Here is a 115,343-nt window from a genome sequence, read left to right on the forward strand (position 1 = left end):
ACTACTGCTCAAGTTCATAAAAAAAGGGACTTGCAGATTAACCACAAGTCCCTTCGCTCCGCGTGCAGGACTCGAACCTGCAACCCTGCGGTTAACAGCCGCATGCTCTACCATTGAGCTAACGCGGAATGCAACATAACAAATTCGATAAAAAATCGTGCACAAAGATAGAGTATATCTGCTGTTTTGTCAAGTATTTTATGATTTTTTAGTTTCCTTTCTTTTTTCAGGAATGTGATGAAAATAACTCATAAAAAAATTTTATTTGTAAAGTTACTCAATCTTGTTATATTAATGTCGACCTTAACGTCTTTATTTACCCAAAGCACCTATAGAGTTAATTAATTTTTTTGAAGATTTATAAATTATTACATAAATCAAAATAAATGAAAATAATTTTTAGGTGCTTTGTTTTCATTTATTTCTTGGTTATAAATGTTAATTTCTCTCAAACCAACGTTCAGGGCATAATAAATTCAAACACAACCTGGTCAAAAAGCAATGGTCCTTATATAGTCACTGGATCAATTACAATCCGTGATGGAGCTATCCTCACAATAGAAAGTGGTGTAGAAGTTCACTTTAACTCATCATCTTATTACATCACTGTAGGTTATAGCTCCAATTCTAAAGGAACATTGATTGCAAATGGTGTTACTTTCAAAGGCTTACAATCAAACGATTCAAGAATCTATTTCAAAGATGGTTCTGCAAGTGGTTCTTTAGAGAATTGCATTTTCGATAATACTTATCTTTTAATCGAAAACAACGAAATTACTCTTAGTAATTTGACTTTTAGTAATTGTGTATATCCAATTGTATTAAACAATGGTAGTAGTATAATCCCCTCAAATATTAATTTCACTGCAAGCAATGATAATTATGGAATTTTATTTCATGGTTATATTCAAAATAATTATGTACTCAAAAACCATAAGTTACCTTACTTTATTGATAATTTAACAATAAGAAACAATGCCACATTATTAATCGAGCCTGGAAATGAAATCTATTTAAAATCATCCAGTCCAATTACTGTAGGTTCATCAACTTCTTCTAAAGGTATACTTAATGCAAGCAATGTATATTTCAAAGGAACATTAACAGGTGCTTCAAAAATTTATTTTAATAATCAAAGTGGTGAAGGAACTTTTACTAATTGTACTTTTGACAACACATATTTGACAATTGATAACACAAACGTATCTGCTTCTGATTGCCTTTTTAAAAGTGTAGAGTATCCAATTATACTTGAAGATGGTGGAACTATAAATGCACTGAATCTTTCTTATGACACAAATGTTTTGTATCCAGGATTCTGCTATCAAGGTACAATTACAAGCGACTTAATCATAAAAAAAGAAAATTCTCCTTACTACATAAAAAGTCTTGCTATAAGAAATAATTCTACATTAACTATTGAATCAAATACAAAAATTTATTTCCCGAGTAGTACTGGTATTACGATTGGTTATAGTTCAACTTCAAAAGGGAATTTGGTTGCTGATGGAATAGAGTTCATAGGATTATCAGGTAGTGATGCATTAATACAAATTAATTATAACTCCAATAGCCAAATAACTAATTGTTTATTTAATAATGCTTATCTCGTAATTGATAATTCATCTCCAGAAATTAAAAATTGTAGATTTACAAAAAATTCGAATGCAATAATTGTAAGAAATAATTCCAATCCCGTAATTATCAATAACGATTTTTATAATAACACTTATGCACTTGTTAATAATAATAACTTCACAATAAATGCTAAAAATAATTTCTGGGGAGATCCGGGTGGTCCTTCTCATTCGAGTAATCCCACAGGGATTGGACAAAAAATTCAGGGAATGATCGATTTTACTCCTTATTCACCCACACCTATTAATGGAAATATTTCTTTTGATTTGCTTCAACAAGAAATTGATTTTGGTGAAGTAGTAATTGGTTCTTACATAGAAAAAAATTTTAAAATAATTACAAGCAATGGTTCTATAGATTTATTTATTAATAAAATTGAAACTGATAATAATGCATTTTCAATCAGTACCACATCATTAAAAAATATCTGGGTTGCTAAAGCAGAAACTATTTTTATTAAATTGAAATTCACTCCACAATCAGCTTCTGATATTCAGGGTAATTTATTGATATATAACAACAAACAAAATAATTCGCCTGCAATTATACCATTAAAAGGAAAAGGGATTTCAAAAATTGTAACAAGCCACGATACTTTATCTTTTGGACTGGTTGATTTGAAAGATAGCAAAACTCTTCCATTAATCATAACAAATAGATCTCAACAAAGTGTAACGATTGATTCCATCAAAATTACAAATAGCAATTTTACTTATTTACTGGGTGAAAATTTGAATTTACTTTCTTATGATGAATCAATTTCTATTTCCCCAAATAATTCTATTCAGAGCACAAAAGAAGCAACATCACTATTTTATCTTTCACCAAATAAATCAAAAGAAATACTTGTTACATTTAAACCTTCTACACGCAATATTGAGAATGGCATTCTCAAAATATATTACAGCAATCAGATTTATGAAGTTTATTTAATGGGTGAAGGATATGCATCACCACTTTCTGCAAGAATTGTAAGTATGGATTTTCAAAACTTTCCTAATATACAATTAAATGTTTCAGTCGATACATTTTATCAAGGAATTAGTTCATTAACACTCAGTAACTTCCAGGTTTATGAAAACGGGGTTCTTCAAACAGATAATTTTAATGTTATACAACCGGGACAATCAGGAAATGCCAGATTAGCTGATATAATTTTTATTATGGACAACAGTGGAAGTATGGGTGACGAACAACAAGCAGTTTCGAACAATGTAATTGAATTTGTTAATGGTCTTGTAAATTCAGGTGTTGATTTTGCACTTGGACTTTGCAGATATGGTTCTTCAACAAATTCCGGAAATCCAATAATTGAAAACAATGGAGAACTTACAAGTAACGCTGAATATTTTAAGAACAACTTATGGACATTAAATAACACTAATGGCAGTAGAGAACCTGGTTATTATGCAATAAAATATTCTGCTTCTTCATTTACATTCAGACCTGGCTCACAAAAAATATTTATAATTATTACAGATGAAGACCCGGATCAGGGTGGTGCAACAATTGACGAAGCAGTTTCTGTCTGTCTTGATAATAATATCAATCTTTATGTTCTAACTAATTCAAGACTCTATTCAAAATTTACTCCTATTACAAATGTTACCAATGGAAATATATTTGATATTTACTCTGACTTTAATCAAATATTAAATTCAATATCAAACATAATTTCAAGTAATTATCTTATACAATATAAATCACTTAATACAATTGCAAATAACGAAAAAAGAGAAGTAATTGTAACTGTTCATTATAAATCGAATATAAGTTCAGATACTATATTTTATAATCCTGCATCAATTCCAAAAATTATTCGAACCGATTCCACATTAATTCTTCATAGTAAAGCCTGGACTGAAGGTACTGCATTGAAAATAAGTGCAGTCATAACTGACGAAGTTGAACCATTTGTAAACTCTGCAATACTCTTTTATAAAAGAACCGATCAAAATTCATATAGCACTATCCAGATGACCAGAGGAAATAATGATAAATATTTTGCAATCATACCATCTTCGTCTGTTAAACCTCCGGGGATTGATTACTACATTACTGCAACAGATGGAACCTTAAGTACTTCGGATCCTAAAACCAATCCTTCACAAAATCCATATCAAATAGCAATACTACCAAATGTAGCACCAGTAATTAATCATAACATTGTTGAAGCATCTTCTAAAAATATGGGAATAAATATATCAGCTGTAATTACAGATAACACAAATTATATTACAGAAGCAATACTTTATTATAGAAAATCCGGTCAAATTACATATCAATATGTTACGATGACTCAATCGGCAAATAATACTTATATGGCACTCATTCCATCACAATTTGTAACAGGTGTAGATATTGAATATTTCATTAAAGCAACAGATGATTTTGGTCTAAGTTCATTTCATGGTACAGTTGATAATCCACATAAGATTTCGATAGTTGCATTAAATATAAATGCTCAATTAGATACTCTTCAAAAAGGTCCATCAATTAAAGATGTAAAAATACCGAGGAATGGAGCTGGCTACTGTTATTTCACACTCAAAGCAAATGGTAATGATGTTTTTTCATCATCAAAAGTAAAGGCAACACTAATCTCGCAAACAAGAAACATCCCTGTGGAAGGAATTTTCATTAATAAAGGTGTATTTCGTTTAGATTTACCTGGATATATTTTTATTGATTCATCAATGACATTTTCACTTGGAAACGGAATAACAGTAAGCGATACTTTTTATTCTTTTAATTCTTCTTCTTATCTAATTAAAATAACAAGAATACCAAATCAGTTTGAAAGAACCTGGAGTATTTTTGCAAGCGGCAGTGCTGGAGTGAGTTTTTCAGCAGGCTCAATTGGTGCCGGGGTATCTGCATCGTTAGCAAAACTATCAGTAAAGGGAGAAGCAGGTGGAAACCTTGATATAATTATTGATCAAGATAAAAAACTAAGTTTCGATAGAAGACTGGAAGCAAGTTTAACTGCCAAAGTTGAAATTCCAGAAGTAAATTTAGCCGTAACTTCTGCTACAGTTACAAGTACTTCAGCTACAAAGAAAGTATTCTTCGGTCAACAATTTGGCTTTTCTGATTTAAAACTTGACGCAGAAAAAATAAAAATGGCTCAAGCAGGTTTTATGCTCGAAACAATGTCGTACGCAGGACTAACTTTATCTCCCGGTGTAGGTGCAGTTCTTCAAGCATTAGTTAATGTAATAAACCAAACTGCTGGCATGGATCAAATTTTTAATGATGGATTAATAAAAATTTATTCTGGTTTAGGTCTTGAAGGATCTATTGGTGCAGGTTTCCAGGCTGAGTTTCAGGGAATTAAATTTAATGCTCTTAATCCATCTTTCAATATTGCAACCAATTTAAAAATAAATAACTTCAATACCGCTCATCCTTCTAATACACCAAATACAATTGGTTCTAACGAATTAAACTTTGCTCTAAATTTTAATTTCTCTGCTCTGGATTTTGGTTTAAAAGCAAATGACAAAGTTGAATTACAAGGAGATAACTTTAGTTTATTTGACATAGGTATAGGCAGTGAATTTAGTGCGGAAACAAAGCTCACTCCATCTCGTAATTTTAATGGACTATCTTTATCATTTAAAGGTGGTGGAGGTCTTAACCTATTTAATGCTTCACGCAATACATATTACAAAACAACAATTGACATTCCAGCTGATTTATATCCTTCTTTAATAAATTCAGGTAGTTCTATCATTAATCTATTTACAAAAGGAAATTTCATTCATTTGGGAAGTGATATTCTTAATCAATCAATAAATGCTTTTAAAGCTACTTTTAATAACATTTCTACACCCATTGAAATTACTACGTCTGAAATCAGAGGAAATGGTTACACACTAAATTTAGGAATAGATCTCGATGCTGCTCTGGGTGTAGGGATTGGAATTTCGTTTGGTATAACCGGTCGATATTATGATGAAATCTCCTTCCCGAGAAAATTTTCTAAAGTCTATTTGAATGGAGAGAATTATTTGATTTATTCAAGTGAATACTCTCCTGAAATGGAAAGTGATGATTTCAATTCAATTCTTTATGATATCTTTTCGGGAGTCCTTCCACTAATAAAAGAATCATTTTTGAATATTATAAACTCAGTAGAAAAAATAATAATAGCAGGTCAAGAATTTATTATCGATGTCAAAACAGCAGTCGGCGATGCAATTGGGACAATTGAGGGGATAGCCGAAGATGCAGGTTCAATAATTATTTCCACTTTGGGTTCATTTCTTCCATCATCTTATCAAGCAGCACCTTTTGAACCATCAATACCAATTAAAATAAACAAATCAACAACAGTTTATCATCCAATTGGCGAGAAAAAATATGAATTATACCAGAGCAATCTTATTATCATCAGCGATGTAATTTGTATTTCATTTAAAAAGAGTGGCGAAAATGTTTTACAGGATACAATGAAATCTCCATATACAATTAAAATGATAGTTCATCCCGATAGTTTGAAAAAATTTAATTTGAGTATAGAAGATTCATTGAACATAAAAATCTATCATTACGATAAAAAACTTTTGAACTGGGTTTACATCGGTGGAGAGTTTTCAAAAGACACAGTAATAGTAAATACCAATAAACTTGGCGAGTTTGCACTGGGAATTGAATTAACAAGTATTTCAGACAAAGAAGCACCACAGATTATCGATTACGGTCCAAAACAGGGAGCAATCGTAGAATCACTCCCTGAAATTTATGCTATTGTAAAAGAAAATAAATTTGGTTCTGGTCTGGATCTGGTAAACTCAAAAATTTTAATAAATGGAAAAGAAAAAGAAATAATGTATGATCCTTCTACTTCTAAAATATTTTATAACACAAATAGTGAAGATATCAAAAACAACGAAACAAATTATGTTGAAATAATCGTTTATGATTTTGCAGGCAATCAAACAAAAATTAGTTTTGATTTCAGGGCAACAATTACATCAATTAACAATGAAAATGTAACATATAAATATGAACTTTATCAGAATTATCCCAATCCTTTTAATCCAGTTACCCAAATCAAATTCTCTCTCGCTGAAAAGTGTAAAGTTGAATTAAATATTTATGATGTAAGAGGTAGATTAATAAGAAATTTATTTAAGGAAGAACTTGATGCAGGCATTCACAATTTAGAATGGGATGCAACAAATAATCTTGGTTATAAAGTTTCAAGTGGAGTTTATTTCTATCAATTAAAAACAACAAAATACAATGTTGTAAAAAAGATGCTTTTAATTAAATGAAGATTGTCCAATTAATAAATAATAAAAATGAAAAATATAATTTATTACTTATCAATCTTAATTTTATGTTCTGATATTTTCTTTGCACAAGATTACTGGCAAAAGACAAATGGTCCCGCCTCCGGAACAATTAGTGCTTTAGCTGTTAATTCAAGCGATTACATTTTTGCTGGAACTTATGGAAATGGAGTTTATATTTCTACCGATAAAGGAAATAGCTGGCAACAGACAAGCTTAAAAAACAAATGGGTAAATTGTCTAATAATTAATACTAATGGAACTATTTTCGCTGGAACCGACAATGGAGGAGTTTTTCGTTCCAATGATAATGGTTCTACATGGACTCAATGTAATAAAAACATTACCTGGACATGGGTTTGTTCATTTACCATTAATCCTCAGGGTCACATTTATACAGGAACTTATAAAGCAGGATTATACTATTCAACAGATAATGGTGATAACTGGATTTCGATTAACACCGGTTTAACAAATCCATCTATTACATCCATCATTTTTAATTCAAATGGAGATATCTTTTTAGGAACTGATGGACAAGGCATTTATAGGTCAAAAGACAATGGTTTAACATGGACAAAAATGGGAAGAAGTGGAGATAAAATATATTGTTTTGCTATAAGTCAAAGCGGTAAAATTTTTGCTGGTATTTCTGGCGGAATTACTTATTCAAACAATAATGGAGATTATTGGGATTATGTTTATGATATGGATATTATGGCTACAGATATTCGATGCATTTTGATTTCAAATAATAATGTGTATGTTGCTGCTGATGCAAGTGATTTCTGGGCTTCATTGAAAGGTATTTACTATTCTTTTGATGAAGGTAATAAATGGACACATTTAAAATCCGGACTTAGTGAAGGTGTATACTCTTTAGCTATTGATTCAAAGGGATATATTTTTGCCGGTGCAAAAGATGGATTCGTCTATCGTTCTGTAAATCCTATAACTTCTGTTAAAGATTTTAAAACCAAACCCAATTCTTATGGCCTTTCTCAAAATTATCCAAATCCATTCAATCCAGTTACAACAATAGAATATTCAATTCCTCAAAAAGAAAATGTTAAAATCACTGTATACGATATTTTAGGTAGAGAAATAATTACTCTTGTTAATCAGATTCAAAATGCTGGTACTTACAAAATAAAATTTGTTGCCAATGAATTAAACAGTGGAGTTTACTTCTACAAAATGCAAGCAGGCAATTTTTCTGATACTAAAAAAATGTTGCTACTTAAATGATAATTAAAAAATTATAAGGAAGAACTAACATGAAATATTTTTTTTATTTCATTTTAATTTTTCTTCTTTTCTTTTTATCTGGTTGCGATAAAGACAATAAAATTACAAACAACGAAGATGAGATCTTAACCGTTACAATGCCCCGTCCAAAAGGCTGGCTACTTGGTACATGGACAGCAACAATGCCAGAATATGCAACATTCGCACAAAAATCTGCTTTCGCAGGTAAAAAAATTAAATTAATATTAAACAAAGAACACACCATGAATACTGGTTATTGGTATGAAGGCCAATTAATATGGGACGACGGTTCATCTAATGCAATAACTTTTAATTTTAAGTCGCCCGCAGAAACCCCCTACACTTATATACAATGGTTATATGATAGTGAATATGATATCGAAAATCTTTATCTTGAAATTAGAGAAAATAATAATTATATCATTTTAAGTACTACATATTTAGGGTCCAAGGGCGTTGCTCCTCAAACTATTTCATTCGATTGGCAGATTAACATAAACGGTGTTTATGAAAGCGCATATTTTATAAATCAGATTGTATTTTCAAAAAAATAAAATTCTATCAATCCATTGATAGATTTAATAAATAATAACAAATAAACAGAGGAGTTAAAAATGAAAAAAGCTACAGCCATTCTTTTTTTTGTTCTTTTAATAGTACTTAATCTTAGCATTAAAGCACAATCAGATTTTGGATTAAAAGGCATCGGCGCAAAATTGGGTTATGTCTCTCCAGAAGATCCTATTGAAAGTACAATCGGTTTTGGTGCAGTAGTCAATCTAGGCCAAATTATTCCTGCAATAAAACTTGATGCTGGAATTGATTACTGGTCTAAAACTTATGACAGCGGATCAATTTATGGTACTACTTGGGAAAGTACTATATCAGCCATTACAATTTATGGACTCGGGAAATATTATATTCCTGTTGGTAATACTCCGGTTAAACCTTATGGTGGAGTTGGTTTAGGATTTGTAATTTCTAAAGTTAGCGTGGATGTACCTGGCTTTTCTACATCAGAAAGTGATACTGATTTTGGATTCAGATTAGTTGGAGGAGCTGATTACCAGATTTCACCAAACATAAAAGGATTTGCCGAAATTAATTATCACTCAAATGGAACAGACTTCCTTGGAATTTTTGCAGGTGTAGTATATATACTTGGCAAGTAATTTTAATACAATTAATTTATAACTTTGCTTGATGACCCGGTAAAACAAACTTACCGGGTCATCTTTTTTTGAGATATCTCTTCCTTTAATCCTTTTCTATTTGTAACTTAATAGCACAAAATAGGAGAACTGAATATGGAAATAACTCATCTCGATCATATAGCAATTGCAGTAAAAAATTTAGATGAAAAAATTAAATATTACGAAAATGTTCTTGGATTAAAATGTAATTCAATTGATGAATCAAGAACACAAAAAACAAGAACTGCATATTTCACAATAGGCCAGACAAAAATTTATTTAATTGAATCGACCGAACCTTATGGCCCAATTGGAAGATTTATTGAAAATAAAGGTGAAGGAATTCATCACATATCTTTTGCTGTAAAAGATCTACCTGCTGCATTAAAAGAAGCTGCTTCAAAAGGTGTACAATTAATTGATACTGAGCCAAAATTAAGTCCAGAAGGTTATTACATTGCTTATTTACATCCAAAATCTACACATGGAGTACTAACACAACTTTGTGAGTTACCCAAGTAAAACATTATTTATAAAATTAAATTCATACTTCACATCATTATGATAAAAGTATTCTCGTCAATTTTATTTTTTGCTTTATTCTTAAATCTACAAGCACAAAATGATGCAAAATATTGTTCGGAATCTAAAATTAAATTATACAATAAAACTCTAACACTTTATAAAACATCATATTATAGCGATACAACCATTAACATCACTTATTACAAATTAAATTTATTCATCGATTACAACTCAAAATTTTTAAAAGGTGTTACAACTATAAAATTGAAACCTTCATTGGATGCTATTAATAATTTCTACCTTGATTTTTATTCCGATTTTAATATCGATTCTGTCGTAACAAGTAATATACGTTTGAGTTTTTCTAAAACAATTTCAAATAAACTCATAATTTATTTAAATAAATCTTACCCAAAGGATACTGAAATAGCAATAGATATTCATTATCATGGCACTCCAAATTCTAACGGGGGCATTGGAGGAAGTTTTGTATTTGAAAAGACACAAGCACAAAATCCTGTTATCTGGACTTTAAGTCAACCTTATGGTGCAAGAGATTGGTTCCCTTGTAAAGATACTCCTTCGGACAAAGCTGATTCTTCTGATGTATGGATAACTGCTGATTCATTTTTTGTCTCGGTATCAAATGGAATTTTAAATGAAGTTGTAAATAATCATGATGGAACAAAAACTTATAAATGGAAAAATAGTTACCCAATTGCTAACTACCTTATTTCACTGGCAATGTCAAATTATTTTATTTATGAAACAAAATATGAGTATGACAAAAATAAATTTTTACCTATCATCCATTACATTTATCCCGAAAACTTTCAATCCTATAAAGATATATTAGATTTAACACCTGACATGATGAAAATTTTTTCAAATAAATTTGGTGAGTATCCATTTATTAAAGAAAAATATGGACATGCTGAATTTGGTTTTTCTGGCGGAATGGAACATCAAACATGCACATCAATTGGTGTAATTTCCGAAGATGTTATTGCTCATGAATTAGCTCATCAATGGTTTGGCGATAAAGTTACCTGTAGAGACTGGCATCATATCTGGCTTAACGAAGGTTTTGCTACTTATATTACTAATATTTACTTCGAAGAAAAATATGGTAAAGAAAAATTTGCCGAGAGAATTAACTCGATGATGACTTCTGCTAAACTATCATCAGGATCAATTTATGTCCAAAACATTGACAGTGACACTGCAATATTTAATTATAACAGAACTTACAATAAAGGTGCAACAGTCTTACACATGCTAAGAGGTATTCTGGGAGACGAAATATTTTACAAAACATTAAAAGAATATTTAAATGATCCCAAATTAGCTTACTCAACAGCAACAACAGAAGATTTCCAGAAAATTGCAGAAAGAGTCTCTGGAATGAATTTAAAATATTTTTTTGACGAATGGATCTATGGTGAGAATTATCCTAAATATATTTTTAAATGGAATTATTATATAAATGAAAATGACAAGTATACAATTACTATTAATCTTTCACAAAAACCAAATACAAATCCACAATATTTTATTATGCCAATCAAAATTAGAGTTACAACAACTGCCGGGATTACGAATCTAAATTTGTTTAACGATAAACCAGAACAACAGTGGGATTTTGAAATTGATGGTTTACCAATTAATGTAGAATTTGATCCAGACAACTGGATTCTTAAAGATGTAGAGATACAAAATCTTACATCTTTTAAAAAAGAAACTCCACTTGAATTTTTACTTTTTCAAAATTATCCCAACCCATTCAATCCAAACACTTTTATTAAATATCAAATACCAGCACAATGTAAAATAGTATTAAAAATTTATGACATCTTAGGAAAAGAGATAACAACATTAATCAACGATATACAACAACCAGGTAATTACGTAATTGAATTTAATGCTGAGAAATTTAATCTTTCAAGCGGTGTTTATTATTACAAACTCAGTACCGATTTTTTCACAGAGACAAAGAAGATGATGCTGATAAAATGAATATTCAATTACATCTTACTGGATAAAATCCCATTGTTTTAATGATATCAAGATTTTTTTTGAAATTAATTTTTTCGATGATATTATCATTAATTGATGTTTTATATAAATTGGGTAGATCCTTTTCTAATAAAATTTTTGGACTGAAGACAAACTCAACAAAATTTTCTGCACTTGGATGTCCCTTGTAAGGTGCATAATGATGAGTTTCGTTTGCATTTCGCCAGACCATTAAATAAGCAATTTTAATTGAATCATTATCAAATGATTTAAGCAATCTATCTGTCCACCATTTATGGTTTACAATTCCTTCGAGACCTGTTTCTGTAAATGCTGCAATTTTATTTTTCTTTTTTGCAAGTTTTGTGATTATACTTAGTTTTTTTGTAATCCATTCTATTCCATCACCACCGGGTACAAAATCATAATAATCATCCATTCCTAAAATATCTACAAACTCATCACCAGGATAACGTTCAAGATATTCTTCTTCGCTATAAAAATTTCTATCCGGTGAATAAGCATATAAAAAATTTTTAACACCTTTTTTATTTCTTAAATAATTTACAGTTGTTCTCCATAATTCAATAAATTCTTCTTTTGTACAGAAATTTTTACCCCACCAGAACCAGCTACCATCAAATTCATGGAATGGTCTAAAAATTATAGGAATTGGTTCTCCTGTAGAATCTTTAAGATTATTAGCAAAATCTGCAATGGAATCGAGAGCTCTTAGATACTTCAAATAAAAACCTCCACCCGGTAATATTTTTTTTACTGCAATTGTTGTATCATAGAATGAACCATCTGTAACTGGATTATTATAATGCCAGCAGAATGTATTGACGCCTCCTCGTTTATAAGCATCAAGTACTAATTTTTTCATATAATTTTTAACAGGATTATTTTTGTTTGATGTAATATGACTGAAATCCCATCCATATAAACCTGGATATGAATTAACAACACTTTTAACATCAGAACTATCCTTACCAAACCAACCCACACCATATGCAGTTGCATCGTGATGTCCAAAAATTATTTTATGTTCAGATAATTTTTTAAGATTATAAAAAAGTAAAACAGTTTCTTTGCTGGCAGATGAATCAACTAATTTTACATTTAATTTTTTTTGAAAATATATGCTGTTATATTCTGGCACACAGGATATTAATATCACAAAGATTAAGATTGAGAAGATTAACTTTAATTTCATAGTTCTTTCTAAAATTAATTTCTTGATATGCTGTTAATTTTAAATCCATTTTTAATTAAAGCATTCATTTTTTCTGAATTTTCTTTAATAATTGATAGTGTAGATAAGTCAGTATCATAAATTGAATTAAATCCTTGAGGCTCTTGAGGAGGGTCGCCAACAAATGGATCTCCAACTCGCCACATATTATCTTTATTTTTTCCTCTTCCAACACCAGCCCACGACCAGAAGTTCGTTCCGGCTATTGGAGCTCCAGAAGAAGCACTATCATAAATTATATCATAAATAATTTTATAATATTTATCGCGTGCTGTTGTAGGAGTTCCAGCACTACAAATTTCATTATCACGAGATAAACCAAATTCTTCCAGTGTTATGGGTTTATTTAATATTCTTGCATACTTTAAATGCTTATTTATATAATCAATAGCTTTTTCAATTGTAGAAGGGAGTGTTTCGTCTATTCTTTTTGCATCGAACCAGCCCCAGTTTTTAGGCCAGAGATGAAAAGTAATATAATCAATATTTTTGCTTTGATGTGCTTTCAAATATATTTCTTCTGAATCAAGACATCCTCTTAAACCTTCATTCCCTGTTGTAACAAGATGATTTGGATCAAGAGAATGAATGAATGCAGCTGTTTCATCAATCCATTTATAAAAATAATCAACATAAGGAAGTGCAACATCACCCCATCCGGGTCTTGGCTCGTTAGCTAATTGCCATGCCATTATTGTTGGATCTTCAAAATAATATTGACCAGTAAATTTATTTTTACGAGTAATTATTTTTTTAATAAATTCTCTGAAATGTTCATTTGCTTTCTCATTCCTGTAAAACTCAGCTGAATAATTCATAAAATCTGGCCATGAATATTCTGGTTTATTTGGATCTACTTCTTTTCCACTCCCAAACCATTTATTATAAACAACAAATCCACCCGACCATTCCCAGTAGTTACCTAAAAAAACTACAGCATGCATATTTCTTTTTTTCATTTCTGCAAGAAGATAATCAAGTCCTTCAAGAAGATCTTCGTTATAAATTCCGGGTTCAGGTTGAATTGCTGGCTCGAGCGAAGTTTTTATATAAGATTTTTCTGATGCAGCAAGAATTCTAAGATTTGTAATTCCATTTTCTTTCAGTAAATCAAGTTCTCGTTTTAATCTTTCTCTATCTCCAGTTACACCTGGAGAGCCAAGGTAACAACCATACCAGAAATTCGCACCAACAAAGTAATAGGGTTTCCCATTTAATTCGAATTGTGTTCCCCGTACTTTTATAAAGTCTGATGTTTCTCTAACAAGAGTTGATGAACAACCCTCAACTAAAATTACAAATGCAATAAGAAGTAAAAAAATTTTCTTCATATTACCTCTTTAATGAATAATATGGTATAAAGTTGTTCAATACATAAAAATGTTGTGATAAGAAAAAGCTGAAAAATAAGAGCATTATTTGAGACCCAATTCTTTACACATTCTGTAGAAATTTGATGGTGCTAAACCAAGTCGTTCCGCAGCAGCAGAGTCGGAACTTGAAATGCTTCTGACATATTTGAAATATTTAATACGAAATTGTCTTTCTACTTCTTTAAGAGGCAATACCTGTCCATTATAAATGTCTTCAAAATTTGTTTCTTCTTTTGCAATTATTTGATTACCAAGTATAAGTGGGCTACTAATATCCTTTGCTGTAATTGTTCCCGAACAATTTAACATTAAACGTTGAACAACATTTCTTAACTCTCTTACATTGCCGGGCCATTTGTAGTTTAATAGAATTTCCTTGACTTTTTCATCGTATGTTGGTTTAGGAATTTCCATATCATTGCTGAAGTAATCAAGAAAATAATCAAAGAGTAAAATAATATCTTCTCCTCTATCTTTAAGTGGCACAATATCAAGAGGAACAACATTCAATCTGTAATATAAATCTTCTCTGAAACGATTATTATTAACTTCATTAGCTAAATTTTTATTTGTTGCAGCAATAATTCTAACATTAACAGATATTTTTTCTGTTCTACCAATTTTTTCAATTTCTCCTTCCTGTATTACTCGTAATAATTTAACCTGAGCTGAAGGAGGAAGTTCAGCAACTTCATCTAAAAAGATTGTACCATTATTTGCAATTTCAAACAAGCCGGCTTTACTACCACTTGCCCCGGTAAAAGAACCTTTTTCAAATCCAAAGAGCTCACTCTCAATTAATTCAGATGGAATGCTTCCACAATTGATTGGTACAAAATTTTCGTACCTTCGCTTACTTTTAAGATGAATATTCCATGCAACTAATTCCTTCCCTGTACCGGATGGACCATTAATTAAAATATTCACATCACTCTTTGCATATTTTTCAATATTTTCTTTTAACTGCAACATTGGTTTCGATTCGCCAATTATTTTTTTTGATTCAAGTAATTTTTCTATACTCTGTTTTAATCTTTTATCTGATTTCAATTTTTGTTTTTCTAATTTCTTTTTTTCATAAGCATTAAAAATGCTTAATATAAAATCTGTGGGTTGATAGATATACTCTTCGATATTTCCGGGATATTTAGTACAATACCAGAAAGCACCTGCCCGCAGTAAATTATTTGCAAAATCATAATTTGTAATATTAATTGTCATTTTAGTAATAACAATGATTTGAATAAGTGGATCGCAATCTTTCATCTTCATAATCAATTCTTCACCCTTGAGGCCACCAGATATTTGATAATCCATAATAACAACATCATATTTATCTGGATAGGCTTTAATGAGCTGAAGAGCTGCCAGACCATTAGAAACAACATCCAGCAGCTTAACTCTCGAGCTATAATAATTGAGAGTATTTTTCACTCTCTTTACATCAAAATCTTCATCTTCTACTAATAAAATGTTTATTTGATCAGTTTTAGTCATTTTAAACACCCTGGTTTTTAATTGTTAGTGTGAATCTACAACCACCTTCAGTTAGATTAATTACATCTATATCCCAGCCACATTTTTCGACAGCCATCTGATAAGCGATATAACAACCATAACCTGAATTTGCACCTTCCAGTTTTTTTGTAGATTCGTTTTCTAAAAATATTCTTTTTATTCCATTTTCATTCACTTCAAGTAATTCTTCTTTAATTCCCACACCATCATCTTCGATAACAATGTAAGACAGATTTGTTCCAGGATCATATTTTGTAGAAATCTTTATTGTAATTGATTTTTTATTTCCATGATCTATGCTATTCTGTATCAATGGTTCAAGTATTTCCCAGATAACAAACTCATTTACATTAACTGGAGGTAATTTTTCATCCAGTTCTACTTTGAAATTAAACATCTCGTTTTTACTTGAAATACGTAAAAAGACATTATCGATAATAAATTTAATAACTTCGTTAATATTTGTACTGAACATTGGATTAATAATTGTATTAATATCCTGGTCATACCACTTCATATCATAAATAATTCTTGAAATAAAATTCGAATAAGTAATTACTCTATTTTTTAGTTCTTCTATTCCATGTGCATTCATTTTACGAACATCTTCTTTAATGAATCCAATTATTTTTTCTGCTTTATGATGAGTATGATAAATACGTTTTGTAAATAGCGATTCTTTTTCGAGTCTTATTTGTTTCTTAATATTTTCCTGATGTTCTTCATAAAATTTTTGTAAAGCTTCGTTACGTTCTTTTACTGCCTGAGATGATATAACAAAAATTATTATTAAGCCTATAAAAATTAGCGAAGTATAAATCATTGCTACTTTATCGTAACTTGCACGTACTTCTTTTGTGAGAAAAGAAAAATCAGGTGTAATCTTCATATACATTACACCAAGATATTCACCATCGGGTACAAAAGGAACAAGAATATTAAATGTCTTATTGTTTTCAAGAGTACTATAAATAATTTCAGAAGCTTTCATTTTGTCTTTAACTTTCAAAAACAATTTTACTGCTTCGATATGAGCATCTCGATGAGTATCATAAGGTTCGAGTGTGTTTGTTAAGAATTTATATAATTTTTGTCCGCTATCAATTACATATAGTCTGTGGTTTTTTATTAATATCAAACTAATATCTTCAACACTTTTTTGAATAAGTTGTTGTTTAAAAATTACATTAAAGGAATATGTTATTCGTCTTTCATCGTATTCGCTTTGTGGTTTTTCCATAAACAAATTTTCATAAAGTAATTCCATACTTGTAGAAGTAACAATAGCCAATCGTTCAGCAGAATATTTTTGATACCATGACTGAGTTTCTACAAGAAAATCGTTTAGCGAAGATTTTTGAACTAACGCCATTATAATTTGAAATACAATAAGAATAAACAGAAATGCTGTTATATGTTTAATTTCAAATCGATATTTAGAAAATTTATTTTTTACTTTTTGCCTTACCATAAAATCTAATTAAAGTTAATATTCTTTAATAATATTTTTTTCGTACTGAATTGCATTGGTTGCTCTTGAAAGAGCTTCTTTAACACTAATCTTTTTTAATAATGCTTGTTCAAAGTAATAAGACATTATTTTAGAGTATCTTGTATATTCTTCGTGTGCAGGACGATGAATACCTGTATTAAGAAGTTTCCGAATTTCGATGAACTCAGGATATTTTTTAATAAAAGAAGAATCTTCATAAAACTTTCTTAAAACCGGGTAATGGCCGCTTAATCGATAAAATGTTTCCTGTGATTTTTCACTTAAAAGAAATTTAACAAAATTAACCGCTTCTTCCTTTTTATCTGAAAATTTAGAAACCATGAGATTCCAGCCACCTATTATTGATACCGGTCTACCATTTTTAAAATGAGGTAGAGGTGCTTTTCGTAAATATTTTTCTTTTGTTGAATCAAAAGGATTTTCTTTAAAATCTTTATCGTAACTTGGCCATCCTCTAATAAATAAACCATCGTTTTTTATATAGTATGCATAGCTTGGAATTTCTGTAAATTTAATTACTTCTTTTGGAGTAATCTTATATTTATAAATAAAATCTATAAGTGTCTGGAGTGCTTTTTCTGCTTCGGGTTTATCAAGGTTAAATCCATATTGATGAAAATAATCTGGATTCTGGCTGAGTAATAATTCCATAAAACTACATATAAAACCTTCATAATCAGCAGCTGGATAAATATAATAAAGACTATCGAATTTTAATTTTTCTTTCAGCTCAATAAATTCTTCCCATGTAATTTTATTTTGAATCTTCTTTATTATTTCTTCTCCATTTTTAAATTTTTTCAAAATATCTTCTCGATAATAAAGGACTCCCTGAACTCTATTGAGTGGCACAGCTACAAGTTCACCATTGGAATAGCATGATTCTAAGGCTAAGGGTAATATTTTTTTCTTTTCTTCATCTGTAAAATATTTATCAAGAGGTTCACACCATTTTGCAAATCTCTGTACCCAGATTATATCAACTGCAAAAATGTCAATTCCATCTCCTGTACCTCTTAAAGAACGAGCAAGAACTTCTTTTCTTTCATTGGTACTAAAATCAAAATTCGGGAAATCAATAGGGATTACTTTTACTTTACCAGCCATTAGTTTGTTATACTCATTTATCAAAACACGATGTGCTGCAGTGATTCTATCTGCAAAATAAATTTCAGTAACTGAGTTTTCTGGTTGATATCTTTGAAAATAATAAATTAACAAATAGACCAAAGCTAAAAACAGAAGAAGTCCAAAACCCCATTTTTGTTTTATGCTAACCATTTTATAACCAATTATTTTACTTTATTTTGGCTGTTCATTAAAATTCCACTATCTCAATATTTTATTAAAATTAACTTTTATTTATTTTTTATTTCTTTGCATAGCTTCTTTGAAAAATTGTCCGCATTCAGTAAGCTCAAAAGTTTTCCAGGATTTTATCATACTTGGATACCATTCTGGATCAAAAACCCATGCAATCCAGCTAATTCCTTTTGATTCAAGATAATTTATTATTGCATTACCATATTCACCATTTGCATTGATTGATTCATCACCAAGAGTAAAACCAATTTCTGTTGCAATTATAGGATATTGACTTGCAGCAAATCCAAAATTTTCTTCCCACTTTGGTTCCCATGGTTTTGTTCTTTTATGAGGATATGGATGAGTTACATAAGCAATATTTTCTGCATTGATTGGTTCGACAAGAAGAGGAGTTAAATCATAAGCCCAATCAAAACCAGCAACAAGTGGAATTGTTTCTTTATCGTAAGCTCTAATTAACTTAATAATATTTTCATTTGTTTTTTTCCAATCACTCCAGGAAGCAACTCCAAGTTGATTAAAATAAAGTGTTGGTTCATTAAACAATTCGTAAAATGCTATTGTGTTATTTTCACTGTATCTTTTAGCTATTGTTCGCCAGAATTCATATGTTTCTTTTTTTGTGGTTTCATACATTGGATCCTGGAATAATTCCATTTCAAGATTACCGATTGTATGCCAATCAATTATAATGTACATTTCAAGTTCTGTACACCATTTAACAGCGTCATCAATTAGTTTAATATATTTTTCTGGAGTTCTTTCTCGCCATGCTACTGGATGAACAGGAATTCTTACAATTGTTGCTCCAAGTTCTTTTACTTTTTCAAAAATCTTTTTACTCCATTGTCCTTGATTTTCAATTTTATCTGGATCCGAAATTGATAATCCACGGAATAAAATTGTATCTCCTTTCTCTGTAACAAATTTATTCCCTTTTACTTTAATTAATGGAAGTTTTTTATTATCTGGACTTTCATATTGTTTATTTAAGTATTGTTCATTCCACCACGCACGATATTTTGGTTGTTGTGCATTTGCAAATTGAATCTGGAGTAATAAAAGCAATATCAAGATTTTTAAGATCATTTTTTTCATGATTAAACCCTTTTCAATTTATTCATCCCAATTATCTGTTCTAAAAGAAGAAGCAGGCAAACCTGCTGCTTTATTAAACAAAGTTGCTTCTGAAGTATTATCCCAGCAATAACGTACAGCAACTGGATTTTTTATTTCTGGATTATATACAATTAATTTTTTCCCTTTCACTTTTACTTCTGCTTTTTTGAATACTTTATCTTTACCAGCTATTAAAAAATTATTATTACCATTTCTTTCTTTTATAATAAGTCCACCGTCTGCATAATCAAAGCTTAATTCAATTTTGTCATTTAAAATTTTCATTGATTTATAAATTGGTCCAGAATAAAAGAATTTTTTATTGTAATCTTTTGCAAGTGCCCAGAGTGCCAGTCGCACTCCAACATCTTTTTTATTTCCAGGATGAATGTTTTCTGGATTACCGATATCAAGAGTTACAACCATTCCAGTTTTAGGTACTTTGAGAGTTTTAAGTTGTGCTTCTCTTAATTTTTGAGATTGAGTTTGTTCTCCGTAATTATAAGGTGCAATTTGAACATAATAGAAAGGAAAATTTCCCTGTTTCCAATCGTCACGCCAGTTTTTAATCATTAAAGGAAAGAGAGTTTTATAAAGCTCAGGATTTCCTGTATTGGATTCACCCTGATACCAGATTACACCTTTTATTCGATAAGGGATTAATGGTGCAATCATTGCATTATAAAGTGTAGTGGGAGTATATGCAGATAAATCGACAGAAAGTTTTGGTCTTTGATAATATTCTTCACTAATTACATCAAATACATAATACTTTCCTCCTGAATATTCTGCGACTGGCAAATATTTCCATAAACCAGATAGCGAAATAAATTCTGAAGAATCTTTGGGATAAATTTTCATTTTTTCTTTTGCACCCCAGATTCCACCACCACCCTGATTATCAATTACACGAACTGCAATCAATAGTTCTTTATTGTTTACAATATTTGATGGAATGGTATAAATTCTATCTTCCTGCCAGAAGCCTTCTTCTTCGTAGCCTCCTACTTTAATTCCATTTACAAATGTTGCATCGATATCATCAATTGGACCAAGTTCAAGTTTAAGCTCTTTATTAATCCATGATTCTGGTATTTCAATTTTTTTTCTGAACCATATTACACCATCAAAATTTCCAACTTCTGTTCTTTCCCATGTTGTTGGAAGATTCATTTCTTTCCATTTGCTATCATCAAAATCAATTTTGGAACAGATTGAATCTTTAAAATCGACATTCTTCCACTTTTCTTCTCTTGTTGATATATCTACAATTGGCTTTGTAGCAAGCCATTCTTTTAATTTAATAATTTCGTCTTTACTCTTTTCCAGTTGTTCAACAATAGTTTTGTAATCATCGACTTGTGAAATGTATTTTCCACCTGTCCATGCTTCTACAGGTGTACCTCCCCAGCTTGAATGAATAAGTCCAATTGGAACTTTTAGTTCATCATATAACTTTTTACCAAAGAAATATGCAGTTGCACTAAACTTACTTGCTGTTTCTGGATTAGATTCTTCCCATTTTCCTTCGCAATTAAATTCTGGTTTTGTAGATATTGCACGCGTAACAGTAAAGAATCTAATATTCGGGTTAGTAGCATTTTTAATTTCTTCTCTTGCACCAAATATTGTATCTCTTGGTGGCCATCCTGCAAGTGGCATTTCCATATTTGATTGTCCCGAACACAACCAGACTTCACCTATCATAATATTTTTGTAAATAACTGTAGTATCATCTGTTTGAATTTTCATTTCATATGGACCACCTGCTTTTGGTGTTTTAATCTTAAGAATCCAGTTTCCATCTTTATTAACATTTGTAATTGCTTTTTGCTTCCAGCCAGTCTCTACTTTAATTTTTGATCCTGGTGTAGCCTTCCCCCAAATCGGAACAAAAGATTTCTGTTGTAAAACCATATTATCAGAAAATATTGATGGCATCTCAAAATTTTTCTTGTTACCATTTTGAGCATTAATAATTGAAATAGTCAGAAGAAAGAGAAGGTATTTTTTCATAAAATTCCTCACAGTTTATTTATTCCAAAAAACATTTTTACTCCTTCATACAAAGCTGGCTCCCAAACAGTATAATGATCTTTCCCTGCATCAATATATGATTTCATATAAAAATTTTTATAATTCCTTTTCTGAAGAATATCAATTAAATCTTTAAATGGATCTAAGAAACGTTCTGGATCTTCATTGCCTCCTACTGCCATATATAAATTTACTTCTAATTCTTTTGTTCTGGAATAGAGAATTTTTTCAAGGTCAAATAAATCAAGATATTGATTATTATAGAAAGTCTTTTCTTTTGCTGCAGGACTGACAATAATGTAATTATTGAATACATTTTTTGTTTTATCTACATAATTAAAAAGTGCATACATTCCAAAAAATCCTCCAAAAGAAGAACCCCACAAAGTTCTTTCATTTGTTACACGATATTTATTTTCTATATGGGGAATTAATTCATCGCAAATAAAATTGAGAAATTTATCTGCATGCTCAATTAGATCTCTTTTTCTTATAATATTGGGATTATAAGAATCAGGATAACCAATACCAACTATTACCAACTCTTTAATTACTTTCTGCTTCGATAACTCATGAATGGTTTTGTGTTGATCTCTTCTCCAGTTTCCATCAGTTAGAAATAGAACCGGATATTTTTGATTTGTATTTTTTGAATAGCTTTCCGGGAATGAAATATCAATTTGAAAAGTATCTTTTACATTTTCCGAGAACATCTTGAAACTTATCATTAAAGTAGAATTTTCTTCAAGCACATTACAGTCCTGAGCAAATAATATTAAAACAAAAATAAAATTAAATTTCATCAAGTATAATAGTTGCATAATTTTAATCTATGGTTGATATTTAATTTCAACCCTGCTTATTTGAACACCTTCATTAATGATAATTTTTACAAACTTAGAATTTTCCGGGATATTAGTTGCAGTATATCTTACAGCATCAAAAAAGTTATAATCATTCTTCCCGAATTTAAATATTTGTTTATCAATGCTTACCTCCTCAAGATTATCGAGATTATTCCCGGCTTCTATTTTGATATCACCATCGTCAGATAAAAAGAACTCAACTTTTATTTCAGAAATATTCATTGGCGATTTATAAATCAAATAGCTCCCATCTTTTCCTGTTAATCTACTACGATCTTCTTTTGCACGACGTATATCCTGATAGGTTAAGAGTTTAAATTCACCATCTTTTTGAAAAACTTTATCAAAGTTCTCCATTTCATCAACAATTTTCTTGAATTTGACTTTTACCGGGCCAACAATATTTGAATAATCAGAAATACCTGATTCATTTTTTGCAGCAATCCTGTAAAAGTATCTTTTATCAAACTCAGCTGTTTCATCATTAAATAAAGGACGATATTGATATTTAGCATCATCAACATTATCAGCAATAACTTCCCATTCATCCGAGTCTTCTTCTCTTCTTTCAATAATATAAGATTCTGCCCCTGCTGAACCCTGCCATGATATTTGAGAAACATCATCAAATTCAAAAAGTACTGGTGGCTCTGGCACTGGAAGCATTGGGACTGTTTTACCATCTATCTGATATGCTTTTTCTCTAACCATATTTAAAATTAATTTTTCGTTATACCATTCACCACTCGAAAAACCTGGCCAGCGATAAGCACTAACTTTATTATATTCATAATGATTATAAAAACCTCCTTCTCGATTTCTAAATCTTAAGCTCCATAATAAACCACCAACTAATCCCTGATTAATAATTGTATCCATGATTGCTCTTATTTCCTGTGTAGGTACAATTCCAAATTCACCAACAAAATAAGGTTTTTTTCCTCTTGCCAATTTCTGGTTTGCAACTATTTTTTCGAGATTGGATTTTGTATCTCTATAATGATGTGTTGTTACTACATCAATATTTGTATCCTGTATTGCTTCGATAGATAAATCAGGTGAATTTCTTCCTTCAATTACAAGATGGTTTTTATCCAGACTTTTAATATAAGCTGCAATTTCTTTTGTCCATTCATAAGGTGCATTTAATTCATTTCCAGTTTCCCAGCCAAATATTGCTTTATCGTCTTTGTATAATACTCCAGTAAAAGTATTTTTTCTATTAATAACAAATTCAATTGTTTTTTTGAAATCAGAAATAATTTCGGGATCACTCCAGAATGCATCTCTATCTTTACCTCTAAACGATGCATATTCTTTTGGTCCACCCCACCAGTGCCAGTTATCAACAAGTGGTATAATAATTCTTATCCCAATTTCATTTGCAATTTGAAGAACTTTATCAAGTGCTTTGAATGCTTCCTCATTAAATTTACCTGGACCTTCCACATGTCTTATAATATCTGGAGTATCAATATCTCTACGTACAGAGAGAACATAAATTCTAACTACTTTACCATTAAGATGTTTTATTGCGGTTAATGCATCACGAATTTCGAATTCATCAGGCAATCTCCATGGATTTGTCGAATCGAACGGCAAGTAATCTTCGATGTAGTGAAGATTTGGAATATTAAATGAAATAAACCGTAACTCTTTTCCATTATCATAAAGTTTATCATTTTTTCTTTCTACAAATGTTGTAAACTTACTATCAGAAGAGTAAACAAATGAATAACTTATCAATAATGTTATTAGCAGAATTAATCTTTTTTTCATAATAAATCTCTGTTTAATTATAAAGTTATATTTAGTTTCATGAAAACCTTTTAATTACTATGTAATGCCAAAACTATGCCGATAGTTTTATTTATTAATAAAATAAATTTTCAAAATACTTGCATAATTCACTTTATTATTTTAATAAAATTATTATCATATTGTAAAAAATACACTAATAAAATCAATAAATTATCAATACTTTTTTTAGCATAAAATTTGACTATATACTAATAACATTTACTGGTACTATGGAAAACAATTTAATAATCAAAAACGAAATGCTTGAACAATTAAAAAATAATTTATTAGAAAAATGGTATCCACTGGCTATTGATAAAGAGTTTGGTGGATATTTTACAAATATTTCTTATGATTTTAAAATTATGCCTTCTCAAGAAAAAATGATTGTAACACAAGCAAGACACATGTGGACTACAGCAAAAGCCGCAAAATTTTTTGATAGCAATCAATATTATGATTATTCTCTCCATGGTTTTAAATTCTTGATTGAAAAGATGTGGGACGACAAATACGGTGGATTCTATCAAATAAGAAGTAGAGAAGGAAATTCTTGCGATGTTGAAGGCTGGTTTGATGAAAAAAGGGCATATGGAAATGCATTTGCAATTTATGGATTGGCTGCACTTTATAATATTACAAAAGATAAAGTAATTCTCGATGCCGCAATATCTGCATTTGAATGGCTGGATCAACATGCCTACGATCCTGAATTTAAAGGTTATTTTCAGTTTCTTACACGAGAAGGAATTCCATTCGATAAAAATAGTTCATACAAAACAAAAGCAACAGATGCAATCGAAGTTGGTTACAAAGATCAAAATTCATCAATTCATTTACTCGAAGCTTTTACCGAATTATATCATGTCTGGAAAAATGAAAAATTATATAATCGATTATTTGAACTTCTGCATCTTATTCGTGATGTTATAACAACACCTAAAGGTTACCTTCAATTGTTTTTTGAAAGAGACTGGAAACCAGTTTCATTTAGAAATGCTCCAGAAGAAATTCGAAAAGCAAATTATAGATTAGATCATGTGTCGTTTGGACACGATTATGAAACTGCTTATTTAATGCTCGAAGCTTCTTATGCACTTGGTCTGGAAAATGACATCGAAACTTTACGTGTAGCAAAAAGAATGTTAGATCATGCTATTGAAAATGGCTGGGACGAAAAAAATGGTGGCTTTTTTGATGAAGGATATTACTTCTCTGGAGATAACAAATGTAAAATAATTAAAGACACAAAAAATTGGTGGGCACAGGCAGAAGCTTTAAATGCTCTTTTGCTTTTCTCTCGAATCTTTCCTAAAGAAAAAAAATATTATAAACTTTTTCTTAAAGAATGGGAATATGTTAATAAGTATCTAATAGATCACACTTATGGCGATTGGTACTGGGGCAGCCTCGAAAAAGAACCACATTATAGAACAGAACCAAAAGGAAATATCTGGAAAGCAACTTATCATAATGGACGTGCTTTAATGAATTGCATAACAATATTATCAAATGACGATTGTGAACTGTATAAACTCAATAGCTTTAGAAAAATAAAAGATGAATTTGAAAATTTCATTGATCACTGGAAAAACATTGCAACTAATTTATAGCATAAACATGAAACAATTATTCTTGTCATTCTTCTTTGTTTATATTCTAATCTTGGCACAAGAACCTCTAATTCAAAATCCTTATGGAAGAAATTATACTTTTCTAAATGGCAAATGGAAGTTTGAAGTTGATCCATACAAAAGCGGTAAAAAAAATGAATGGTATGAAGGAATTTTTATGGATCGAAAACAAAATTATAAATGGGAAAGGATTGAATATAATTTTGACAAAAGTAAAACTATTTATGTACCTGGTGACTGGAATTCTCAATCTGAAAAATTATTTTATTACGAAGGTTTGTTATGGTACAGAAAAATTTTTGACTATAAAAAATCGAATCCAACAAATAGAATTTTTATTTATGTAGGTGCTGCAAATTATGAGGCAGAAATTTTTTTGAATGGACATACAATTGGCTCGCACAAAGGTGGTTTTACACCATTTAATTTTGAAATCACCAATTACATTAAAGAAAAAGATAACTCACTTTTTATAAGTGTTGATAATGAAAGAAAAGCTGAATATCTACCTGCATTAAAAACTGATTGGTGGAATTATGGTGGTTTAAACAGAGATGTGATGTTAATCGAACTTCCTTCTACATTTATTCGAGACTATTTTATTCAATTGAAAAAAGATTCTGATAAAGAAATAGAAGGCTATGTTAAATTAGATGGCAATAAACTGGTTCAAAAAATTTTAATTGAAATACCTGAATTAAGAATTCAAAAAGAATTTTCAACTGATGAAAATGGAGTTGCACATATATCTTTAAAAACAGAAAATATTTCTTTGTGGTCGCCAGAAAATCCAAAACTTTATCAGGTAATAATAAAATCAAACGAAGATGAAATAAAAGACGAAATAGGATTTAGAAGAATTGAAGTAAAGGGAAATAAAATTTATTTAAACAATAAACCTGTTTTTTTAAAAGGAATAAATATACACGAAGAAAATCCAATAAGAGGCAATCGAGCTTATAATATTGATGATGCAAAAATGCTTTTAAACTGGGCAAAGGAACTGGGATGTAATTTTGTTAGACTTGCTCATTATCCACATAATGAATTTATGACTAAGATTTCAGATAAATTAGGTTTAATGGTCTGGTCAGAAATTCCAGTTTACTGGTCAATCGATTGGAATAATCCCATAACTCTAAATTATGCAAAACAACAACTTGAAGAGATGATTCAAAGAGATAAAAATAGAGCATCAATAATTATATGGTCTGTTGGAAATGAAACTCCCAATACACCACAAAGACACAATTTTATAAAAGCATTGTGTGAGCATGTAAGACAATTTGATAAAACACGATTAATTAGCAAAGCATTTAATTCATTCTATGAAAGAAAAGAAAATAGTTTCACAAAAATATTTGATGATTCAACTGCTAATTTAATGGATGTTATTGGACTAAACGAATATGTAGGATGGTATGATGGATTACCAGATAAATGCTTAAAAACAAAATGGGAAATTAATTTTAATAAGCCAGTTATTATTTCAGAATTTGGTGCTGGCTGTTTATATGGCTTACATGGAGATTCATTAACAATATGGACAGAAGAATATCAGGAAGATTTTTATAAGAAAAGTCTTGAAATGATTTCAAGGATTCCAAATTTAATTGGGATCTGTCCCTGGATACTTGCAGACTTCCGTTCGCCTACAAGATTACTACCAGAGATTCAGGATGGCTGGAATAGGAAAGGATTAATCTCAGAGAAAGGTTACAAGAAGAAAGCATATTATGTTCTGAAAAAATTTTATGAAACCATCAGATAAACATCTTTATAATTTTTGATATAAATTATTTAATAAGCTTTTTTAATTTTTCTATTTCATCTCTTAAATAAGCTGCTCTTTCAAATTCAAGATCGCGTGCTGCAGCATACATTTCTTCTGTCATCTGCTCAATTAATTCTTTTCTCTGTTCATTTGACATATATTTAATTACTGGTTCAACAACTTTTAAAATAGTTGCTTCTTCTCTTTCATAATCTTTCTTTCTTACATCGGCAATTGATGTAGAAGATAAAATTTCTTCAACGCTTTTATAAATAGTTTTTGGTGTGATACCATGTTTTTCGTTGTATTCCTGTTGAAGCTTTCTTCTTCTATTAGTTTCTTCAATAGTTTTACGCATCGATTCTGTAATTGTATCTGCATACATAATAACTTTTCCATTAACATTACGAGCAGTTCTACCAGCTGTTTGCATAAGTGATCTTTCACTTCTTAAAAATCCTTCTTTATCAGCATCAAGAATTGCAACAAGAGAAACTTCTGGTAAATCAAGTCCTTCTCTTAAAAGATTTACACCAACAAGAACATCAAAATCACCCATTCTTAAATCTCTTATAATCTCCACTCTTTCCAGAGCATCAATATCACTGTGGATATATCTAACTTTAATATTAAGTTTATCGAGATAATCAGTTAAGTCCTCTGCCATTTTCTTAGTTAATGTAGTTACAAGTACTCTTTCTTTTCTTTCTGCTCGTTTTCTTATTTCACCAATTAAATCATCAATTTGATTTTTTACTGGACGCACTTCAATTTCGGGATCTATCAATCCAGTAGGTCTAATAATTTGTTCAACATAAACGCCGCCACTTTTTTCAAGCTCATAATCACCTGGAGTTGCACTTACATAGATTACCTGATTAATTAACTCTTCGAATTCTTCGAATTTAAGTGGACGATTATCCAGAGCAGAAGGAAGTCTAAATCCATATTCAACAAGAGTTTCTTTTCTGGAACGATCTCCATTATACATTCCTCTTATTTGGGGAATTGTAACGTGTGATTCATCAATAATTAAAAGATAATCTTTTGGGAAGTAATCAAATAAACAATATGGTCGAGAACCTGGTGGTCTTCCATCGAGATGACGTGAATAATTTTCAATTCCTGAACAATAACCTATTTCTCTCATCATTTCAATATCGAATCTTGTTCTTTGTTCAAGTCTTTGAGCTTCAACATATTTTTCTTGTGACCAGAAATACTTTAATCTTTCTTTTAGTTCTTCTTCGATTGATTGTATTGCTTTATTTATTCTGTCTTTTGTTGTAACAAAATATTTAGCTGGATAAATTGGAACAGATTCAACTTCTCTTATTACTCTACCAGTAATTGAATCTATGATTGAAAGTTTTTCGATTTCATCATCCCAGAATTCAACACGAACAGCTTCTTCATATTGATATGCTGGAATAATTTCAATAACATCTCCGCGTGCTCTAAATGAACCTCTGGAAAAATCTGTATCGTTTCTTGTAAAATAAATATCAATCAAATTTCTCATTAATTGTTTTCTATCGATCTTTTGACCTTTCCTTAAAAACAAAATTTGACGGGCATATTCATCTGGTGCTCCAATACCATATATGCACGATACACTGGCAACTATTATAACATCTCGCCTTCCTTCGATTAATGCAGTTGTTGCTTTAAGTCTAAGTCTATCAATTTCTTCATTTATAGAAAAATCTTTTTCAATATATAAATCTCTTTTAACCACATAAGCTTCAGGTTGATAGTAATCATAATAGCTGATAAAAAATTCTACAGCATTATTTGGAAAGAATGATTTGAACTCAGAATAAAGTTGTGCTGCAAGTGTTTTGTTATGTGAAATAACAAGTGTAGGTTTATTTATTTCTTTAATTACGTGCGACATTGTAAAAGTTTTGCCACTACCTGTAACTCCAAGCAGAACCTGATGCTTTACTCCTTTCCTTAATCCTTCAACAAGTTCCTTTATTGCTTTTGGTTGATCGCCAGCAGGTTCATAATTTGAAACTAATTCGAATCTATCCATTTTTTTATTAATTATAATTAAAGACTAAATTAAAATATATCAAAATTGAAATACTAATTTAAAGAAGGGAAAAATTTTTACTTATAAATTCGCTAATTAAAAATTATTCCAAATTTATTTTAGCTTATTCTCCCGAATCGCTCTTTGATAAAACCTCCATCTCTTTATCATACAATTCTTTATACTTAATAAGTGCTTTTAATATAGCTTTAGCAATTTCAAGCTGTCCCTTAAAACTTTTTAAATAAGCTTCATCTTTTGGATTTGAAAGATATCCTGTTTCAATTAAAACTGAAGGCATAGAAGCTCCTACAAGCACATAAAATCCAGCCTGTTTAATTCCATTTGAAGGAATACCAACATTTTTTTCCCATTCTTGATTTAATAAATCTGAAAACCTTTCTGAATATCTCATATATTGAGAATGTGCCATAGTCACAAGAATAAAATTTTCATCAGTTAATTGTTGATATCTTTCAGGATTGTCTTCATACTTAATCACACTATTTTCAAATTCTGCTATAGCAATGGCTTCTTTTGTTCTACCAGGTCTTAAAAGATAAACCTCAAAACCTCTACTGGAAATATTTCTCTGGGGAGTAGAATTACAATGAATAGATATAAACAACTTTCCATTTGCTGAATTAGCAATTTTACCTCGCTTATATAATTCCACAAATTCGTCTGTCTTTCTTGTATATACAACTCTCACAGAAGGAAGATTCTCTTCAATTAATTTACCAAGTTTTAATGCAATACCAAGATTAATATCTTTTTCTTTAGTTCCATTTAAACTAATTGCACCTGGATCTTTACCTCCGTGACCAGGATCTATTACAACAACATCGAATTGCCATTTATTCACATTATCGTTTGATCTTTTTATTCTTTCTTTAAAATTCTTATCGTGAATTGTCAAAATAATATCATTTGTATTTTCATCCTGAAAAATTTCTATACTGGAATAACCTTCATTCAAATTGAATTCAAGCTGACTGCTTCGACTTGATGTTAAAACTAAATTACATTGTTTTACAAAACCTACAGGTAAAACATTCTTTGTTAGCTCGGGATTGATTGTTGTATTTGTAAAAAAGACATATAAAATATTATCGTGGATTGAGTGTCTTGGTAGAATTATTTTTTTATTCGACTTAAGTCTAATTAAAGTACCATTAATTTTGTCTTCTATTGAAAGTGCATAAATATCGTATCTGGTTTTATTAAATCTGGAGTAATTATTTGCATCAAGATTATTATTAGACTTTTCATTTGAATCTGATGATTTAATAATTAATGTTTTTGTTTTAGAATTGAACTCAACTTTTTTATTAATTGCATCACTTAAATAATCTTTCAAAAAAACTATTGGAACATAAATATCATCATTAATTAAAATTGTTTGAACCGGCAATTGATATATTAATTGCGAATTATCACTTTTCTTTGTAAACACAACAAAATAACTATTAGCCGTAATCTTTAGATTATAATCCGGCAGTTTAATTTCGATTTTTTTTGTTTCAGGATTATAGTAATAATTTGATGAAATAGCCTTTGCTAATTGACTGGAAGAAACAAAAATATTTCCATTTTTTGTTACACAGGAAAGAGTAAAATTTTTACCATCTATCTCGGCAGAAATTTTTAAGATCTTTTGAGGATAGATTTCAATAATAATTGAAAAAAAAATTAAGAATATGATTTTATAAAACTTCATATTAATCAACCAATGAAAGGGATAAAAAAACCAGTATGCTTTTTATAATTCACAAATTCATCCTTAAAGTATTTTTGAAGAATTTTCTCTTCATAAATTGCACGCATTATAAAAAGTGGTATTTCAATTAAAATAACTATAGGGATAATCAAGTAATTTAATAAAGCAATGCCAGCACCCAGATCACTTAATATTTGAGATAAATATTGAGGATGCCTGATAAATTTATAAATCCCTTTTTTAATTAATTTATGGTCTTTTAGAATGATAATATCCTGTGTATAATAGTCTCCAAGGGCTTTGAAAGCGAAAACCTGTAACCATGAGAACAAAACAAATAATAAAAGTCCCACCACACGAATAGTAAGATATTTTTCATCATTTATAGCCTGTAGATTTCCTACATTAAAAATGCCCAGAATAATCAAAACAAGTACTAATGCTGCAATATTTGTCGGCAATTTTTGAAGATAAGTATTGGGTCGTTCTACAACTTTAGTTAAAGATATTTTTAAACCTTTCTTAGTACCACTCCAGTTAGCACTTATAGTTGCAACAAGGTTAATAGCAATAAGTAAGTTAATGGCATCCATATATTTATTATCTTTTATAAATGTGAGAATTTTTACCAGTTAAAATTACGGATATAATCTACAACATTAAAAAATATGAAGAAAATCACATTAAGATTTATAGCACAATATTTGTATGGCAATAATAATATAATTTAATTAATTTTTAATTGAGATAAATGGTGATACTATGAATACAGGTCAGATGTTATTAACAATTGGGGCAATATTTCTTTTAAGTACAGTAATATTGAATGTTAATAGAGGCTTATTAACCACAAACACAACCATGATTACAAATCGCTATGGAATAATGGCAACATCTCTGGCAACTTCGATGATTGAACGAGCAATCAGTAAAGCATTCGATGAAAAAACAGACACTGCAGAAGTAACAAGCTTAAATCAACTAACGTTACCACAAAATCTTGGTCTTGATCCCGGTGAAAATAGAAACGATCCAAATTTATTTGATGATTTTGATGATTTTAATTGTTATCGTACCATTCCTCAAAGAGATTCTCTAATACTTGACCAGAATGATCCTTCAAAAAGAATATACTTCAATACCTATTGCCAGGTAGATTATGTAGATCAGAATAATCCAGACTTAATAAAAAATCAAAGAACATGGCATAAAAGAATTAAAGTTCTTGTAACAAGTGAAGCTATGGAAGATACAATTAGAATGTCGACAGTTTATAGTTACTGGAGATTTAAATAATGGGATTCAGTACACTTATTGACATACTTGGTTCAACTATTATTGGTGGTTTGCTATTACTAATTCTTTTACGTATGAATGATACTGCTGTAGAAAACAATTATTTATTTAGTGGCGAAAAAATAGTTCAGCAGAACTTACTGGATATTGTTAGACTTATAGAATATGATTTTACAAAAATTGGTTATTGCAAAGATTGGACAAAAATACCTGATCCAGCAAAAGCTATAATCAGTGCAACTGATACAAGCATTTCATTTTTAACAGATGTTGCTGTAAGTCAGGGAAATTTAGAAGGTGATGGAGTTCCAGATACTTTAAAATATTACTTAGGAACTAAAGAAGAACTTTCTTCTACTCCAAATCCAAATGATCGTATCTTATATCGAGTTGTAAATAACCAAACCGCACGAGGTTCTAATTTAGGTGTTACTCAATTCAAATTAACTTATTTTGATGCACTGGGAGATACTTTACATCCTAATGAAATGCCAGCATCTCCTCCATTAGGAATTTGTACAATACAAATTGATGTTGCTGTTGAAAATCCAGCTGCATACGGAGATGATTATTCTTCTGAAAGAAAAGTTATCTGGCGTCAGATAAGATTAGCAGCAAGAAATTTAAAGACAAGATAACGAGGTGAAATATGGGAGGTAAAGGAGCTCTTTTGCTTGTACTTGGATTCAGTTTAATCTTTATGGTTGCTGGCAGAAATTATAATAATATGGCTACAAGTACTGTAGAATCATTTGCAGATTACTATTATAATTCTAAAGCACATGCATATGCAGCTGCTGGGATAAATTTAGCAGCAAATCAATTATATCTAAATAACTCTCTTCCAGATGGTACCTTTAACTACACTTTGCATGATTCTCCATTAGACTTTGGTAATATAACTGTTACACTTACAACAATTGATGCATTCAAAAGAATTAGACAATTAGTATCTACTGCTGAGTATCAGGGTCATACTTATACTATAAAAGTTCTATTCCAGCCCAGCTCATTTGCAAAGTATGCATATTTTTCAGATACCGAAGGTGCAAATATATGGTGGACTACAAGAGATACCGTCTGGGGTCCATTCCATACTAATGGTCAATTAAGAGTTGCAGACGAACCAGTATTTTATGGAAAAGTTACAATTGATGGTAGTTTAGTGAAATATAGTAACCGTGCAAATCCCAAATTCTATGGAGGTTTTGAAACAGGTGTTCACCAGGATATTCCGGAAAATGGCGTTAGTTTAGTTGGAAGTGCTGCAGCTTCCGGTGGAAAAGTGATTACCAACAAAAGCTTGGTCTACCTGGAATTTAGAGGTGATAGTATTCGTTATCGTTATAGCTCAACTGGCTCATGGACATATGTATTAGCATCTCAATTTGCTCCGAATGGAATTATTTACATTGATAATTCTGAAGTTCATATAAGTGGTACTGTTAAAGGTCAGTATACAATTGCAGCTTCTGGTATTGGAGGTAATAGAGGCAAAATTTATCTTGACAATGATATAGTTTATTATTCTGATCCGAGAACTAATCCAAATTCTACAGATATGCTTGGTATTGTAGCTGAAAGAGACGTTGTTATTACAGATAATACAGCAAATCGTTCTGATATAAACATACAAGCTGCAATTTATGCTCAGCGAGGTTCATTTACTGCAGAGAATTATAACACAAGACCACCGAGTGGTTTTATAAATCTTTATGGTGGTATAACACAATACACCCGTGGTCCAGTTGGTATTTTTCATGAATCACGTGGTCAAATTTATATTGATAACGGATTCAGTAAAAAATATCGTTATGATAATAGATTTATGCTTGCAAGTCCACCTGCATTCCCCGGTACAGGAAATATGGAAATTGTCTCCTGGTTCGAATAATTATTTATGTTAACAAATTACTTAATGCCTCATCTATATCTTCATATTTAAATTTATAACCATACTCTAAAGTTCTGCGAGGTATAACTCTAGCACCTTCCAATAATACTAAAGCTAATTCTCCTAAAATAAATCTTAAGAGAAAAGCAGGAATATTTAAATAACAAGGTTTATTCAGATATTTACTTAATATCGATACAAATTCTTTCTGTTTTACTTGAGTGGGTGATACACCATTTAGCACACCTTTAATTTCTGGATTATTTAATGCCATAAGAAAAATTCCAACCGCATCATCAATATGAATCCAGGGAAACCATTGATTACCGCCTGCTATGGTTCCACCAAGATAATAATTGAATTGTTTAATTAACTTTTGTAAGGCACCCCCTTCCTTAGAAAGTACTGTTCCCAATCTTATACTTACTACACGAACATTATAATCTTCAAGTCGTTTAGATTCATTTTCCCAATCATTAACCAGTGATGCTAAAAATCCATTCCCTTTATCAGAATATTCATCAACTTCATCTTCTCTATTTCCATAAAAACCAACCGCCGATGCTGAAATAAAACATTCTGGTTTATTGCCCGTTTCTATTATAGCATTTACTAAAGCTCGAGTTGATAAAATTCTACTATCATATATTTTTCTTTTTACCTTTTTAGTCCATCGTTTTGAGGCAATATTTTCACCTGCTAAATTTATTACTGCATCAGCTTTGTTCAAATATTTTTTCCAGTTAGAATTTTCATAATCCCAGAACACATAGCTTGTTGCACCCTTAATTATTTTTTTTGCTTCTTCTGGTCTTCTTGAAAAAACTATTACATTCTCATTATTTTTAATTAAAGCATTTGAAATATTTCGACCAATTAATCCGGTTGCTCCTGTTACTATTATATTTCTATTCATAATTTAAATTTTCTTAGAATAACATTTTATTTACATTGAAGTTAATAAAAAATATTTACTTTATTATTTACAAATTTTTTAACACCCAAATAAGAGTTTATTTTATGAAAATTGTCATAATAACTTTTTTCTTTGTACTTAATAATATTGTTTACGCTCAATTATTTTCTTTTACTGGACAGGTAAAAGATAAGTTAACTGGTGAAAAATTAAGTTTTGCAAATATTCGTGTTCTGGGAACAACAACTGGAACAGCCGCTAATTCAGAAGGTCTATTCGAGTTGAGACTCAAAAAAGGTGATTACACTTTCATTACATCTTTTATTGGATATAAATCCGATACAACTAAAATTATACTTAATGAAAATAAATTCTTAGAAATTTATCTTGAACCCATTCCTATTAAATTGTCTGATATCACTATACTACCAGGAAAAAATCCTGCACTTGAAATTGTCGAAAAAGCTATCAATTACAGAAAGGAAAGGGATAGTAAATTACACTCTTACATTTTCGATGCTTATACAAAATCATTAATAAAAACCACAAAAGATATTATAGCATCAGATAAAAGTATTGGAATTTCGATAGGTGAAAAAGATACTGGAAAAATTAAAATTACAGGTATTATAGAAAATCAAAGTCGTGGCTATTTTAAAAAACCCAATAAATATAAAGATATAATTGTTGCAAGAAAACAAAGTGCAAATACACCCCCTACAATCAATATACTAACGGGAGGAAGAACAATCCAGAATTTTTATACAAATGACATCAGATTTTTTAATCGACCATTACCAAGTCCAATCTCTGATGAAGCACTTAATTTTTACTACTACATAATTAAAGACACTCTATTCATTGACAATTATAAAGTATACAAAATTTACTTTGAACCTATTGATACATTAAATCCAGGACTTTATGGAGATATTTATTTAATCGATAGTTTATTTGCACTCATAAAAATTGATGCACACATAAACGACGCAGCTAATCCCGGTAAATTGTTTGATAAGATAAATATATTTCAACAATTCACTTCTTTTGATAACAATATTTATATGCCGGTTGATTATCGAATTTTTGTAGAAGGAAACATCTTGGGGCTTTTAAAACTTGGTTTTGAATTAAATACAATTTTTTATAATTACCAGATTAATAGTCATATTGATGATGAAATTTTTGATATGGCATTAATTAGTGTTTTGCCAGATGCTGACAAAAAAGATTCTTCCTACTGGAAATCAAATCAAACAATTCCCAACACTTTTGATGAATTAATGGCTTATAAAAAAATTGATAGTCTTGAACACATAAAACGAAGTTTCTGGCAAAACAATTCTTTATTTAGTCCTCGATGGTATTTTTCTGATATCTATTCAATTACCGCACCACTTGGGATTTATAATTTTAATAAGGTCTCCGGGCATCAACTAAATTTTGGTTTCTTTATTGAAAATGAGCTTGATATGAGATTTAATTCAAATATTAAAATCGCATATGGTTTTTCTGACAAAAAACTAAAAACCAAATTTTTCATTGAATACTTAACTGGAAAATATCGTACAGGTAAAATTTCACTAAACATTTTTAATTATCTCACTGATTTATTTGGTGAAAATATTCCTTATAACAATTTCACTTCTACATTTCTAAGCTTATTTAATAAGTATGATTTTCGTGATTATTATTATTCAAAAGGATGGACATTAAATTTTTATAATGAATTTTTCCCGGTACTTGGTTTGGGAATTGGACTAATTAGTAGAACCGATAATTCTGCTCATAACAACTCTGATTTTTCATTTTTCTATAAATCAAGAAAGTTCAACGAGAACAAACTTATTTATGAAACAAAAATAAATGCTATTACTGCTAATTTTAATATTGATATAAGAAAATACATTGAGAATGGTTACTATCGTCAAAGGATTAATAGAGGAGAATTATTTTCCAGTTTTAATGGTAATGTAATAATTAGTAACAAATCTTTATTAAAAAGTAATAACGAGTTCAAATTATATCAACTGAACTTATCTGGAAATATTCCTTTATTCAAATCAACTTCTTTAGTTTATAATATTCAAAATATTTTTTCCAGTGGTGCTGTTCCTTTTCAAATGATGTATGCTTTAGCAGGTAACATAAACAATGTTGGAAAAAATTTAACTTTCAGAACTATTAGATTGGGAGAAGTATTTGGAGATAAAGGATTAATAATAAATACACAATATAATTTTAATGATGAATTATTTAGATTACTAAAAATCCCTTTTCTTAAAGATTCACAAATTGGTTTATCCTGCCATTTTAACGCCGCATTAATTAGTATTTCAGAGGAAAGTAAATCAATTCTTTCACACTCTTACAAAGAATTTAAACATCCATTCTATGAAATAGGTTTTGGAATAGGGCATCTTTTATTCCCGATTTCAATTGAACTTACGTGGAAATTGAACTATCGTGATAAAAATAATTTTGTATTTGGTGTGAATGTTATTATGCTATAATCTCTTATAATTTCTAAATTGCATTTTTAATTTAATGCTATAATTCATAAATAAATAATTCATTTTTATTTCCTGTTGTAGAATTAAATATATCGGTAAAATTTTTATGAATAAAAGTTTTTTAAAACACTCCTGGAAACCATTAACTTCAGTAGTAATCTGGGGCGGATCTTTTATTGCTACAAAATATTTACTGAGCTATTTAGAACCACTTGCAATAATATTAATAAGACAAATACTGGCTGTAATTTTTTTAACTATTATTGCATCAAAACAGAAAAAAAGTTTTTCAGTTAATCTTCACGATCATACATATATTTTTATTTTATCTTTAATTGCCACTTTCCATTTATGGATTCAATTGAATGGATTAAAATACACAACAGCTTCTAACACTGGATGGATAATCGGCATAACTCCAGTATTTATGACTTTACTTGGTATCATATTCTTTAAGGAAAAAATTACAATCATTCAATTAGCAGGAATTGCAATTTCATTCTTTGGTTTAATTCTCTTAATAAGCAAAGGTGATTTTTCATCAATTGATTTTATATCGAACAAAGGAGATTTTTTAATACTTGCAAGTTCATTTACATGGAGTGTTTATTCACTTGTTAATAAAAAAATTTCTGTTCACTATTCCCCTTTAATGACAATATTATTTTTATTCTTGATGATGTCAATTATACTTTTACCATTTACAATTACTCGTCACAATATCAACTCTATACAAAATCTTTCTTTTCAAAGCTGGATTGCTTTAATATTTCTTGGAATATTCTGTTCTGGATTAGCTTATGTACTCTGGGCAGAAGCAATGAGTGAAATGCAATCTTCCAAAGTTGGAGCATTTCTCTACATCGAACCATTTGTCACTGTATTTACTGCATGGATTATTTTAAAAGAAGAAATTACAGTTCTAACAATGTTAAGTGGAATAGTTATTATACTGGGAGTGATATTAGTTAATAGAAAATAATTTTATTCCAAATAGTAAATCAAATTTCAAATCTTCTACTTAATTATCAGCTTAAAAAATATATATATTACAATAATCCCCCAGACAAAAAAATAACATAGATTAATTTATTTAATTAAATTGTATACAAATAATTCATTAAAAACAGTATTATGAATATAAAATTAGTATTTATAATGCTATTTTTATTTTTACTTCAGATCATTTTTACAAATTGCAAAGACGACGATATGCCAGAACAAGCAGACATAGTAATTATAAATGGTAAAATTCTGACAATGGACAGTACAAATATGTTCGTTGAAGCACTGGCTATTAAGGATAACAAAATTTTATCGGTTGGTACTACAAATGAAATAAAAGAATTTATTGGAAACTCTACACAAATAATTAATCTTAATGGAAAGTTTGCAATGCCAGGTTTTATTGAAAGTCATGCACATTTAATTGGATTGGGGGAATCATTAATTTATGCCGATTTGAAAAAAGCAAAAAGCTGGGATGATGTTATAAATATAATTTCTGATTTAAATAAAAATTTTAAACCTGGTGAATGGATTGTTGGACGAGGCTGGCATCAGGAAAAATTCAATCCTGTTCCCACACCAAATGTGAATGGCTATCCCATACATAATAGTTTAAGCAAAGTTACTCCAAATAATCCTGTTATACTATATCATGCAAGTGGACATGCAATCTTTGCTAATGCTAAAGCAATGGAAATTGCAGGCATAGATAAAAACACAAAAAATCCAGAAGGTGGAACAATTGTTAAAGATGAAAATGGAAATCCAATTGGTGTATTTGAAGAAAATGCTGAAAAGTTAATTACAAAATTTTATGAAGATTATTTGAATAAAAGATCTCAAGAACAAATTCGTTCAGATTATATAAAAAAAATCCAATTGGCTTTTGATGAATGCATAAAAAATGGAATTACTTCTTTTCACGATGCTGGAGAACCTTTTGAAATTATTGATTTACTAAAACAACTCAATGATTCTTCAAAAATATCTGTTCGTCTTTATGTAATGATTAACGATTCTAAAAATAATCTAAAAGAAAAATTAAAAGATTATAAATTCATAAATACAAAAGATAACTTTCTTACGGTACGAGCAATAAAATTATATATTGATGGTGCACTTGGTTCTCGTGGTGCATGGTTAATTGAGCCTTACAATGATTTAAAAAGCCATTACGGTTCAAATGTTACTCCTATTAATGATTTGGAAGAAATTTGTGATTTAGCAATAAAAAATGATTTTCAAATATGCATACATGCAATTGGAGATAGAGGCAACTATGAAGTGCTGAATCTTTACGAAAAAATATTTAATAAATATCCAGATAAAAAAGATTTACGATGGAGAATTGAACATGCACAACATTTACAGGAAAAAGATATTAAGAGATTTTCTCAGCTTGGAATTATTGCTGCAATGCAGGGCATTCATTGTACATCAGATGCACCATTTGTAATTGAGAGACTTGGCGAAAAAAGAGCAGAAGAAGGTGCTTATGTCTGGAGAAAATTAATTGATAACGGAACAATTATTTGTAATGGAACCGATGCTCCAGTTGAAAACATGAATCCTATTAAAAACTTTTATGCTTCAGTAACAAGAAAAATATCTGATGATAATTATTTCTTCCCTGAACAAAAAATGACAAGACTGGAAGCATTAAAATCTTATACAATTAATGGTGCAATTGCATCTTTTCAGGAAAATCTGCTTGGTTCATTATCAAAAGGTAAATTTGCAGATATTGTTGTATTGTCCAATGATTTATTGAATTGTCCAGAAGATGAAATTTTATCAACAAAAGTTTTATATACAATTATCAATGGAAAAATTCTTTACAGAGCAAATTAACCAAAACTTTTTGGGAGAAATTATTTTATGATTATTTTAAAAAAGAATTCTATCTTGATAACTCTCCTGTTGATTTTCATTAACATAAAAGCACAGACCATTACTCTTAACAGAGATGCAAGCATCATCAGAATGATAGAAGAAATTTCGGCTGCTAATTTAGACTACATTGTAAAATCATTGGTTGGTTTTAAAACACGTCATTCACTCAGCACACAACGAGATGATAAAACTGGAATTGGTGCAGCAGCTCGCTGGATCAAATCACAATTTGATGAATATGCTAAATCTTCAAATGGAAGATTAATAACAGAAATTGATTACTTCACAATTGAACCAGATGGAAGAAGAATAAATAGAAAAGTAAATCTTATGAATGTTATGGCAATATTGAAAGGAACAGATTCGACAGATAATAGAGTTATTATTGTTGGTGCTCATTTCGATTCAAGAGCAGAAGATGTAATGGACAGCATTATAACTGCTCCAGGTGCTAATGATGATTTATCTGGCGTTGCTGCAGTTTTGGAATTAGCAAGAATTATGTCCAAACACGAATTCCCAGCAACCATAATTTTTGTAGCATTCTCTGGCGAAGAGCAGGGACTTTATGGTTCAACACACTTAGCAAAAAGAATAAAAGAAAATAATTTGCCAGTTATTAAAAATTGTAATTTAATTGCTATGCTCAATAATGATATGATTGGAAATACTCTTTCAAATGAAACATTACTTCGTGATAATATGCAGGTTAGAATATTTAGTGAAAATATTCCTGCTAATGAATCTCCAGAAGAAGAAAGATTAAGAAAAATTTCCGGTTCAGAGTATGATGGAAAATCCAGACAATTAGCTCGTTACATAAAAGAAATTGGAGAAAGGTATGTTGATCAAATTCAGGTAAAATTAATTTTTAGAAGCGATAGATTTTTACGTGGCGGAGATCATACCCCTTTTAATAGACTGGGATATGCTGCAGTTCGTTTCTGTGAAATGAATGAAAATTATGACTACCAGCATCAAAATGTAAGAATTGTTAATGGCAAACAATATGGTGATTTACCTGAATTTATTGATTTTGAATATGTCCGCAAAATTACAGCTATAAATTGTGCTGTTATTGCAAATCTTGCATTAGCACCAGCATCACCAGAAAATGTTAGCATTGATGTTCGAGAATTAACCAACAAAACAAAATTATATTGGGATGTTCCAAAAACAGGAAAGAAACCACTTGGTTATTATGTATTAATGAGAGAAACATTTCAACCTTTCTGGGAGAAAAAATTTTTTGTACAGGATACGAGTATTACTTTACCTTATTCAAAAGATAATTATTTCTTTGCTGTACAATCAGTAGATGACAAAGGACACGAAAGTTTGCCTGTTTTTCCAGTGCCAGTTAGATAAAATTTATTTTATTTTATGAATAAAACTTTTAATCAAACAATTATGTTTTGTTAGAAGAAAAATCTTTAAATATAATTGCTTTTACTCTATAATTAAGTAAACATTTTGAGGTAAAAAATGAATAGATATTTATTAAGTATAATAATTTTTACATCGAGTATATTTGCTCAAATAGAACTACCACGTTTAAGCCCAAAAGCATCTGTATCACAAACCATTGGCTATACTGTTATATCAATTGAATATTCCAGACCAGGAGTAAAAGGAAGAAAAATTTGGGGGGACTTAGTTCCATACAATAAAGTCTGGCGAACAGGTGCTAATGAATCAACTCGTATAACATTTACCACAGATGTTATTATTGAAGGCAACAAAATACCAGCAGGAATTTATTCTTTATACACTATTCCAAACGAAAATGAATGGACAGTTATAATTAATAAAGCATTAACTTGGGGAATCAATTATTATCCAGAACAAGATGTACTGAGATTTAATGTAAAACCAGAATCAGCTCCCTTCACAGAAAGACTTTTATTTACAATTCCAGAATTAACCGATTCATCGTGTAATGTAGTTATGAATTGGGAAAATTTGCAAATATCATTTAAAGTCGAAGTAGAATTAACAAAGCAGGTTTATGAAAAAATTAAAAATGCAATTGCAAATGCAAAAAATGATGACTGGCAGATTTATGTTGTTGCTTCAAATTATGCAGCTGAACACAATGTGTTTTTAGATGAAGCTTTTCAGTGGATTGATAAAGCTCTTTCAATGTCAAAAAATTTTAACTGCTATCTCACAAAGGCTAAATTATATTTCAAAAAGAATAATTACGTTGATGCACTTAAAATGATTGATTTATGCAGAGAAGCAGGAAGAAATGATGAAGACTATCAACATCACTTAATAGAAATTGATTTATTAGAAAAACAAATTAAAGAAAATATGAAATAAGGAAATTTTTCTTTTATGAAAAAATTTGATATTCCTGATTTTTATAAAAGCTCAATTATTTCGTTGATTAAAGAAAAAAGAAGGGACGAGGATAAAAAAAATCAGAACTTTACACCTACAAAACTGGATTTTGGACCTGTCGAATTTTTAATTGCACGCCACTTTGGATTTTGTTATGGAGTTGAAAATGCAATAGAAATTGCATACAAAGCAATCGAACAGAATCCTGGTAAAAGAATATTTTTATTGAGTGAAATGATTCATAATCCACATGTTAACAATGACTTGCAAAAACGTGGCATTCAGTTTATTATGGATAATCATGGTAATCAATATATTCAATGGGATGAATTAAAATCTGATGATATTATAATTATACCTGCTTTCGGTACAACAGTTGAAATCGAAAATTTACTTAGAGAGAAAGGATTTGATATAATTCAATACAACACTACTTGCCCATTTGTAGAAAAGGTCTGGAATCGTGCTGAAGTACTTGGAAAACAAAATTATACAATTATAATTCACGGCAAAGCTTATCACGAAGAAACTAAAGCAACATTTTCTCATACAATACGAAATTCTCAGTCTGTAATTATTCGAAATATAAACGAAGCAAAATTTCTATCTGAAATAATTCTTAACGTAAGACCAAAAGAAGAATTTTACTCTTACTTTGCAGGTAAGTATTCAGCCAACTTTGATGTAGAAAGAGATTTGAAAAGAATTGGCGTTGTAAACCAGACTACAATGCTTGCAAGTGAAACTCAAGAAATTGCAGATTTACTAAGAGATACAATGATTAAAAAATATGGCGAAGAAAATCTGAAAGAACATTTTGCTGACACTCGTGATACTCTTTGTTATGCTACAAATAATAATCAATCAGCAACAATAGCTCTAAAAAATGAAGATGCCGATTTTGCAATTGTCATTGGTGGTTACAATAGTTCAAACACATCTCATCTTGCAGAATTATTAAGTCAGAAATTCATTACATACTTAATATCAGATGCATCAAAAATTTATTCAGATAAAGTAATATTTCATTTTGATTTAAACAGTCACAAAGAAATCAAGACTGAAAATTATATACCACAGAAGGAAAAAGTAAGAATTGCAATTACCAGTGGAGCATCTTCACCTGATTCTATTGTTGATGATGTAATTAGAAAATTACTTTCTTTCTTCGAAAACACAATTGATATTAACACGGTTCTGAATAATGCTTTTGGTAAATTATAATCTATGCTAAATCTGCAAGTGTACTATAATCTGGATCAAATAATCTCCTGTAAATTCGCATTGCATAAGAATCAGTTGCTCCTGCAATATAATCACACACAAGACGTGCTCTGAGTTTTTTATTTTTTTCATTCCGAATTAATTTATCATTGAAATCTGGTAACAATTTAGCTGATTTCAAATTGTTAATGTAATTTTCTTCGAACAATTGAAATATCTTTTGTATCATATTATTCCCTTTGAACTCAATCTGATGAAGAGAAGAAGAATAAAAGACCAGATCGATAGAAATTTGCTTATAAAGTTTTGCTTTCTCTAAAATGTCATCTGGTATTATCAAAACATATTTGTAACGATTTGTTAATGAATCAAAAGTTTTTCTTTCTATTAACTTACACGAACGCACAAATTCTCCTATTTCTGAACCAAATTTTCTTTTAAAGTTTCCTTCCTTAATCCATTCAATTATATTTTCAACAATGCGATTCTGATTATCATTCAAACTATTAATCTTTTGCCATTTCGATAGTTTTTCGATTGTAATAAATCCACCTGAAATACTATCAACAATATCATTTATAGCATAAGCAGTATCGTCTGCCCAATCCATAATCTGGCACTCAATACTTTGAAAACTATTTAATTTATCTGGCTTTGATAATTCTACTGGAATTTTTTTATTACCAAAAATAAAATTCAGATACTTCTTTTGTTCATCATAAATAAAATGATTTTCAGGATTTTTTAATGAAGAGAATGTAGTTTTATATTTCATAACTCCATCAAGAAATGCTCTTGTTGGATTCATTCCACGATAGTTATTTTCATCTCTATAAAAAATTTCTGTTACAAGTCTAATTGTTTGAGCATTTCCTTCAAAGCCACCATAATTCATCATTAATTTATTTAAAATTCTTTCTCCTGCATGACCAAATGGTGGATGCCCGAGATCGTGAGCAAGACAAATCGATTCTACAAGATCTGGATCAATAAAATATTCTTCATTAAAAATATCACTCTGCGAGAAAAGCAAATAATTACAAATTGATCTGCCAATTTGTGCTACTTCAATTGAATGTGTAAGACGAGTTCTATAAAAATCGTATTCACCTGGCAAAAATACCTGCGTTTTTCCCTGTAACCTTCTAAACTCAGATGAATGAATTATTCGATCTCTATCGATTTGAAAAGGTGTTCTGTAATCTTGTGAACGTTTACTTGGTTTTATGCGTTCTATATCAAAATCAATATAAAATTTGTTTTTCATTTTACAACTTATAAATTTGTAAATATTAATAACAAATTAATAAAAAAAATTTGGCTATTAATCATTTACATAATAATCATGAAATTTTTTCTTCCACAAAAGGAAGACTGATTTTTACAATATTTCTGAATTTCATAATTACATTAGCAGAAATTATTGGCGGATTAATATCAGGAAGTTTATCTCTTATATCCGATGCACTTCATAATTTCTCTGATAGCATATCAATTGTAATAAGCTACATTGCTCTTAAACTAAAATTAAAAAGTAATTCAATAAAACATACCTTTGGACTTAAGCGTGCAGAAATTTTAGCAGCTGTTATTAACTCAGCTGTTTTAATTGTTATATGTATATACGTTTTTTATGAAGCAATACTAAGATTAAAAAATCCTGAAGCTATAAATGCAGGGATAATGAGTATTGTTGCTTCAATTGGTTTATTAGCAAATCTTTTTGCAGCAATTCTTTTAAAAAAAGACTCGGAAAAAAGTATAAATATTCGATCGGCATATTTACACATTGTTGGAGATACGGTCTCATCTATAGCAGTTTTATTGGGTGGTTTATCAATTTATTTCTGGAAAATTTACTGGATCGATCCAGTTTTAACAATAATAATTGGGTTTTACATAATTAGAGAAAGTTATATCATACTACAAGAAGCAATACATATATTAATGGAAGGTGCACCATTAGATATTTCAATTGAACAAATACAATATGAAGTTGAAAAATTTAGTGAAGTAGAAAACATTCATCACATTCATTTATGGATGGTTGGTGAAAATGATGTTCACTTTGAAGCTCATGTTAATGTTAACGATATGAAAATAAGTCAATGTGATTATTTAAGAAAAGAAATTGAACAGGTTCTTCAAACAAAATTTGGAATACATCATATTACACTTCAATTTGAATGTAATCAGTGCAAGACATCTGGCTTAATCGAACAACATCCATAAATCAATTAACCTTTTTTGCTTCCAAAGTCTTATAAGCAAGAGCATACATTTGAATTTGTTTCATCATTGCTGCAAGTCCATTTTTCCTTGTAGGAGAAAGATGTTTATCTATTCCTATCTTAGAAAGAAAATCAGGCGGGTTAGATAATATTTCATCTGGTGTATGACCTGAATATACTTCTAACAAAATTGCAATTAATCCTTTTACAATTGCTGCATCGCTATCTGCTTCGAAAAATATTTTACCATCTTCTAAATTTGCTTTTATCCATACCTGAGATTGACAACCTTCAATTTTATATTTGTCTGTTTTATATTCTTCACTGATTGGTTTCATTTTTCTACCGAGCTCAATTAGATATTTATACTTATCTTCCCATTCAGTATACTGTTCAAAGTCCTTTATTAATTTATTTTTTTTGTCCTGTATGGTCATTGTAATTTCATAATTATTATCATTACTTAAACAAATTTTAATAAAGTTTAACAATTATTCAAATAATTATGCAATTCTTTTTATATTGTTATCGATTAAAGAGAAATATATGAAAAGAAATGCTCTTGTTTTAATTTTATTTATAATTTCATTTTTACCTTTCTATAGCCAATCCCACAAAGAAAACAACATTTTATTTCAGGTGTCATTATTTGATTCCTTATATTATGGAAATTATAATGGCTTTTATAATTTAAATGAATTATTGCAATATGGTAATTTCGGTCTTGGAACATTCGATAAACTTGATGGAGAGATGACTATATTAAATGGCTCTGTTTATCAATTCAAATCTGATGGAATGATTTATAAACCAGAACTTTCTTTAACTACTCCATTTGCCTGCATAGTAAACTTTATTCCAGATTATTTCTATAAGAAAAATAATTTAGATAAAAAAAGTTTTATCGAGTATATTGATGGTGTTATTATCAATAAAAATTATTTTTATGCAATTAAATTATCAGGTAGATTTTCTTTTATAATAACCAGAACAATTCAAGTACAAGAAGAACCATATAAAATTCTTAATGAAGTTTTAAAAGAACAACTTACTTTTGAAAAAAATAATATTACAGGAACTTTAGTTGGTTTCTACTTTCCTGAATACGCAGATAAAATTAATATCACAGGCTATCACTTTCACTTCATAAGCGACGATTTTAATTTTGGTGGCCATATGCTTGATTTCGAATTAGAAGATGGTGAAATTGAAATTCAGAAAATAAATCAACTAAATCTGCTATTAAGATAAATGAATAAATATTTCACTGAAAGATTATTGTTTTCTTACCATACTTCAAAACACGATTATTTATATGCAAATTTACAGCACGAGCAAGTACTAATCTTTCCAGATCTTTTCCCTTCCTAATCAAATCATTTAATGAATCTTTGTGAGTAATTCTGATTACATCCTGCTCAATTATTGGTCCTTCGTCAAGTTCTTCTGTAACATAATGACTTGTTGCACCAATTAATTTAACACCTCTTTCATAAGCTTTCTTGTAAGGATTTGCACCAACAAAAGCAGGAAGAAATGAATGATGAATGTTAATGATATTATTTGGATACTTCTCGATAAATAATGGAGAAAGAATTTGCATATATCTTGCAAGAACTATTGTATCAATTTTGTATGATTCTAATAACTCTAATTCTTTTAACTCCTGCTCATGTTTGTTTTCTTTAGTAATCGGGAAATAATAAAATGGAATTTCATATCTCTTTGCAATTTCTTCAAGAGTTGTGTGATTAGAAATTATCAATTTGATTTCTGCATCAAGCTCCCCATTTTTATAACGCCATAAAATTTCCTGCAAACAGTGATCATACTTCGAGACAAAAATTGCTAATTTGTGTTTGTTATAGCTGTACTTTATTTCCCACTTTGCATCAATTTCGTCAGCAAGATTTTTAAATTCATCTTCAAATTGCTGACATGAAATACTTAACTCACTTAAATCCCACTCCACTCTTATAAAAAACATTTTCTCATCAGAGTCAACATGTTCATCAAGATCTACAATATTTCCACCTCTTTGAAAAATAAATTGAGCAATCTTTGCAACCAATCCTTTTTGATCTTTACAGGATAAAATTAAAGTGGCCGTATTCTTTTTGTCAGTATTATTCATATTGAAAAATATTTTTAATCATATTCATTAATTTAATTATTTTTTTGAAAAGCATCGTTTAATTTCTTCTTGATGTATTCAAAATATTCCTTAGTAAAAGTCACTTGATTATAGATATCTATTATATCATTCCTGGTTATTTTATTAAAGTCTTCTTCTCTTACTGTAATTATAATTCCACCTAAATCTATTGCTGCTGGACTAACGAGTAATTTTCTATTATCATCAAAATAATATTGTTTTGGTCTGTGAGTAAGTCGTGGAAAAATAATCAATCTAAATTTCTCATCATAAAAAGAAGAAATTAGATTAATCATTGGTTCTTCTTCAGAAAATAATTTTTTTATTGCATTTAAAAATACTTTGAACGCATAGAGTATATCAATCTTATTTTTTGATTCGAACGAGATAAATTTTACAATAGCATTTTCAAAGATGTATATATCCAGCTGATTACTTCTTATGAATACTTCTTCTTTTAAAGCTTCGTAATATTTTTCAACAGGGAGAACATTTTTTGTAATTGCCTGAAAATGCATATGATCTGGAGCAGAAGCACCGCACTTAGGTCCATTATAAACAATTGTAAAATTTTCACTAAGGTCTTCTGTTAAATCCAGTAAATCATGAAAGTGACTGATAATTGTTTGTGGTGTGTGTTTTATCTTAGATATTGTTAAATGTTCTTTCAAAATTGGATATGGATTAACAAGTATTAAAAAGTTCTTATTATAAATTAAACCATCCTGTTCTTCAGGTAAATTATTTGTACATAAAAAACATTTTCGATTTTGAATAACATTCTCGTTCAGGTCAGCTGTAGTAGATTTAATTCTATGTGGATTGAACTGTACAATTATTCTTTTTGTAATTTTGTTTTCGAATTCAAATTCTCGTGTCTTTATGCTGGATAAGTTTTCATAATTATTTTTTAGAAGTTCCCATTTTTCCTTTTGCATCTCAATTAAATCTGATATTTTTTTTAACCAGAATTCTTTCTGGTTATTCTTTGGTATTTTTTCATCAATAATCATTGGTTCATATTTTTTTGTATTCTGATTAAGATTTCTTTTGTTCTTAATGAATCTTTATAAAAATTATTTTTGTTAATTTTTTCAATGCTTAAAGATGAATCGGTATTTCCTTCCCATCTTCTACAAATATAAATTGGCTCATAAATTCTTGAGACTTTATATTCACGAGAAATTGTAATACCTAAATAATAGTCTTCTCCATAACTAACATTTGGAATTTTTATTGTTCTTAGTAAGGGAGTATAAAATGCTCTTGGTGCTCCCAGTCCATTAATCCTTAAAGCATTGTTTGGACCATTTTCATCTGTCCATTCTTTATGGTCAATTATTCCAGGCGGAATTTCTTTTAGATTAAAATCTGTCAATATGTAAGAACCAATTACCATTGCTGAACGATCTTCATAAAATTTTGAAATAATTTTTTGAAGAGTATTTTCGTCTTTATATAAATCATCACTATCAAGCTGGACGGAAAATTTTCCACAAAGAGGATGATGAATAGCTAATTCCCAGCAACCTCCAATTAATAAATTTTTTTGATCGGGGATTATATGAATTAATTTATTGTACTGAGTCGAAAGTTTTTTTAATATATCAGTTGTTCCATCTGTTGAATAATTATCAACCACAATTACATTATACTTAAAATTTGTTTTTTGATTTAAAGCAGAATTTACTGCATCAACAATTGTTTTAGCTCTATTTTTAACAGGAATTATTACTGATGCTTCATATTCGAAATTGTTTTTGTTTAAATCGATTTCCTTGAAAGGGGGTTTAATAAATGCACCTATTTCTTTCAAGTGTTCAGTTGCTACCTTTTCCATTTCAATTTGACTTAAACGATTCTTGGGATCAACATACGCAAAATGTTTTTCATAATCTTTGTCTAAGTATATTTTTTCTGCAGTATACAAATATTCTTTTATGTGATAAACACTTTTATAATAATCTTCTGTTGATAAATTATCTTCTATTGTAATTCTAAGTCTAATATCATAAAAGCCAGCGTAATTATAATTTTCGTTTGACTGCTCAAGTGCTTTTTTAAACGAGTTAGTATTTATCATAACTAAATGACCAAAATCAAAATCATCACGAATACTTCCAATCTGATAATCAATTAATGGATGTTCAATTATTTTATTATCAACTTTTTCATAAAAATCAGAATAAATAATTCTGGAATTTGTTGAGAAGGCAGAATTATAAAATTTTCCAATTGCTTCTTCACACAGTTGTATCGATGATTTGTTTATCTGAACAAGTATATATTCACTCTTAATTTGCTCACTTAATTTTTTCAATGTCTTGGTATTATTGATATTTCCTTCACACATAAATTTTACATCAGGGAAGAAATTGTTTTGTTTTTCATCACAAAGCAGAAAAATATCTTCAATTAATTCAGATCTTTTTAATTGTGTAATTATCTTTAATGTTATTACTTCATCAATAAATGGAAGTACAACAGATATTTTTTTCATTCTAAAATCTCCAGTAATCAAAATAAAATTATTAAGTATTTCTCTTATAGATTAGTGGAATAATTATTATTCAGTAAATAAAATTACTAAAAGTTACCATAGTTTAAACTAATTGTAAACTTTTTTCATAAGTTCAATATATCTATATTTGTTAATACAAAATGTATCAAAAAGTAAATAGTATATTTTTTGAATTATTAGTTTAAAGATAGAAATCAGTTAATTAAAGAAAACAGGTTACACATTATAAATATCATATTAAATATTGTATCCGAAAAAAATTCACAGGAGTTAAAATTGGATAACTTTTCATCAGAGAAGTTATCTCTCAAAACACTTTCTAATCGAACCTGCAAAAGCTTCAATCCCAATCTGAAAATATAGACAACAAAAGTTTTCTTGAATTTTCTTTTTACTCAAAAGTTATGTAAAACAAAAAGAGAGGTAGTTATTGCGTATAATTAAATTAATGTTAATAATATCAATGATAGCATTAACAGTTGGTGTAATTAATTTCGGTGATTCAACAGCAAGAGAAACAACTATTATTGACAAAGTAAGAATCAACAAAGATATAAATCCCGATATTGTTCCGGTCAATTATAATGAATTAGGAGTAATGATAGCTTCGTGGTATGGTCCTGGTTTTCATGGAAAAACCACAGCCAATGGTGAAATTTATAACCAAATGGCATTAACAGCTGCACATAAAGAACTCCCATTCGGTACATATCTAAGAATTACCAATTTAAAAAATGGAAAAAGTGTAATTGTAAGAATTAATGATCGTGGACCTTATATTGAAGGAAGAGATTTAGATTTATCTAAAGGAACAGCTTTAGCGTTGGGAATGATTAGACATGGTGTCATTAGAGTAAAAGTAGAAGAGATAACCATTGATAATATATTACCAGCGATAGTATTAAACTAACTTTAATATAATTTATAATCGTTTCTTAAATTCAAGGCAAGTCCAGTAATGTGGATTTGCCTTTTTTATTTTTTACATAAGTTAGCATTCGGCTACATTTCTATTAATAAATGTTTAGACTTCTTTACCGATAAATTTTTTCTTAGTACAATGTAGATATTATCCAAATCGTGCACTTTCAAATCAAATAATTACTAATAAATATAAATTCTACTTGCTTATAAATTTCTTACAACTTAATCTACAAAATTTGAGTCGATACGAAATAAAACAAGATATTACTCGTCACATTCAAGCAAAATATTGGTGATTCATACTCAGTAATATTAAATAAATGAAAAGGATATTAATAAAAATTTTGTATTTAATATTACAGTGTGATTAAATATTAGAGAAGTGTTAACCTTGATGATTACAATTTTTTATTTGCTGATTAAGTTTCAATAAATAAATTCCTATAGTGCACATCATTAAAACACATTAATATTATATCAATGGTAATTGAATTATAAACTCAATCGAATTATTAGTTTTTTCTGCTTTTATTAAACCATCATGTAAATTAATAATTGATTTTGCTACATTTAAGCCCAAGCCCATACCTCTTATATTTTTTGTTGCTGATAAATCTGATCTAAAATTTCTATTGAAAATTTTTTCTGTATCAATTTCATTTACGTTTTCACATTCATTTTTTACAATTATCTCAAACATATCAGAATCTTTTTTCAGTGCGGTAACTATGATTGGATATCCATCCAAGCCATATTTAATTGCATTATCAATAATATTTGTGAGAGCTTGCTTGATTAAATCCGGATCAAAAAAAGCAGAGAAGTCACTTTCCAAATTGAGTACAAGCTTTTTGCTTTTTTCGTTGAGTAAGACATTAACATTTCTAATTAAAGACGATAAGAATTTTTCTAATTCAACTTTTTTCTTATTAAGTGTTATTAAATTATGCTCATTTTTGGATATGAAAAATAAATTATCAATAATTTTTATAAGTCTTAGAATCTCCTCATAATTACTTTTAAGAATTTCTACATATTCTCCCTGTGATTTATTAGACTTAAGAGCTATTTCAATTTCGCCTCTTAGAATAGTAAGTGGTGTTTTTAATTCATGTGCTACCGAGATTGAAAATTGATTCATATATTCAATAGAAGTTCTTATTCTTTGAATCATCTCATTCATCTTTTTTACCAATCTACCAAATTCATCATCATGTTCTTCACCTGGAATAATTTCATTTAAGTTGTGAGCTGTTATTTCTTCTGTCTTTTTAATAATCTTATCAATTCGAGATAATGATCTTTGAGATATTATTGCACCTCCCAGCAATGAAATCACAAAAAACAGAGGAGCTAAAACAATATATATATCTGTTAAACTATTTATTATTTGTACAATGTGTTTTTTAGGATAAGCCACTATAACTTTGTATTTGTTGTTCTGTAAAAGTACTCCTCTTATTTCATCGTCGGATAATTTATGATCTGTAAAATCAAATATCATATACGGTCGTTTTATTTCAGAGAAATTTAGATTGGTTTCTAATAGGTTGGCTGATTTATATATAACCTTAGGTCCCGAGGAAATTTGAATAAATGTATTTCTTTCATTAAAAATTACCACATCATAAATTATATCCCATATCAAATCCTCTTCACTTGTATAATTACTATCTGGTTGAAATGTCTCTATATCAATATGCTTCGACTCAAGTATGTGCATTATTGCTTTTGCTTGTGAGGTAAGTGAAGCATCTAACTTTTTCAGCGAGTTATTATAAAGATATTGATACACAATTAATCCAAAAAGGCATTCGAGAATTAAAAAAACCACAGCATACCAAATAGATATCTTGAAGCGAGTAGATAAAATGTATGATTTAATTAAGTTCTTCATTTATTCATCTTTAATCATGTAACCTGAACCACGAATTGTATGAATTAATTTCTTTTCATAATCTTGATCAATTTTAGCTCTTAGTTTATTTATGTATACATCAATTACATTTGTTTCGGTATCAAAATGATAATCATAAACATGCTCAATAAGTTTGGTGCGTGTAACAATTCTATTTTTATTTCTGAGAAGATATTCAAGAATGGAAAACTCTTTTTGTGTTAAATATATTTCTTTATTACCTCTAAAAACAGTATGTGTAATTAAATCTAATTTTAAATCTGCTGCGGTAAGAATATTCGATTTTAATATTTCATTTCTTCTCAGGAGAGCCCTAACTCTAGCTGTGAGTTCTTCAAATGCGAAAGGTTTTGTTAAATAATCATCAGCACCTGCATCAAGTCCTTCAACTTTGTCGCTTACAGAATCTTTAACTGTCAATAATAAAATAGGAGTGTTTATTTTCCTCTTACGCAATTCTTTTGTTAATGTAAGCCCATCGATATACGGAATCATTATATCTAAAATTATTAAATCATATTCTTCAACTGTTGCAAGTTCAAGTCCTTTCTTTCCATCGTAAGCAATATCGACAGTAAAAAATTCTTCTTCCAAACCTTTTTTAATGAAAGACGCAACTTTTTTTTCGTCTTCTATAATTAAAATTCTCATATATTATAAAATAATAAAAAGGAGAGTAATTAACTCTCCTTTCGGAAGCTTAACCCAAGACAATTTCAGCTATTGTTTTTTGTCTTCTTTTGTTTTTTCTTCTTTTGGTTTTTCTTCTGACTTTTTATGCTTTTTGTGGTGTGCAACCTTCTCCTTCTTTTCAGCTTTTATTGTGTCACTTTTGGTTTCTTTCTTTTTTTCAGTAACGGCTTTTGGCTTTTCAGCTTTTTGTGTAGAAGGAGATGAGGTGGTTACCTGTGATTCAACTTTTTTTGTTTGAGGTGTTGTAGTATTAGATTGAGATTGCGCAATTACATTATTAACTAAAAATATAACAGCAACTAATACTGCAAGAAATGAGAAAATACCACGTTTCATAATATTATTCCTCTATTTGTGAGACATATTAATTAACACTCAAAAAATACATTCATATCATTAAGCATATATTAAAGAAAGATTAAAAAATTTTAATAAAAGAAACCTAGTGGTTGAAAAAGTAATTGTTTTATGCTTAGCTATTATGCATAATTATTCATAACAGTAAAATATTTATAACATTAACTAAACTTTTCCTAAATGATTGCGATAATTAACCAGAAACGTTTATCAATTTTTTCACAGAGGATTGATAAACGAAATAAATAATTATTAATTCACAGAGAGGTGCGAGATGAAGAAGCTAGCTAAACTTCTAGCAATTCTAGCGTTCTTTTTTACAGTTACAACAAACTATGCACAAAGTGCTAGTGTTCAGGTATCAGCAAACATTCTTGCAGCATTATCAATTCAACATATTTCTGGTAACCTGGACTTTGGAAATATCGTTGTAACTGGCAGTCCCCAAACTCCAACCAAAACACCAGATAATGGAGCTCTCTTCGAAGTAACCGGTAATAATAACACTCCTGTAACAGTTACATTTAATAATGTTACACTTTCAAATGGTGGCTCTGGTAGTATGACATTTACTCCAGATGTTGAGCATACTACTTCAAGTTCCTACAGCGGTGCAACACCAATATCTAGTGGAAATCAGGTCACTTTAACAAGTGGTGGAAAGGCTTGGTTATGGGTAGGAGGTTCTTTAGCTGTTGCAGCAGATCAGGAGCCGGGCTCCTATTCTGGTACATTTACAATATCGGTTGCTTATTAAAGGGGAACTGCAATTATTAAAGACACTACCCAATTTTAAGGTAGTGTCTTTCTTTATTATGTTCTTTATGTTGATATTTGCATCTTTATTATTTATAATAAAGATGTATGATAAAAAATTCATTAATAATAGTTTTATATTTAACTTCTCTTTGCTTTGCACAATCTGGAAGTGCAAGTGCAAGTGTAACAGCTAATGTTATAACCCCTATTACTATTATTACAACAGGTAGTATAGATTTTGGAGACGTGATTGTTATGCCCAATCCTTATGTAGTTACAAAATCACCTGCTGAAGGAAGCAGGCACGAAATACAGGGTAATCCAAATAGTAGTGTAACAATTTCTTTTAGTTCTGTTACACTCGATAATTTTAGCTGGGTTGCTCAACATGGAGGAACAACCGGCACAATAACTTTTACTCCTGAAGTGAATCATACAGGAACAAATCCAAATTATACTAATCCTTCACCTGTGACAAGTGGAGGTGTTTATACATTAACTGATGTAGGCGGTATAGGCAAACTTTATTTATGGACTGGTGGTTCTATAAGCATAAATGCCAACCAGCCTGTTGGTTATTATACCGGGACTTTCGTAATAAATGTTTCATACTAAATTATGGCGAGGCAATTTTTACATATCAAGTATCTTTTTATTTTTTGCTTCCTAATTTATGAAACTACATTTGCACAATTAATTGTTAGTAAACTTAGGGATTTAGCATTCGGAGATGTATTCAAAGGTTATTCTTCTACTGTAAGTCATTTAGATGTTAATGCTGCAAAATTTTACTTCAATACCGGGAATTTACAGAATGTTAATATTCTTGTTCAATTTGTTTTACCTTCATATTTGACAAATAACATTGATAATCTTACTATAACTTTTAGCACTCAACAATCTGCATGGGCAAGAAGAGATTTAACAACTGGTAGAACTAATTTTGATCCTTACCAACCACTTACATTTAATAGACTAAAAAAGAATACTAATATCTATATCTGGCTAGGTGCAACGATTACTATACCTGTATCAATATCAAGTGGTTTATATTCTGGTACAATAATTATGAATGTAGAAAGAATTTAAATTTATCTTAAAAACAAAAATTTGATGGCTATGAAAAAATATTATCTTATTTTAATTCTAATTCCCAATTTGCTTATTGCACAGATTATTATTTCACCTTATGTTGTTTATATGGACAACAAAAATCAATTTGCTAATATGATTGTTCAAAATGAATCTGATGAACCTTATGAAATTGGAGTATCATTTAAATTTGGATTCCCTGTTTCAGATTCTCTTGGAAATCTTTCAATGAAATATATTGATGAACCTGGAACTGAATATCCATCAATTCTTAACTACGTTCGAGCATTTCCAAAAAAATTTATTTTGAAACCAAAGCAAAAACAATTAATTGGATTGACAATTAAACCTCCTCAAAATTTACAGGATGGAACTTACTGGGTGAGAATTGTTACTTCTTCAACAAAACAGAGACCTCAACCTTTATTAGATACTAATAGTCAAAATCTGAATGCACAGATAAATTTTGTACTAAATCAAATTACTACAATGTTATATAGAACTGGTAATGCTAATACTGGAATAGATATAGTAGATGCAAAATATTATAAAAATCAGGACAAACTTGATATCGTTACATCTTTAAAGAAATTAGGAAATTCACCATTCTTTGGTGATGTCAAAGTTTCTATATATAATTCTGATAATCAACTTATTAAAACAGATACACAGCATACAAAAGTATTTTACGATTTATCAGTTAAACAAAGCTTCGATCTTGCTGAATTCAAAAAAGGAAATTATAAAGCAATTATTCAAGTAACACATAATGAAAAAGAAGATGTTCCTAATAGTGCTCCATTAAGTGTTATTAAGAATAATATTACAAAAACTTTAGATATAATTATAGATTAAGCTTTTGAAAGGAATAATAAAATAATTTTTTGTGAAACAATAATTGATAATTAAAGATGTCTTCATAATAAGTATTTTTTTATTACTTTTTGAACCAGCTTTAAGCTGGGCAAATAATTTTTCTATTTCAAATAATCCGCATCAAATATTCAATGGATTAAAAGAAAATCGAGATACAATTAAAAACTTTTCTAAACCTGATTCTTCTTTAACTAAACCAGTCTTAAATACTTCTGATAATTATTTTGATGAAAGAGAAGAAGCCTATTTCTATTTAATCTATAAAGATGTTTTGAGAAGTAGAATAATAACTTTATATACCAATAATTCATTTTATATTCCTTTATTAGAATTACTGAAATTATTAGAAATTAATTTTAATACTAATCTTAATGAAAAAATTATTACTGGCTTCTTCATAGAAGAAGATAGTACATATACTTTTAATTTCACAAAATTAACTTATCAGGATAAACACAAATCATTCATAATTGCAAATGATGATTTCATCTTTACTCCACTTGAGATTTACATAAAACCAGAACTTTTAAAAAAAGCATTCAATATATCAACATCAATTAATCTAAACGACCTGAGTATAAATTTAATTACTGAAAAAAATCTCCCGATTTTAATGAGAGTAAAAAGAGAAACTCTTTATAAATATATTTCCAAAGAAACTATTGTCCCCGATTTTTATTATCCATTAACAAAGAAATATTTCTACGGACTTTTGTTTGATTATTTTATATCATCGAATTTTACAAAGGGATTACCAGCATTTTATAATTATAATATTGGTGTTGGTGGAATTGTACTTGGTGGTACAACAGAAATTAACTTGAATGGTAGCTTAAATCAAAAGTACCATTCAATTAATGATTATACTTATAACTGGAGTTATGTTTTTAATAAAAAATCAATAACACAAATATCACTGGGTACAAATGAGTATAATGGATTACAGCAATCAATATTCAATGGAATTAAAATTACCAATGAACCAGTTGAACCAAGAAAAAACTTTTATAATTATGTTATTTCAAATTATTGTGGACCTAACTGGACTGTAGAATTATATGTTAATAATAAACTAACCGACGTTACAAAAGCCGATGCAAATGGATTCTTCAATTTCAACATTCCTTTACAATATGGCACTACATTTATTCATTTGAAATATTACAGTCCAGAAGGAAAATACATAACTACAAGAAGATTATTTCAGATACCTATAAGATTTATTCCACCTGGTGAATTTAATTACACAATTAATATAGGAAGAATTACATATAACAATAATTTAGTTGGCAATATCTTAGGTACTTATGGAATAACAGAATCGATAACAAATAGTATTGGTATTGAATTCTTAGAAAATAATTCACCAAAAAAATTCTTTTTATACAATGAATTCAATGCAAGGCTGGGTTCTTCTAACATCTTTAGTTTCACATTAGCACCAGATGCTTACTACAGAATTGGATTTAATACTTTGTTTTATTCACAAACTGCAATAAATATTCTTGCAACAAAATATTACAAATCTTCTTTTCATAATCCTTTTAATATTAATGAAGATTTTCAATTTGATTTTTTTTCGCCTTTAGACTTTAGAAACATTTCATTTGGTTTTGGAACAATTTTTAAATTGCAGAATTCATCAGACATTAAAAACAAATACTTTGGTCTAAACATTGGTGCAAAAACAGAGTACTTTAATCCTTCAATTTCATTTAAACAATATTTGACTGAATATAAAAATTATACAAGTAAGCAGTCATATCTGAGTTCAGGAATAATTATCCCTTTAAGATTTTTAGATAATATTTTGAGATCCACCAGTGCTAATTTGATTAACTTACAGGTTAATTATGATATTTCTCGCAATAAGTTTGTACAATATAACATAACTTATTCAACTGAGTTTTTTTCACAAAGCAGATTAGAAATCATATACAATAATGTTCTTAATTCTGGTAGTTATTTTCAATGTGGCCTGGTTATAAACTTCCCTTACATAAAAAATTGGTCAACAATTACAAACAACAATATATTTACAAACATCTATGGTTCAATTGCTTATGATGCAGAAATCAATCGATATTCTTTTTACAACCGATCGCAGGTAGGGAAATCTTCAATTATATGTAGATTTTTCTTAGATAAAAATGGAAATAATAAATATGACAAAGATGAAACATTGATTAACGATGCAGAAGCATTTTTAGAAACTCCCTGTTCAATGGAAAAAGCAGGTGATGGAATTATTAAACTAAGAGAATTAAATCCATATACAACATATATTATAAGAGTTAATGAAAGCATTAAGAATGGATTTTTAATTCCAGCTTTTAAAACAATTGCTATTCAAACAGAACCCAATACTTCAAAAATAATTGATATACCATTTTACGAAGCCACAGAAATTTATGGTAGTGTTACTTTGTTATTGAATGATAATTCAAGAAAATCTCTAAATGGAATCAAAATTGTCTTTGAAAATTTAAATGATGGCTACAGGTTTTCTACAACTACATTTTCTGATGGAACTTTTTACTTATCAGGAATAAAACCATCGAATTACAAAATATATATCGATCCTGAACAATTAAAAGCATTAAAATGTGTTTCATTTCCCGAAAACATTATTTACAATCCCGGTAACTATGATAATACTCTGGAAAATATTAACTTTGAATTAAAAATTATCGAATGAAAATTCATGGAAGAATTACTAAAACTAAAATACTACGACAATACTATCAAAGAATATTTAACAGCAGTATTAATATTAATTCTCACTTTTTTAATTATTCATTTTATAAAAAAGATTTTATTAAAGAGAATTAAAATAAAAATTGAATCATCTGGTTTTAATAAATACAACTACATTGAAAAAAGTGTAAATCGACTTTTAATACCTGCTATATATTTAGGAGCAATTTATTTAGTGCTTGAATATCTGAGTTTTGGTAAACAAGCCGATAGAATTATCAGCATAGTTTCACTAATTATACTAACTTATTTTATTATACGATTCACTATTGCATTAATTAAATTTCTTTTAGATAGATATTTTCAAAAACAACGAGGAGTGGAGGAGTTACAAAGAATTCAACCACTTTATGGAATTATAAATCTAATTGTATGGATAATTGGTTTAATATTTTTACTGGATAATCTTGGTTTTCATGTTACCACAATAGTTACTGGTTTGGGAATAACAGGAATAGCAGTTGCACTTGCTGCTCAGGCATTGCTTGGTGATTTGTTTAGTTACTTTGTAATTTTTTTTGATAAACCATTTGAAGTGGGAGATTTCATTTCTTTTGATGGAAAGATGGGAAACATAGAAAAAATTGGTATTAAGACTACAAAAATTAAATCAATAAATGGCGAACAATTAATTGTTGCCAATTCAAAACTAACCAGTGCAATTGTTCATAATTTCAAAAGATTAGAAAAAAGAAGAGTAGTGTTGAAGTTAGGAGTTACCTATCAAACTCCATTCGAAAAATTAAAAAGTATCCCTGAAATGATTAAAGAAATAATTATTAAAAATGATTTAGTACAATTCGATAGAGGACATTTTGCTGGCTATGGTGATTTTAGTCTTAATTTTGAGTTTGTTTATTTCATTCTTTCTCCAGATTATTTGACTTATATGGATATACAACAAAAAATTAATTATGATATTTTTGAGAAATTCGAAAAAGAAAAAATTGAGTTTGCTTATCCAACTCAAACAATTTTTATAAACAAATCCGAATGATATTTTAGAGTATATATATGACTGTCTTTTTCTCTAAAGCTTGTGAACTTGGAATTCAAGCAGTGTTATATTTATCTATTAAAAAACAAAATGTTATTGTCAGTGCAGATGAAATTTCACAAGAACTAAAAGTACCAAAAGAGTTTGTTTCTAAAATATTACAGAAGTTGACATATCATGGAATAACAGGTTCTAAAAAAGGGAAAGGCGGTGGATTTTATCTGGCTAAAAATCCCGGTAATATTCGTTTAATAGATATTATAGAAGCAATAGATGGTTTGGATATTTTTAAATCTTGTGTACTTGGATTTCCCGGATGCTCAAATGAAAATCCTTGTCCTGTACATGACAAATGGGGCAAACTCCGAGAAGAAGCTTACAAAATGTTCAGTGAAGAAACACTCTCCCAGCTCAAAGAAAAAACAATTCAAAAAATATTAAACTTATAAAAAGAGCACAGATAACATAGAGCAATAATTTTTATTTTTGCGTCATCTGTGCTCTAAACTTATTTTTATCTGGATTTATTTAATCTCATCTGATGTGCCAATTCTTTAATCTCTGTTAAATCTCTTTGCATTTCACTCCATCCATACCATAAAGCATAATCCGGGTTGTTATGAAATGTACCCTGAAAAGTTCTCATTCTGTGTTCAAGAAACATAACAAAAAGTTTTTGTTCTATTGCAGTAGGTGCATCATGAAAAGTAAGGAGCATTGGATAAGAATAAGAATAATTTTGAGGTTTTTCAATTATACCGTCTTTATATAAATCTGCTACAATATTGATAGCTTCAGCCATTAATCGATCTGCACTCTTTATAATTTCGTCACCTTTTTTAAGTTCTGCTCGAACATAATTTTCTGAATGACATTTACTGCATACATTAATCATTTTGTTTCTTTCTTTTTCCCAGTCTTCTTGAGTTAATCTTGCAACATCAGCCGCTTTTACAACTTCAAGTAATTGAGTTGGCTTACCCTGTGGATCCAAAACACCAAGTGCTTTCAAAATAGTTGCTCTATCTTCAGCCCATTGTTTATCTTCTGGCATAGGTAATTTAACTGCAAGAAATCCCCAGGCAGTTCTGACTTCGTGATTTCCATCAGGCATATGACATGTTTGACAGGTTGGAGCAGAAACATTTTCTGATAAAGTTCCATTTTGTTTCAATAAATATCTAACACCATGTTTTGAACCTGAATACATTTCCCACTGAGGATGATCAAAACCCTGATGACATGTTTGACAAGCTTGAGGTTGCTGAGCTTCTTTTTTACTAAAAGTATGTCTTGTATGGCATACATCACATGAAGAATGACCAAATACTGAACCATCGTTTTTTAATTTTTTAATTTCTTCTTCTGTTTTTAAACCAACTTTATGACATCCACCACAGCCTTTTAAGCCTTCCATTAAAACCATTGGTTGCATATGTGCTGTTGGCATTGCTTTCATTGCTGCCCATGCTATTGAATGCTTTCCTTTTTTAAATTGATTAACTTGAGTATCATGACATTGTGCACAAGTTTCTGGTGTAGGTAATTTTACTTTTGATACATCATTTGCAGACATGTGATCTGTTCCATGACATACAGAACAATCAATATCATTTTCAGCATGCTTGCTTAATTTCCAATCAGATACTATTTGTGGAGTTGTAGAATAATGACATTCAATACACTTATTATTTCTGGAATAAATGAACCCTGATACAAAAAATAAAAGTAAAAATAAATTATAACTTTTCATAAAGCCTCCTTATGGGGTTATATTTTTGAAATATATGTATGAACAAGATTTTCCCCTTTTATTTCTGTATAGGTTTTAAAACCTTTTTCTTCCACTATTTTAATTAATGGAGCAGGTACAAATGGAGTAATTAGTAAATAAATTTCATCTTCTTTTAGCTCTAAAATTTCTTTCGTTACTTTTGCTGCTGGATGAAATCCACTTTCAATATCTACACTTGCATCATACTCATAAGCAATTTTCTTTTTATCTACCCAATCTGGTTTACTTTCTTTTTGCTTTTCAGATTCAATAATTAATTGTTCTTGATTTACTTCAGCTCTTAATTTGTTCACTAATTGTGCAACAGAGATATTCGCAATCTGGGCTGCTTGTTTTAAAGTAGCCACTTTAGCAATTGTTTTTCTTAAAACTGGATTTTTTAATTTAGAAAACACTGGTGCAATTTCAATCAACTTATCTTCAAGTTGTGGATATGTATTGAGTAAATCACCCACAATTGTGTTTGGTGTTATTTCAAGATTTTTATTTGTCATATTGCAATATTCTCCTTTCTCCTTCGAGTGATTTAAATTCTTTAATATCCTGTGTTACTTCGAGAGTGCCTAAATACTCACCATCTTTATTTCGAACAGCATAATAGGCTATATGCACATATTTGCCATGAAAATTAATCCAGAATTTTGCAACATTTTGTTTACCTGATTTAAAATCATTTAATATTTGATTTACAATATGAACACTTGAAGGTGGATGACAATATTGAACCTGTCTTCCTAAAACTGCTTTTGGTCTTTGAAAAATTCTATCACCACCGTGAGAAAAGAATTTCACTTTATCATCTTTATCTACAAAAGTTAAATCAACTGGAATAGTATTTAATATTGCTTCTAATTCTTCTTTGGAGAGTGAACCATTCTCAAATCTTATTTTATCTAAATTATCAGTTATTTCTTCTGCTTCTTGAAATTCAGGTCGCCAGATTATTTCTGGAGAATAAAGACAATAACCGATGTCATCACTCTGTTTACTAATTTCATACCATTCAACTTCGTTAAGTACATCCATACACATCGGGAACAGGATCTGTTCTTCTTTATAAATCATTTCTTCAATTAACTTAACTGTTGGTTCAAACATTAATTCTATAAATCCACTTAAAACTTCTGATGAAACTTCATCCTTTTGTTCAAATAAATTGAAACAAGATTTTAAAAAAGTTCTTATTTCATCATGTTTACCCCACATCACCATTGGTGGTCCTGTTATGTTATGTTTTTCTAAAAAAGGAAATAAAAGATTTTCTTTTCTTAAATAATGTTTTTCAATATCCATCAATAAATTAAATTGCTCGTGCAGTTGAGTTAGAAGATCACCTGAATATTCTTCAGGATTTCTTTTTGAGTTCTCATAAAAAAGATGTCTTATTTTATCAATTACTTTTTTAATTTCTTTATTTTCTTTTATGAATATATCTACAGGATGACCATCAGGAATTTGCTTTGCAAAAGTTGTATCGATATGACCTTTTAAGGCTTCGGTATGCAGGTCACAAAATTTAAGTATTTCATTTCTTTCAAGTCCTTCGGCTATTAATTCTTCTTCTGCCTGAACAACTTCTCCATAAGGTACACTGCCTAATTTTTCGATTAATTTCTTTTTAGTTTCTTCGACAGAAATTCCCTTATGCAAATCAAGTATTAATTTTTTTAATTCATTTACTCTCACTCTGCTGTTGTTAATTAATTCACTCATAATACTCCTCTTAATTAAAAATCTTTTTTAATAAATTTTTTTATTCCAATTACAAATGGAATAATTGACCAGATTAACATCATCATTAATGCAAATATCAATCCCAATGAATTGCTAAAAAACTTCTGGAAAAGAGCACCAGTGTAACCCATTAGTGCTGCTATGTCAAGCTTAAGCATAATTATAATTCGAGCTAAGTCAATTGGATTTAAGAATGAAATTAATAAAGAAATTTTTTCTAATGGATAATCTTGAAAATGATTTAATATAAATAAAATTAATCCATCATAAATTACAGTAAGAAATAGCCAGATAAATAAAGATAAACTCAATCCAAGCAGTCGATTATCTTTAAAAGTAGATATCAGAAAAGACAAAGAAGAAAAAATAAGTGTCTGTAGAATTCCAATAGTAAAGAATAAGCTCAATAATAAAAAGTCTATTTCAAATTTATTTATAAAGAAAATTAATGGTATTCCTGCTCCTAATAAAAAACTGATTATTAAAGGTAAAACAATACCAATGTACAAACCCAAGAATAATATTTCTCTTCTAATTGGTTGAGAAAGCATAAAGATGATATACTCTTTATTATTATATAAATAAATTGTACCGAATATTATTGAAACTAATGGTATAATTAGAAGAATTAAATTCATCATGCTTATAATTACTTTCGTAAAATTTTCGCCATATAAAAAGATAGAATAACTGAACACAAAGAAGAATATTGTATAAATTAATAACCATTTGTTTCGTGAAATATCTTGAAGCTGATATTTAATAATCTTAAGTAACGTATGCATTTGAATTTTCTTTTATAAATGATAAAACAAGTTCTTCCAGAGTTTGATCTTTGATATTCTCTTTTTTAAGATTCATAATAACTTTACCTTCTAAGAGAAATATATAATCAGTAGCAATATCACCAAGGTCATTCAAAACATGTGAAGTAAAAATTATTGTTTTTCCTTTCTTATGCTCTTTAATAATTTTTTCTTTTAATATCTTTCCAGCATATGGATCCAAACTCGCTGTTGGTTCATCGAGAATTAAAATTTCGGGATCAAAGAGAAAAGAAATTGCAGCATTTACTTTCTGTTTGGTTCCACCCGATAGATTTTTAATTTGTTTATTAAAGTCTTTTACCAGATTAAATTTTTCGATCAATTCTTCATCATAATTAGACTTACTATTTCTCAATCCTTTTAACATTTGAAATATTTCTTTCACACTTAAATTTTCAGGGAAACTGGCTACCTGGGGCATATACCCGATTGACTCTTTATATTCATGCGATCCATTAAGATTAACTTCATTTACAAATAATTTACCAGATGATGGTTTTATCAATCCAAGTATCAACTTAATAAGTGTAGTCTTACCAGATGCATTAGGACCGATGATATAATTTAAAGTACCACCTTCTATATTAATAGTAACATTATCCAATGCATTTATCGAACCATATTGTTTACTTACATTAATTAATTTTATCATACGACCTTTTCATTAATGGTTTTTCATCTAATAAATTTGCAGGAGTTAAAGTAGGTATAATTTTTTCTGCAAAATCCAGAATTTCAACAAAATAACTCCTTAATAAAATTAATGTCACTGGATTATTAGCAACAATGAAAGAGAATAATTTAACAGGGCGAAAAGGAACATCACCAATGTTATCTTTATTCAAGTCATAACCGTTGTAATTTGACCAGAAGTTTTCTGTAAAAGTATTAAAATTCTGAGTGCTATTTGTAGAAACATCAAAAGTATTTTCAATGAAATTATTTCTTTGAAATAGATTATTCATTGAATTCGTCATTAGCTTTATAGCCCAACCATTTTCTATAAAATCGTTATTAAATATTTGGTTTCTATTACACGATTCAAAATAGATCCCGCAGGAATTTTTGTAGAATTTATTTCTGATAATTTTGCTATCAGTAATATCTTTCAACAAAAGACCATAAGAACTACTACCCCAGTTATTTTTAAAATTATTTTCAATCATAGTCACATTCTTTGTAAACATTACAGCAACACCTGCTTTATTCATTTCAAAGTGATTTCGTCTATAAAAACAACTATCAGAAAACATAAAATGCAAACCATATCTTAAATTACCTTTGCAATAATTGTTTTCTATAAAACTACTTCTTACGAATTCTAAATATATCCCATCACGATGTCCTTCAATTTTATTCCCGATAACATAGATGTTTTTACAATTCCATAGATGAATACCATTTCCAGACATAGTTTGCTTATTGTTTGATGCAATAATTGTGTTGTTTATTATTTGTGAATTTCTTGTCTTAGAAAGATATATTGCAAAAAAATTGTTTAAGAATTTATTGTTCTCAATAATACAATTGTTTACACTGTCGAGTCTAATTGCAGAATTATCTGAAATAAAACTAATCCCAGAATTCTGAAATTGAAATCCTGTTATTTTGAAATTGGAAGATTTTACAATCATTATTTGATTTTTATGATTGCCATCAATTATCGGGAAATTTTCTCCAATTAATGTTACTGATTTATTAACTATAATCGTTCCTTCAGAATAATAATCTCTCTTTACTAAAATAGTATCACCATTGTTAGAGAGTTCCAAAGCAGATTTTATAGATGTTATTCGAAATCCTTTCTGAACTATTAATATTCTTGATTGAACTTGATTAAATAATACAATTAAGAATATAAAGGAATAAATAATATTTTTACTAATGCCATTCATCTTTTACTAAATCCACCAATTCTTCCCAATTAAAAATGTTACCATTAAATTCATTTTTTATTTTATTCAAACTATCTGTATTCGAAAAAGCACATATGTTTAATCCCATAGGACTTTGAATTTCACTACTTCTTAAAAAGTATGCATCTTTAATATTAATCAGTTCAGGTGGATTACTAAAATCTGTAACCCACATCGAATAAATTTCATCTTGATTAAAATTCTCTGAATAAAAAACAAGGCACTCAATCGAATCAAATTTTAAAACTTTTCCTTTCTTTGTAATTAATTCTGCACCGAATCGATTATCCGAAATTGTCATTTGACAACTTGCACAATCTTCGTTGTTATAATTAATCTTTTCAGGTTGTTTTTGGCAGAAATTAAATAACAACAAAACAACAATAAATGAAAAGGATTTTGAAATGAATTTATTTTTATCAAATAACAAAATTGAATTTATTATAACAGCTAATCCAATCAAATAACTTCCAGTATCTGGTAAAGATGTGGTTTTCATATTGAGTAATTGCTTTGTACCTATCAATGGTGGTTGATAAACCATTCCAGGAATTTTTATAGGAGCATCTGGATTAAGATTATGACCATAATCATATTCCCACAAATAAAAATCATATAATCCAATTAAAAGAACAATAATCAACAAAGCTATCCAGGTAGCAGAAAATAATTTATTATTTAAAAACATTAACATTAATCCAGAGAGTATAAAAAAGATAATTATATATGGCATTATTTTAAGCTCTGGAATTGATTCCTGGTCAATTACTTTCATACCAATATAGTGATTGAGTTTATTAATATTATCGAGATCATATTCATTAACACCAGTAATTTTATTCAACCAGATTCTCAAACCAATTCCTTCGGGATATTGTGGAGCTTCGAGATCTATTTTCCATATCGGGAAAAAAAATGTCAACGATAATAAAATTAGAGAAGATAAGATTAATATTTGTTTTTTATTTATTTTCATTTTAGATACCTTTATTATTAAAAGATGACACAGAATTTAGTTTAATTAAAACTCTTCTGTGTCATCTTTTTTAATCGTTAATTATAACTCAACTTAACATTACTATTTTGAGTAGAGACCCTAATATAACCCTGCATTTCTTGATGTAATGCAGAGCAGAAGTCAGTACAATAAAATGGATAAATGCCAGCTTTTTGTGGAACCCATAAGATAGTTTTAGTTTGACCTGGCATAATTAATAACTCTGAATTATTCAATCCTTTTACTGCAAAACCATGTGGTATATCCCAATCCTGTTCAAGATTTGTAATATGGAAGTAAACTTTATCACCAACTTTTATTCCTTCAATATTATCAGGTTTAAAATGTGTTCTTGTGGTAGTCATATAAACATGAACTTCGTTTCCATTTCTAATAACTTTAGCTTCTTTTTCGCCATTAGTTTTATATGGATTTTTATTTTTTTCTAATTCATAAAATTTCTTGTTGTTTTTGATTAAAATATCTGCTGGAATAGCCTGTGCATAATGTGGTTCTCCTACTGTCGGGAAATCAAGTAACAACTTCATTTTATCACCAGAAATATCAATCAATTGAGCAGCCTGACAGATTTCTGGTCCAGTTGGTAAATATCTATCTTTAGTAATTTTATTTAAAGCAACAACATATTTACCCCAAGGCTTTTTACTATCGCCACCAGGTATCATTAAATGACCAATTGAATAATAAGTTGGTATTCTATCTACAACTTCCCATGTACCCAATTTCCACTTAACAATTTCTGAAGAAACAAACGCTGAAGTATATGCATAACCTTTACCATCAAATTCTGTATGAAGTGGTCCAAGGCCAGGATTTTCAACTTCGCCAGCAATAACAGATTCGTATCTTAAAATTGGGATTCCATCTACTTCACCTATGAAATCTTTATTTTCAATTGCTTTCAACATTTTAGTAAATGAATGAACAGGAATAACAGTAGCTAATTTACCTCCAGCAACTATGTATTCACCGCTTGGATCTACATCGACTCCATGTGGAGATTTAGGAGTTGGAAGATAATAAATAATGCCTGGACACTCTTTTGAATTTAGAACAAGTACTTTAGATTTCTTTTCAGAATAGGCATGTAATTTTTCTTCATCAAAAACATTGTGATAATATTCAGCATCAATCCATTTTGCTTTTCCTTGAGAAATATATTTTTCTGCTTCTTTCCAATTTACTGCAGCAATAAAATCTTTATCGTTCTTCGATGCATTAATTTCAAGGAGTTCATTTGCTTGTTCACTATTATAAGAAGTAAAAAATGCCCAGCCGTGTGATGGTCCTTTACCTGCATGTGCTAAATCATAATTAAAGCCAGGTACAAGAATTTGAAATGCCAAATCCATTCTACCAGTATTTTGATCAACTTTAATAAAACTAAGAGTGCCTTTAAAGTTTTCTTTATACGAAGAAATTGCAACATCTTTATTGGGCACTGGGACACTAAATCTTGTTGAAGCTACAACATATTCTGTATTCTCTGTTAAAAATGGCGAGCCATGATTTCCAGCAGAATTAGGTATCTCTATAATTTCAGCTGTTTCGAATGTTCTTAAATCAATTCTTGCTACTCGTGGTGTATTATTAGCATTTATAAAAATCCATCTACCATCTGGTACGCCATTAGTTTGAGATAATTTTGGATGATGAGCATCGTCCCAGGGAATAAATCCATAAGAAGTATTCAACATAGCTTTTGTTTCTTCGGAATAACCATAACCTGTTTCTGGATTTTGTGAAAATACACTTATTGATTTGAACAGTCGTCCAGAAGGTAAGCCATAAACAGAAAGTTGACCATTAAATCCTCCTGAAAAAAATGCATAGAATTCATCTAACTTACCTGGTGCTACATATACTTTTTCTGCAGCATCTGAAAAACTTGCAGTTTCTTTCGACTGCGAGCAATTAAAAAGAATTGTTCCCAGAATTAATAAAGGAACTAATACTAATATTGTTTTTTTTGTTTTCATATTAATACTCCCTTTTTTATTTTGATTCGGAGCGTAAGTATTCTAAAATATTTCTTGCATCTTCTTGACTTACATTCTGAAAAGTCATTTGAAGTGCATACTCGCTCAAAAGTTTTTTAGCTTCAGGATGTTTTTGTGTCATTCCCTGGGGATTTAGAATCATATTCATAATATATTCTGGTGTTCTTCTTTTTGTAACGTCTCTGAGTGCTGGACCCGTGTATCTTTCATCTAGTTTATGACATTGAGTGCACTTTTCTTCAAAAATTTTTTTACCACTCTCCGCCTTAATCCGATCAATTTCAGAAGGGATATTCAATTTCTGTTTAATAGGTCCTACTCCATTTTCATATTCAAACGGAGTTAATCCATATTTGATTGCTAATTTTTCCTTTTCAGGATCTATATTTGATTCATTCCCTCCGCAAGACCACAATAAGAATGAAAACGATAAGACTAATATTATTTTTTTCATTTTATCTCCTATTTATTAATTAAGGTATTTTCTAATTCAACTGCTCTGGGGAATAAAATATAATTTTCAAGATGGATATGTTTATGTAAATCACTTTCAAACTCTTTCAATTCTTCATAAGTTAAAGTAAAAGTTGTGCATGCATCTTCTGGTAATTTATAATCTCCAGTCAATTCTCTAATTTTGTGTAAAATATTTCCAGCAGCATCGTGCTCTATTTCCATTTGTCTAATTGGACTTTTTATTGTTCCAAAACTCCTCGATCTTGGTTTTTCACCATCTTTCTGACAGTTAACCAGATAATTAATGAAGGGGAATAATATCTGTTCTTCTTTAAATAAATGATTTTCTAATTCCTTTGATACCTGAGAAAACAAATTTCCTATTTCTAATAGAAACTGATATTTTTCACCGTGCTTGCTTATTACTTTTTCTAAATGAGTTTTAATTATGGGAATCGCTTCAATAACATATTTATGATGAACATTAACTATATGATCTATTAACTTTTTTAAATCATATTCATCAAAATTTTCTTCTGCAGATGATTCACTTTTAATAATATTAATTAAATCATTTATAAGATCATTACCTTTAAGATTTTTTTCTTGCAGAACATCTTTAAGAAGTCTTTTCCCATTACAACAAAAATCTATGTTATATTTCTCAAAGACTTCCGCAGTTTTATAATTTGCAATAACTATATCTTTTATATTACTATTAACAAGATCATTAGCATTAATTATATGATTCATCTTACACCTCCTTTATTAAGTATTTAAAGTCTGATTATAATTCAAAAAATTACTCTATCATCTTACCACTAATCGAAAAATTTTTTATTGTATAATTGAAGTTGTAAATAAATTCTTTCCATTGATTACAGAAGGGACAGATCTTTCCTGCACACATTTGTGACATATCAAATAAACACTCGTCGTTTTTTACTTCATAACCCAGCACTCTAAGAATAATTTCATAATTTATATCATCAAGTGTTTTTGCAAGATAAAAACCACCACCTTTTCCTTTTTTTGATTTTAATATACCCTGATATACCAGTGATTGCATTATCTTCGAAATAAATTCTTTTGGCACATTTAATTCTTTCGATAATCTTGCAGCAGATATTACTTCGTTTTGTTTTTGATATAAGTATAAAAGGGCTTTCATACCATATTTTATTCTTTTGCTTAAAAACATATATCAGATTAAATATTCTGATATAACTTAAAAATATTTTATTAAGATGTCAAGTATTATTTTATTTTTTAATAATAATTTATTTTTCTAAATAATTTGACCATTTTTTTATTTATTCATATTTTATATGCGGATTATTTAATCTGTTTATAAAATTAATTAATTTTATGAAAATTATTAAAAACAACGAAAAGCCAGTCCAGAATTATAGATTCATAATACAATTACTCTTTTCATTATTATGTATATGGATAGGAATAGAATTTACAATATTTGTTAAGTCTTTAGAGACTGGAAATTTAAATTCAATAGCCTATCGTCCACCTGGAGTAGAAGGATTTCTTCCAATCTCTTCGCTTATGAGTCTTTATTATTTTATACTGACTGGAGAAATACATTATGCTCATCCAGCAGGTTTTTTTATTTTCATAGCAATATTATCAGTTTCATTTTTTGCTGGAAAATCTTTTTGTAGCTGGCTATGTCCAATTGGTTTTCTTTCTGAATTAATAGGTGATTCGGGAGAAAAAATATGGAAAAAGATTTTCAAAAAAAGAGTAAAAATTCCTAAATTACTTGATTATCCACTTCGTTCTTTAAAGTATTTATTACTTGCTTTTTTTCTCTATGCAATATTTTTTGCTATGACAGTAGATGCTCTTCGTGCATTTCTTGATAGTCCTTATAATCTTGTTGCAGATATTAAAATGTATTATTTCTTTGCAAGGATCAGTAAATTTTCCTTAACAGTAATTTCTGTTCTTTTTATTCTTTCTATTTTTATTAGAAACTTCTGGTGCAGATATTTATGTCCTTATGGTGCTTTGCTGGGATTAATTTCTTTTTTAAGTCCACTCAAAATTAGAAGAGATGTAAAAAATTGTATTGATTGTGGATTATGTGCGAAAGCCTGTCCATCTTTTATTAAAGTTGACAAAGTAACTACTGTTCGTTCTGATGAATGTTCAATGTGTTTGAATTGTGTTGATGTTTGTCCAGTCGCCAATACTCTTGAAGTAAAAACAACTATTACAAATAAAAAAATCTCAAAAAAAATTATAGCATTAGGAATTGTTGTTATTTATATTGTTATAACAGGATTTGGAATAATTACTGGGCGATGGCAAAATAATCTTACAAAAGAAGATTATCTTATATTACACAAAAACATTGATAAACTTGGACATCCTACAAGTACAGAAGACATTGATGAATTAAATAAATCATCAAAATCTGGAGCAATTTATGAAAAAGAATAGTTCTAATTTGATATATAAAATTTTTCATTTATTTATCCCACCAGAAAGATGGAGATTAACTGTAATTATTTTATTAGGGATAATGTTTGGTTTAATACTCCATGTTTTTTATATATCGAATGCAATCTCTTATATATCCGATGATCCAAAAGTTTGTGTTAATTGTCATATCATGAGACCAGAATTTGCAACCTGGCAGCGTGGAAGTCATGGCAGAGTTGCAACATGTAATGATTGTCATGTACCACAGGATAATATTTTCAGAAAATATTTTTTCAAAGCAAGTGATGGATTACGTCATGCTACAATTTTTACACTAAGATTAGAACCACAGGTAATTCAAATTAAAGAAGCCGGGAAAAAAGCTGTTCAAGAAAATTGCATTCGTTGTCACACAAATCAAATTCATCCTATAAGTTTAAGAGCTATAAATAATAGAAGTGTAGCAGAACAAACAGAAAAGTATTGCTGGGATTGTCATCGAGAAACTCCACATGGGAAAATTCATAGTCTTTCATCAACACCTTATGCAAGAGTACCACAAATCGAACCAATTATGCCAGAGTGGTTATCAAAATTTTTTGAACAAAAGTAAATAAATAAAGGGAATTCCTATGAAACCAATACAAGAACTAATTAAAAGCAAACCATGGGTAGCATGGTTACTGTTTTTTTCTACAGTCATTGTAGTTTTCTTAATTGGATTATTTGCTTCTTCTATTGTTGAGAGACGAAGCGAAGCATTTACCCTGCAGGTTGTTAAACCAATTGCAGAATGGGAACCCCGCAATGAAGTATGGGGTGAAAATTATCCTCGTGAATATGAGACATATTTGAAAACTTTAGATACAAGCTTTGCCAGCAAATATGCTGGCTCGGTTACCAGAGATTATCTTGAAATGTCTCCAGAACTTGTAATTATGTGGGCTGGTTATCCATTCTCAAAAGATTATAAAACACCACGTGGCCATGCTTATGCTGTTAAAGATATTAGATTAACTTTAAGAACAGGGGGAAATAAAATTAGTCCTCTACCTGCTACATGCTGGACGTGTAAAAGTACGGATGTCCCAAGAGTTATGGCAAGAGATGGTGTTGCAAATTTTTATAAAGGTAAATGGATTGATAAAGGTCATGAATTTGTTAATCCAATTGGATGCCAGGACTGTCACGACCCCAAAACAATGGATCTAAGAATTACAAGACCAGCATTAATTGAAGCATTCCAAAGACAGGGGAAAGACATCAAAAGTTTTACACACAACGAAATGCGATCTTTAGTATGTGCTCAATGCCATGTTGAATATTATTTCAAAGGAGAAGGTAAATATTTAACTTTTCCATGGGATAAAGGCTTTAGCGCAGATGATATGGAAAAATATTATGATGAATTAAATTTTTCAGACTGGATTCATCCTTTAAGTAAAGCTCCTATGTTAAAAGCTCAACATCCTGATTATGAATTGTATATGACTGGAATTCATGCCGATAGAGGAGTTTCCTGTGCAGACTGTCATATGCCTTATAAAACCGAAGGTGGAGTAAAATTCACAGATCATCATATTCAAAGTCCATTGAATAATATTGAAAACTCATGTCAGGTATGTCATCGTGAAAAGACTCAAAAACTTGTTCAAAATGTTTATGAAAGACAGGATAAAATTAATGAGCTAAGAAAAATTGCTGAGAAATCTATTGCTGCTGCACATATAGAAGCTAAAATTGCATGGGATAATGGAGCTACTGAATCTGAAATGAAGAACGCATTAAAATTAATTCGTCATGCACAATGGAGATGGGATTGGGTAGCAGCTGCAAATGGTATGGGATTTCATTCTCCAGTTGAAGCTTTAAGAGTACTTGCAACTTCAATTCAAAAAGCAGAAGAAGCCCGTAGAGAAATTGCTCTTGTATTATTAAAACATAATGTCAAATATCCTGTTGCTTTACCTGATATTTCAACTAAAGAAAAAGCTCAAAAATATATTGGTTTGAATATGAAAGAACTTGAAGATGATAAAGCTGAATTTTTGAAAACAACAGTTGTTGAATGGGATAGAAAAGCAAAAGAACGTCAAGGAACACTTAAAACATATTAATTTAAGAGGGAACCATGAAAAAGATAATTTTATTTTCATTAATATTAATTTCTTACATCAATTTATATTCTCAAGAAAACTTAAAGTTTTCTTTTCAAATTAGACCAAGATTTGAAATCGATAATAAAGATTTCAAATCTTCAACAAATCCAAATACATTTACACAATTAAGAACAAGATTAGGTTTATCATTCAATCCTTTAAGAAATCTTTCTGGCTTTATTCAAATTCAAGATTCAAGAACTTTTGGCGAAGAACAATCAACACTCACAAACACAAAAAATCTGGATGTTCATCAAGCTTATTTTATTATTAAAGATATCTTTAATCTTCCCTTAGATATTAAAATTGGAAGAATGGAATTATCTTATGGCTCAGAAAAATTCATTGGACCAGTTGGCTGGAGTAATATTGGAAGAGCATTTGATGGTGGTGTTATTACTTACACAAATAAATCAATCAAAGCTGAAATATTTGCAATTAGAGAAATTGAAAAATTCAATCCATCTGATTCTTTAGACCAGAATATTTATGGATTATTTACTGATCTATACTTAAAAAGTTCAATAAAAATTCAGCCATTTATTATCTGGCAAAGAATAAATCCAACAAGTTATCTCGACAGAGCAACAATAGGATTTTATTCGAAAGGTGAACACGGAAGATTCACACACGAAATTGACTTTGGTTATCAATTTGGTTCTGCTTTTATTGCCAATAGAAAACAGAATATTAATGCATACACATTTTCTTTAAGTGGTGATTATACATTTAAACTAAAACATAAACCAACAATTGGATTACAATTAGATTATGCAAGCGGAGATAATAATCCAGCTGATAATAATTATAAAACCTATACAACATTATATCCCACTTCACATAAGTTTTATGGCTATATGGATTATTTTATAAATCTTCAAAACGATACTTATGGATTAGGTATTATTGATTTAATAGCAAAATTAAGTTGTACTCACTTGGATAAAATAAAATTTAATTTCAATTATCATTTATTCAAATCAGCAGAAGATTATAAATATGTTTTTGGTTCTACTTCAAACAATTTTGGTTCGGAATTAGATTTAGTAATCAATTATAAATATAATGAATATACTAATTTTGAAGGCGGTGCTTCTTTGTTTTTACCTGGTGATATATTTAAAGAGAAAAAAGGAAAAAATAATTCAACCTGGTTTTATATAATGGCAATAATTAACATTTAAAAAAGACGCCTCTTAATTGAGGCGTTTTTTATTTTTAATATTTCTTCTATTAAATCATTGTCAATACTACAATCGGGATATGTAACACTGCAAGTATTCCAAATCTAATTAAAGATTCTTTTCTTGATTCGGCGGATAAATACGAAAAATAAATTCCCTTCATAATTGTATTACTCATCATCGAAATAATAATTGCAGAAGCCATTACTTTTATCTCAAAGTTTGATGTGCTAATTATCGAAAGTATGAAAGGATCAATATCTGTCACACCAACAATAATGGATAGTGTCAATACACCAGATTGACCAAAATACATTTTTACCCAGCCAGTAATTACAGTTAATAAAACAAAAAGTAAAGCAAACATTAATGATGGTCTTATTTCAAAAGGGTTTTGTAGATTTTGTGAATCTTTATTAAAAGAAGATTTTCCCGAATGAACTTTTAGATCAAAATAAGATAAAACAAATCCAATGATACTCAGAACAATTAATTGCCACCATACTGAACTAACAATTAACGGATTTACAATCATAATTAAAATCAAAACTCTTAAATACATTACACTTGATGCTATTAAAGCTCCCTGCAATGCATTGTTAGCAACATTCTCATTTTTTTGTGCCATTCTACCATAAGCAATCGAAACAGCAGTACTTGAAACTATTCCACCAATAAAACCAGATAATCTAAAACCAATATGGTCGCCCAATCTTTTTGATAAAAAATATCCAATAAAACCAAGAGAAGAAACTATAATCACAATTTTCCAGATCTTAGAAGGATTAAGATGAAAAATAGTATAATCTTTGTCTGGTAAGACTGGCAGAATAATTAATGTAACCAATAAAAATTTCAGCACAGCAAGAAATTCAACTCTATCGAGTTTTTCAACCATTTCTTCAAGACGGGCTTTTTCGGAAAGGAGAATTGTATTAATGATGCCGAGTGTCATTGCAGCCCAGATATCAACAAGATAGGCAAGTGCACCAACTATAAAAGTAACCAATGCAGTAACTTCACTCGTAACACCAAGTCTTTCTGTTTGAACTTTTGTGAAATAAGAAATTGCAGTCAAACCCGAAACTGCAATTAAACCAATTGGAAGAATTGCCTGCACACCAATACTATACAACCAAGCACAACCAAATCCAAGCATACTTATAATTGGATAAGTTCTAACTCCACCAAGTACAATTTTTTTCTGTTTGCTTTTACTACTCTCTCTTTCGAGTCCTACAAGAAACCCGAGAGCTAAAGCAACAATAAATCTTAATTGAGCTGTCCACTCAATATCAATCATTTTATGTTTTTATTTATTATGTAATATGGTAAAATTTTTTAGAACAATAAATAAAAATAATAAGAGTAGAGATACTACCAGTGATTATAATGAATTCTATCTGGTTTAAATCTTTCTGGTTTTGGTTTGACTTCGTCTGGATAACCAATAGCAACAAGAGAAACAGGAATAATATTTTTAGGAATTCCAAAAAATTTAGAAAGTTTTTCCATTCTTTCTTTACGAGGATAAACACCAAGCCATACAGCCCCCAATCCTAAGTCGTGAGCAGCAAGTAATAAATTCTGTGTAGCAGCAGCACAATTAAGAGCAATATAACCCTCAGTTATTTCTAAATCTAGATCCCCACAAATCATTATTGCTAATGTGGCTTCGTAACACATCTCTGCGTATGGATGAAGTTTAGGAATTTCATTAAGTTTTTTTCGATCATTAATTACGATAAAATGCCATGGTTGAGTATTGCGAGCAGATGGTGCATACATTGCAGCTTGAAGTAGTTTAATAACTAATTCTTCTGGAATTTCTTTGTTTTTGAATTTTCTTATGCTCCTTCTTGTAAAAATTGCTTCTAATGTTTCCATAGATTAGTTATATAAATTAAATTTGTTACATACAAAATTATTTCATTGTTATAATTTATTAAAATCATTTTATGATAATTCAAAAAGAAATTTCATTAAAACCCAAATCCCGAGGATTCCATTTAATAACGAGTGAAATATATAATCATCTTCCTGAATTAAAAGAAATTAAGACAGGGATTGCACATATTTTTATTAAACACACTTCTGCTTCTTTGACAATTAATGAAAATGCAGATCCAACAGTTCGTTCTGACATGGAAACATATTTCAATAAACTTGTACCTGAAAATGCAACTTATTTCGAGCATACACTTGAAGGTAAGGATGATATGACATCTCATATAAAAAATACAATAATCGGTAGTTCTTTAATAATTCCTATTACTAATGGTAAATTTAATCTTGGCACATGGCAGGGAATTTATTTATGTGAACACAGAAATTATGGCGGCACACGAAAAATTATAATTACAATTTTAGGAGAGAGGTAATCTTTTATCTCTGGTAATATCACTTCATTAACACCATCTTTTTTGATTCAATAAATTTATTAGTTGATAAAACATAAAAGTAAATTCCACTTGGTAAATCAGCAGCATCAAATCTAAACTGGTGTCTTCCAGCTTGAAGTTCATTTGAAATAATTGTTCTTAACTTTCTCCCCAATACATCATATAACTCAAGCTTAACATCAGAATTTTCTGCGAGTTCAAATTCAATTATTGTACTTGAGTTAAATGGATTAGGATAATTTTGATATAGTGAAAATTTCTTAGGTATAGGATTTTCTTCTTTCTCATTAATATCAAGTATCACTCCACCCTCACAATAAACCGCAAGACCTCCTCCATCTGTCCCAATCCATTTGTTACCCTGCCTATCTATTGCAATCGCATAAACATAATTACTTGGCAGACCTGAATTTGACGTGTTGTAAACTCTCCAATTTACACCGTCAAACTTTGCTAATCCTCTATCATATGTCCCAATCCACATGTTCTCCTGTCCATCTATCGCTATCGTACGAACATCATTATTTGGCAAACCTGAATTTGAAGTATTGTAAACAGTCCAATTTGCCCCATCAAACTTAGCTAAACCTGCTCCCCATGTCCCAATCCATTTGTTACCTTGAGAATCTATTACCAATGCTAAAACTACATTACCTGGCAAACCTGAATTTGAAGTATTGTAAACAATCCAATTTACTCCATCAAACTTTGCAAGACCTCCTCCAGTCCCAATCCATTTATTACCCTGGAAATCTATCGATATTGCTAAAACATCATTATCTGGCAGACCTGAATTTGACGTGTTGTAAACTCTCCAATTTAAACCGTCAAACTTTGCTAATCCTCCTCCACTTGTTCCAACCCACTTGTTCTCCTGTCCATCTATCGCTATCGCACGAACTTCATTATTTGGTAAACCTGAATTTGATGTTTTATAAACAATCCAATTTACTCCATCAAACTTTGCAAGACCTCCTCCTGTCCCAATCCATTTGTTACCCTGGGAATCTATCGATATTGTACGAACATCATTATCCGGCAGACCTGAATTTGTAGTATTGTAAACAGTCCAATTTACTCCATCAAACATCGCAAGACCTCCTCCTGTCCCAACCCATTTATTTCCCTGCGCATCTATTGATATGGCAAGAACATTATTATCTGGCAGACCTGTATTATAAACAGTCCAGTTTCCACTATCAAACTTTGTGAGTCCCCCTCCTGTCCCAATCCATTTGTTTCCTTGTAAATCTATTGATATCACACGAACGTTATTATTTGATAAACCCGAATTTGAAGTGTTGTAAATAGTCCAGTTTACACCGTCAAAATTCGCTAATCCTCCTCTCCATGTCCCGATCCATTTGTTACCCTGTAAATCTATTGATATGGCAAGAACATTATTATCTGGCAGACCTGAATTTGATGTGTTATAAACAGTCCAATTTGCTCCATCAAACTTTGCAAGTCCCTCAAGTGTCCCAATCCATTTGTTTCCTTGTGAGTCTATTGATATTGCACGAACATCGTTATCCGGCAGATCTGAATTTGATTTGTTATAAATAGTCCAGTTTACACCATCAAACTTCGCAAGTCCCCCTCCTGTCCCAATCCATTTGTTTCCTTGTAAATCTATTGATATTGCCCAAACCCAATTATCTGGAAGACCTGAATTTGATGTGTTATAAACAGTCCAATTTACTCCATCAAACTTTGCAAGTCCCTCAAGTGTCCCAATCCATTTGTTTCCTTGTAAATCTATTGATATTGCCCAAACCCAATTATCTGGAAGACCTGAATTTGACGCGTTGTAAACAGTCCAATTTATTCCATCAAACTTTGCTAATCCACCCCCTCCAGTCCCAATCCATTTATTCCCCTGCTCATCTATTGATATGGCAAGAACATTATTATTTGGCAGACCTGAATTCGATCTGTTATAGTTAATCTTCTCGCCTGTTAGCATATTCAACTTAATAAGTCCACCGTTTGTCCCTACCCAAATGTAATCAGCTTCAATTACAAGTGCTTGAATATAATTTACAGCTGTGAAATTAATCCATTCCGGATTTGTTTGAGGAAATGATACATCCTTTGCAAGAATTAACAACCAAATCAATGCCAAAGATAACAATTGTAAAAATTTTTTCATCGTAACTCCCCTCCTTTTTCAATTTACCTCATTCATATTAAAATTAACTTTGCCCTTGCCAAGAACAATGAAAAACTCTCAATCCAGCATTTAACACCTTAAAAGTATTTTATACGCAATTTACAAATTGCCTACCTCACCAACGCCATCTTCTTTATACCAACATACCTACCATTCAAACTAACCCTGTAAAAATAAACACCACTTAAAAAACCAACTACATCCCTACAGCTTATTTTGCTAACACCATCTTAATTGTCTGAACAAATGGCTTTCCTTCATTTGATGTAACATAAATTCTTGCAAAGTAAATTCCGCTTGGTAAATTTGATGCATCAAACGTTACATCATAGAAACCAGCAGGTTTTACCTCATTCACAAGAGTTTCAACTTCCCGACCAAGCACATCAAAAATAGAAAGTCTAACAAAACCATCAGTTGGCAATTCATAACTTATCGTAGCAGAAGGATTAAATGGGTTTGGATAACTTCTTATAGAAAATTCAACAGGAAGAAGTTTAGCAACTTGAACCCCTTGATCACTCTGCAATTTAGGCACAGGCTCACCTTCACCAACATTAACATAAAGTATATTTGATGTTACGCTGATATTTGTAGCACCGGTCACAACACATTTGAGTTCAAAGTCAAGTCCAGCTGGATTACTTGTGCTCACTGTTGGGCTGTTCGTCCCAATCGGATACCAAGTATTCACAAGAGGTCTATTCGGCGATATGGGAGAGGACAGTGTTGCTGTGGCATATGAACCACCATCTCCAACATCCAACTTCTCCCATTGATAGGAATAAGGAGGAATACCACCTGAAGCCGTCGCCGTATAAGTCCCCAGCTGATTGCCATTAAGATATGTTGGACCAGATATGGAAACAACTAAAGCTGGTATAGTGATCCCATGCCCGGCAAATGCTTGATAAATTTGAGAAGTATGAGAGTGGTTGTAGTAATTATTGTCCACCACAAAGACATTGTACTCAAAATCGCTAATTGTGCGAGCATGTGGCGTAACTTGCAGCGCCTTGAAAAAAAGGTTGTCTGCGATACTTTGACCTACTGATTGACGAAGATCCCAGCAAGCACTACCAATCACCTGACCGTTCCAATGAGCTCCGCGGGTTGAATCCCATGTGTAATTATTATTAAGATTTCTATTAACCCCAACATCTTCAGCTTGATTAGGATCATTATTTTTTGTACAAGCAAAGTAATCTGCCAAGCCTTCGTCCATAGCACTGGCTTGGGTAAAATATTCATTTGGATCTCCAATCCAGCCACCATAAATATGATAAATAACATTATGTGTGTACTCGTGATAGATAACATCACTTGAGCGTGCCCATTGCTGTCCATCTTGAATCCCGAATAAAATATCTGTGCCATTAGCAGCACCATTTGTATACTCTCCACAATTAATGTACGCACCTATCTGATAATCCATACCAGTATAATTAAACGTATTCTTGAAATAATCATGCATCACTGAAGCATGCCATCTTAAATTTGTTCCATCTGTTGTACCCCAATCGTGATTTACTACTGCCGGCGGTGTATACGGTCCCTTTGCTTGAGCAATCGGCCCTCTAGGATTTGCTGAAGAATCACGCACTTGAACCCACTCGTTCTCTAATGGGAACTGGATAAAGTACCACGTATAGGCAAAGGATCCTGTTGAGTAATTTCCATTTTCGTTACTGTCACCCTCCCAGACTACCTGTCCAAGATTATTCCACACCTTTATGTGCGTGGTCTTGAAGCTTGCCTGTACAGGTGTGTCGTACTTGTGAACAGGCCAATAACTCCCTGTAACCTGACCGCTAAAGCCACCTTCCCTAATATTATTTTTTTGTTCAACTATTTCTCCATTCCTCGCATCAACAAAGTAAATAATTTCTTGTAATGGATAAGCACGAAATAAAGTAATTTCCCATGTTAAGTAAAAAAATGTTGTATCCTTTTCCTCTTTCGGATAAATTATAAGCTCGCATCCTTTCTCCGTTACAGTTGAATCAAATCCAAATGCTCGTTTGGCTATTTCTTCAGCTTTAGATTTTGTTACTTTTGGAGTTGTTGAAATGGTGGAGATATTCTGATATGCATCTGCACCAAGTGCAACTATATCGCCACTTTGATTAACCGTGTAACCAATTTCGTTCCCATAATCCGGCACACCATTTATAGACTGATCGTAAGAAATAAACCACATTTTGCCGTCTGTTTCCGCTTTTCTTAATTTCAGTTGGGCTGGATCTATCCTGAGGATTCCTGCGTAATCTGAAAAGAATTTTTTTGATAAGGTTTCAACACTCATTAAGTTGAGATCTGACCACTGAAAACCATAACTTTTGATGTTTGGCAATTCTCCATAAACACGATGAGTAGAACCTGTTTGTTGATTTACCTGCAACAGCAACTTATTACCGTTCTTGTCCTGAATCGGTATAAGTTGCTGTGAGAACACTGCCGAGACAGTAGTTAAAGCAAGCAATATAACAAGTATTTTGCACTTCATTGTTTTTCACTTACTTTATTTTTTACTATAAAAAGAAAAAGCTTTGTTTCAATGCAGAGTATCACCTCCTTCGCCAACTTACAGCCTCTACTTCTGCGAAATTAACCGGAGTAATCTTTGTTAAACCACCGCCGTCTCGTCTGACCATGAAGATATCTCCAGAAGAGTTGAATAATATTCTCTGATTATCGCTTGACCAAGCAACCGGGTAGTTAAATGTATTATTCGTTGTTCTAAGAACTCTTGCATTATTCCCATCTCCATCAGAAATGAAAAGATCATGTCTAACCCCACTCCATGAAGTAAGAACTATATACGCTTGATTTGGACTCCACAATCCATGACCACTTGTCACAGTATCAACAGAAATTTGTTTCTTCATTTCACCCCGAGTTGAAAGGATAGCAACAAATTTGCGGGACCCTGGCTTTGACCAATTAATTATATCACATAAAAATGATTGCCCATCTGGCGACCAATCAGTGATAGTTTCATTCACTGAGATAGTGGTTGTTACCCTCTTTTCATTTGTTCCATCTATATTAATTGTAAAGATATCCCGGTTAGCAATTGCTTCAGGAACCATCAACCTTGAATATGCAATTTGCTTTCCATCAGTTGACCAAACTGGATGAAGTGCCCCCGCGTAAGTCAATTTCCCATAAACAGGATCATCTACATAAACATATTGCTGAGTTAATTGATACCTGTTTCTCCCATAAGCATCCATAATGAAAATTGCATAACGATAGAATGGATAAGTAGATTCATCTCCAACCAGAGAAACAACTGCTATCTTCTTCCCATCTGGAGACCAGCTCGCATCAAGTATTGGAAAGTTTGGATCATTCGTCAACTGTTGAACATTTGAACCATCCTCGTTCATGCTGTAAAGTTGATATGAACCACTCTTATCGGAAATAAATAGAATTGAACCAGCCTCAACAGAAAATCCACCATCTGAAACAGGGTTATCTTTACACCCAACAAAAATTAACAAACTAAGTAAAATCACTTGTGAAACCCTGATGAAATTTTGAATGGACATAACTTTTCAACTCCCTACTTTGAAAAGTTTTATCTTAGAATAGATTCCTAAGTAAGTGGACGCTTATAACCCCCATCTGCGTTTATAACCCATACCGTTCCATTTTTTGTGGATTTCAAAATTCATCCGAAATCCTTCCCTCTTTTTCCCAACAACAGGAGATTCAACTAAAATTAAAAAAAATTTTCATCTTGTATATATTCCCGGCATCTGAAAACGCTATCCAATTTACATCAGGTGACCAAGCAGGCTCAAAATCTACAAGCATAAAATCAAAATCTATCGGAATCTTAGGTGACTCATATGGTTTAGTCTCCATCTCACACGAAATGAAAAATATTGAAAATATAAAAATTAAGGCTATTACATATCTCATCGTTTTGAAAATAATTTTTATTTTTAAACTTTAATCATATGTTCAAATAGTCCATCCATTGCCTCCTAAAAAACCTCGTGTAATCTTCAAAAGATACTAAAAACAATTCTTCACTAACAACATTTTTGCTTAGCCACTGATGTTAAAGTTCAAATTGCAAAGTCGCAAATATCGGGCAATACTGCTGGGACAAGTCAAATGTTAAAGAGAACATCTCCTTAAATAAAATATTAAATCTGAAACTAATGGGAACATCAACTCCAAATCTTACGGAAGCAAATGCTTTTGAAAAGGTCTTACCCGATGACCGATAAACATAAGTCGATGTCTTCCGTGAGTCCTGTTCCCACCATGTAGTGACGAGAATTTTCCCAACCTGCGTAAGCTGAATCCCACTCTGAATTATATTAAATGATTTTATAAAATAACCAGATCTAAGTAATCGAACACCAACAGATGCTTCGTAAATGTGAGAATCATCACCAGTTATGTTTCTGTGAAAACCAAACATAAATAAAATAGATAATTCTGGCTATCGTCCGTTATATTCAAAACAACTATAACTTACACTTGCCGATAATTGGATATCTTGTGAAACAGCATTATGAGATTGAACTGCTTACACCCCAATCGTTCTTCCAATAAGTTGCTGTGAGAACACTGCGGAGACAGTAATTAAAGCAAGCAATATAGCAAGTATTTTGCGCTTCATTGTTTTTCACCTACTTTATTTTTTACCATAAAAAGAAAAAAGCTTTGTTTTTAATATTCATCTCACAAAGGCATCACCTCCTTCGCCAACTTACAGGAGAAAGAACCTTAGATTCAAAAGGAGTGATATCTTTGAGGTCACTCCCATCTGAATTTAAAATCAAAACTCTATTCGATACACTAACCAGAATAGAGGAATCATCAGGTGACCAGCAAACAACCCAATAAGTTCGAGCTGTGCCTTTAGTAATGTTTTTAATCGCACCACTATCCAAATCTTCTACAAACATGCTATCCTGATGAGCTAAGGAAGCAGGATAAAAATCCACCACGTATGCAACCTTATCACCTTTTGATGAATATGCCATACACTTGAAGCCCAGACTGTCACCTTCCCAAGTTCTTAAAACATTACCATCGGGGGTATACATAAGAATCTTTGAATATGGAGTCCAGGGCATTGCTGATGCTAATATCGCCTGATTTTTCCCTCCCCAATCCCATATCCTCTCAAAAAAATTAATAGTTGAAGTAATTCTCAGTTCATTAGATCCATCAATATTTATTACGAAAATATCCCGGTTACCAATTGCTTCAGGAACCATCAACCTTGAATATGCTATCTGCTTTCCATCAGGTGACCAAACTGGATGAAGTGCCCCCGCGTAAGTCAATTTCCCATAAACAGGATCATCTACATAAACATATTGCTGAGTTAATTGATACCTGTTTCTCCCATAAGCATCCATAATGAAAATTGCATAACGATAGAATGGATAAGTAGATTCATCTCCAACCAGAGAAACAACTGCTATCTTCTTCCCATCTGGAGACCAGCTCGCATCAAGTATTGGAAAGTTTGGATCATTCGTCAACTGTTGAACATTTGAACCATCCTCGTTCATGCTGTAAAGTTGATATGAACCACTCTTATCGGAAATAAATAGAATTGGACCAGTCTCAACAGAAAATCCATCATCTGAAACAGGGTTATCTTTACACCCAACAAAAATTAACAAACCAAGTAAAATCACTTGTGAAACCCTGATGAAATTTTGAATGGACATAACTTTTCAACTCCCTACTTTGAAAAGTTTTATCTTGGAATAGATCCCTAAGTAAGTGGACGCTTATAACCCCCATCTGCGTTTATAACCCATACCGTTCCATTTTTGTGGATTTCAAAATTCATCCGAAATCCTTCCCTCTATTTCCCAACAACAGGAGATTCAACTAAAATTTTTAAAAAAATTTTCATTTTGTCAATTCCCCCATCTAACACACCTAACTTAAACTTTATTCCACCAAAGCTATTTTTCAACACCAACAAACCGTCTGCTTCAATATTTTATACTTCCTGTTAAATTATCCCCCTCTCTATTTATAGAGAGGGGGGTGGGTTACTTCACCAACACCATCTTCTTTACACTTGAAAACTTATTTGTCAACAAAACATAAAAATATACCCCACTCGACAAATCCCCACCATCAAACTTTACACGATACCTCCCAACCTCTAATCTCTCATCAAGAATTGTTTTAACCTTCCTCCCCAAAATATCATAAACCTCAAGCTTGACATTTGTAATCTCAGGTATATCAAACTCAATTACAGTCGCAGGATTAAACGGATTAGGATAATTTTGATATAGTGAAAATTTCTTAGATACAGGATTTTCTTCTTTCTCATTAACATCAAGTATCACTCCACCCTCACGATATACTGCAAGACCACCACCTGTACCAATCCATTTGTTCCCCTCTGAATCTATGGCTATTGCATAAACCCAATTATCTGGCAGACCTGAATTTGTTTTAATATAATAAACTTTCTCACCTGTAAACATATTTACATTAAATAAACCTCCAGTTGTCCCAACCCAGATGTAATCACCTTCAAATGCAAGTGCATTAATATAATGCCCCGCATTGAAATTAACCCACTCAGGATTTTGAGAAAATGAAAAATTAATTGCTAAAAGAATGAAAAAAATCGTTGATAATATTTTTCTTGTCATTGTTCCCCTCAGGTAGTTATACTCTTAAAATAAAGATTAATCTTCTCTATTTCAATTAATCTTTGTTTTATATTACATATAAATCTTAAGACTAAACAAGAGTTAAATTTTATTTAATCAACAACACCTTTTTTAATTTCAGAAAATTATTATCTTTTTATTTGTAATAAATTCTTGAAGGCAGTTTATCAACATTAAATTCTAAAGTATAAGTAACAGCTACAGAAGCATAATTTAGAAGTGTTGTAACTTTATAATTTTATCAATTGATTAAAATTGTGCTGGAAAGATTTGAACCAAAGTAGGTTATGTAATAAATAGTTTCTCATCTATTGTTAATATTTGATGTAATTAATCAATTAAATACAAATAGTTTGGCAATTTAATTTTATAGCCAGAATTTCCACCGACAAGGTCGCTCCATTGATCGCCAATATTAGCAATAATTTCATAACCTTTTTTAACAAGTTCTTCTCTCTTAAGAGCTTTAAACTCAGCTGCTGGAATATTGCGTTCTTCTTTTTTTCTTGCAATGAGTGTATCAAACTTTGTATAACCCTGTTCAATTAAATTCCTGATTGTAGCATCTCTTTCTTCTTCATATCTTCCTGTAATAAATATAACTCGAATATTCCTTGATATCAAATAATCATAAAATCGTTTTGTCTGTGGTATTGATCTTGCTTTACCTTCATTGATCCAATTATTCCATAAATCCATTCTAAATCCAAAACCAATAGATTTAATATATTCATAATTCGAAAGAGCAGTTTCATCTATATCAAAAACTACTGATGATTTTTCATTTGTTTTTATTTTTTCGATATGCTTAATTGCTTTATCAATAATTTTAGAGCACTCATAATCAAAAAGTCCCGATTCATAATAATTCTGAACAGCATTTTTAGCAGCGTCAAGATTAATTATTTTAATGGCGGGATCTAAAGAAGTGCAAGAAGAAAATAAAAAAAGAATAATGAATAAAGAATATATTCTCAAAAGCTGCATAATAATCAGGTTCCAGAATTCTGATTAAAGTATATATTTACTCAAATCTCTATTCTTAACTATCTTCTCTAATTTTTGATTTACCATCTCTCCAGTAATTTTTATTACTGAATCTGGCATTTTATCAGGAACATCAAACAATATATCTTCAAGTAATGTTGTAAGGATAGTATGTAATCTTCTTGCCCCAATATTTTCAACCTGTTCATTTACAAGAGCTGCTGTTCTGGCAATTTCTTTTATTGCATCATCTGTAAATTCTATTTGTACACCTTCTGTTTGTAAAAGTGCTGCATATTGTTTAAGCAAAGCATTTTCTGGTAGTGTAAGAATTTTTATAAAATCTTCTTCTGTCAAACTTTTTAGTTCAACACGAATGGGAAATCTTCCTTGAAGTTCTGGAATTAAATCCGAAGGTTTTGAAACATGAAATGCACCTGAAGCAATAAACAAAATATGCTCGGTTTTAACAGGTCCATATTTTGTATTAACTGTAGAACCTTCAACTATTGGTAGTAAATCTCTTTGAACTCCTTCTCTCGAAACATCAGGTCCATGTGTACTTTTATTACCAGCAATTTTATCAATTTCATCTATGAAGACAATGCCAGATTCCTGTACTCTTTGAATTGCTTCTTTCTGAACAGCTTCCATATCAATTAATTTTTCTGCTTCTTCCTGAGCAAGAATTTGTCGAGCTTCTCTTATAGTAGTTTTTCTTTTTTTCTTTTTCTTTGGAATCATACTGCTTAACATATCCTGAAGATTCATTGTAATATCATCCATTCCCATAGGTCCCAAAACCTGCATACCAAAAGCAGGAGTGGATACATCAAATTCAATCATACGATCATCAAGTTCTCCTTTACGAAGTTTTTCTCTCATCCATTCTCTTGTTTTTTCATTTCTAATTTCTTCACTTTCTCCATCTTCATCAGGGACTTTAGTTGTTTTTTTAACAGGAGGAATTAGATAATCGAGAATTTTTTCTTCGGCAAGACGTTCTGCTTTTTCTTTTACTTCAAGAGTTTTTTCGGAACGAACCATATTTACAGCAATTTCTGTTAAATCTCGTATCATCGATTCAACATCTCTACCTACATATCCAACTTCTGTATATTTTGATGCTTCAACTTTTATAAATGGGGCACCTGCAAGTTTAGCAAGTCGTCTCGCAATTTCTGTTTTTCCTACACCAGTAGGTCCAATAAGTATAATATTATTGGGCATAATTTCTTCTTTAATACTTTCTTCAACTTTTTGACGACGCCATCTATTTCTTAAAGCGATTGCAACAGCTCTTTTTGCTTCGGTTTGCCCAATTATATACTTATCCAATTCTTTAACTATTTGAGAAGGCGTTAGCTGTTTCATTAAATTATCGTTCATAAATTTTCTCCAAAACTTTATTCAATTACTTCAATTGTTATTCTATCATTTGTATAAATACAAATGTCTGCTGCTGTTTTTAATGACTCTTCTACAATTTCTTTAGCCGAGAGGTTGCTATATTTTTTAAGCATTTTTGCTGCTGCAAGTGCATACATACCACCGCTCCCTATTGCAACAATATTATCTTCTGGTTCAATAACATCTCCATTGCCAGATACTATAAAAGCTTTATCCTGTGTTATTACTGCCAGCATTGCTTCCAGTCTTCTTAAATATTTATCTGTTCTCCAATCTTTTGCCAGTTCTACAACTGCTCTACTTACATTGCCACTAAAAGCTTCAAGTTTTTCTTCAAATCTTTCAAGAAGAGTAAATGCATCGGCTGTTGAACCAGCAAAGCCACATAAAACTTTTCCATTTAGTAATTTTCTGATTTTTGTTGAGTTATGTTTCATTACAGTGTTTCCAAGTGTAACCTGACCATCACCACCTAATGCAGCTTTTCCATCTTTTATTACACCAATAATTGTTGTTGAGCGAACTTTCATCTATTACTCCATTTATTTATAAATATTTTGTAAGGAATTAATCTGGGAACTCTCTTTTGATATTCTGAATACATCATACCAAATTTTTGAACTAATTTCTTTTCTTCAAAAAGAGATCCAATATAAAAATAAATTACAACACAAATGAAAGTAACAAAATAAAATAAATCCATTATCGGTCTAAATCCTAAAAACAATATTGAAAATAAATAAACTGGATGACGTACAAATTTGTATGCTCCTTCTACTCTGAAATTGTAAATTGCATCACCATCATCAAGTTTATATTCTCCTTTAATATATCGCATAAGTTGTGCAATGCCTGAAAATTCTTTCAAATCAGTTCCTTTAAGCGACCACAGTAATCCAATAAAGGAAATTATTTGCAATACAAAAGTAATAATATCGAAGGGATAATGTAAGTCGTAAATTATTACATCGGGTTTAGGAGCTAAAAATAAAAATGCAAGAAATAAGATTATTGATGTAAGATTATAGAATAATCGATAAAAAGCAATTTTTTCACCAATATTTTTTATAAGTCTTTCTTTAATTTTATTGGATGCTAAAAAAGAATGTGTAAAAGCAAATAAAGAAAATAAAAGAACAATTAAAAATGTATCAACAATCATAATTTTTTGCGTAGCCGTGCAATGGGTATTTTTAGTTGTTCTCGATACTTAGCAACAGTTCTTCTTGCAATATGAATTCCTTTCTCCTGAAGTATACTTGCAATTTTATCATCACTGTATGGATTATCTTTTGGTTCGTTTTCACATATTTCTTTTATTAATTCTTTAATATGTTTATTAGAAATTTCATCTCCGCTATCTGTAGATAAACCTTCGCTGAAGAAATATTTTAATTCGTGTATGCCCTGTGGACTTTGAACATATTTACCATTTACAACTCGACTAATGGTTGAAATATCCATTCCAATTTCGTCTGCAATATCTTTATAAATCATAGGCTTAAGATATTTTGGACCATTTTCAAAAAATTCATATTGTTTTTCGAGTATCGATTGCATTATCTTCAAAAGAGTATTTCTTCGTTGTTGTAAAGATGCAATAAACCATTTTGCCGATTCAAATTTTTCTCGTAAAAATTTATGAGTTTCTTTTTCTCGTTCGGAGATTTTTCTTTTTCTTTTTTTAGATTCAAGCATTTCAAGATATGTTTTACTAATAGTAACAGACGGGACACTTTTATCGTTCAGTGTTACAATATAATTATCATCTACTTTCTCAATAATAAAGTCTGGAGTTATTTGATTAACTTCTTCGGCATCTATATTTCCTTCGCCAGGTTTGGGATTTAACTTTTGAATAATACTAATTGCTGTTTTAAGTGTTTCTTTCGATAGATTCAAATTCTTCTGAATATTATCATATCTTTTATTTACAAAATCATCAAAATGATTTTCAAGAATTTTTTCTGCTATGTAAGAGTAATATGGATCAAAAGAAGAATTTCTAATTTGAACAAGTAAACATTCCTGTAGATTTCTTGCTCCAAGTCCAGGTGGATCGAGTGTTTGAATTAATTTTAGAACTTTTTCTGCTTTTTTAAGATCGACATCGATTTGTTCAAATAATTTCAGGTCATTCACAAATTTTTCTAAATCTTCTTTAAAGTAACCATCTTTATCAAGTGCACCAATAATATTTTCACCAAGTATCATTTCTTCTTCGGTTAAATCGAGCATATGTAACTGCTCGATTAAACTATCTCTTAAAGATCTTCTTTGTTGTGCAATAGGATAAAATTTTTCTTCGTCTTGACTTCTATTTAATCTATCAAATTCATACTCATACTCAGTATCGTTCATAAAATCTTCTATATCAAATTCATCTTCTCTGTTATTATAATTTTCTTCTTCTTCATCGAGCGTAATATCTTCCTGTCCATCGCTTTCTTCTTCGAGCTGATCGAGAGATAATTCTTCTTCAGTTGTTTCTTCGAGTATTGGATTCAGCTCGAGTTCAGTTTTAATTCTCTGTTCTAAAGCCAGTGTATTTAATTGAAGTAATTTTTGATATTGAATTTGCTGAGGCGAAAGTTTTTGTTGTAATGCTATTTTTTGTTGTAACGATAACATAACTATCCCACCACCTTTTTTATTTTCAAAACCCATTCTTTTCCGAATGCTCTTTCGAGTGCTTTTTTGCAAAAGTCAAAAATTGTTGTAGAAGTTTTTTCTCCTTTTTCCAGAGCTGGCAGGCATTCGGAATATTTCTCGTATCTTAAAATTTGTCCCCCAAAATTTGAAACTCTAATCGGGAATAAGTGACAGGATATTGGTTTTATAAAATCTATTTTACCATCATTATATGCTTTTTCAATTGAACATTTTGCAATATCTCCTTCATAAGTCACAAATACACAGGCTCTGTTGTTTACACTTCTGGTCATTATTTCATCATAAGCTCGAAACCAGAAACCATTTTTTTCAATTTCCTTTTTATGTTCTTCAGGTAAATACTCTTCAATTACTGGGAGATATTTATTAATTATTTCCACTTCATCTTCTTTCAAAGGTGCACCATAACGACTCTCCATCGTACAGCACGCTCCTTTACACTTAGCTAAATCGCACGTGAAATTTGTTTCCCAGATTTCTGAATTTACCATAATATTTTCAACTTCGATAAAATCTATATCCATATTCTTAAATTACTTTTTCAAAAGATACAAATTTTTTTGTTCTCTCTTTAAAAAATATAGAAAAAATCAACTTCTTAATGCAACTGCAAATTAGTGTAATTCAAAAGTAAACAATAAATTTACATTAAAAATTTTGGGGCTATGGATTTTATAAATAAAACAATCTTACTAACAGGGGCTTCTTCTGGCATTGGAAAAGCACTTGCAGAAAAGTTATCCAGAGAAAAATGCAAATTAATTTTATGTTCTCGAAGAGTTGATATACTTGAAAACTTCAAGAATACAAATCAAACAATAGCTGAAATATTTCCATTTAAATGTGATGTAAGCAATAAAGAAGAAGTTAAAAACACTTATGAAAAAATTAAAAATGAAATCGGGATGCTCGATATTGCTATATTAAATGCTGGTGTTGGTCATAGAATGAAAGTTGAAAATTTTGATTCTAAACTTGCCGAAGAAACCTTTGGAGTAAATATTTTTGGTTTGATTTACTGGATTGAAAATATAATTCCAGATTTTATTAAAAACCGAAGTGGTATAATTGCAGGAGTTTCAAGTCTTGCCGATAATCGTGGTTACTCAGGGAGTGGATTTTATTGTGCAAGTAAATCTGCTGCCACAATTTTTCTTGAAGGATTGAGAGTTGAATTAAAACCTTACGGAGTAAAAGTAATTACAATAAAACCTGGTTTTGTAAAAACTCCAATGACAGACAAAAACGAATTTAAAATGCCATTTTTGATGTCACCTGAAAAAGCTGCTGATATTATTTTATCTGGATTAAGAAAAGAAAAAAGGATAATTCAATTTCCTTTGCCAACAGTAATTTCTTCTCGATTAATTGGCTGCTTACCATCTTTCTTATATGAATTTATGATGACACTTTATGACAAAAAGAAATAAATAGCTATGAAAAAATTTTTGAAAACAATTTTATCAGTTATTTTACTTCTCATATTAATCTCCTGTGAATATGATTTTCCGATAGAACCAATTTATTATCAAAGAGCAGAATTAATAAGTTCAGAATTCAAAACTACTGTTGATGCTAACCATTTAAAATCTCTTTTCAGTGAATTTAAAATAGATGATGAATTAAAAAATAAACTAATATATGATGTTGATGTTTACAAAATTATTTATACAACATTGAATCATAAAGGAGAAATAGTAAAAGCATCAGGTGCATTATTTGTTCCAAAAGGAGTGGATTATTTACCTTTACTCAGTATTCAACACGGAACACAAACAAAAAGAATTAATGTTGGTTCGATTAATCCATATTATTCACTCGAAGGATTTGTAGGTGCATCGCTTGGATATTATACTGTTGTACCAGATTATCTTGGACTTGGAGAATCAAAAATGATTCATCCTTATCATCACGCAAAAACCTCTGCATATGCAGTTATCGATTTTATAAGGGCGGCAAGAAATTTTAGCATCAATAACAAAATAAAATTAAATGGTCAGGTATTTTTAATTGGTTATTCAGAAGGTGGCTATGTAACAATGGCAGCTCAAAGAGAAATCGAAAAAAATTATTATAATGAAATTAAAATTACTGCTTCTGCTCCAATGGCTGGAGCATACGATTTATATTTAACATCTCAAATAATTCTAAATAATAAAATTTATGAACAACCTTCTTTTCTGGCTTATCTTATAGTTGCCTATAATGATATTTATGAATGGAATAAAATAGACGAAATTTTTAATTCACCATATGCCGAAAAAGTAGTATCACTTTTTGATGGTTCTAAAACCACATCCGAAATTAATTCTGAACTTACCAGTGATTTAAAAAAATTGTTTAAACAGAAATTTATTAATGATTTTCTAAATGGAACTGAAATAGAATTTACAAAAGCACTGAAGGAAAATAGCTTAATTAATTTTGTACCAATTTCTCCAACAAAATTATATCATGGCGATGCAGATGAATATGTTCCTTATGAAAATTCTCTAAAAGCAATAGAATATTTTAATTCGCACGGAGCTAATGTTGAATTAATTACAATCAAAAATGGAACTCATATAAGTTCTGGTATTCCATCAATCATAAATGCTATTGACTGGTTTGAGAGTCTAAAAGCTAAATTTATTGCCTCTTCTAAAGTAGTATCGAATGTTCAAGGAAGTTACTTATATAAATAAAACTGGAGGCAACAATGAAAAAGATATTTTTATCAATCCTTATTCTATTCTTTTTGATCAATATTTCATTTGCTCAGGATACAGATGTTATTAAATTACCAGCACCTCAAATGGAGATTGGAAAACCTTTAATGCAGGCATTAAAACTCAGAGCATCAACACGAAGTTTTGATACCACAAAATTATCGCTTCAGCATTTATCGAATTTACTATGGGCAGCATATGGAATTAATCGTCCAGAAAGTGGAAAAAGAACAGTTCCATCTGCAATGAACTGGCAGGAATATGACGTTTATGTAGTTTTGTCCAAAGGTGCATATTTATATGATGCAAAAGAAAATGTATTAAAACTAATTACAAAAGGAGATATAAGAGAATATTGTGGAGTACAGGATTTTGTAAAAACCGCTCCTCTTAATTTAGTTTACGTTGCAAATTTTTCAAGAGTAACTCGTGTAAATGAAGAAGATAAACTATTATTTGTAGCTGCTGATTGCGGATTCATAGCACAAAATGTTTATTTATATTGTGCTTCAGAAGGACTTGCATGTGTAGTGAGAGGTATGATTAATAAAGAAAAACTTCCTGAAGCATTGAAACTAAATTCAAATCAAAAAATAATTTTAGCACAAACTGTTGGTTATCCAAAGAATTAATGAAATGAAATCAACGATCAATAATATTGACTTTAGAACATCTGTATTAATTAGTATTTTTGAGTAAGATAAAAAGATGGTTTGTATATGGGGAAGTTCAAATATGTAATTAAAAGAAGTGGTGCAATAGTTCCATTCAATCCAGATAGAATAGCAAATGTTATATACAGAGCGGCCGTTGCTGTTGGCGGAAGAGATAAAGAAAGGGCAGAACAATTAGCCAAACAAGTTGTTGCCATGCTCGAAGAAAAATATGAAGAAGGTTATAAGCCGCATGTTGAAGAAATCCAGGATATGGTTGAAAAAGTACTTATTGAAAATGGTCATGCAAAAGTAGCTAAAGAATTTATACTTTATCGAGAAGAAGCTGCTCGTAGAAGGCGTGCTGATTCCAAACATCTTTCAAAACCATCTGAATTTATTCCATGGGCAAAAGTATGGAATTCACTCGACTGGGCAGTATCTCATAATCTTCATACAGTTGAATCTTTAAATCAAAGAATACGTAACGGAGAGTTTCCTCATATTGTTCATGAATCTGAATCTGCATATGAAACTCAACTCGATACAGCTGCTGAATTAATTAAAGAAAGAAGTAAAGAACTAAAGATGGTTTTTGTTAGTGGTCCTTCTTCATCTGGAAAAACAACCACCACACTTAAACTTGAACAAAGGCTTAATAAAATGGGAATGAAGTTCGTTCCTTTAATTGTTGATAATTACTTTTTTGATCTTGAACTTCATCCAAAAGATGAATTTGGTGATTATGATTTTGAAACTCCACAAGCTCTTGATTTAGAAATGATAAATGACCACTTAAAAAAACTTGCAAATGGAGAAGAAGTAAAAATACCTTATTACGATTTTAAGGAAGGAAAAAGATATTTAGATAGAACTCCTTTAAAAATTGAAAAAGATGAAGTATTGTTAATCGATAGTCTGCATGGATTATATCCAGAATTCAGTAAAGAAATTCCAGCTGAACAAAAATTCAAGCTTTATCTTGAACCTTTACTTCAAATGAAAATGCCAGATGGAAAATATATTAGATGGACAGATTTAAGAATGATTCGTCGTATGTTGCGAGATTCTGTTCATCGTGCATACAATCCAGAACAAACATTATTACACTGGCATTATGTTCGTTCATCTGAAAAAAGAAATATTTTACCATATTGTAATACTGCAGATTATATTATAAATACTTCAATGTCATACGAAGTTGCACTTTATCGACCCAAGCTTTTAGATAGTTTTCGAGAATGGGAAAAGAAATATCAGGGGGATCCACTAAGAGAAGATGCATACGAAAGAGCATCGAGAGTAAGAAAAATGCTCGAAGCAGTTGAACCCGTAGAAGACGATTCTCCAATTCCTGGCGACTCCGTTCTACGTGAGTTTATTGGTGGAAGTACTTTAAAGTATCATTAATATAAAATAAGAGATGCGCGAAGTTTTATAATGCGCATCTCCTTTTTACAACTATTCGATTTTCAAATTTCTTTTCTTTAAAAAGCTTTTTACTTTTTCTCCTGCATGTTCAAAAACAATGTAAAGAATTGGAATAACAATTAATGTAAGTAAAGTTGTTGTTGTTAATCCACCAATTACAGCTTTGGCAAGAGGCGACCATGTCTCTGAACCTGTACCTATACCAATTGCAAGAGGAACCATACCAAGTATAGTTGTTAATGCAGTCATTAAAACTGGTCTTATTCTGGCTCTACAACCAAATTCAACTGCTTCATACAATTCCATCCCTTTTCTTCTCTGTTGATTTATATAATCCACAAGCACAATCCCATTATTAACTGCAATACCAACCAGCATCACAACTCCTACAAGAGCCATTACACTTATTGTTGTTCCTGTGATTGCAAGAAAGATAAACACACCAATAATTGAAAGTGGAACTGTAAACATAATTATTAATGGATCTACTAAAGATTCGAATTGAGAAGCCATTATCATATAAACCAGAATTACTGCTGCTATAAATGCAAGTCCAAGATAAAAGAATGCTTCCTGTTGATCTTCTGCTGTACCACCAATAATTACCTGATATTCTGATGGAATAGGAGTTTCTGCAATAATTCTTTTAATTTCACTTACAGCTTTTGATAAATCAATTCCAGACAGGTTACATCCAACAGATACAAATCTACTCTGATTTTCTCTAAAAATTGTAGGACTAGATTGTTCTTCTCGAATTTCTGCTATGTCTTTTAATTTAATTCTTCCACCAGCTGGTAGAGCAATCTCGAGTTCTTCTAAAGCAGCTTTTGATTTTCTATATTCTCTTGCAAATTGAACATAAATATCATACTCATCACCTTTCTCACGATATTGAGATGCTACTTTGCCCTGAACTGCAGTAGAAATATTCATTGCCACCTGAAGTGTTGATAAATTATAATGATTGAGTAAATCTTTATTAAGATGAACTTGAATTTCGGGAGTTGTTTCTTTTGTGTTTAATGATATATCAACCAGTCCATTTACATTTTCCATTTTTGATTTTAATTCGTTAGCAATTGCTTTTGCACCATCAATATCAAATCCAAAAACTTTTACTTCTATAGCCTTTTCTGTTGTGAATGAACCACCTTCCTGAAATGTATAAGTAATTCCGGGAATTTCATCAAACTTTTTTCTTAATCTATCCTGAATTTCAAATTGCGATACACTTCTTTTTTCTTTTGGAATTAATTTAACAAATAATTCAATTGTACTTGAAGTTGTACCATAAGCACCAATTCCTTCACGTGTACCATAAAAAATTGAAACTGATTCTAAAATATCTTTGTCTATAACTTCTTTAATAATATCTTCAATTTTATATGCATATAATCTTGTCTTTTCAATAGGAGTTCCTGCTGGCGATTCTAACATTACATTAATAAAACCTTCATCTGTTCTTGGAAGAAATTCACCACCTAAAAAAGCTGCAAGTCCAAGAGATAAAATAAAAAGTACTGTTACAGAAATTAATATTATTTTTTTATGATAAAGTGACCAGTGTAAAATTTTACTGTATCTATCAGTAAGTTTTATTAACCATTCACCTATTGCATCTTTAATTCTGGTAAAACGAGTATTTTTCTTTACATAATCGAACTTTAAGATATTTGCAGACATCATTGGTACAAGAGTTAATGCAACAAGAAGTGAAACAGCTAAACTGAAAGTTATTGTCAAAACCATATCTTTAAATAATTGACCTGTGATATTAGGAACAAACAAAACTGGTACAAATACAACTATTGTTGTAAACGTAGAAGCAGTTATAGCCATTCCAACTTCGGTAGCTCCAATATCGGCAGCATCAAATTTATTTTCGCCAAGTTCACGATGCCTGTAAATATTTTCCAGAACAACAATTGAATTATCCACAAGCATTCCTACTGCCAGTGCAAGTCCTGCCATTGAAATAATATTCAAAGTAACATTTGCTAAGAACATTACAGCAAATGTTGCAATGATTGATATGGGAATTGAAATTCCCATAATTATACTTCCACGTAAATTTCTTAAGAAGAAATAAATAACAAAAAATGAAAGAAAGAATGCGATAATTGCAGTATCTCTTAAGTTTGTAATTGATCTCATAATAAAATCTGCCTGATCCCAGAGAACACTCATTTTTGTTCCCTGCGGTAGTCTTGATATAATATCGGGAATTGCCTGATTAATTCTTCGACTTGTAAGAACTGTATTTGCATCTGATTGTTTGAAAATCATTATCATTACACCTTCGCCAAAGTCAGCTCGAACTTCGTTTGCATTTTCTTTGTATCCATCTTCAACTTCTGCAACATCTTTAACATAAACAGGCAAACCATTTTTATAAGTAATAATTGTATTTTTTATTTGGTCGAGAGATGTATATTCACTGAATACTCTTAGATTATAACTTTTATCTGTTGTCTCAATTGTACCTGATGGTAAAAGTCCACTTCCATATTGAATAGCTTGAGAAACATCATTAGGAGAAATATCATAAGAAGCCAATAAAATTGGATTGATGTTTACATTAATTTGTCTTTGTAATCCGCCCATAGTTTGAACAGAAGCAACACCTTCAACTCTTTCGAGTAGTGGTTCAATTTTTTCTTCGGATAATTTTCTTAATTCTGCAGGTCCCAGGTAAGGAGAACTAATGCTTATATAACTAATAGGCATCATTGATGGATCAAATACAAAAACCATTGGTTGAGATGCATCTTCTGGCAAATAATCTCGTATGTAATCCAGATTTTTTCGAATATCATTTTCTGCCACCTGCATATTCGTACCATATTTAAACTCAAGCGTAACAATTGAAGAGCCTTTAAAGGATTGTGAAGTAACTCTTTCAATGTTTTTTACTGAAGATACTGCTTCTTCAATAGGTCTGGTTATTAAATTTTCAATATCTTCCGGTCCAACTCCAGGATAATTAGTTATTACACCTGCAATTGGAAAAGTAATATCCGGGAAAAAATCTATTTTCAGTTGTGAAAAAGAGAACAAGCTGAATAAGATTATTACACCATAAATCATTAAAAGAGTTATCTGACGTTTAAGAGAAAATTTTGTAAGTATCATAGTCAATCCTTATTCAATTACTTTAACTTTTTGATCTTCTTTAACGATGTTTTGACCAACTACAATTATTGTATCACCAAAATTTAATCCATCTGTTATTTCAATTTTACCATCACTGAAAATTCCTGTTTTAACTTCTTTTAATTTTGCTTTTCCGTTCTGAACAGTAAAGATAAAATATTTTTTTACCGGGCTTTGCATTCCTGTCTCTTTATCAATTTTTACTTCTGTTTGAGTGAGTAAAGCAATTTCAGGAACAACAACACTATTAGGATGATTTTCAATTTCGATGAGAAATTCTCCAAACATTCCGGATCTCAATCTTGAATCGTTTGTAGGAATAGAAATTTCTACTTCTAAAGATTTTGATAATCGATCAAGTGCGGTATTCATTTTTTCTACTCTACCATAAAATTCTTCTCCGGGAATAGTCGGGAATTTAATAACAACCTTTTGACCAATCTTTACATATTGAATATCTTTGCCAGTTATATAAGCCTTTGCTTTCATCTTTGAAGGTGAAACCACCTGAGCCGCAGGTTGACCAATATTTATCATCTGATTTTCTTCTACAAAAATTGCAGCTACAGTTCCATCAAAAGGAGCTTTAATAAAACAATTTTCATATTGCTCTTTCGCCTGTTCATAAGATGCTTTTGCCTGATTGAGTGCTTGCTCGGCAGTTTCTTTTGTTGTTTTGACCTGATCAAATTGTTGTTGACTTATCGCCTTTTGTTCATAAAGTTTAAGCATCCTCTCATATTCTTGAATAGCCAATTTTGCTTGAAGTTCTGCTGTCTTTAATGCAGAATTTGCGATTTCAAGTCCCTGTCTTTGCAAATCATTTTTTTGTTGAATTATAATCTGATTTTTATTTACTCTTTGACCTGGTCTAATGAAAATTTTTTCTACTCGTTCTGCAGTCTTACTATAAACAATCACATCTTCTTCTGCAGTAATTGTTCCTGTTACTTTTACATATCTCGAAATTGACTCACTTCTTACTTTATAGATTTTTACAGGAACTATTTTTTCTACATTTTCATTTGATTGCTTTGAACAACCAATCATCAAAGCTATAATCAAAAAAAGAATTATTTTCCTTTGCATTTTTTCCTCTTAATTATTTCCAGATTTTATCTAAAAGACCAATTGATTTTAGTAATGCCAGTTGACTTACATTATAATTATAAATTCCCTGCAAGTAGTCACTTTTACTTTTGGTATAAAGTAATTGTGCATTTAAAACATCAAGCTGACTGCTCATTCCCTGTGAATAAAGCAGATTAGAGATACGAAGACTTTCTTTATATTGCTCAAGTGCATCTTTCAAACTCTGTAAATTTTTAGATGCTTCATTAAAGCTATAATAACTCTGTTCAATTTCTAAATCAGCAGCATATTGAGCTTGATTTAAGTACAAATTCATTTGATCAGATTTAATCTTAGCAATTTGATAATCAATGATTCTTTTACCTCCATCAAACAATTGCCAGGATAAAGATAAAGTCAATGATTTTGAACGGATATAATCGTTCCAGGTAACTTTTGTATTTTCCATTGGAGCTGCATAATCCAGACTTGCCATAATAGCTACTGTTGGTGCAAAACTACTGAGTGCAATTTTCTCACCTGCTTTAGTTGTTTCTTGCTGATATTTCAATGCTTTTAAGTCATTTCTTTTTTCTTTTGAAATTGCTTTTAATTCATCCAGAGAGATATTTTCATATTCATTTAGAAAATCTTGTTTATCGAGACTATCTATAACAACAAGAGAATCTTCGAGTGGAATATTAAGTAGCATCTTCAATCTCTGCATCGATAATTTTTTATTCGATAAAGCAGATTCATAAACAGGCAAGGTTGATGAATATTGAGCTTTGGCACGTTGCAAATCAAGTTCGGTTGCTGTGCCTGCATTATAAAATTTTTTTACCTGTTCTAAATTTTGTTTTGCAACTTTAATTGCTTCTTCTGCTGTTTTACACATTTCATTTGCAAGTATAATTGCATAATAAGCCTGCATTGCATTAAGCACAGTCTCTTCTTCTTTTCCTTCTAATTCCTCTTTCAAAGATTTTCTAATATTATTTTGAATATTATAATTAAACCATCTTGCACCACCTGTAAACAATGGGAGCGATAAATTAAATGAGTGTTGAAAATTATATGGTGTTCCAACAACAAATCTCTGTCCCATAAAAACAAATACAGGAAGTTCTATGTTTTTCTGAGCAATGCCCTGATATGACAGAGAAGGAAGAAAATTCGATAGAGATTTCCAGGTTTCAAAATTTTGAATTTCATAATCGAGCGACTTTGATTTAAGCGAGAGATTTTCTTTTAATGAAATATCAATAACATTTTTCCAGGATAAATAAATTATACGTTTTTCTTTCTGTGCATAAATTATCGAAGTAAAAATAAAAACAAACAATAAGAGCTTTTTACTGTAATTCATATTTATTCCTCTCTAATTCAATAAAAAATTTCAATTGCTGATACAATAGACGTTTAATTGCATACAAGAGTTTGTTATAATTTTTATGTACCAATAATCTCTGACCTTTCTCTGCGTTCTTGGCGATTAAATTGTTGAAATCACAACGAACGTCAAGAATTCTTTGATTATGTACTAATCTTTAATTTCTTTATAAAAATTATTCCAGAGTTTCAGCATTTCCTTATCAAGATTTTGTAAGTTACCTTCAAGTAAAAGTCTCAAAGCAATTCCATCATTAGAATAAATAAACATTCGTGCAATTTGTTCATCTGACATTGGAGATGAAAATTCTTTTTTTCTTCTCGCTATTTTCACAATTTTAATCCATTCATTAAGTTCATATTGTTGCACCTGTTTAACTTTTTGCTGAAAGCGGGGGAATAATTTCATTGCATCAAAAACTATGGTAATAAAATTTATATTAACCAAAGTACTTGAATCAAAAATTTCGTTTTTAATAGAAGTCAAAGTATTTTTAATATGCTTAACATAATCCTGATAGAATTCTTTAAGTGAATTATGAGATAATTTTTCGTAATCAATCATCATTTTATCAAAGTAATAGGTATTTATAATTTCCTTAAAAACCTGTTCTTTGCTTTTAAAGTAATGATAAAAAGCTCCTTTTGATAAGCCTGTTTCTCTAACAATATCCTGCATTGTTACTTCTTTATAACTTTTCTGAAGAAAAAGTTTAAAAGCTGTTTTAAGTATATGTTCTTTAGTATTTTGCATAAACCGACCGTTTGGTATGTTCTAAAATATTATAATAAATACACATATCAAAACAAATAATTTCCCAAAATTATATTTGATAAACTAAAGTATGCTGGAAATAATTAAATAATTTAATGACTTAAACGAAATGGAATTAAGAATTTCTGAATTTAAGAAGGTAAAAAATCAATCGTCATCATAATTACGAAAAGGATCTGGTTTGCCTGGTTTGAATAATTTAAAGGCAATCAGATAAGAAATTATAAATGCTAATATGATTAATAAAATTTCCATAATTCCTTTTTAGTATACTTAATATTAAAAAGAAAAACAATGTCATATAATAAAAACAAATGAATTAGTTATTAACGGGAATGAAATTTTTATAAATATTGATAATTGATAATGAGTTTAAGAAATTTGTTGAAACTATTTAGTAATTTTTTTCTTCTTACCTGCTACAAGCAGATCTGCCTGTCGAAGACAGGTTTGTTCTTTTTAGATATTAAAACCAGAGTATTTTAAATTCTTTTGTACTTAAGAGTAAAAAATTAATATGGATATAAATATATAACAAATGAAAAAGATTATTTATATCTCATTAATTTTGTTATTAAATACTATATTATATTCTCAAGAAACTGTCCGAATATTTGGACATGTCACTGATTTTAATAATAATCCCCTTGATTCAGTATTAGTAATATTAAAAAACAAAAATTTTGAAAACTTATACCAAACTTTAACCAACAAATCAGGATATTTTTCATTAAATGTCCCAAAAGGTTTTTATTATTGTATTTATGCTATTAAACCATCTGATTATGGAAAAACTAAATTAGAATATTGGGCATGGAATATTCCTGCATTAAATGACTTTGAAATAAATCCAAAATATGATCGATTAGAAATATATGGAATGAATGCTTTTGAACCACAAGTGGGGCCTTTCGAAACATATATGATTTATTTCAGACCTATGAGTTTAACTAAAGTATTACAAATTCAAAAATTTATATCTAACTTAGATACATTAGATATAGCACCCAAAAATATATCATCAGACGAATTAAAAGCTTATGTTAATGATATTCGTACCGATATAGTTAATATTAATAAGGTGTTAGAATATGGTAGAGGGAAGTATTTATATGGATATTTAATTCAAATTATAAAGCCAATAAATAACAAAGAAATAATTCAAGGTTATGATAAAATCTCTATTATATTGAATTCTAAAGAAACAAATGAATATGGAATGGGAGAGTGTTTTATAAAAAAATTCCCATAAATTAATAAAATAAAGTAATCATTCTTTTTCAAGAGAGATTTTAGTAAAGTAATTTCTAAAAATTAATTTTATTCAATAACTTTTAATCTCTGGAGGTATGCCAAAAACAAAGTAATAGACTTGAATCTTTATAAAGTTTGAAAATTTGACTGCTCTCGAGCAAAAACAAAAATAAAATCAAGAATGATAAATTACTCCTAAAAGTATTTAGTAAGTTTATATAGTAATGATACACTCAAAACTCGTATGTCATTTTATTAATATTACTTCTTTAAGGCATACTAAATAAGTTTTTATCTTTATGAATTATTTTTCATTTGAACAAATAGAAAGCAATTCACAATAAGGATTATTCCGTTGTGAAAAACATTCAGGTTGCCCTCGTCCTTTAACGGGGGCTTTTTTATTTAGAAATACAATACTTCTGATTTTTTTACTCCTGATTTTTTGGCACCGACCTTAAAAACGTTCCAAACATTTTTTGCTCTTCAAGTCTGCATGACCATACTAAATCACCATTCCATACTGTAATATCTGGACAACCATCGCACATGCTTTGACGTCCATCTTTCATAATATCTACTGGTTGTATGAACATTATTGTTTGCATGTGTGCTTTCTTAAAAATTTGCAACGGATTTTTTAGCATTTTTATTAATGCTTTTCTTATTCCTTTATCTACTGGCCATAGAAATAACATTGCTGATCTTCCACGACGTGTTATTTTTGGAGAAGCATAAGAAAGGTAAGTACCCTTAAAGAAATGATGTGCTATCATTACAAGTTCAAGAAATTTGGGCCCAGCATAACCATATATCTTTCCTTTTGTACCAATTCTTTCTGTAAGTAACCATTTGAACGAATCAACTTTTTCTGTTCCATTTAAATATGCACAGGGAGAAAAATCAGGATAATATTCTCTAACTACTCTTAAAATATCAGTAGAAAGAATGTCAACTTTTCTATCTGTATCTGAATGATAAGAAATATTCTGCCAATCAACCTTTTGTCCACCTGCATACCAGTCAAAAGGTAAAGAAGGAACAACATGTCGAAAGCAAATGAAAACCATAGTATGAACAATATCTATATTTTCTTCTGCCCATTTTAAAAGTTCTGGTGTGTATTTTAATGTATCTTCGTAGACTGTTGAATTAAATGAGCATGCAATTCCACCCACATCAGCAAGCATTTTTGCATAATGATAACGGAGTTCATTTAATTCAACTTCATTTTTACCTCGCCATTTACCTCCACGACCCTGTTTACTATCAACATGAAAAGTAAATCCATATACTCCTGCTTTCTTCAAATCTTTTAATAAATCTTTAGTAAGAACAGCTCCATTTGTATTTACAATTGGTTTTAAACCTCTTCTTTTTATTTCAGCAACAATTTCAACTATTTGTGGATGAAGAAGTGGATCGCCACCTGCAATTGAAATACAATCAGAATTTCTCTTCTGTTGAAATATGTCAAGCTCATGTTTTATTAAATCAAGTGGTTTGTGCGAATTCTTTTCGTTTTCACGATAACAACCATCACATGCAAGATTGCACATTGCTGTTGGTTCAAGCCAGGATATTGCATTGTCTGGTAAAGTCCACGGTAAGCGATATAATTCCCTGTGATTTAAAATTAATTCTGCCATAATACCCTCAATTTATTTTGAAAAAATCTATATAAATATTGTAGATTATTTTCTCTGGCAGAATATTATTTTTCAGGAATGATTAATATAATATATTAAATCCAGTTTTAATTAGAAAGAATAATTATCTATTAATTTATAAAATGGATGTGATACTTTATCTGAATAAAAAAAGAGAAACATATTTAATATGTTCCTCTTTTCTTAGATAATTTATTAAACTTACTTTTTAGAATTACTTCATTAAAATGAATTTTTTAACCTGCGAAAATTTTGTACCTGCTTCGAGTTTATAAAAATAGATACCACTCGATAGATTAAAATGGTTTGCAGAAAACTCAACTTTATAAACTCCTGCAATTTGAAGTTCATTTACAAGAGTAGCAACCTCATTGCCAAGTATATCATATACTTTCAATGTAACAAAAGAATTTTCAGGTATTTGATAACTGATAATTGTTACAGGATTAAACGGATTGGGATAATTTTGATTAAGTGCAAATGTTGCTGTTATTGTTTTTACATCTTCATCTACAATATCAGTTAAAGGATTGCCCGGATAACGATTGGTTACTTTTATAGCATAGCTCCCATATCCAGAATATTTATAAGCTCTTATATAGTAAGTGTTTGCATTTGCATTTTTAAGTGACATAATTTCACTAACTCCATAGAGGCCAGCATAAGATATTTGATTTTGTAGATTGTCATACAAATACAAATCTATTTCAAGAGTGGAATCGGAATCTGTTCTTACATAAAGTGAATCCCAATTTGATGTTAAAGTAATTTTATAATAATCACTATTATCTGTAATTCCTTTTGAATAATATCCAAGATGACCTGTATACACAATGTTCGAATTGATTTGCAATGCATTTGCCATATCGTTATTAGGTTCAATATCATTTTCTAATTTTGATTTAATAAATTCTCCTACAATTTTATATGAACCATATCCTGAATATTTAAATGCTTTAATAAAATATTTTCCCGGAGATAAACCATTAAAATGAGTTTGTTCATTAATACCTGTACTTATATCGTAACTTGCTATTTGAGTAATGCCATCTACATCATAAAGATATAAATCTATTTCCAGTGTTTCATTTGATAAAGTTTTTATAATTAACTTTCCATCAGTTTGAACATCAACACTCCACCAATCAACATCATCTGTATAACTATTTGAATAATATCCCAGATGACCATAATTTACTACTGTTGACGTTGCATTAAAAACTCCCAGACTTTGAGCTTTATCATACGAATCATTAGTTTCAGCATCATTTGTTGTAACATTTTCAATGTTAGTTTGCACGTAATTACTCGTAATTTTATATCCCCCATGCTTACTATAAAGAACCACTTTTATAAAGTATGTACCCGGTATTAAGTTATTAAAATGAGTTTCTTCAATTAAGCCTATAGAAATATCATAAGAAGCAATGGATGTTTTTCCATCAACATCATAAATATATAAATCAATATCTGCTGAATCGGATTCGGTTCTAATTTTTAAGCTGCCATCAAAAGGAATAACTACTTTCCACCAATCAACCTGATCATAACTTTTTGCTTGATAATAACCAATATGTCCCGTCGATTCAGAATTCAAAGCAAGAGGCAATGCTTGTTCAAAAGAATCATCTGGTTCAGAATCGTTTTGATAAGGTGCCAGTGTAAATCTATTAAATATCGTATAACTCCCGGATCCTGAATATCTGACAGCTTTAACATAATAAGTACCAGCTTTCAATGCATTATGATGAGTAGATTCTCTTTGTCCAATAGAAATATCATAAGAAGCAATTGAAGTTTCACCATCAACATCATAAATATACAAATCGATATCTAAATTGCCTGTAGAATTAACTTCAAAATAAAGACTTCCATCATAAGACAATGTAATTACCCACCAATCTACATCATCATAGTTTTGTGAATCATTATAAAATAATGTTCCATTATCACTTGAATTTGGAGTGATGGGAGTAGCCTGTTGATGAGTATTATTAGGTTCAGATTCTGCAAAAACATTAATACATAAAATCACACTTAAAATAATAGTCAAAATATTTTTCATTCTTACCTCCTGAAATTTAAGATTCTGATTAACTTATTCTGTAGAAAATTTAATTATAAACTAATGTGCAGGATAAAAAGCTGGCTATGAAGTTTATAATAAATTTAAGATGAGTTTTGTTGTTAAACTTAAATAAATTAACAGTGATTAAAAAATTATTTTTTTGATCTGTGATTTATAATAATGTGATATATACTCTGATTATAATGAAATGAGAAGTGTTAACCTAACTTCTTATGAAATCTCTTTGTACTGATTAAAAGAATAAATACACCCATTATAAAAAGAATAACTAATTCCTTCCACAATTCAACAAAACCATTGCCTTTAAGAATTACGCCTCTAATAATTATCAAAAAGTATTTTAATGGAATTATATAAGTAATATATTGAATTATTTTTGGCATATTTTCTATTGGGAAAACAAAGCCCGAAAAGTAAATCATAGGCATCATTACACCAAAAACAGTAACCATCATTGCTTGTTGTTGTGTTTTAGAAATGGTTGATACAAATAATCCAAGTCCCAGTGTTGAAAGAATAAAAGTAAATGAAGCTAAAATAAAAAGTATAATATTTCCTTTAATTGGAATACGAAACCAGAATACCATAACAGAATTTACTAATATAATGATTACGAAACTGATAATAATAAAAGGTAATATTTTACCTACTATCAATTGCCAGGGCTTTATTGGCGTTACAATTAATTGTTCTAATGTACCAACTTCTTTTTCCTTTACTATTGCAAGTGATGTTAAAAGCATTGTCATAATCATTAACAACAAAGCTGTAATAGCTGGAACCATAAATACTCTTGTTTTGAGTTCTGGATTGTACCAGATTCTTGTTGCAGGTTGAATATTGGTTAGATTAATTGCTATACCTTTTTTAGCAGCATTTCTCGATATAATTTCCTGAGAATAATCAGAAGTTATAGCTTGTATATAACCAGTAGCAATAGAACCTTTTGTTCCATCAGAACCATCAACAATAACCTGTAATTTTGTAGGTACATTGTTAGAGAGATTTTTTTCAAAATTATTCGGTATAACAATTCCAGCTACAGCATTTCCACTTAAAATATATTCTTCAATCTCTCTGTAATTATTTGAATATTTTTTCAAAGTAAAATAGCCAGACTGAATAAGCTTTTCTATATACTTTCTACTTTGAATTGATTTATCCTGATCAAACACAATTATATTAACATTATTCACATCAAAAGTTGCTGCATAACCAAGTAAAATTGTTTGTAACACAGGAGCTAATAAAACGATTAAAAACATTTTGGGATCACGTCTTAACTGTTGTAATTCTTTCTTGATGAAGTAAATTAATGTTTTCATTTTCTTTTAATTATCTATTAGCACAAAATATAATTAACTCATTTTTTTAATATAAGCTCTTGCAGCAATTGATACACTTATTACAGAGAACAAAATCATATAAAGAAGTTGTTGCCAGTAATTTTCGATGCCTGCACCTTTAAGTAAAATTGATCTCAGACAAATAATATAAAATTTTGTTGGAGTTATGTTTGTTATAATCTGAATAAATACTGGCATACTTTCAATCGGGAAAACAAAACCAGAGAGCAATAACGATGGAAGCAATGAAATTAATGTTCCAATCTGAAAAGCCACCTGCATTGAATCTGCAATTACAGAAACAATTATTCCCATTCCCAGAGAAGCCGAAAGAAAAACTAAAGTACAGATCAATAACCAGAAAAAACTTCCTTTAACTATTATATCAAAAAATATATAACCAGCAAAAAGAATTATACTTGCATTAATAAATGCAATAATAACATACGGTATAATTTTCCCGATAAGTAATTCAATTACAGAAAGTGAAGAAACATTTAGTTGTTCAATAGTTGATTTTTCTTTTTCTCTTACAATTGATAGAGAAATTGTTACTACTGCTACAAGAATTAAAATCATTCCAATTAAACCTGGTAATAAAAATCTGGTAGAATTTAAATCTGGATTAAACCAGTAACGTGTTTCTAATTGAATCGGGATATAATAATTTATTCCTTTTCGTGCGAGAAATTCTTCTGTTATATTTTTTGAAAGATTTGCAGTTGCAACACTAACATAATTCATAATTAGATTTGCCGTGTTTCCCTGAACACCATCAATTAAATATTGTATTTTAACTTCTTTATTTGAATATACATTTCTTGAAAAGTTTTCGGGAATAACAACAACACACTGCACAATATTTTCGTCCAAAAATTTTTCAATTTGATTTTTGTTCTCAATATAATTTACAAGATCAAAATACTCGCTACTAACAAGTTCCCGAATAAATGATCTGCTAAGTGAAGATTTATCGAGATCATAAACTGCAATTTTAACATGTCTAACATCAAAGTTAATTGCATATCCAAAAACTATGAGAAGAAAAATTGGGAATAAAAAGATAACACCAAGCATTCGAACATCTCGCAAGAGCTGTCTTATTTCTTTTTTTGATATTGCTTTAATTCTTCTTATGCTAATTTTCATTAATCTTTTCTTCATCCTTTTTCATTTCCAGTAAATGAATAAATACATCTTCGAGTGTAGGTGTAATAGTTGTAATTCTTTCTGGAGTAATATTTTTTTCTTTCAGCAAAGAATTGAGCTGACTAATATTGCTGAACTTTTCGTTTGTAATTATATGAAGATTATTGCCAAACAACGACACCTCACTTACAAAGTCCTGCTTTTCCAGAATTTCTATTACTTCCAATATATTTTTAGATTCTAATTCAAGTATAGGATTTTTAATATAATTTGTTTTAAGTTGTTTTGAACTTCCCTGAGCAATAATTTTTCCTGAATCAATTAAAATAATATTATTGCAATATTCAGCTTCTTCAAGATAATGAGTTGTTACTACAACAGTAATTCCTTCTTGAGATAATTCATTTATTAATTCCCAGAAATTTCTTCTATAAATTGGATCAACACCACTTGTAGGTTCATCGAGAAAAACAATTTTTGGTTTATGAATTACAGATATGCCGAGAGCAAGTCTTTGTTTAATTCCTCCAGGTAGTGAACCAGTTAATATATTTTCACTTCCTTTTAAGTAAGATATTTTTAAAACCCAATCTTTTTTCTCTTTTAATGTTCGTCCATACAATCCATAAACACTACCAAAGAATTCTATATTTTCTTCGACTGTTAAATCATTATACAAAGAAAACTTTTGTGACATGTAACCAATATTTAATTTAACTCTATCGGGATCGTGAACAATACTATAACCACCAACAATTGCATCGCCACTTGTTGGTTCAAGAATTCCACACAGCATTCTTATAGTTGTAGATTTACCTGCTCCATTGGCTCCAAGAAAACCAAATATTTCTCCTTCTCGAACATTAAATGAAATGTTATCAACAGCAGTAAACGAATCAAATCTTTTTGTAAGATTATTAACTTCAATACTATACATGAATTAACAACTCGTATAATTTGCAGTTATTAGATTTTAGTAAAATATATTTTCATTTATAAAATTAAATCTCGCATATACAAAAAGCCACCATAATTTCTTTTTATGGGAATCCATCACTTAGATTTGAACTATTTATCTACAATATAAGTTATGTCTTTAAATTAGGGGGATATATGAAACACACATTAATCCTTTCTGTATTTGCAATATTCATACTAATAACTACAATAATTTCAAGAAGCTTTCGAGTAGAAAAGATTCCCAATGGAAATAAATTTATGTGTGCAAACTGCCATACAAATCCTGGAGGAGGTGGCGAGCGTAATGCATTTGGTAAAGCAGTAGAATCAAGAGTAACTCCTGGTGGCTTTCAGGATTTCTGGGATTCGCAATTAGCTTCACTTGATTCTGATGGAGATGGATTTTCAAATGGTCTGGAATTGCAGGATCCAGAAGGGAAATGGCGACCAGGTCAACCAAATCCTGGCAATTCTTCACAGGTTTCAAATCCAGGAGATCCTAACAGCATACCAAATATTTCTTCAATCAACAGTTCATCAATAGAAAATTACTATAAATTATTTGATAATTATCCCAATCCATTCAATCCTTCAACAAGAATTTCTTTTGCAATTCCAGTAAATGAAAAAGTTACTCTACATATTTTTGACATAAATGGAAGCTTAATCAAAACATTAGTTAATGATAATTTATCGCCCGGTACATACGAAATACTATGGAATGGTAAAGATGAAAATAATAACGATGTTACATCAGGTGTCTATATTTATCAATTAAAAGCAGGTTACTTTAATCAATCTAAAAAGATGGTTTTAATAAGGTGAAAAAATATTTATTTATTTTCTCATTCATTTATATAATCATATTTTCTGGAAATACTTTAGCACTTCCAAGATTTTCTGCAAGATTAGGTGATAAGTGTATCGATTGTCATGTAAATCCTACGGGCGGCAATATGCGAAAAGAAAATGGTTTTTTCTTTGGTAAAAATGTTTTAAGTATGATTTCTGCAAAAGATAAAGATTTCCCTGTTTCAAATAAACTTTCTGAAAATATTTCATTTGGATTAGACTACCGCAGTCAACTTTTATATTCACAAGAAAAAAATAGAGCTGATTTTCATGATATGTCAGGTTCAGCTTATTTGAATGTATCTTTATCAAATAAAATTGATGTTATGAGTAGATACGATTTTGTTCAATCAATCTGGGAAGCTTATGCAGTTGCCAGAATTTTACCAAATGATAGCTACATTAAATTCGGAACATTCACACCCAGCTTTGGGATAAGAATTGATGATCATACTTCTTATACTCGTGGTGGAGATTTTGGTTTACTATTTTCAATAAATAAAATTCAAGGATTAATCTATAATCCTTTTTATACAGAAACAGGAATTGAATTAGGTACATATATAAATGATTTTATATTTATTACAGCAAGTGCTGGTAAAAGTAAACTAAATTCACTTTTAAGCAGCGATCCTTCATTTACATCAAGAATTGAATTAAACCAGTCAATCGAAGATTTTAATATTTTATTTGGTAG

General features: G+C 30.0%; 92 protein-coding genes, 1 tRNA gene and 1 pseudogene (1 of these 94 only partly in view). 39 read left to right on the forward strand and 55 right to left on the reverse strand.

Annotation, left to right across the window (positions count from 1 at the left end):
- Positions 1-56 precede the first annotated feature (56 nt).
- Positions 57-128 (reverse strand) — tRNA-Asn (locus VJY38_RS12335).
- Positions 129-386: 258 nt separating this feature from the next.
- Here VJY38_RS12335 and VJY38_RS12340 point away from each other — a divergent pair.
- From VJY38_RS12340 to VJY38_RS12365, 6 genes are all read left to right on the forward strand, one after another.
- Positions 387-6,920 carry a T9SS type A sorting domain-containing protein gene (locus tag VJY38_RS12340; RefSeq protein ID WP_353681024.1) on the forward strand — a complete coding sequence of 2,178 codons (6,534 nt, stop codon included), beginning with the start codon at positions 387-389 and terminating at the stop codon, positions 6,918-6,920.
- Between the two features lie 27 nt (positions 6,921-6,947).
- The gene (locus VJY38_RS12345) at positions 6,948-8,186 is read left to right on the forward strand and encodes a VPS10 domain-containing protein (protein WP_353681025.1); all 1,239 of its coding nucleotides are present in this window, start codon (positions 6,948-6,950) and stop codon (positions 8,184-8,186) included.
- Positions 8,187-8,215: 29 nt separating this feature from the next.
- The gene (locus VJY38_RS12350; RefSeq protein ID WP_353681026.1) at positions 8,216-8,761 is read left to right on the forward strand and encodes a hypothetical protein; all 546 of its coding nucleotides are present in this window, start codon (positions 8,216-8,218) and stop codon (positions 8,759-8,761) included.
- 60 nt (positions 8,762-8,821) lie between these two features.
- Positions 8,822-9,379, forward strand: a complete 558-nt coding sequence (locus VJY38_RS12355; RefSeq protein WP_353681027.1) for an outer membrane beta-barrel protein — start codon at positions 8,822-8,824, stop codon at positions 9,377-9,379.
- Positions 9,380-9,514: 135 nt separating this feature from the next.
- Positions 9,515-9,922, forward strand: coding sequence for a methylmalonyl-CoA epimerase (gene mce / locus VJY38_RS12360; protein WP_353681028.1), 408 nt, complete (start codon positions 9,515-9,517; stop codon positions 9,920-9,922).
- A 39-nt stretch (positions 9,923-9,961) separates the two neighbouring features.
- Positions 9,962-11,941: a M1 family aminopeptidase gene (locus tag VJY38_RS12365; protein WP_353681029.1), complete on the forward strand. Its 1,980-nt coding sequence runs from the start codon at positions 9,962-9,964 to the stop codon at positions 11,939-11,941.
- 4 nt (positions 11,942-11,945) lie between these two features.
- On the opposite strand, the gene VJY38_RS12370 is transcribed toward VJY38_RS12365, so the two are convergent.
- The 9 genes from VJY38_RS12370 to VJY38_RS12410 all read right to left on the reverse strand — a co-directional run bounded on the left by VJY38_RS12370 (position 11,946) and on the right by VJY38_RS12410 (position 24,727).
- Complete coding sequence (locus VJY38_RS12370; RefSeq protein WP_353681030.1) at positions 11,946-13,157, reverse strand: glycoside hydrolase family 26 protein; 1,212 nt, start codon at positions 13,155-13,157, stop codon at positions 11,946-11,948.
- A gap of 14 nt (positions 13,158-13,171) precedes the next feature.
- Positions 13,172-14,527, reverse strand: coding sequence for a glycoside hydrolase 5 family protein (locus VJY38_RS12375; protein WP_353681031.1), 1,356 nt, complete (start codon positions 14,525-14,527; stop codon positions 13,172-13,174).
- An 84-nt stretch (positions 14,528-14,611) separates the two neighbouring features.
- Positions 14,612-16,066 carry a sigma-54-dependent transcriptional regulator gene (locus VJY38_RS12380; protein ID WP_353681032.1) on the reverse strand — a complete coding sequence of 485 codons (1,455 nt, stop codon included), beginning with the start codon at positions 16,064-16,066 and terminating at the stop codon, positions 14,612-14,614.
- A gap of 1 nt (position 16,067) precedes the next feature.
- Entirely contained in the window at positions 16,068-17,558 is a 1,491-nt protein-coding gene (locus VJY38_RS12385; RefSeq protein ID WP_353681033.1) for a sensor histidine kinase, read from the reverse strand.
- Positions 17,559-17,573: 15 nt separating this feature from the next.
- Entirely contained in the window at positions 17,574-18,881 is a 1,308-nt protein-coding gene (locus VJY38_RS12390) for an extracellular solute-binding protein (protein WP_353681034.1), read from the reverse strand.
- 81 nt (positions 18,882-18,962) lie between these two features.
- Positions 18,963-20,024: a glycoside hydrolase family 5 protein gene (locus VJY38_RS12395; protein WP_353681035.1), complete on the reverse strand. Its 1,062-nt coding sequence runs from the start codon at positions 20,022-20,024 to the stop codon at positions 18,963-18,965.
- Between the two features lie 18 nt (positions 20,025-20,042).
- Positions 20,043-22,061, reverse strand: a complete 2,019-nt coding sequence (locus VJY38_RS12400; protein ID WP_353681036.1) for a sialate O-acetylesterase — start codon at positions 22,059-22,061, stop codon at positions 20,043-20,045.
- An 8-nt stretch (positions 22,062-22,069) separates the two neighbouring features.
- Positions 22,070-22,903 carry an alpha/beta hydrolase gene (locus VJY38_RS12405; RefSeq protein WP_353681037.1) on the reverse strand — a complete coding sequence of 278 codons (834 nt, stop codon included), beginning with the start codon at positions 22,901-22,903 and terminating at the stop codon, positions 22,070-22,072.
- Positions 22,904-22,912: 9 nt separating this feature from the next.
- Entirely contained in the window at positions 22,913-24,727 is a 1,815-nt protein-coding gene (locus tag VJY38_RS12410) for a cellulase family glycosylhydrolase (protein WP_353681038.1), read from the reverse strand.
- 251 nt (positions 24,728-24,978) lie between these two features.
- Between VJY38_RS12410 and VJY38_RS12415 the strand changes: the two genes are divergently transcribed.
- Positions 24,979-26,361, forward strand: coding sequence for an AGE family epimerase/isomerase (locus tag VJY38_RS12415; protein ID WP_353681039.1), 1,383 nt, complete (start codon positions 24,979-24,981; stop codon positions 26,359-26,361).
- A 7-nt stretch (positions 26,362-26,368) separates the two neighbouring features.
- Positions 26,369-28,153 carry a glycoside hydrolase family 2 protein gene (locus VJY38_RS12420; RefSeq protein ID WP_353681040.1) on the forward strand — a complete coding sequence of 595 codons (1,785 nt, stop codon included), beginning with the start codon at positions 26,369-26,371 and terminating at the stop codon, positions 28,151-28,153.
- Positions 28,154-28,178: 25 nt separating this feature from the next.
- Here VJY38_RS12420 and uvrB read toward each other — a convergent pair whose 3' ends face one another.
- The 3 genes from uvrB to VJY38_RS12435 all read right to left on the reverse strand — a co-directional run bounded on the left by uvrB (position 28,179) and on the right by VJY38_RS12435 (position 32,507).
- A complete protein-coding gene (uvrB, locus tag VJY38_RS12425) occupies positions 28,179-30,194 on the reverse strand; it encodes an excinuclease ABC subunit UvrB (protein ID WP_353681041.1) in 2,016 nt (671 codons plus the stop codon).
- Positions 30,195-30,318: 124 nt separating this feature from the next.
- Positions 30,319-31,914 carry an N-acetylmuramoyl-L-alanine amidase gene (locus VJY38_RS12430; protein WP_353681042.1) on the reverse strand — a complete coding sequence of 532 codons (1,596 nt, stop codon included), beginning with the start codon at positions 31,912-31,914 and terminating at the stop codon, positions 30,319-30,321.
- 5 nt (positions 31,915-31,919) lie between these two features.
- Positions 31,920-32,507 carry a methyltransferase family protein gene (locus VJY38_RS12435; RefSeq protein ID WP_353681043.1) on the reverse strand — a complete coding sequence of 196 codons (588 nt, stop codon included), beginning with the start codon at positions 32,505-32,507 and terminating at the stop codon, positions 31,920-31,922.
- Between the two features lie 169 nt (positions 32,508-32,676).
- On the opposite strand from VJY38_RS12435, the gene VJY38_RS12440 reads away from it, so the two are divergent.
- From VJY38_RS12440 to VJY38_RS12450, 3 genes are read left to right on the forward strand one after another with little or no spacing between them, the layout of a single operon-like run.
- On the forward strand, positions 32,677-33,210 hold the full coding sequence (locus tag VJY38_RS12440) for a hypothetical protein (protein WP_353681044.1): 534 nt from the start codon (positions 32,677-32,679) through the stop codon (positions 33,208-33,210).
- Positions 33,210-33,848 carry a hypothetical protein gene (locus VJY38_RS12445; RefSeq protein ID WP_353681045.1) on the forward strand — a complete coding sequence of 213 codons (639 nt, stop codon included), beginning with the start codon at positions 33,210-33,212 and terminating at the stop codon, positions 33,846-33,848. Before VJY38_RS12440 ends, VJY38_RS12445 begins: the two co-directional genes overlap by 1 nt.
- An 11-nt stretch (positions 33,849-33,859) precedes the next feature.
- Positions 33,860-35,104 carry a DUF4900 domain-containing protein gene (locus tag VJY38_RS12450; RefSeq protein ID WP_353681046.1) on the forward strand — a complete coding sequence of 415 codons (1,245 nt, stop codon included), beginning with the start codon at positions 33,860-33,862 and terminating at the stop codon, positions 35,102-35,104.
- A gap of 4 nt (positions 35,105-35,108) precedes the next feature.
- On the opposite strand, the gene VJY38_RS12455 is transcribed toward VJY38_RS12450, so the two are convergent.
- The gene (locus VJY38_RS12455) at positions 35,109-36,020 is read right to left on the reverse strand and encodes a TIGR01777 family oxidoreductase (protein ID WP_353681047.1); all 912 of its coding nucleotides are present in this window, start codon (positions 36,018-36,020) and stop codon (positions 35,109-35,111) included.
- A 104-nt stretch (positions 36,021-36,124) separates the two neighbouring features.
- Between VJY38_RS12455 and VJY38_RS12460 the strand changes: the two genes are divergently transcribed.
- From VJY38_RS12460 to VJY38_RS12485, 6 genes are all read left to right on the forward strand, one after another.
- Positions 36,125-38,533: a DUF5686 and carboxypeptidase-like regulatory domain-containing protein gene (locus tag VJY38_RS12460; RefSeq protein ID WP_353681048.1), complete on the forward strand. Its 2,409-nt coding sequence runs from the start codon at positions 36,125-36,127 to the stop codon at positions 38,531-38,533.
- A 106-nt stretch (positions 38,534-38,639) separates the two neighbouring features.
- Positions 38,640-39,515, forward strand: a complete 876-nt coding sequence (locus VJY38_RS12465) for a DMT family transporter (RefSeq protein ID WP_353681049.1) — start codon at positions 38,640-38,642, stop codon at positions 39,513-39,515.
- A 152-nt stretch (positions 39,516-39,667) separates the two neighbouring features.
- Positions 39,668-41,392 (forward strand): amidohydrolase, encoded by a 1,725-nt coding sequence (locus VJY38_RS12470; RefSeq protein WP_353681050.1) that lies wholly within the window; start codon positions 39,668-39,670, stop codon positions 41,390-41,392.
- Positions 41,393-41,419: 27 nt separating this feature from the next.
- Positions 41,420-42,802 (forward strand): M20/M25/M40 family metallo-hydrolase, encoded by a 1,383-nt coding sequence (locus VJY38_RS12475; protein WP_353681051.1) that lies wholly within the window; start codon positions 41,420-41,422, stop codon positions 42,800-42,802.
- A gap of 117 nt (positions 42,803-42,919) precedes the next feature.
- Positions 42,920-43,759: a DUF2911 domain-containing protein gene (locus VJY38_RS12480; protein ID WP_353681052.1), complete on the forward strand. Its 840-nt coding sequence runs from the start codon at positions 42,920-42,922 to the stop codon at positions 43,757-43,759.
- Positions 43,760-43,774: 15 nt separating this feature from the next.
- Positions 43,775-45,004 (forward strand): 4-hydroxy-3-methylbut-2-enyl diphosphate reductase, encoded by a 1,230-nt coding sequence (locus VJY38_RS12485; RefSeq protein WP_353681053.1) that lies wholly within the window; start codon positions 43,775-43,777, stop codon positions 45,002-45,004.
- Between the two features lies 1 nt (position 45,005).
- Here the strand turns inward: VJY38_RS12485 and dgt are convergent, their stop codons facing one another.
- Positions 45,006-46,271 (reverse strand): dGTP triphosphohydrolase, encoded by a 1,266-nt coding sequence (gene dgt, locus VJY38_RS12490; protein ID WP_353681054.1) that lies wholly within the window; start codon positions 46,269-46,271, stop codon positions 45,006-45,008.
- 50 nt (positions 46,272-46,321) lie between these two features.
- Between dgt and VJY38_RS12495 the strand changes: the two genes are divergently transcribed.
- Entirely contained in the window at positions 46,322-47,236 is a 915-nt protein-coding gene (locus VJY38_RS12495) for a cation diffusion facilitator family transporter (protein ID WP_353681055.1), read from the forward strand.
- 1 nt (position 47,237) lies between these two features.
- On the opposite strand, the gene VJY38_RS12500 is transcribed toward VJY38_RS12495, so the two are convergent.
- Positions 47,238-47,672: a SufE family protein gene (locus VJY38_RS12500; protein WP_353681056.1), complete on the reverse strand. Its 435-nt coding sequence runs from the start codon at positions 47,670-47,672 to the stop codon at positions 47,238-47,240.
- Positions 47,673-47,781: 109 nt separating this feature from the next.
- Between VJY38_RS12500 and budA the strand changes: the two genes are divergently transcribed.
- The gene (gene budA / locus VJY38_RS12505) at positions 47,782-48,486 is read left to right on the forward strand and encodes an acetolactate decarboxylase (RefSeq protein WP_353681057.1); all 705 of its coding nucleotides are present in this window, start codon (positions 47,782-47,784) and stop codon (positions 48,484-48,486) included.
- A 13-nt stretch (positions 48,487-48,499) separates the two neighbouring features.
- Here the strand turns inward: budA and purU are convergent, their stop codons facing one another.
- The 3 genes from purU to VJY38_RS12520 are packed head-to-tail and all read right to left on the reverse strand — an operon-like array spanning position 48,500 to position 51,890.
- Positions 48,500-49,369: a formyltetrahydrofolate deformylase gene (gene purU, locus VJY38_RS12510; protein ID WP_353681058.1), complete on the reverse strand. Its 870-nt coding sequence runs from the start codon at positions 49,367-49,369 to the stop codon at positions 48,500-48,502.
- Positions 49,370-49,401: 32 nt separating this feature from the next.
- Positions 49,402-50,403, reverse strand: a complete 1,002-nt coding sequence (locus tag VJY38_RS12515; RefSeq protein WP_353681059.1) for a DUF4922 domain-containing protein — start codon at positions 50,401-50,403, stop codon at positions 49,402-49,404.
- Entirely contained in the window at positions 50,400-51,890 is a 1,491-nt protein-coding gene (locus VJY38_RS12520; protein WP_353681060.1) for a glycosyltransferase family 2 protein, read from the reverse strand. Before VJY38_RS12520 ends, VJY38_RS12515 begins: the two co-directional genes overlap by 4 nt.
- A 625-nt stretch (positions 51,891-52,515) precedes the next feature.
- Here VJY38_RS12520 and VJY38_RS12525 point away from each other — a divergent pair.
- Positions 52,516-52,821, forward strand: a pseudogene (locus VJY38_RS12525) (septal ring lytic transglycosylase RlpA family protein); the annotation flags it as partial.
- 486 nt (positions 52,822-53,307) lie between these two features.
- Here VJY38_RS12525 and VJY38_RS12530 read toward each other — a convergent pair.
- The 3 genes from VJY38_RS12530 to VJY38_RS12540 form a co-directional block, all read right to left on the reverse strand.
- Positions 53,308-54,732: an ATP-binding protein gene (locus VJY38_RS12530; protein ID WP_353681061.1), complete on the reverse strand. Its 1,425-nt coding sequence runs from the start codon at positions 54,730-54,732 to the stop codon at positions 53,308-53,310.
- Positions 54,733-55,404, reverse strand: coding sequence for a response regulator (locus VJY38_RS12535; RefSeq protein ID WP_353681062.1), 672 nt, complete (start codon positions 55,402-55,404; stop codon positions 54,733-54,735). It abuts the gene before it with no gap.
- A 69-nt stretch (positions 55,405-55,473) separates the two neighbouring features.
- Entirely contained in the window at positions 55,474-55,782 is a 309-nt protein-coding gene (locus VJY38_RS12540; RefSeq protein WP_353681063.1) for a hypothetical protein, read from the reverse strand.
- Positions 55,783-56,077: 295 nt separating this feature from the next.
- Between VJY38_RS12540 and VJY38_RS12545 the strand changes: the two genes are divergently transcribed.
- The 7 genes from VJY38_RS12545 to VJY38_RS12575 all read left to right on the forward strand — a co-directional run bounded on the left by VJY38_RS12545 (position 56,078) and on the right by VJY38_RS12575 (position 62,733).
- Positions 56,078-56,560, forward strand: coding sequence for a DUF4402 domain-containing protein (locus tag VJY38_RS12545; RefSeq protein ID WP_353681064.1), 483 nt, complete (start codon positions 56,078-56,080; stop codon positions 56,558-56,560).
- 107 nt (positions 56,561-56,667) lie between these two features.
- Positions 56,668-57,177 (forward strand): DUF4402 domain-containing protein, encoded by a 510-nt coding sequence (locus tag VJY38_RS12550; RefSeq protein ID WP_353681065.1) that lies wholly within the window; start codon positions 56,668-56,670, stop codon positions 57,175-57,177.
- A gap of 3 nt (positions 57,178-57,180) precedes the next feature.
- Positions 57,181-57,651 carry a hypothetical protein gene (locus VJY38_RS12555; protein ID WP_353681066.1) on the forward strand — a complete coding sequence of 157 codons (471 nt, stop codon included), beginning with the start codon at positions 57,181-57,183 and terminating at the stop codon, positions 57,649-57,651.
- A gap of 30 nt (positions 57,652-57,681) precedes the next feature.
- On the forward strand, positions 57,682-58,509 hold the full coding sequence (locus tag VJY38_RS12560) for a hypothetical protein (RefSeq protein WP_353681067.1): 828 nt from the start codon (positions 57,682-57,684) through the stop codon (positions 58,507-58,509).
- A 43-nt stretch (positions 58,510-58,552) separates the two neighbouring features.
- On the forward strand, positions 58,553-61,228 hold the full coding sequence (locus tag VJY38_RS12565; RefSeq protein WP_353681068.1) for a carboxypeptidase-like regulatory domain-containing protein: 2,676 nt from the start codon (positions 58,553-58,555) through the stop codon (positions 61,226-61,228).
- Between the two features lie 6 nt (positions 61,229-61,234).
- On the forward strand, positions 61,235-62,284 hold the full coding sequence (locus VJY38_RS12570) for a mechanosensitive ion channel family protein (protein WP_353681069.1): 1,050 nt from the start codon (positions 61,235-61,237) through the stop codon (positions 62,282-62,284).
- Positions 62,285-62,301: 17 nt separating this feature from the next.
- Positions 62,302-62,733, forward strand: a complete 432-nt coding sequence (locus VJY38_RS12575) for an RrF2 family transcriptional regulator (protein WP_353681070.1) — start codon at positions 62,302-62,304, stop codon at positions 62,731-62,733.
- Between the two features lie 65 nt (positions 62,734-62,798).
- On the opposite strand, the gene VJY38_RS12580 is transcribed toward VJY38_RS12575, so the two are convergent.
- The 11 genes from VJY38_RS12580 to VJY38_RS12630 form a co-directional block, all read right to left on the reverse strand.
- Positions 62,799-64,037 carry a multiheme c-type cytochrome gene (locus tag VJY38_RS12580; RefSeq protein WP_353681071.1) on the reverse strand — a complete coding sequence of 413 codons (1,239 nt, stop codon included), beginning with the start codon at positions 64,035-64,037 and terminating at the stop codon, positions 62,799-62,801.
- Positions 64,038-64,054: 17 nt separating this feature from the next.
- A complete protein-coding gene (locus VJY38_RS12585) occupies positions 64,055-64,573 on the reverse strand; it encodes a DUF1858 domain-containing protein (RefSeq protein WP_353681072.1) in 519 nt (172 codons plus the stop codon).
- Positions 64,563-65,792: a DUF438 domain-containing protein gene (locus VJY38_RS12590; RefSeq protein WP_353681073.1), complete on the reverse strand. Its 1,230-nt coding sequence runs from the start codon at positions 65,790-65,792 to the stop codon at positions 64,563-64,565. Before VJY38_RS12590 ends, VJY38_RS12585 begins: the two co-directional genes overlap by 11 nt.
- A gap of 14 nt (positions 65,793-65,806) precedes the next feature.
- The gene (locus tag VJY38_RS12595; protein ID WP_353681074.1) at positions 65,807-66,598 is read right to left on the reverse strand and encodes an ABC transporter permease subunit; all 792 of its coding nucleotides are present in this window, start codon (positions 66,596-66,598) and stop codon (positions 65,807-65,809) included.
- Positions 66,582-67,292 (reverse strand): ABC transporter ATP-binding protein, encoded by a 711-nt coding sequence (locus VJY38_RS12600; protein ID WP_353681075.1) that lies wholly within the window; start codon positions 67,290-67,292, stop codon positions 66,582-66,584. The genes VJY38_RS12595 and VJY38_RS12600 overlap by 17 nt, the downstream gene beginning before the upstream one ends.
- Positions 67,276-68,535 carry a nitrous oxide reductase family maturation protein NosD gene (nosD, locus tag VJY38_RS12605; RefSeq protein ID WP_353681076.1) on the reverse strand — a complete coding sequence of 420 codons (1,260 nt, stop codon included), beginning with the start codon at positions 68,533-68,535 and terminating at the stop codon, positions 67,276-67,278. The genes VJY38_RS12600 and nosD overlap by 17 nt, the downstream gene beginning before the upstream one ends.
- Complete coding sequence (locus tag VJY38_RS12610; RefSeq protein ID WP_353681077.1) at positions 68,522-69,532, reverse strand: nitrous oxide reductase accessory protein NosL; 1,011 nt, start codon at positions 69,530-69,532, stop codon at positions 68,522-68,524. The genes nosD and VJY38_RS12610 overlap by 14 nt, the downstream gene beginning before the upstream one ends.
- 77 nt (positions 69,533-69,609) lie before the next feature.
- Positions 69,610-71,553, reverse strand: coding sequence for a Sec-dependent nitrous-oxide reductase (gene nosZ, locus VJY38_RS12615; protein WP_353681078.1), 1,944 nt, complete (start codon positions 71,551-71,553; stop codon positions 69,610-69,612).
- Between the two features lie 16 nt (positions 71,554-71,569).
- Entirely contained in the window at positions 71,570-72,028 is a 459-nt protein-coding gene (locus tag VJY38_RS12620; protein WP_353681079.1) for a c-type cytochrome, read from the reverse strand.
- A gap of 8 nt (positions 72,029-72,036) precedes the next feature.
- Positions 72,037-72,783, reverse strand: coding sequence for an iron-sulfur cluster repair di-iron protein (gene ric / locus VJY38_RS12625; RefSeq protein WP_353681080.1), 747 nt, complete (start codon positions 72,781-72,783; stop codon positions 72,037-72,039).
- A gap of 49 nt (positions 72,784-72,832) precedes the next feature.
- Entirely contained in the window at positions 72,833-73,231 is a 399-nt protein-coding gene (locus VJY38_RS12630) for an Rrf2 family transcriptional regulator (protein WP_353681081.1), read from the reverse strand.
- Between the two features lie 167 nt (positions 73,232-73,398).
- Here VJY38_RS12630 and VJY38_RS12635 point away from each other — a divergent pair, with 167 nt between their 5' ends.
- Genes VJY38_RS12635 through VJY38_RS12650 form a run of 4 tightly spaced genes read left to right on the forward strand, consistent with a single transcriptional unit; the run spans position 73,399 to position 77,815 of the window.
- Positions 73,399-74,490, forward strand: coding sequence for a 4Fe-4S binding protein (locus VJY38_RS12635; protein WP_353681082.1), 1,092 nt, complete (start codon positions 73,399-73,401; stop codon positions 74,488-74,490).
- Positions 74,477-75,085, forward strand: coding sequence for a cytochrome c nitrite reductase small subunit (nrfH, locus tag VJY38_RS12640; protein ID WP_353681083.1), 609 nt, complete (start codon positions 74,477-74,479; stop codon positions 75,083-75,085). Before VJY38_RS12635 ends, nrfH begins: the two co-directional genes overlap by 14 nt.
- A gap of 19 nt (positions 75,086-75,104) precedes the next feature.
- A complete protein-coding gene (gene nrfA / locus VJY38_RS12645; protein WP_353681084.1) occupies positions 75,105-76,589 on the forward strand; it encodes an ammonia-forming cytochrome c nitrite reductase in 1,485 nt (494 codons plus the stop codon).
- A gap of 14 nt (positions 76,590-76,603) precedes the next feature.
- On the forward strand, positions 76,604-77,815 hold the full coding sequence (locus VJY38_RS12650) for an alginate export family protein (protein ID WP_353681085.1): 1,212 nt from the start codon (positions 76,604-76,606) through the stop codon (positions 77,813-77,815).
- Positions 77,816-77,864: 49 nt separating this feature from the next.
- Here the strand turns inward: VJY38_RS12650 and VJY38_RS12655 are convergent, their stop codons facing one another.
- Positions 77,865-79,118, reverse strand: a complete 1,254-nt coding sequence (locus tag VJY38_RS12655) for an MgtC/SapB family protein (protein WP_353681086.1) — start codon at positions 79,116-79,118, stop codon at positions 77,865-77,867.
- Positions 79,119-79,192: 74 nt separating this feature from the next.
- Complete coding sequence (locus VJY38_RS12660) at positions 79,193-79,702, reverse strand: nitroreductase family protein (protein WP_353681087.1); 510 nt, start codon at positions 79,700-79,702, stop codon at positions 79,193-79,195.
- Between the two features lie 71 nt (positions 79,703-79,773).
- Between VJY38_RS12660 and VJY38_RS12665 the strand changes: the two genes are divergently transcribed.
- Positions 79,774-80,196 carry a secondary thiamine-phosphate synthase enzyme YjbQ gene (locus VJY38_RS12665; protein WP_353681088.1) on the forward strand — a complete coding sequence of 141 codons (423 nt, stop codon included), beginning with the start codon at positions 79,774-79,776 and terminating at the stop codon, positions 80,194-80,196.
- 19 nt (positions 80,197-80,215) lie between these two features.
- Here VJY38_RS12665 and VJY38_RS12670 read toward each other — a convergent pair whose 3' ends face one another.
- The 11 genes from VJY38_RS12670 to VJY38_RS12720 all read right to left on the reverse strand — a co-directional run bounded on the left by VJY38_RS12670 (position 80,216) and on the right by VJY38_RS12720 (position 94,664).
- Positions 80,216-82,369, reverse strand: coding sequence for a Periplasmic ligand-binding sensor domain-containing protein (locus VJY38_RS12670; RefSeq protein WP_353681089.1), 2,154 nt, complete (start codon positions 82,367-82,369; stop codon positions 80,216-80,218).
- Between the two features lie 232 nt (positions 82,370-82,601).
- Positions 82,602-84,896: a T9SS type A sorting domain-containing protein gene (locus VJY38_RS12675; protein WP_353681090.1), complete on the reverse strand. Its 2,295-nt coding sequence runs from the start codon at positions 84,894-84,896 to the stop codon at positions 82,602-82,604.
- Positions 84,897-84,957: 61 nt separating this feature from the next.
- Positions 84,958-85,944, reverse strand: coding sequence for a TolB family protein (locus tag VJY38_RS12680; protein WP_353681091.1), 987 nt, complete (start codon positions 85,942-85,944; stop codon positions 84,958-84,960).
- Positions 85,945-87,105: 1,161 nt separating this feature from the next.
- Positions 87,106-88,098, reverse strand: coding sequence for a TolB family protein (locus VJY38_RS12685; RefSeq protein WP_353681092.1), 993 nt, complete (start codon positions 88,096-88,098; stop codon positions 87,106-87,108).
- 333 nt (positions 88,099-88,431) lie between these two features.
- Positions 88,432-89,049, reverse strand: a complete 618-nt coding sequence (locus VJY38_RS12690) for a T9SS type A sorting domain-containing protein (RefSeq protein WP_353681093.1) — start codon at positions 89,047-89,049, stop codon at positions 88,432-88,434.
- Positions 89,050-89,400: 351 nt separating this feature from the next.
- Positions 89,401-90,057: an HAD family acid phosphatase gene (locus VJY38_RS12695; protein ID WP_353681094.1), complete on the reverse strand. Its 657-nt coding sequence runs from the start codon at positions 90,055-90,057 to the stop codon at positions 89,401-89,403.
- Positions 90,058-90,081: 24 nt separating this feature from the next.
- Entirely contained in the window at positions 90,082-91,446 is a 1,365-nt protein-coding gene (hslU, locus tag VJY38_RS12700) for an ATP-dependent protease ATPase subunit HslU (protein WP_353681095.1), read from the reverse strand.
- A 17-nt stretch (positions 91,447-91,463) separates the two neighbouring features.
- Positions 91,464-91,997 (reverse strand): ATP-dependent protease subunit HslV, encoded by a 534-nt coding sequence (gene hslV, locus VJY38_RS12705; RefSeq protein WP_353681096.1) that lies wholly within the window; start codon positions 91,995-91,997, stop codon positions 91,464-91,466.
- Positions 91,994-92,629, reverse strand: a complete 636-nt coding sequence (locus VJY38_RS12710; protein WP_353681097.1) for a methyltransferase family protein — start codon at positions 92,627-92,629, stop codon at positions 91,994-91,996. Before VJY38_RS12710 ends, hslV begins: the two co-directional genes overlap by 4 nt.
- The gene (gene rpoN / locus VJY38_RS12715) at positions 92,626-94,134 is read right to left on the reverse strand and encodes an RNA polymerase factor sigma-54 (protein WP_353681098.1); all 1,509 of its coding nucleotides are present in this window, start codon (positions 94,132-94,134) and stop codon (positions 92,626-92,628) included. The genes VJY38_RS12710 and rpoN overlap by 4 nt, the downstream gene beginning before the upstream one ends.
- Positions 94,101-94,664, reverse strand: a complete 564-nt coding sequence (locus VJY38_RS12720) for a DUF3109 family protein (RefSeq protein WP_353681099.1) — start codon at positions 94,662-94,664, stop codon at positions 94,101-94,103. Before VJY38_RS12720 ends, rpoN begins: the two co-directional genes overlap by 34 nt.
- 141 nt (positions 94,665-94,805) lie before the next feature.
- On the opposite strand from VJY38_RS12720, the gene VJY38_RS12725 reads away from it, so the two are divergent.
- The 4 genes from VJY38_RS12725 to VJY38_RS12740 all read left to right on the forward strand — a co-directional run bounded on the left by VJY38_RS12725 (position 94,806) and on the right by VJY38_RS12740 (position 98,911).
- On the forward strand, positions 94,806-95,570 hold the full coding sequence (locus VJY38_RS12725; RefSeq protein ID WP_353681100.1) for an SDR family NAD(P)-dependent oxidoreductase: 765 nt from the start codon (positions 94,806-94,808) through the stop codon (positions 95,568-95,570).
- A 6-nt stretch (positions 95,571-95,576) separates the two neighbouring features.
- Entirely contained in the window at positions 95,577-96,824 is a 1,248-nt protein-coding gene (locus VJY38_RS12730; RefSeq protein ID WP_353681101.1) for a lipase family protein, read from the forward strand.
- 14 nt (positions 96,825-96,838) lie between these two features.
- Complete coding sequence (locus VJY38_RS12735) at positions 96,839-97,480, forward strand: SagB/ThcOx family dehydrogenase (RefSeq protein ID WP_353681102.1); 642 nt, start codon at positions 96,839-96,841, stop codon at positions 97,478-97,480.
- Between the two features lie 87 nt (positions 97,481-97,567).
- On the forward strand, positions 97,568-98,911 hold the full coding sequence (locus VJY38_RS12740; protein WP_353681103.1) for a uridine kinase family protein: 1,344 nt from the start codon (positions 97,568-97,570) through the stop codon (positions 98,909-98,911).
- 51 nt (positions 98,912-98,962) lie between these two features.
- Here the strand turns inward: VJY38_RS12740 and VJY38_RS12745 are convergent, their stop codons facing one another.
- The 4 genes from VJY38_RS12745 to VJY38_RS12760 all read right to left on the reverse strand — a co-directional run bounded on the left by VJY38_RS12745 (position 98,963) and on the right by VJY38_RS12760 (position 105,305).
- Positions 98,963-102,067 (reverse strand): efflux RND transporter permease subunit, encoded by a 3,105-nt coding sequence (locus tag VJY38_RS12745; protein ID WP_353681104.1) that lies wholly within the window; start codon positions 102,065-102,067, stop codon positions 98,963-98,965.
- 9 nt (positions 102,068-102,076) lie between these two features.
- The gene (locus VJY38_RS12750; RefSeq protein WP_353681105.1) at positions 102,077-103,177 is read right to left on the reverse strand and encodes an efflux RND transporter periplasmic adaptor subunit; all 1,101 of its coding nucleotides are present in this window, start codon (positions 103,175-103,177) and stop codon (positions 102,077-102,079) included.
- Between the two features lie 13 nt (positions 103,178-103,190).
- Positions 103,191-104,528 (reverse strand): TolC family protein, encoded by a 1,338-nt coding sequence (locus VJY38_RS12755; protein WP_353681106.1) that lies wholly within the window; start codon positions 104,526-104,528, stop codon positions 103,191-103,193.
- 174 nt (positions 104,529-104,702) lie between these two features.
- Positions 104,703-105,305 (reverse strand): TetR/AcrR family transcriptional regulator, encoded by a 603-nt coding sequence (locus VJY38_RS12760; RefSeq protein WP_353681107.1) that lies wholly within the window; start codon positions 105,303-105,305, stop codon positions 104,703-104,705.
- Between the two features lie 559 nt (positions 105,306-105,864).
- Here VJY38_RS12760 and VJY38_RS12765 point away from each other — a divergent pair.
- Positions 105,865-106,578 carry a carboxypeptidase-like regulatory domain-containing protein gene (locus VJY38_RS12765; protein WP_353681108.1) on the forward strand — a complete coding sequence of 238 codons (714 nt, stop codon included), beginning with the start codon at positions 105,865-105,867 and terminating at the stop codon, positions 106,576-106,578.
- Between the two features lie 433 nt (positions 106,579-107,011).
- Here VJY38_RS12765 and VJY38_RS12770 read toward each other — a convergent pair whose 3' ends face one another.
- The 5 genes from VJY38_RS12770 to VJY38_RS12790 all read right to left on the reverse strand — a co-directional run bounded on the left by VJY38_RS12770 (position 107,012) and on the right by VJY38_RS12790 (position 113,771).
- Positions 107,012-108,229: a radical SAM protein gene (locus tag VJY38_RS12770; protein ID WP_353681109.1), complete on the reverse strand. Its 1,218-nt coding sequence runs from the start codon at positions 108,227-108,229 to the stop codon at positions 107,012-107,014.
- Between the two features lie 235 nt (positions 108,230-108,464).
- The gene (locus VJY38_RS12775) at positions 108,465-110,315 is read right to left on the reverse strand and encodes a pre-peptidase C-terminal domain-containing protein (RefSeq protein WP_353681110.1); all 1,851 of its coding nucleotides are present in this window, start codon (positions 110,313-110,315) and stop codon (positions 108,465-108,467) included.
- A 221-nt stretch (positions 110,316-110,536) separates the two neighbouring features.
- Positions 110,537-111,664 (reverse strand): ABC transporter permease, encoded by a 1,128-nt coding sequence (locus VJY38_RS12780; RefSeq protein ID WP_353681111.1) that lies wholly within the window; start codon positions 111,662-111,664, stop codon positions 110,537-110,539.
- Positions 111,665-111,697: 33 nt separating this feature from the next.
- Entirely contained in the window at positions 111,698-112,849 is a 1,152-nt protein-coding gene (locus VJY38_RS12785; RefSeq protein ID WP_353681112.1) for an ABC transporter permease, read from the reverse strand.
- Positions 112,824-113,771, reverse strand: coding sequence for an ABC transporter ATP-binding protein (locus VJY38_RS12790; RefSeq protein ID WP_353681113.1), 948 nt, complete (start codon positions 113,769-113,771; stop codon positions 112,824-112,826). Before VJY38_RS12790 ends, VJY38_RS12785 begins: the two co-directional genes overlap by 26 nt.
- 176 nt (positions 113,772-113,947) lie before the next feature.
- Between VJY38_RS12790 and VJY38_RS12795 the strand changes: the two genes are divergently transcribed.
- Positions 113,948-114,619: a FlgD immunoglobulin-like domain containing protein gene (locus VJY38_RS12795; protein WP_353681114.1), complete on the forward strand. Its 672-nt coding sequence runs from the start codon at positions 113,948-113,950 to the stop codon at positions 114,617-114,619.
- Positions 114,616-115,343 carry the 5' portion of a hypothetical protein gene (locus VJY38_RS12800; protein WP_353681115.1) on the forward strand. 385 nt of this gene lie beyond the right edge of the window, so 728 of the gene's 1,113 nt are visible here — the first part of the coding sequence; the start codon lies at positions 114,616-114,618; its stop codon lies off the right edge, out of view. The genes VJY38_RS12795 and VJY38_RS12800 overlap by 4 nt, the downstream gene beginning before the upstream one ends.

Source organism: Rosettibacter firmus, from assembly GCF_036860695.1.
In the GTDB taxonomy this organism is placed as follows: Bacteria; Bacteroidota; Ignavibacteria; order Ignavibacteriales; family Melioribacteraceae; genus Rosettibacter; species Rosettibacter firmus.

Bases quoted from the DNA above. Each gene is read 5' to 3' on its own strand.
- VJY38_RS12340 (WP_353681024.1), top strand. From the start codon at position 387: ATGAAAATAATTTTTAGGTGCTTTGTTTTCATTTATTTCTTGGTTATA.
- VJY38_RS12345 (WP_353681025.1), top strand. From the start codon at position 6,948: ATGAAAAATATAATTTATTACTTATCAATCTTAATTTTATGTTCTGAT.
- VJY38_RS12350 (WP_353681026.1), top strand. From the start codon at position 8,216: ATGAAATATTTTTTTTATTTCATTTTAATTTTTCTTCTTTTCTTTTTA.
- VJY38_RS12355 (WP_353681027.1), top strand. From the start codon at position 8,822: ATGAAAAAAGCTACAGCCATTCTTTTTTTTGTTCTTTTAATAGTACTT.
- mce (WP_353681028.1), top strand. From the start codon at position 9,515: ATGGAAATAACTCATCTCGATCATATAGCAATTGCAGTAAAAAATTTA.
- VJY38_RS12365 (WP_353681029.1), top strand. From the start codon at position 9,962: ATGATAAAAGTATTCTCGTCAATTTTATTTTTTGCTTTATTCTTAAAT.
- VJY38_RS12370 (WP_353681030.1), bottom strand. From the start codon at position 13,157: ATGAAATTAAAGTTAATCTTCTCAATCTTAATCTTTGTGATATTAATA.
- VJY38_RS12375 (WP_353681031.1), bottom strand. From the start codon at position 14,527: ATGAAGAAAATTTTTTTACTTCTTATTGCATTTGTAATTTTAGTTGAG.
- VJY38_RS12380 (WP_353681032.1), bottom strand. From the start codon at position 16,066: ATGACTAAAACTGATCAAATAAACATTTTATTAGTAGAAGATGAAGAT.
- VJY38_RS12385 (WP_353681033.1), bottom strand. From the start codon at position 17,558: ATGGTAAGGCAAAAAGTAAAAAATAAATTTTCTAAATATCGATTTGAA.
- VJY38_RS12390 (WP_353681034.1), bottom strand. From the start codon at position 18,881: ATGGTTAGCATAAAACAAAAATGGGGTTTTGGACTTCTTCTGTTTTTA.
- VJY38_RS12395 (WP_353681035.1), bottom strand. From the start codon at position 20,024: ATGAAAAAAATGATCTTAAAAATCTTGATATTGCTTTTATTACTCCAG.
- VJY38_RS12400 (WP_353681036.1), bottom strand. From the start codon at position 22,061: ATGAAAAAATACCTTCTCTTTCTTCTGACTATTTCAATTATTAATGCT.
- VJY38_RS12405 (WP_353681037.1), bottom strand. From the start codon at position 22,903: ATGCAACTATTATACTTGATGAAATTTAATTTTATTTTTGTTTTAATA.
- VJY38_RS12410 (WP_353681038.1), bottom strand. From the start codon at position 24,727: ATGAAAAAAAGATTAATTCTGCTAATAACATTATTGATAAGTTATTCA.
- VJY38_RS12415 (WP_353681039.1), top strand. From the start codon at position 24,979: ATGGAAAACAATTTAATAATCAAAAACGAAATGCTTGAACAATTAAAA.
- VJY38_RS12420 (WP_353681040.1), top strand. From the start codon at position 26,369: ATGAAACAATTATTCTTGTCATTCTTCTTTGTTTATATTCTAATCTTG.
- uvrB (WP_353681041.1), bottom strand. From the start codon at position 30,194: ATGGATAGATTCGAATTAGTTTCAAATTATGAACCTGCTGGCGATCAA.
- VJY38_RS12430 (WP_353681042.1), bottom strand. From the start codon at position 31,914: ATGAAGTTTTATAAAATCATATTCTTAATTTTTTTTTCAATTATTATT.
- VJY38_RS12435 (WP_353681043.1), bottom strand. From the start codon at position 32,507: ATGGATGCCATTAACTTACTTATTGCTATTAACCTTGTTGCAACTATA.
- VJY38_RS12440 (WP_353681044.1), top strand. From the start codon at position 32,677: ATGAATACAGGTCAGATGTTATTAACAATTGGGGCAATATTTCTTTTA.
- VJY38_RS12445 (WP_353681045.1), top strand. From the start codon at position 33,210: ATGGGATTCAGTACACTTATTGACATACTTGGTTCAACTATTATTGGT.
- VJY38_RS12450 (WP_353681046.1), top strand. From the start codon at position 33,860: ATGGGAGGTAAAGGAGCTCTTTTGCTTGTACTTGGATTCAGTTTAATC.
- VJY38_RS12455 (WP_353681047.1), bottom strand. From the start codon at position 36,020: ATGAATAGAAATATAATAGTAACAGGAGCAACCGGATTAATTGGTCGA.
- VJY38_RS12460 (WP_353681048.1), top strand. From the start codon at position 36,125: ATGAAAATTGTCATAATAACTTTTTTCTTTGTACTTAATAATATTGTT.
- VJY38_RS12465 (WP_353681049.1), top strand. From the start codon at position 38,640: ATGAATAAAAGTTTTTTAAAACACTCCTGGAAACCATTAACTTCAGTA.
- VJY38_RS12470 (WP_353681050.1), top strand. From the start codon at position 39,668: ATGAATATAAAATTAGTATTTATAATGCTATTTTTATTTTTACTTCAG.
- VJY38_RS12475 (WP_353681051.1), top strand. From the start codon at position 41,420: ATGATTATTTTAAAAAAGAATTCTATCTTGATAACTCTCCTGTTGATT.
- VJY38_RS12480 (WP_353681052.1), top strand. From the start codon at position 42,920: ATGAATAGATATTTATTAAGTATAATAATTTTTACATCGAGTATATTT.
- VJY38_RS12485 (WP_353681053.1), top strand. From the start codon at position 43,775: ATGAAAAAATTTGATATTCCTGATTTTTATAAAAGCTCAATTATTTCG.
- dgt (WP_353681054.1), bottom strand. From the start codon at position 46,271: ATGAAAAACAAATTTTATATTGATTTTGATATAGAACGCATAAAACCA.
- VJY38_RS12500 (WP_353681056.1), bottom strand. From the start codon at position 47,672: ATGACCATACAGGACAAAAAAAATAAATTAATAAAGGACTTTGAACAG.
- budA (WP_353681057.1), top strand. From the start codon at position 47,782: ATGAAAAGAAATGCTCTTGTTTTAATTTTATTTATAATTTCATTTTTA.
- purU (WP_353681058.1), bottom strand. From the start codon at position 49,369: ATGAATAATACTGACAAAAAGAATACGGCCACTTTAATTTTATCCTGT.
- VJY38_RS12515 (WP_353681059.1), bottom strand. From the start codon at position 50,403: ATGATTATTGATGAAAAAATACCAAAGAATAACCAGAAAGAATTCTGG.
- VJY38_RS12520 (WP_353681060.1), bottom strand. From the start codon at position 51,890: ATGAAAAAAATATCTGTTGTACTTCCATTTATTGATGAAGTAATAACA.
- VJY38_RS12530 (WP_353681061.1), bottom strand. From the start codon at position 54,732: ATGAAGAACTTAATTAAATCATACATTTTATCTACTCGCTTCAAGATA.
- VJY38_RS12535 (WP_353681062.1), bottom strand. From the start codon at position 55,404: ATGAGAATTTTAATTATAGAAGACGAAAAAAAAGTTGCGTCTTTCATT.
- VJY38_RS12540 (WP_353681063.1), bottom strand. From the start codon at position 55,782: ATGAAACGTGGTATTTTCTCATTTCTTGCAGTATTAGTTGCTGTTATA.
- VJY38_RS12545 (WP_353681064.1), top strand. From the start codon at position 56,078: ATGAAGAAGCTAGCTAAACTTCTAGCAATTCTAGCGTTCTTTTTTACA.
- VJY38_RS12550 (WP_353681065.1), top strand. From the start codon at position 56,668: ATGATAAAAAATTCATTAATAATAGTTTTATATTTAACTTCTCTTTGC.
- VJY38_RS12555 (WP_353681066.1), top strand. From the start codon at position 57,181: ATGGCGAGGCAATTTTTACATATCAAGTATCTTTTTATTTTTTGCTTC.
- VJY38_RS12560 (WP_353681067.1), top strand. From the start codon at position 57,682: ATGAAAAAATATTATCTTATTTTAATTCTAATTCCCAATTTGCTTATT.
- VJY38_RS12570 (WP_353681069.1), top strand. From the start codon at position 61,235: ATGGAAGAATTACTAAAACTAAAATACTACGACAATACTATCAAAGAA.
- VJY38_RS12575 (WP_353681070.1), top strand. From the start codon at position 62,302: ATGACTGTCTTTTTCTCTAAAGCTTGTGAACTTGGAATTCAAGCAGTG.
- VJY38_RS12580 (WP_353681071.1), bottom strand. From the start codon at position 64,037: ATGAAAAGTTATAATTTATTTTTACTTTTATTTTTTGTATCAGGGTTC.
- VJY38_RS12585 (WP_353681072.1), bottom strand. From the start codon at position 64,573: ATGACAAATAAAAATCTTGAAATAACACCAAACACAATTGTGGGTGAT.
- VJY38_RS12590 (WP_353681073.1), bottom strand. From the start codon at position 65,792: ATGAGTGAATTAATTAACAACAGCAGAGTGAGAGTAAATGAATTAAAA.
- VJY38_RS12595 (WP_353681074.1), bottom strand. From the start codon at position 66,598: ATGCATACGTTACTTAAGATTATTAAATATCAGCTTCAAGATATTTCA.
- VJY38_RS12600 (WP_353681075.1), bottom strand. From the start codon at position 67,292: ATGATAAAATTAATTAATGTAAGTAAACAATATGGTTCGATAAATGCA.
- nosD (WP_353681076.1), bottom strand. From the start codon at position 68,535: ATGAATGGCATTAGTAAAAATATTATTTATTCCTTTATATTCTTAATT.
- VJY38_RS12610 (WP_353681077.1), bottom strand. From the start codon at position 69,532: ATGAAAATAAATAAAAAACAAATATTAATCTTATCTTCTCTAATTTTA.
- nosZ (WP_353681078.1), bottom strand. From the start codon at position 71,553: ATGAAAACAAAAAAAACAATATTAGTATTAGTTCCTTTATTAATTCTG.
- VJY38_RS12620 (WP_353681079.1), bottom strand. From the start codon at position 72,028: ATGAAAAAAATAATATTAGTCTTATCGTTTTCATTCTTATTGTGGTCT.
- ric (WP_353681080.1), bottom strand. From the start codon at position 72,783: ATGAATCATATAATTAATGCTAATGATCTTGTTAATAGTAATATAAAA.
- VJY38_RS12630 (WP_353681081.1), bottom strand. From the start codon at position 73,231: ATGTTTTTAAGCAAAAGAATAAAATATGGTATGAAAGCCCTTTTATAC.
- VJY38_RS12635 (WP_353681082.1), top strand. From the start codon at position 73,399: ATGAAAATTATTAAAAACAACGAAAAGCCAGTCCAGAATTATAGATTC.
- nrfH (WP_353681083.1), top strand. From the start codon at position 74,477: ATGAAAAAGAATAGTTCTAATTTGATATATAAAATTTTTCATTTATTT.
- nrfA (WP_353681084.1), top strand. From the start codon at position 75,105: ATGAAACCAATACAAGAACTAATTAAAAGCAAACCATGGGTAGCATGG.
- VJY38_RS12650 (WP_353681085.1), top strand. From the start codon at position 76,604: ATGAAAAAGATAATTTTATTTTCATTAATATTAATTTCTTACATCAAT.
- VJY38_RS12655 (WP_353681086.1), bottom strand. From the start codon at position 79,118: ATGATTGATATTGAGTGGACAGCTCAATTAAGATTTATTGTTGCTTTA.
- VJY38_RS12660 (WP_353681087.1), bottom strand. From the start codon at position 79,702: ATGGAAACATTAGAAGCAATTTTTACAAGAAGGAGCATAAGAAAATTC.
- VJY38_RS12665 (WP_353681088.1), top strand. From the start codon at position 79,774: ATGATAATTCAAAAAGAAATTTCATTAAAACCCAAATCCCGAGGATTC.
- VJY38_RS12670 (WP_353681089.1), bottom strand. From the start codon at position 82,369: ATGAAAAAATTTTTACAATTGTTATCTTTGGCATTGATTTGGTTGTTA.
- VJY38_RS12675 (WP_353681090.1), bottom strand. From the start codon at position 84,896: ATGAAGTGCAAAATACTTGTTATATTGCTTGCTTTAACTACTGTCTCG.
- VJY38_RS12680 (WP_353681091.1), bottom strand. From the start codon at position 85,944: ATGTCCATTCAAAATTTCATCAGGGTTTCACAAGTGATTTTACTTAGT.
- VJY38_RS12685 (WP_353681092.1), bottom strand. From the start codon at position 88,098: ATGTCCATTCAAAATTTCATCAGGGTTTCACAAGTGATTTTACTTGGT.
- VJY38_RS12690 (WP_353681093.1), bottom strand. From the start codon at position 89,049: ATGACAAGAAAAATATTATCAACGATTTTTTTCATTCTTTTAGCAATT.
- VJY38_RS12695 (WP_353681094.1), bottom strand. From the start codon at position 90,057: ATGCAGCTTTTGAGAATATATTCTTTATTCATTATTCTTTTTTTATTT.
- hslU (WP_353681095.1), bottom strand. From the start codon at position 91,446: ATGAACGATAATTTAATGAAACAGCTAACGCCTTCTCAAATAGTTAAA.
- hslV (WP_353681096.1), bottom strand. From the start codon at position 91,997: ATGAAAGTTCGCTCAACAACAATTATTGGTGTAATAAAAGATGGAAAA.
- VJY38_RS12710 (WP_353681097.1), bottom strand. From the start codon at position 92,629: ATGATTGTTGATACATTTTTAATTGTTCTTTTATTTTCTTTATTTGCT.
- rpoN (WP_353681098.1), bottom strand. From the start codon at position 94,134: ATGGGTTTTGAAAATAAAAAAGGTGGTGGGATAGTTATGTTATCGTTA.
- VJY38_RS12720 (WP_353681099.1), bottom strand. From the start codon at position 94,664: ATGGATATAGATTTTATCGAAGTTGAAAATATTATGGTAAATTCAGAA.
- VJY38_RS12725 (WP_353681100.1), top strand. From the start codon at position 94,806: ATGGATTTTATAAATAAAACAATCTTACTAACAGGGGCTTCTTCTGGC.
- VJY38_RS12730 (WP_353681101.1), top strand. From the start codon at position 95,577: ATGAAAAAATTTTTGAAAACAATTTTATCAGTTATTTTACTTCTCATA.
- VJY38_RS12735 (WP_353681102.1), top strand. From the start codon at position 96,839: ATGAAAAAGATATTTTTATCAATCCTTATTCTATTCTTTTTGATCAAT.
- VJY38_RS12740 (WP_353681103.1), top strand. From the start codon at position 97,568: ATGGGGAAGTTCAAATATGTAATTAAAAGAAGTGGTGCAATAGTTCCA.
- VJY38_RS12745 (WP_353681104.1), bottom strand. From the start codon at position 102,067: ATGATACTTACAAAATTTTCTCTTAAACGTCAGATAACTCTTTTAATG.
- VJY38_RS12750 (WP_353681105.1), bottom strand. From the start codon at position 103,177: ATGCAAAGGAAAATAATTCTTTTTTTGATTATAGCTTTGATGATTGGT.
- VJY38_RS12755 (WP_353681106.1), bottom strand. From the start codon at position 104,528: ATGAATTACAGTAAAAAGCTCTTATTGTTTGTTTTTATTTTTACTTCG.
- VJY38_RS12760 (WP_353681107.1), bottom strand. From the start codon at position 105,305: ATGCAAAATACTAAAGAACATATACTTAAAACAGCTTTTAAACTTTTT.
- VJY38_RS12765 (WP_353681108.1), top strand. From the start codon at position 105,865: ATGAAAAAGATTATTTATATCTCATTAATTTTGTTATTAAATACTATA.
- VJY38_RS12770 (WP_353681109.1), bottom strand. From the start codon at position 108,229: ATGGCAGAATTAATTTTAAATCACAGGGAATTATATCGCTTACCGTGG.
- VJY38_RS12775 (WP_353681110.1), bottom strand. From the start codon at position 110,315: ATGAAAAATATTTTGACTATTATTTTAAGTGTGATTTTATGTATTAAT.
- VJY38_RS12780 (WP_353681111.1), bottom strand. From the start codon at position 111,664: ATGAAAACATTAATTTACTTCATCAAGAAAGAATTACAACAGTTAAGA.
- VJY38_RS12785 (WP_353681112.1), bottom strand. From the start codon at position 112,849: ATGAAGAAAAGATTAATGAAAATTAGCATAAGAAGAATTAAAGCAATA.
- VJY38_RS12790 (WP_353681113.1), bottom strand. From the start codon at position 113,771: ATGTATAGTATTGAAGTTAATAATCTTACAAAAAGATTTGATTCGTTT.
- VJY38_RS12795 (WP_353681114.1), top strand. From the start codon at position 113,948: ATGAAACACACATTAATCCTTTCTGTATTTGCAATATTCATACTAATA.